At 59.4% G+C, this 107,877-nt stretch carries 119 protein-coding genes, 1 tRNA gene and 2 pseudogenes (2 of these 122 only partly in view); 50 read left to right on the forward strand and 72 right to left on the reverse strand.

The features are described 5' to 3' along the window. Positions 1-813 carry the 5' portion of a formate-dependent phosphoribosylglycinamide formyltransferase gene (gene purT / locus DXY03_RS06825; protein WP_115009980.1) on the reverse strand. Its footprint begins 366 nt before the window's first position, so only the first 813 of its 1,179 coding nucleotides appear in the window; it begins with the start codon at positions 811-813; its stop codon lies off the left edge, out of view. A gap of 137 nt (positions 814-950) precedes the next feature. Between purT and DXY03_RS06830 the strand changes: the two genes are divergently transcribed. Then, positions 951-1,523: a L,D-transpeptidase gene (locus tag DXY03_RS06830; protein ID WP_244272344.1), complete on the forward strand. Its 573-nt coding sequence runs from the start codon at positions 951-953 to the stop codon at positions 1,521-1,523. 101 nt (positions 1,524-1,624) lie between these two features. Here DXY03_RS06830 and DXY03_RS06835 read toward each other — a convergent pair whose 3' ends face one another. Then, positions 1,625-2,224: an alpha/beta hydrolase gene (locus DXY03_RS06835; RefSeq protein ID WP_115009739.1), complete on the reverse strand. Its 600-nt coding sequence runs from the start codon at positions 2,222-2,224 to the stop codon at positions 1,625-1,627. A 172-nt stretch (positions 2,225-2,396) separates the two neighbouring features. On the opposite strand from DXY03_RS06835, the gene DXY03_RS06840 reads away from it, so the two are divergent. Beyond that, positions 2,397-2,819 carry a M23 family metallopeptidase gene (locus tag DXY03_RS06840; protein WP_115009740.1) on the forward strand — a complete coding sequence of 141 codons (423 nt, stop codon included), beginning with the start codon at positions 2,397-2,399 and terminating at the stop codon, positions 2,817-2,819. A gap of 4 nt (positions 2,820-2,823) precedes the next feature. Here the strand turns inward: DXY03_RS06840 and DXY03_RS12270 are convergent, their stop codons facing one another. From DXY03_RS12270 to DXY03_RS06855, 4 genes are all read right to left on the reverse strand, one after another. Beyond that, positions 2,824-2,991 carry a hypothetical protein gene (locus tag DXY03_RS12270; RefSeq protein ID WP_170952000.1) on the reverse strand — a complete coding sequence of 56 codons (168 nt, stop codon included), beginning with the start codon at positions 2,989-2,991 and terminating at the stop codon, positions 2,824-2,826. After that, entirely contained in the window at positions 2,991-3,239 is a 249-nt protein-coding gene (locus DXY03_RS06845; RefSeq protein ID WP_115009741.1) for a hypothetical protein, read from the reverse strand. The genes DXY03_RS12270 and DXY03_RS06845 overlap by 1 nt, the downstream gene beginning before the upstream one ends. 305 nt (positions 3,240-3,544) lie before the next feature. Next, complete coding sequence (gene mraY / locus DXY03_RS06850; RefSeq protein WP_244272345.1) at positions 3,545-4,579, reverse strand: phospho-N-acetylmuramoyl-pentapeptide-transferase; 1,035 nt, start codon at positions 4,577-4,579, stop codon at positions 3,545-3,547. A gap of 137 nt (positions 4,580-4,716) precedes the next feature. Further along, positions 4,717-4,986 (reverse strand): DUF3134 domain-containing protein, encoded by a 270-nt coding sequence (locus DXY03_RS06855; RefSeq protein ID WP_114988803.1) that lies wholly within the window; start codon positions 4,984-4,986, stop codon positions 4,717-4,719. A gap of 152 nt (positions 4,987-5,138) precedes the next feature. On the opposite strand from DXY03_RS06855, the gene DXY03_RS12275 reads away from it, so the two are divergent. From DXY03_RS12275 to DXY03_RS06865, 3 genes are all read left to right on the forward strand, one after another. Continuing rightward, positions 5,139-5,279, forward strand: coding sequence for a hypothetical protein (locus DXY03_RS12275; protein ID WP_170950503.1), 141 nt, complete (start codon positions 5,139-5,141; stop codon positions 5,277-5,279). Beyond that, positions 5,279-6,490, forward strand: a complete 1,212-nt coding sequence (locus tag DXY03_RS06860) for an argininosuccinate synthase (protein ID WP_114988802.1) — start codon at positions 5,279-5,281, stop codon at positions 6,488-6,490. The genes DXY03_RS12275 and DXY03_RS06860 overlap by 1 nt, the downstream gene beginning before the upstream one ends. Before the next feature lie 108 nt (positions 6,491-6,598). Then, a complete protein-coding gene (locus tag DXY03_RS06865; protein WP_136987658.1) occupies positions 6,599-6,874 on the forward strand; it encodes a hypothetical protein in 276 nt (91 codons plus the stop codon). Here the strand turns inward: DXY03_RS06865 and rpsF are convergent. The 3 genes from rpsF to DXY03_RS06880 form a co-directional block, all read right to left on the reverse strand. Then, complete coding sequence (rpsF, locus tag DXY03_RS06870; protein ID WP_114988800.1) at positions 6,871-7,245, reverse strand: 30S ribosomal protein S6; 375 nt, start codon at positions 7,243-7,245, stop codon at positions 6,871-6,873. The genes DXY03_RS06865 and rpsF overlap by 4 nt on opposite strands. A gap of 80 nt (positions 7,246-7,325) precedes the next feature. After that, positions 7,326-7,838, reverse strand: coding sequence for a Tic20 family protein (locus tag DXY03_RS06875; protein WP_255446152.1), 513 nt, complete (start codon positions 7,836-7,838; stop codon positions 7,326-7,328). Further along, the gene (locus DXY03_RS06880) at positions 7,828-8,697 is read right to left on the reverse strand and encodes a shikimate dehydrogenase (RefSeq protein WP_115009981.1); all 870 of its coding nucleotides are present in this window, start codon (positions 8,695-8,697) and stop codon (positions 7,828-7,830) included. Before DXY03_RS06880 ends, DXY03_RS06875 begins: the two co-directional genes overlap by 11 nt. Positions 8,698-8,813: 116 nt before the next feature. Between DXY03_RS06880 and dnaK the strand changes: the two genes are divergently transcribed. Next, entirely contained in the window at positions 8,814-10,727 is a 1,914-nt protein-coding gene (gene dnaK, locus DXY03_RS06885) for a molecular chaperone DnaK (RefSeq protein WP_115009745.1), read from the forward strand. A 44-nt stretch (positions 10,728-10,771) separates the two neighbouring features. On the opposite strand, the gene DXY03_RS06890 is transcribed toward dnaK, so the two are convergent. Together DXY03_RS06890 and psbQ are read right to left on the reverse strand one after the other, a co-directional pair. Beyond that, positions 10,772-11,839, reverse strand: a complete 1,068-nt coding sequence (locus tag DXY03_RS06890; protein ID WP_115009746.1) for an FAD-binding oxidoreductase — start codon at positions 11,837-11,839, stop codon at positions 10,772-10,774. A 14-nt stretch (positions 11,840-11,853) separates the two neighbouring features. Next, positions 11,854-12,303, reverse strand: coding sequence for a photosystem II protein PsbQ (gene psbQ, locus DXY03_RS06895; protein WP_115009747.1), 450 nt, complete (start codon positions 12,301-12,303; stop codon positions 11,854-11,856). A 74-nt stretch (positions 12,304-12,377) separates the two neighbouring features. On the opposite strand from psbQ, the gene purU reads away from it, so the two are divergent. Both purU and DXY03_RS06905 read left to right on the forward strand, forming a co-directional pair. Further along, positions 12,378-13,232: a formyltetrahydrofolate deformylase gene (purU, locus tag DXY03_RS06900; RefSeq protein WP_115009748.1), complete on the forward strand. Its 855-nt coding sequence runs from the start codon at positions 12,378-12,380 to the stop codon at positions 13,230-13,232. Continuing rightward, on the forward strand, positions 13,229-13,795 hold the full coding sequence (locus DXY03_RS06905) for a hypothetical protein (RefSeq protein WP_115009749.1): 567 nt from the start codon (positions 13,229-13,231) through the stop codon (positions 13,793-13,795). Before purU ends, DXY03_RS06905 begins: the two co-directional genes overlap by 4 nt. On the opposite strand, the gene DXY03_RS06910 is transcribed toward DXY03_RS06905, so the two are convergent. The 3 genes and pseudogenes from DXY03_RS06910 to acnB all read right to left on the reverse strand — a co-directional run bounded on the left by DXY03_RS06910 (position 13,782) and on the right by acnB (position 19,459). Beyond that, positions 13,782-15,356 (reverse strand): radical SAM protein, encoded by a 1,575-nt coding sequence (locus tag DXY03_RS06910; RefSeq protein WP_115009750.1) that lies wholly within the window; start codon positions 15,354-15,356, stop codon positions 13,782-13,784. The two genes, DXY03_RS06905 and DXY03_RS06910, sit on opposite strands and share 14 nt — an antisense overlap. A gap of 65 nt (positions 15,357-15,421) precedes the next feature. Continuing rightward, a pseudogene (locus DXY03_RS06915) lies at positions 15,422-16,858 on the reverse strand (ClC family H(+)/Cl(-) exchange transporter); the annotation flags it as partial. Between the two features lie 18 nt (positions 16,859-16,876). Then, complete coding sequence (gene acnB / locus DXY03_RS06920) at positions 16,877-19,459, reverse strand: bifunctional aconitate hydratase 2/2-methylisocitrate dehydratase (protein WP_115009751.1); 2,583 nt, start codon at positions 19,457-19,459, stop codon at positions 16,877-16,879. A gap of 96 nt (positions 19,460-19,555) precedes the next feature. On the opposite strand from acnB, the gene DXY03_RS06925 reads away from it, so the two are divergent. Next, positions 19,556-20,623 (forward strand): 3-deoxy-7-phosphoheptulonate synthase, encoded by a 1,068-nt coding sequence (locus DXY03_RS06925; RefSeq protein WP_114988790.1) that lies wholly within the window; start codon positions 19,556-19,558, stop codon positions 20,621-20,623. A gap of 16 nt (positions 20,624-20,639) precedes the next feature. On the opposite strand, the gene DXY03_RS06930 is transcribed toward DXY03_RS06925, so the two are convergent. The 4 genes from DXY03_RS06930 to DXY03_RS06945 all read right to left on the reverse strand — a co-directional run bounded on the left by DXY03_RS06930 (position 20,640) and on the right by DXY03_RS06945 (position 25,923). Further along, a complete protein-coding gene (locus DXY03_RS06930) occupies positions 20,640-21,251 on the reverse strand; it encodes a diacylglycerol/polyprenol kinase family protein (protein ID WP_170952001.1) in 612 nt (203 codons plus the stop codon). Positions 21,252-21,295: 44 nt separating this feature from the next. Next, positions 21,296-22,282 (reverse strand): RpoD/SigA family RNA polymerase sigma factor, encoded by a 987-nt coding sequence (locus tag DXY03_RS06935; RefSeq protein ID WP_115009753.1) that lies wholly within the window; start codon positions 22,280-22,282, stop codon positions 21,296-21,298. Between the two features lie 203 nt (positions 22,283-22,485). Then, entirely contained in the window at positions 22,486-24,624 is a 2,139-nt protein-coding gene (gene ppk1 / locus DXY03_RS06940) for a polyphosphate kinase 1 (RefSeq protein ID WP_115009754.1), read from the reverse strand. Between the two features lie 45 nt (positions 24,625-24,669). Then, positions 24,670-25,923, reverse strand: coding sequence for an MFS transporter (locus DXY03_RS06945; protein WP_244272346.1), 1,254 nt, complete (start codon positions 25,921-25,923; stop codon positions 24,670-24,672). Positions 25,924-25,956: 33 nt separating this feature from the next. Between DXY03_RS06945 and DXY03_RS06950 the strand changes: the two genes are divergently transcribed. Then, positions 25,957-26,424, forward strand: a complete 468-nt coding sequence (locus DXY03_RS06950; protein WP_115009756.1) for a GNAT family N-acetyltransferase — start codon at positions 25,957-25,959, stop codon at positions 26,422-26,424. On the opposite strand, the gene DXY03_RS06955 is transcribed toward DXY03_RS06950, so the two are convergent. Together DXY03_RS06955 and DXY03_RS06960 are read right to left on the reverse strand one after the other, a co-directional pair. After that, a complete protein-coding gene (locus DXY03_RS06955) occupies positions 26,385-27,455 on the reverse strand; it encodes an anthranilate phosphoribosyltransferase family protein (protein WP_115009757.1) in 1,071 nt (356 codons plus the stop codon). The two genes, DXY03_RS06950 and DXY03_RS06955, sit on opposite strands and share 40 nt — an antisense overlap. A gap of 72 nt (positions 27,456-27,527) precedes the next feature. Next, positions 27,528-27,698 (reverse strand): cyanate hydratase, encoded by a 171-nt coding sequence (locus tag DXY03_RS06960; protein WP_115009758.1) that lies wholly within the window; start codon positions 27,696-27,698, stop codon positions 27,528-27,530. 195 nt (positions 27,699-27,893) lie between these two features. Between DXY03_RS06960 and cynS the strand changes: the two genes are divergently transcribed. Next, positions 27,894-28,379: a cyanase gene (gene cynS, locus DXY03_RS06965; RefSeq protein ID WP_170952002.1), complete on the forward strand. Its 486-nt coding sequence runs from the start codon at positions 27,894-27,896 to the stop codon at positions 28,377-28,379. Between the two features lie 52 nt (positions 28,380-28,431). Here cynS and DXY03_RS06970 read toward each other — a convergent pair whose 3' ends face one another. From DXY03_RS06970 to DXY03_RS06990, 5 genes are all read right to left on the reverse strand, one after another. Then, positions 28,432-29,154, reverse strand: coding sequence for a HEAT repeat domain-containing protein (locus tag DXY03_RS06970; protein WP_115009982.1), 723 nt, complete (start codon positions 29,152-29,154; stop codon positions 28,432-28,434). A gap of 7 nt (positions 29,155-29,161) precedes the next feature. Continuing rightward, a complete protein-coding gene (locus DXY03_RS06975; protein WP_114988781.1) occupies positions 29,162-30,049 on the reverse strand; it encodes a formate/nitrite transporter family protein in 888 nt (295 codons plus the stop codon). 35 nt (positions 30,050-30,084) lie between these two features. Further along, positions 30,085-30,219: a hypothetical protein gene (locus DXY03_RS06980; protein ID WP_006851080.1), complete on the reverse strand. Its 135-nt coding sequence runs from the start codon at positions 30,217-30,219 to the stop codon at positions 30,085-30,087. Between the two features lie 70 nt (positions 30,220-30,289). Continuing rightward, positions 30,290-31,831, reverse strand: coding sequence for a ferredoxin--nitrite reductase (locus tag DXY03_RS06985; RefSeq protein WP_115009760.1), 1,542 nt, complete (start codon positions 31,829-31,831; stop codon positions 30,290-30,292). Positions 31,832-32,088: 257 nt separating this feature from the next. Continuing rightward, positions 32,089-32,394, reverse strand: coding sequence for a hypothetical protein (locus DXY03_RS06990; protein ID WP_136987659.1), 306 nt, complete (start codon positions 32,392-32,394; stop codon positions 32,089-32,091). A 42-nt stretch (positions 32,395-32,436) separates the two neighbouring features. Between DXY03_RS06990 and DXY03_RS06995 the strand changes: the two genes are divergently transcribed. Together DXY03_RS06995 and cobA are read left to right on the forward strand one after the other, a co-directional pair. Then, positions 32,437-33,084 (forward strand): DNA mismatch repair protein MutS, encoded by a 648-nt coding sequence (locus DXY03_RS06995; RefSeq protein WP_244272347.1) that lies wholly within the window; start codon positions 32,437-32,439, stop codon positions 33,082-33,084. Beyond that, positions 33,081-33,869, forward strand: coding sequence for a uroporphyrinogen-III C-methyltransferase (cobA, locus tag DXY03_RS07000; RefSeq protein ID WP_115009763.1), 789 nt, complete (start codon positions 33,081-33,083; stop codon positions 33,867-33,869). The genes DXY03_RS06995 and cobA overlap by 4 nt, the downstream gene beginning before the upstream one ends. A gap of 20 nt (positions 33,870-33,889) precedes the next feature. Here the strand turns inward: cobA and moaB are convergent, their stop codons facing one another. Further along, positions 33,890-34,387, reverse strand: coding sequence for a molybdenum cofactor biosynthesis protein B (moaB, locus tag DXY03_RS07005; protein WP_115009764.1), 498 nt, complete (start codon positions 34,385-34,387; stop codon positions 33,890-33,892). A gap of 45 nt (positions 34,388-34,432) precedes the next feature. On the opposite strand from moaB, the gene DXY03_RS07010 reads away from it, so the two are divergent. Both DXY03_RS07010 and DXY03_RS07015 read left to right on the forward strand, forming a co-directional pair. Beyond that, the gene (locus tag DXY03_RS07010) at positions 34,433-34,669 is read left to right on the forward strand and encodes a MoaD/ThiS family protein (protein WP_114988775.1); all 237 of its coding nucleotides are present in this window, start codon (positions 34,433-34,435) and stop codon (positions 34,667-34,669) included. A gap of 3 nt (positions 34,670-34,672) precedes the next feature. Then, positions 34,673-35,101, forward strand: a complete 429-nt coding sequence (locus DXY03_RS07015) for a molybdenum cofactor biosynthesis protein MoaE (RefSeq protein ID WP_115009765.1) — start codon at positions 34,673-34,675, stop codon at positions 35,099-35,101. Here the strand turns inward: DXY03_RS07015 and DXY03_RS07020 are convergent. Continuing rightward, positions 35,065-35,928: an NAD-dependent epimerase/dehydratase family protein gene (locus tag DXY03_RS07020; RefSeq protein WP_115009766.1), complete on the reverse strand. Its 864-nt coding sequence runs from the start codon at positions 35,926-35,928 to the stop codon at positions 35,065-35,067. The two genes, DXY03_RS07015 and DXY03_RS07020, sit on opposite strands and share 37 nt — an antisense overlap. Before the next feature lie 59 nt (positions 35,929-35,987). Between DXY03_RS07020 and DXY03_RS07025 the strand changes: the two genes are divergently transcribed. Then, a complete protein-coding gene (locus DXY03_RS07025) occupies positions 35,988-36,797 on the forward strand; it encodes a hypothetical protein (RefSeq protein WP_115009767.1) in 810 nt (269 codons plus the stop codon). Here DXY03_RS07025 and DXY03_RS07030 read toward each other — a convergent pair. Genes DXY03_RS07030 through DXY03_RS07045 form a run of 4 tightly spaced genes read right to left on the reverse strand, consistent with a single transcriptional unit; the run spans position 36,782 to position 39,551 of the window. Beyond that, the gene (locus tag DXY03_RS07030; RefSeq protein ID WP_115009768.1) at positions 36,782-38,032 is read right to left on the reverse strand and encodes a molybdopterin molybdotransferase MoeA; all 1,251 of its coding nucleotides are present in this window, start codon (positions 38,030-38,032) and stop codon (positions 36,782-36,784) included. The genes DXY03_RS07025 and DXY03_RS07030 overlap by 16 nt on opposite strands. Next, complete coding sequence (moaC, locus tag DXY03_RS07035) at positions 38,016-38,492, reverse strand: cyclic pyranopterin monophosphate synthase MoaC (RefSeq protein ID WP_115009769.1); 477 nt, start codon at positions 38,490-38,492, stop codon at positions 38,016-38,018. Before moaC ends, DXY03_RS07030 begins: the two co-directional genes overlap by 17 nt. Next, positions 38,489-39,187, reverse strand: coding sequence for a carbonic anhydrase (locus DXY03_RS07040; RefSeq protein WP_115009770.1), 699 nt, complete (start codon positions 39,185-39,187; stop codon positions 38,489-38,491). The genes moaC and DXY03_RS07040 overlap by 4 nt, the downstream gene beginning before the upstream one ends. A 52-nt stretch (positions 39,188-39,239) precedes the next feature. Then, entirely contained in the window at positions 39,240-39,551 is a 312-nt protein-coding gene (locus tag DXY03_RS07045; protein WP_115009771.1) for a hypothetical protein, read from the reverse strand. Between the two features lie 278 nt (positions 39,552-39,829). Here DXY03_RS07045 and DXY03_RS07050 point away from each other — a divergent pair, with 278 nt between their 5' ends. Further along, the gene (locus tag DXY03_RS07050) at positions 39,830-40,297 is read left to right on the forward strand and encodes a nitrate reductase associated protein (protein WP_115009772.1); all 468 of its coding nucleotides are present in this window, start codon (positions 39,830-39,832) and stop codon (positions 40,295-40,297) included. Here DXY03_RS07050 and DXY03_RS07055 read toward each other — a convergent pair. Continuing rightward, a complete protein-coding gene (locus DXY03_RS07055) occupies positions 40,278-42,509 on the reverse strand; it encodes a nitrate reductase (RefSeq protein ID WP_115009773.1) in 2,232 nt (743 codons plus the stop codon). The genes DXY03_RS07050 and DXY03_RS07055 overlap by 20 nt on opposite strands. Before the next feature lie 82 nt (positions 42,510-42,591). Next, positions 42,592-44,133, reverse strand: a complete 1,542-nt coding sequence (locus DXY03_RS07060) for a NarK family nitrate/nitrite MFS transporter (protein ID WP_115009774.1) — start codon at positions 44,131-44,133, stop codon at positions 42,592-42,594. A gap of 298 nt (positions 44,134-44,431) precedes the next feature. Here DXY03_RS07060 and DXY03_RS07065 point away from each other — a divergent pair, with 298 nt between their 5' ends. From DXY03_RS07065 to DXY03_RS07075, 3 genes are all read left to right on the forward strand, one after another. Beyond that, positions 44,432-44,992, forward strand: coding sequence for a molybdenum cofactor guanylyltransferase (locus tag DXY03_RS07065; RefSeq protein WP_115009775.1), 561 nt, complete (start codon positions 44,432-44,434; stop codon positions 44,990-44,992). Next, the gene (locus tag DXY03_RS07070) at positions 44,989-46,032 is read left to right on the forward strand and encodes a GTP 3',8-cyclase MoaA (RefSeq protein WP_115009776.1); all 1,044 of its coding nucleotides are present in this window, start codon (positions 44,989-44,991) and stop codon (positions 46,030-46,032) included. The genes DXY03_RS07065 and DXY03_RS07070 overlap by 4 nt, the downstream gene beginning before the upstream one ends. A 79-nt stretch (positions 46,033-46,111) precedes the next feature. Then, complete coding sequence (locus DXY03_RS07075) at positions 46,112-46,603, forward strand: hypothetical protein (RefSeq protein ID WP_025362579.1); 492 nt, start codon at positions 46,112-46,114, stop codon at positions 46,601-46,603. Here DXY03_RS07075 and DXY03_RS07080 read toward each other — a convergent pair. From DXY03_RS07080 to DXY03_RS07090, 3 genes are read right to left on the reverse strand one after another with little or no spacing between them, the layout of a single operon-like run. Beyond that, on the reverse strand, positions 46,591-47,490 hold the full coding sequence (locus tag DXY03_RS07080; RefSeq protein WP_115009777.1) for a transglutaminase family protein: 900 nt from the start codon (positions 47,488-47,490) through the stop codon (positions 46,591-46,593). The two genes, DXY03_RS07075 and DXY03_RS07080, sit on opposite strands and share 13 nt — an antisense overlap. Beyond that, positions 47,463-48,458 (reverse strand): alpha-E domain-containing protein, encoded by a 996-nt coding sequence (locus tag DXY03_RS07085; protein WP_115009778.1) that lies wholly within the window; start codon positions 48,456-48,458, stop codon positions 47,463-47,465. Before DXY03_RS07085 ends, DXY03_RS07080 begins: the two co-directional genes overlap by 28 nt. Continuing rightward, positions 48,452-49,927 (reverse strand): circularly permuted type 2 ATP-grasp protein, encoded by a 1,476-nt coding sequence (locus tag DXY03_RS07090; RefSeq protein ID WP_115009779.1) that lies wholly within the window; start codon positions 49,925-49,927, stop codon positions 48,452-48,454. Before DXY03_RS07090 ends, DXY03_RS07085 begins: the two co-directional genes overlap by 7 nt. A 201-nt stretch (positions 49,928-50,128) precedes the next feature. Here DXY03_RS07090 and DXY03_RS12740 point away from each other — a divergent pair, with 201 nt between their 5' ends. The 7 genes from DXY03_RS12740 to DXY03_RS07115 all read left to right on the forward strand — a co-directional run bounded on the left by DXY03_RS12740 (position 50,129) and on the right by DXY03_RS07115 (position 57,186). Further along, positions 50,129-50,254, forward strand: coding sequence for a hypothetical protein (locus DXY03_RS12740; RefSeq protein ID WP_256377240.1), 126 nt, complete (start codon positions 50,129-50,131; stop codon positions 50,252-50,254). Then, on the forward strand, positions 50,244-51,674 hold the full coding sequence (locus tag DXY03_RS07095; RefSeq protein ID WP_115009780.1) for a sodium:solute symporter family protein: 1,431 nt from the start codon (positions 50,244-50,246) through the stop codon (positions 51,672-51,674). Before DXY03_RS12740 ends, DXY03_RS07095 begins: the two co-directional genes overlap by 11 nt. A 17-nt stretch (positions 51,675-51,691) precedes the next feature. Next, complete coding sequence (locus DXY03_RS12745; protein ID WP_255325694.1) at positions 51,692-51,820, forward strand: hypothetical protein; 129 nt, start codon at positions 51,692-51,694, stop codon at positions 51,818-51,820. Between the two features lie 161 nt (positions 51,821-51,981). Then, on the forward strand, positions 51,982-53,097 hold the full coding sequence (locus tag DXY03_RS07100; protein WP_115009781.1) for an aspartate carbamoyltransferase: 1,116 nt from the start codon (positions 51,982-51,984) through the stop codon (positions 53,095-53,097). 9 nt (positions 53,098-53,106) lie between these two features. Beyond that, the gene (asnB, locus tag DXY03_RS07105) at positions 53,107-55,131 is read left to right on the forward strand and encodes an asparagine synthase (glutamine-hydrolyzing) (RefSeq protein ID WP_115009782.1); all 2,025 of its coding nucleotides are present in this window, start codon (positions 53,107-53,109) and stop codon (positions 55,129-55,131) included. A 94-nt stretch (positions 55,132-55,225) separates the two neighbouring features. Further along, positions 55,226-56,515 (forward strand): Zn-dependent hydrolase, encoded by a 1,290-nt coding sequence (locus tag DXY03_RS07110; RefSeq protein WP_115009783.1) that lies wholly within the window; start codon positions 55,226-55,228, stop codon positions 56,513-56,515. Then, complete coding sequence (locus DXY03_RS07115) at positions 56,512-57,186, forward strand: DUF1028 domain-containing protein (RefSeq protein ID WP_115009784.1); 675 nt, start codon at positions 56,512-56,514, stop codon at positions 57,184-57,186. Before DXY03_RS07110 ends, DXY03_RS07115 begins: the two co-directional genes overlap by 4 nt. A gap of 84 nt (positions 57,187-57,270) precedes the next feature. Here the strand turns inward: DXY03_RS07115 and DXY03_RS07120 are convergent, their stop codons facing one another. The 7 genes from DXY03_RS07120 to DXY03_RS07150 form a co-directional block, all read right to left on the reverse strand. Continuing rightward, positions 57,271-57,489: a hypothetical protein gene (locus tag DXY03_RS07120; protein WP_115009785.1), complete on the reverse strand. Its 219-nt coding sequence runs from the start codon at positions 57,487-57,489 to the stop codon at positions 57,271-57,273. 80 nt (positions 57,490-57,569) lie between these two features. Continuing rightward, on the reverse strand, positions 57,570-57,737 hold the full coding sequence (locus DXY03_RS07125; RefSeq protein WP_115009786.1) for a DUF4278 domain-containing protein: 168 nt from the start codon (positions 57,735-57,737) through the stop codon (positions 57,570-57,572). A gap of 191 nt (positions 57,738-57,928) precedes the next feature. Further along, a complete protein-coding gene (locus tag DXY03_RS07130; protein WP_115009787.1) occupies positions 57,929-58,687 on the reverse strand; it encodes a type 1 glutamine amidotransferase in 759 nt (252 codons plus the stop codon). Then, positions 58,684-60,393 carry an urease subunit alpha gene (ureC, locus tag DXY03_RS07135; RefSeq protein WP_115009788.1) on the reverse strand — a complete coding sequence of 570 codons (1,710 nt, stop codon included), beginning with the start codon at positions 60,391-60,393 and terminating at the stop codon, positions 58,684-58,686. Before ureC ends, DXY03_RS07130 begins: the two co-directional genes overlap by 4 nt. 3 nt (positions 60,394-60,396) lie before the next feature. Beyond that, the gene (locus DXY03_RS07140; protein WP_115009789.1) at positions 60,397-60,717 is read right to left on the reverse strand and encodes an urease subunit beta; all 321 of its coding nucleotides are present in this window, start codon (positions 60,715-60,717) and stop codon (positions 60,397-60,399) included. Positions 60,718-60,727: 10 nt separating this feature from the next. After that, positions 60,728-61,030 carry an urease subunit gamma gene (locus DXY03_RS07145; RefSeq protein WP_006851427.1) on the reverse strand — a complete coding sequence of 101 codons (303 nt, stop codon included), beginning with the start codon at positions 61,028-61,030 and terminating at the stop codon, positions 60,728-60,730. Positions 61,031-61,048: 18 nt separating this feature from the next. Beyond that, on the reverse strand, positions 61,049-61,984 hold the full coding sequence (locus DXY03_RS07150; RefSeq protein WP_115009983.1) for an urease accessory protein UreD: 936 nt from the start codon (positions 61,982-61,984) through the stop codon (positions 61,049-61,051). Positions 61,985-62,089: 105 nt separating this feature from the next. Here DXY03_RS07150 and ureE point away from each other — a divergent pair, with 105 nt between their 5' ends. The 8 genes from ureE (at position 62,090) to urtE (ending at position 69,056) form a co-directional block, all read left to right on the forward strand. Continuing rightward, positions 62,090-62,542 (forward strand): urease accessory protein UreE, encoded by a 453-nt coding sequence (gene ureE, locus DXY03_RS07155; protein WP_115009790.1) that lies wholly within the window; start codon positions 62,090-62,092, stop codon positions 62,540-62,542. After that, positions 62,539-63,210 (forward strand): urease accessory protein UreF, encoded by a 672-nt coding sequence (locus DXY03_RS07160; RefSeq protein WP_115009791.1) that lies wholly within the window; start codon positions 62,539-62,541, stop codon positions 63,208-63,210. The genes ureE and DXY03_RS07160 overlap by 4 nt, the downstream gene beginning before the upstream one ends. Further along, positions 63,210-63,815 carry an urease accessory protein UreG gene (gene ureG, locus DXY03_RS07165; protein ID WP_115009792.1) on the forward strand — a complete coding sequence of 202 codons (606 nt, stop codon included), beginning with the start codon at positions 63,210-63,212 and terminating at the stop codon, positions 63,813-63,815. Before DXY03_RS07160 ends, ureG begins: the two co-directional genes overlap by 1 nt. 109 nt (positions 63,816-63,924) lie before the next feature. Then, complete coding sequence (gene urtA, locus DXY03_RS07170; protein WP_115009793.1) at positions 63,925-65,217, forward strand: urea ABC transporter substrate-binding protein; 1,293 nt, start codon at positions 63,925-63,927, stop codon at positions 65,215-65,217. 93 nt (positions 65,218-65,310) lie between these two features. Next, entirely contained in the window at positions 65,311-66,465 is a 1,155-nt protein-coding gene (locus tag DXY03_RS07175; RefSeq protein WP_115009794.1) for a branched-chain amino acid ABC transporter permease, read from the forward strand. Positions 66,466-66,469: 4 nt separating this feature from the next. Continuing rightward, positions 66,470-67,597, forward strand: coding sequence for an urea ABC transporter permease subunit UrtC (gene urtC, locus DXY03_RS07180; protein WP_115009795.1), 1,128 nt, complete (start codon positions 66,470-66,472; stop codon positions 67,595-67,597). Further along, the gene (gene urtD / locus DXY03_RS07185; protein ID WP_115009796.1) at positions 67,594-68,349 is read left to right on the forward strand and encodes an urea ABC transporter ATP-binding protein UrtD; all 756 of its coding nucleotides are present in this window, start codon (positions 67,594-67,596) and stop codon (positions 68,347-68,349) included. The genes urtC and urtD overlap by 4 nt, the downstream gene beginning before the upstream one ends. After that, a complete protein-coding gene (gene urtE, locus DXY03_RS07190; protein ID WP_115009797.1) occupies positions 68,346-69,056 on the forward strand; it encodes an urea ABC transporter ATP-binding subunit UrtE in 711 nt (236 codons plus the stop codon). Before urtD ends, urtE begins: the two co-directional genes overlap by 4 nt. 33 nt (positions 69,057-69,089) lie before the next feature. Here the strand turns inward: urtE and DXY03_RS07195 are convergent, their stop codons facing one another. Next, positions 69,090-69,335, reverse strand: coding sequence for a DUF1830 domain-containing protein (locus DXY03_RS07195; RefSeq protein WP_170950888.1), 246 nt, complete (start codon positions 69,333-69,335; stop codon positions 69,090-69,092). 178 nt (positions 69,336-69,513) lie between these two features. Here DXY03_RS07195 and DXY03_RS07200 point away from each other — a divergent pair, with 178 nt between their 5' ends. Continuing rightward, the gene (locus tag DXY03_RS07200) at positions 69,514-69,792 is read left to right on the forward strand and encodes a hypothetical protein (protein WP_371637702.1); all 279 of its coding nucleotides are present in this window, start codon (positions 69,514-69,516) and stop codon (positions 69,790-69,792) included. 17 nt (positions 69,793-69,809) lie between these two features. On the opposite strand, the gene DXY03_RS07205 is transcribed toward DXY03_RS07200, so the two are convergent. Then, positions 69,810-71,060, reverse strand: a complete 1,251-nt coding sequence (locus tag DXY03_RS07205) for a glycosyl transferase (RefSeq protein ID WP_115009800.1) — start codon at positions 71,058-71,060, stop codon at positions 69,810-69,812. A 69-nt stretch (positions 71,061-71,129) separates the two neighbouring features. Between DXY03_RS07205 and DXY03_RS07210 the strand changes: the two genes are divergently transcribed. Further along, positions 71,130-72,857: an alpha-amylase family glycosyl hydrolase gene (locus DXY03_RS07210; RefSeq protein ID WP_115009801.1), complete on the forward strand. Its 1,728-nt coding sequence runs from the start codon at positions 71,130-71,132 to the stop codon at positions 72,855-72,857. Then, positions 72,854-73,645, forward strand: a complete 792-nt coding sequence (locus tag DXY03_RS07215; RefSeq protein ID WP_115009802.1) for an HAD-IIB family hydrolase — start codon at positions 72,854-72,856, stop codon at positions 73,643-73,645. The genes DXY03_RS07210 and DXY03_RS07215 overlap by 4 nt, the downstream gene beginning before the upstream one ends. Positions 73,646-73,664: 19 nt before the next feature. On the opposite strand, the gene DXY03_RS07220 is transcribed toward DXY03_RS07215, so the two are convergent. The 9 genes from DXY03_RS07220 to gcvT form a co-directional block, all read right to left on the reverse strand. After that, a complete protein-coding gene (locus DXY03_RS07220; RefSeq protein WP_115009803.1) occupies positions 73,665-74,477 on the reverse strand; it encodes an aminotransferase class IV in 813 nt (270 codons plus the stop codon). Then, the gene (locus tag DXY03_RS07225; RefSeq protein ID WP_115009804.1) at positions 74,474-75,772 is read right to left on the reverse strand and encodes an anthranilate synthase component I family protein; all 1,299 of its coding nucleotides are present in this window, start codon (positions 75,770-75,772) and stop codon (positions 74,474-74,476) included. The genes DXY03_RS07220 and DXY03_RS07225 overlap by 4 nt, the downstream gene beginning before the upstream one ends. After that, positions 75,769-76,449, reverse strand: a complete 681-nt coding sequence (gene queC / locus DXY03_RS07230; protein ID WP_115009805.1) for a 7-cyano-7-deazaguanine synthase QueC — start codon at positions 76,447-76,449, stop codon at positions 75,769-75,771. Before queC ends, DXY03_RS07225 begins: the two co-directional genes overlap by 4 nt. Further along, complete coding sequence (locus DXY03_RS07235; protein WP_115009806.1) at positions 76,446-77,300, reverse strand: NAD(P)-dependent oxidoreductase; 855 nt, start codon at positions 77,298-77,300, stop codon at positions 76,446-76,448. Before DXY03_RS07235 ends, queC begins: the two co-directional genes overlap by 4 nt. Positions 77,301-77,368: 68 nt before the next feature. After that, entirely contained in the window at positions 77,369-77,986 is a 618-nt protein-coding gene (locus DXY03_RS07240; RefSeq protein WP_115009807.1) for a 7-carboxy-7-deazaguanine synthase QueE, read from the reverse strand. A gap of 9 nt (positions 77,987-77,995) precedes the next feature. Beyond that, a complete protein-coding gene (locus DXY03_RS07245; RefSeq protein ID WP_115009808.1) occupies positions 77,996-79,645 on the reverse strand; it encodes a CTP synthase in 1,650 nt (549 codons plus the stop codon). A 64-nt stretch (positions 79,646-79,709) separates the two neighbouring features. Beyond that, the gene (locus DXY03_RS07250) at positions 79,710-80,843 is read right to left on the reverse strand and encodes an RpoD/SigA family RNA polymerase sigma factor (protein ID WP_114988733.1); all 1,134 of its coding nucleotides are present in this window, start codon (positions 80,841-80,843) and stop codon (positions 79,710-79,712) included. 102 nt (positions 80,844-80,945) lie between these two features. Continuing rightward, positions 80,946-82,775, reverse strand: coding sequence for an aspartate--tRNA ligase (gene aspS / locus DXY03_RS07255; protein ID WP_115009809.1), 1,830 nt, complete (start codon positions 82,773-82,775; stop codon positions 80,946-80,948). A gap of 49 nt (positions 82,776-82,824) precedes the next feature. After that, a complete protein-coding gene (gcvT, locus tag DXY03_RS07260; protein WP_115009810.1) occupies positions 82,825-83,928 on the reverse strand; it encodes a glycine cleavage system aminomethyltransferase GcvT in 1,104 nt (367 codons plus the stop codon). A 130-nt stretch (positions 83,929-84,058) separates the two neighbouring features. Between gcvT and DXY03_RS07265 the strand changes: the two genes are divergently transcribed. Together DXY03_RS07265 and DXY03_RS07270 are read left to right on the forward strand one after the other, a co-directional pair. Then, positions 84,059-84,271 carry a hypothetical protein gene (locus DXY03_RS07265; protein WP_115009811.1) on the forward strand — a complete coding sequence of 71 codons (213 nt, stop codon included), beginning with the start codon at positions 84,059-84,061 and terminating at the stop codon, positions 84,269-84,271. Between the two features lie 84 nt (positions 84,272-84,355). Continuing rightward, the gene (locus tag DXY03_RS07270; RefSeq protein ID WP_115009812.1) at positions 84,356-84,751 is read left to right on the forward strand and encodes a cyclic nucleotide-binding domain-containing protein; all 396 of its coding nucleotides are present in this window, start codon (positions 84,356-84,358) and stop codon (positions 84,749-84,751) included. Here DXY03_RS07270 and speB read toward each other — a convergent pair. After that, positions 84,745-85,623 (reverse strand): agmatinase, encoded by an 879-nt coding sequence (speB, locus tag DXY03_RS07275; protein ID WP_115009813.1) that lies wholly within the window; start codon positions 85,621-85,623, stop codon positions 84,745-84,747. The genes DXY03_RS07270 and speB overlap by 7 nt on opposite strands. Beyond that, entirely contained in the window at positions 85,620-86,462 is an 843-nt protein-coding gene (speE, locus tag DXY03_RS07280; protein ID WP_115009814.1) for a polyamine aminopropyltransferase, read from the reverse strand. Before speE ends, speB begins: the two co-directional genes overlap by 4 nt. A gap of 269 nt (positions 86,463-86,731) precedes the next feature. Here speE and arfB point away from each other — a divergent pair, with 269 nt between their 5' ends. Beyond that, positions 86,732-87,163, forward strand: coding sequence for an alternative ribosome rescue aminoacyl-tRNA hydrolase ArfB (gene arfB / locus DXY03_RS07285; RefSeq protein WP_115009815.1), 432 nt, complete (start codon positions 86,732-86,734; stop codon positions 87,161-87,163). Here arfB and mazG read toward each other — a convergent pair. Next, a complete protein-coding gene (gene mazG / locus DXY03_RS07290) occupies positions 87,160-87,993 on the reverse strand; it encodes a nucleoside triphosphate pyrophosphohydrolase (RefSeq protein ID WP_115009816.1) in 834 nt (277 codons plus the stop codon). The genes arfB and mazG overlap by 4 nt on opposite strands. A 33-nt stretch (positions 87,994-88,026) precedes the next feature. Then, positions 88,027-88,509: a metal-binding protein gene (locus DXY03_RS07295; RefSeq protein WP_115009984.1), complete on the reverse strand. Its 483-nt coding sequence runs from the start codon at positions 88,507-88,509 to the stop codon at positions 88,027-88,029. A gap of 58 nt (positions 88,510-88,567) precedes the next feature. Here DXY03_RS07295 and DXY03_RS07300 point away from each other — a divergent pair. The 3 genes from DXY03_RS07300 (at position 88,568) to DXY03_RS11865 (ending at position 89,863) form a co-directional block, all read left to right on the forward strand. Further along, positions 88,568-88,639: transfer RNA gene (locus DXY03_RS07300), tRNA-Val, on the forward strand. 161 nt (positions 88,640-88,800) lie between these two features. Next, positions 88,801-89,166: a hypothetical protein gene (locus DXY03_RS07305; protein ID WP_115009817.1), complete on the forward strand. Its 366-nt coding sequence runs from the start codon at positions 88,801-88,803 to the stop codon at positions 89,164-89,166. Positions 89,167-89,641: 475 nt separating this feature from the next. After that, positions 89,642-89,863 carry a hypothetical protein gene (locus tag DXY03_RS11865; protein WP_136987660.1) on the forward strand — a complete coding sequence of 74 codons (222 nt, stop codon included), beginning with the start codon at positions 89,642-89,644 and terminating at the stop codon, positions 89,861-89,863. An 852-nt stretch (positions 89,864-90,715) separates the two neighbouring features. Here the strand turns inward: DXY03_RS11865 and DXY03_RS07310 are convergent. Beyond that, positions 90,716-90,964, reverse strand: a complete 249-nt coding sequence (locus tag DXY03_RS07310) for a DUF3104 domain-containing protein (RefSeq protein ID WP_115009818.1) — start codon at positions 90,962-90,964, stop codon at positions 90,716-90,718. 1,354 nt (positions 90,965-92,318) lie between these two features. Further along, positions 92,319-92,477 carry a hypothetical protein gene (locus tag DXY03_RS12280; RefSeq protein ID WP_170952003.1) on the reverse strand — a complete coding sequence of 53 codons (159 nt, stop codon included), beginning with the start codon at positions 92,475-92,477 and terminating at the stop codon, positions 92,319-92,321. A 554-nt stretch (positions 92,478-93,031) separates the two neighbouring features. Between DXY03_RS12280 and fldA the strand changes: the two genes are divergently transcribed. After that, positions 93,032-93,547, forward strand: a complete 516-nt coding sequence (gene fldA / locus DXY03_RS07315; protein ID WP_115009819.1) for a flavodoxin FldA — start codon at positions 93,032-93,034, stop codon at positions 93,545-93,547. Positions 93,548-93,581: 34 nt separating this feature from the next. Here the strand turns inward: fldA and DXY03_RS11870 are convergent, their stop codons facing one another. The 5 genes from DXY03_RS11870 to DXY03_RS11880 all read right to left on the reverse strand — a co-directional run bounded on the left by DXY03_RS11870 (position 93,582) and on the right by DXY03_RS11880 (position 99,222). Next, the gene (locus tag DXY03_RS11870; protein ID WP_136987661.1) at positions 93,582-93,779 is read right to left on the reverse strand and encodes a hypothetical protein; all 198 of its coding nucleotides are present in this window, start codon (positions 93,777-93,779) and stop codon (positions 93,582-93,584) included. 767 nt (positions 93,780-94,546) lie between these two features. Beyond that, positions 94,547-95,584 carry a chlorophyll a/b binding light-harvesting protein gene (locus DXY03_RS07320; RefSeq protein ID WP_115009820.1) on the reverse strand — a complete coding sequence of 346 codons (1,038 nt, stop codon included), beginning with the start codon at positions 95,582-95,584 and terminating at the stop codon, positions 94,547-94,549. A gap of 522 nt (positions 95,585-96,106) precedes the next feature. Further along, the gene (locus DXY03_RS07325) at positions 96,107-96,814 is read right to left on the reverse strand and encodes a histidine phosphatase family protein (protein WP_115009821.1); all 708 of its coding nucleotides are present in this window, start codon (positions 96,812-96,814) and stop codon (positions 96,107-96,109) included. A gap of 236 nt (positions 96,815-97,050) precedes the next feature. Then, positions 97,051-97,395, reverse strand: coding sequence for a hypothetical protein (locus DXY03_RS11875; RefSeq protein WP_136987662.1), 345 nt, complete (start codon positions 97,393-97,395; stop codon positions 97,051-97,053). A 1,467-nt stretch (positions 97,396-98,862) separates the two neighbouring features. Then, positions 98,863-99,222 (reverse strand): hypothetical protein, encoded by a 360-nt coding sequence (locus tag DXY03_RS11880; RefSeq protein WP_170952004.1) that lies wholly within the window; start codon positions 99,220-99,222, stop codon positions 98,863-98,865. 366 nt (positions 99,223-99,588) lie between these two features. On the opposite strand from DXY03_RS11880, the gene DXY03_RS07340 reads away from it, so the two are divergent. The 5 genes and pseudogenes from DXY03_RS07340 (at position 99,589) to DXY03_RS07360 (ending at position 102,985) form a co-directional block, all read left to right on the forward strand. Further along, positions 99,589-100,173, forward strand: a complete 585-nt coding sequence (locus DXY03_RS07340) for a phycobilisome rod-core linker polypeptide (protein ID WP_244272349.1) — start codon at positions 99,589-99,591, stop codon at positions 100,171-100,173. Between the two features lie 25 nt (positions 100,174-100,198). Beyond that, a complete protein-coding gene (locus tag DXY03_RS07345; RefSeq protein WP_115009825.1) occupies positions 100,199-100,525 on the forward strand; it encodes a ferredoxin in 327 nt (108 codons plus the stop codon). Between the two features lie 152 nt (positions 100,526-100,677). Then, a pseudogene (locus DXY03_RS07350) lies at positions 100,678-100,800 on the forward strand (metallothionein); the annotation flags it as partial. Positions 100,801-102,489: 1,689 nt separating this feature from the next. Beyond that, positions 102,490-102,705 carry a hypothetical protein gene (locus DXY03_RS07355; protein ID WP_136987665.1) on the forward strand — a complete coding sequence of 72 codons (216 nt, stop codon included), beginning with the start codon at positions 102,490-102,492 and terminating at the stop codon, positions 102,703-102,705. Between the two features lie 10 nt (positions 102,706-102,715). Then, positions 102,716-102,985, forward strand: a complete 270-nt coding sequence (locus DXY03_RS07360; protein ID WP_115009827.1) for a hypothetical protein — start codon at positions 102,716-102,718, stop codon at positions 102,983-102,985. A gap of 702 nt (positions 102,986-103,687) precedes the next feature. Here DXY03_RS07360 and DXY03_RS07365 read toward each other — a convergent pair. The 7 genes from DXY03_RS07365 to DXY03_RS12750 form a co-directional block, all read right to left on the reverse strand. After that, positions 103,688-103,912: a photosystem I reaction center subunit IV gene (locus tag DXY03_RS07365; RefSeq protein ID WP_115009828.1), complete on the reverse strand. Its 225-nt coding sequence runs from the start codon at positions 103,910-103,912 to the stop codon at positions 103,688-103,690. 281 nt (positions 103,913-104,193) lie between these two features. Beyond that, positions 104,194-104,430, reverse strand: a complete 237-nt coding sequence (locus DXY03_RS12285; RefSeq protein WP_170952005.1) for a hypothetical protein — start codon at positions 104,428-104,430, stop codon at positions 104,194-104,196. 675 nt (positions 104,431-105,105) lie between these two features. After that, entirely contained in the window at positions 105,106-105,240 is a 135-nt protein-coding gene (locus DXY03_RS07370; protein ID WP_114987765.1) for a high light inducible protein, read from the reverse strand. A 300-nt stretch (positions 105,241-105,540) separates the two neighbouring features. Beyond that, positions 105,541-105,831 (reverse strand): hypothetical protein, encoded by a 291-nt coding sequence (locus tag DXY03_RS07375; RefSeq protein WP_136987666.1) that lies wholly within the window; start codon positions 105,829-105,831, stop codon positions 105,541-105,543. A gap of 15 nt (positions 105,832-105,846) precedes the next feature. Further along, complete coding sequence (locus tag DXY03_RS07380) at positions 105,847-106,104, reverse strand: hypothetical protein (RefSeq protein WP_115009830.1); 258 nt, start codon at positions 106,102-106,104, stop codon at positions 105,847-105,849. A 90-nt stretch (positions 106,105-106,194) separates the two neighbouring features. Beyond that, positions 106,195-107,493 carry a site-specific integrase gene (locus tag DXY03_RS07385; RefSeq protein WP_115009831.1) on the reverse strand — a complete coding sequence of 433 codons (1,299 nt, stop codon included), beginning with the start codon at positions 107,491-107,493 and terminating at the stop codon, positions 106,195-106,197. Positions 107,494-107,788: 295 nt separating this feature from the next. Beyond that, positions 107,789-107,877: the 3' portion of a hypothetical protein gene (locus DXY03_RS12750; protein WP_256377242.1), read on the reverse strand. Its footprint extends 46 nt past the window's final position; the window shows 89 of its 135 coding nt (coding positions 47-135); its start codon lies off the right edge, out of view; the stop codon is at positions 107,789-107,791.

The raw sequence follows: 107,877 nt of genomic DNA on the forward strand, positions 1-107,877 counted from the left end.
AAAAATCACCTCATCGCCACAGAGGAAAAATTCCACACCGAAGAGGCCAGCACCGCCCAGGTTGTCGGTGACGGTCTTGGCCATGGCCTGGGCCTGATGCAGTTGCTGGACGGTCAGTTGCGCCGGCTGCCAGCTGCACTGATAGTCCCCTCCTTCCTGTTCGTGGCCAATTGGTGCACAGAACAGGGTTTCGCCATTGCGCTGACGGATGGTGAGCAAGGTGATCTCCAGATCAAAATGGAGAAATTCCTCCACGATCACCTGGGTTGAGGTGCCCCGTGCGCCGGCCATGGCGGCCTCCCAGGCCTTGGGCAGATCGTCCGCACAGTCCACCACGCTCTGGCCTTTGCCGGAGGAACTCATCACCGGTTTCACCACGACGGGCCAGCCCAGCGGTTCCGCCACCGCTTTGAGTTCCTCAGCACTGGAGGCATAGGCGAAGCGGGCGGTGCGGAGACCGAGTTCGCCGGCCGCCAGGTCGCGGATGCGGTCTCGGTTCATCGTGACGGCCGTCGCGCGGGCCGTGGGAATCACGGTGATTCCCTCTTGTTCAAGTTCCGCCAGGGCATGCACGGCGAGTGCTTCGATCTCCGGGATCACCACGTCGGGTTGGTGGCGCCTGACCACCTCCAGCAAGGCATCGGCATCGGTCATCGGCAGCACTTCGGCCACGTCAGCCACCTGCATGGCCGGGGCAGCGGCATAGCGATCGCAGGCGATCACCCGACAGCCAAGCCGTTGGGCAGCAATGGCCACCTCTTTGCCCAGCTCCCCGCTGCCCAGCAGCATCACGGTGCGTGGAAACGACGGCATGGTGATCCTTGAATGGCCTGCCTGCATCATCAATCAACGCAAGTCCTGAGACTTTCCGCACCCTGGGGTGCAGCGCCCGATCTCCCGCTAGGTCAAGGATGCCTTCTTGATTGAGTCCAGTGCTTCGGGCGACGTTGTTGGCGGTTCTTGCTGGAGCCTGTCTCCAGCTTGAGCCTGTTCAGGCCAGGCCTGCGGATCCGATTCCACCGGTTGCCCCCTGGCTTAGTGATGCGGAGGCACTGGCCTTGCTGCCCGCTGCTGTTCGTTCCCGTGCCAAGAAGCAGCTGGTGCTGCATCGTTCCAGCCGTCAACTGATCCTTCTGGAGCAGGGGCAGCTTCGTTTGCGTGTGCCTGCTGCTGTCGGCACCCAAGGCTGGGAAACGCCTCTCGGCGAGCATCGGGTGCTGTTCAAAGCGGTGGATCCCGTTTGGCGGCATCCCGGCACCGGTGCTCTTGTACCCCCCGGAGGCCGCAACCCCCTGGGATCACGTTGGATTGCCTTCTATCAGGACTGCTCCAATCCCGGTGGTTGGGATGGCGAAAAGGTGGTGCAGGTCCGCGGCTGCTCCCACGTCGGCCTGCACGGCACGCCCCACCGTTGGACTGTCGGACGAGCCGTTTCGCATGGTTGCGTTCGCTTGTATGACGAACACATCCGCAGGGTGTTTGACCTTGTGGATGTGGGGACTCCGGTGGTGGTCCTGCCCTGATGGTTGTGTCGTGACAGACCGAGGCACAAAAAAGGAGGCATGAAAAAAGCCCTGGGTGGACCCAGGGCTTGGTGGACGTGTTTTGTCGTTCTGCCGTTAGATCACCAGAGTCCCTGAACGGGAGCAGCGGGAGCCGGCTCGGGTGCCTTGGCGGTGTAGGCCTGGATGCAGGCCGGTGTGTTCATGTACCAGCTGAGCAGCGAGGTGTCCTTGTGGAAATCACCTTGTGCTTCGGCATTGCAGACCTTCATGGCACCTTGCAGGCGCTGGTCGGTCGGCAGCTTGGCCATCATTCCGTAGCTGGAAAGCTTGCCATCTTCAGCATCAAGAATGATGGCGCTGCGAACGGCCTGGAGGTCGTTCTGCTGGCTGTAGTACGGGTGATAGTTGCCGTTGATGCTTTCCTTGAGGAAGGCCTCACCTTCAGTGGAATAGAGGAAGCGAGTGACGTCAGCAACGTCGACGTCGTACTGCTTCTCAAGACCCACCTCGAGTTCTTCGCGGGTCCAACCGGAGAGATCGCTCAGATCCTCAGGCACGGGGTTGGAGACGGCCTTTTTGCCACCGAGGGGCAACAGCACGTTGGAGCGAACGAAACCGTTGGTGACGGTGCGGGCGGTTTGTTTGGGGGCGGCGAAGCTGGGGAGGCCAGCGGCGGCGACCATCAGGCCGGCACCGGTGAACAGAAGTGCTCTGCGCATGAGCTGCAGTTGATTTGCCTTCGAACCGTCGCCAGGCCATCGCGGCAGTGGCCCAGAACCACAGGGTTTTTTTTCCTTTTAAGAGAGCGTTAACGAAAAACGGTAATGCTGTCTTTCCTATAGCGGAAGGGACCGTGTCTTAAGGTTCTCTTCCGATTCTCGTTTTGATTGCTTGCTGGGTCTGTTTGCCGCGTTGCTTGTGCCGATGTCGGGTGTGGTGACCCAAGGTGTCGAACAGGACCATCCAGCCTTGGACATTTCCTGTCGTGTGGGTCGCCCTGTGCGTGCCGCCCATGACGGGGTTGGTCGGAGTCGCTGGACAGCCACCCACGGATGGACGTTTCATCTGGCTGGGGCAGGCGTCAAGACGCGTTACAGCCATCTCAACACTGGTGCTCCAGCAGGCTCCTATGACCGCGGCCAGATCATTGGTCTTTGCGGCAACACGGGTCGGTGGTCGACCGGTCCTCATCTCCACTTCGAAGCAGAACCCCTCCATCTCCTGGACGTGCTTGAGAGCCCCAGTGCAGAGCAGCTGAAATCGATGGAGCAAGCGCCTCAATGGCGTCAGCGCTCGGTGGAAGCGAGCCGCTGAGGGCTCAATTCGAATCGGTGCTGTTCTGACGGCGCACTTCGCCGATCAGCCACACGCCCATGAATCCAAGCGACGACACACCGAAATAGATCAGCACCCACCGCAGAACCCGATCAGGATCGGCAGCGGCGCTGGCGAGCAGCTCAGCGGTTTTGGCAAGCAGGTTGTCCATCAGTTCTGAAGATCGGGGATCAGCGTGAGTTGGCGAACCGGTGATTCTTCGCTGACGAAACCCCAGGCTTCAAACACGGTGGGATCGGGATGCGTGATGCGCTGCTCCGTTCCCTGGCGTTCCAGTTGGAACCCCTCGCTTGACATGCGCCGCATCAAACTCGCCGACTCCTCAAAGCGGGCAGCCATCGCCTCGAGGCTTGAGCAGTCAGCGGTGAGACCGGATTCACGCCAGGTGAAGTAGGTCATCCTGCCTTGCAGCCTCAAAACATGACTTTAAGGGATGTGAGCGGTGCAAAGCGTTCGTTCTGGATATCAAAAATCCTGTGAGTACCGACTGTGCCGTTCAGGCCTCACTTCATTCAGGGAACTGTGTTGTGGTCACTCCAAATTCTTAAAAACGTCGGTCTTTTTTTGCATCGGTGTCAACTTTTCTCAGACGTATTGATTTTGTGCGGGGGAAACCAAGTTCAACTTCATTGACGATCTGAATCACTGCATCCTTCAGCCCACTTCAAAGTCATAGTCCTCAGGATTGGATCAAAGATCAGCGCTCAGGGACGCAGCACCAGTCCCAGAAGTACAAGCCCTGCTGTGGCGAGCCAGAACGCAGGCACCACGCTTCGTTCATTGGTGCCGCCCAGCTCAAAGTGGTGATGCAGCGGCGCCATGCGGAACACGCGTCGCCCCTGACCATCAGGTCCTTTCGTGGCCTTGAACACCCAAACCTGGATGATCACGGAGAGGGATTCCGCGACGAAGACGCCTCCCATCACCAGCAGGGGCCAGAGGCTGTTGGACAACAGAGCCACACCGCTGAGGGCGGCTCCCATCGCCAGGGACCCTGTGTCGCCCATGAAGGCCCGAGCTGGGTTTCGGTTGTGCACCAGAAACCCAAGCCATGCCCCGGCCATGGTCATGCAGAAGCCAGCCAAGGCGGGATCTCCGTTGTCTCCCCGGAGCATCAGTTGAAGTGCCAGACCGGTAAACACCAGTGCTCCGCAGCCGCTGGCCAAGCCATCCAGGCCATCGGTGAGGTTGGTGGCGTTGCTCTCCGCCAGAATGACAAACAGCCCCAGCGGCCAGATCAGAAGACCTAGGGGCAGTTCAAGGCCAAATGGCAGGGCAATGCTGCTGCTGATCCAGCCCTGCCAGGCAGCGATGGCCAGAAAGGCTGCGGCTGCCATGGCTTGCAGCAGCAATTTTCCTCGCGCCGTCAGGCCAGCATTGGTGTGTTTGGTGAGGCTGCTCCAGTCATCGATGCCGCCGATCAGCATGAACGCCAGGGTCAGGGCTGCCAGGCTGAGCAGTTGTTGTGACGCCACGGCGTCCCTTGTGATCAGGCTCCCGAGAATGACCCCGACGGGAACGACCAGAAGGCCCCCCATCGTTGGCGTTCCCGCCTTGCTCTGATGGGCTTTGGGGCCTTCCTCACGGATGAACTGTCCCATCTTCAAGCGCCGCAGAAGGGGAATGCCCAAGGCTGCAGTCGCTGTTGCGCAGACCGCTGAAATCAAGAGCGGCAGGCTCAGTTGCGCATTGGTGATCCACTTGTCGGCTGCAAAGCTGGTCATCAAGACCACCAGCATCAGCAAGCTGGCACTCAATGAGCCGATCTCCCACCAAGGACGGCGGTTCGAATCCGTGGATTGCAAAGCTGCACTGGACTGATCGCTGGGACCCTAGGTGAGTCGCTCAGTGGCGACCAGTCAGTGCTTGGGGAACGTCAGTCCTCCCATTGCTCCTCGTTTTGCTCGTCGTCCTTGTTGTAATCCTCTTTCTCACCCATGAGCGCGGAGAGTTCCTCCTCTTCGACGGTGCTCACTTCAGGTGAACCGGATTCTTCGTCGGCAACGAGACGGCCGCTGGTTTCCAGCCAGGACAGGAGGTCAGGCTCCTCACGCAGGGGCAGCACGGGCGCAGGGTCGCGGCGCCCGTAGCGGGTGAGGGACGGGTTGACGCTGTCCAGGGCGTTTGAATCAACCAGAGCGCTCATGCAGGGAGGGACGCGGGCCAATCAACCAAGATAGACCATGTGCTGTTTTTGATCTCCCACTGAACAAATCTGCGCTGCTCGTTCTTCTGTGGGGTCTGGCCCTGATCATCAGCTTTGGTCTGCATTGGTGGGGTTTGCAGCGGCCTGAACCGTTGCAGACCTCCTGGACCCTGGCGCTGCTGCTGGTCTTTGTTCCGGCTGCAGCATTGGCTGCATGGTTGCTTGCGGCTTCTCCACAGGTGGCGACCGGCGAGACGAGAGAATCAGACGATTGTGATCAGGAGACCCATTGATGGGCCGCGCCAAGAAGGTGGTACTCGCCTATTCCGGGGGAGTGGATACCAGTGTCTGCATCCCATACCTCAAGCAGGAATGGGGTGTTGAGGATGTGATCACCTTTGCCGCTGATCTCGGCCAGGGCGATGAGCTGGAGCCGATTCGTCAGAAAGCGCTGGATGCGGGTGCCAGTCAGTCGCTGGTGGGAGATCTGATTGAGCCCTTCATCAAGGATTTCGCTTTTCCGGCGATTCGTGCCAACGCCCTCTACGAAGGCCGTTACCCCCTCTCCACGGCCCTGGCGAGGCCTCTGATCGCGAAGCGCCTGGTGGAGGTGGCCCGGGAAGTGGGTGCCGATGCTGTCGCCCATGGATGCACAGGCAAGGGCAATGATCAGGTGCGTTTCGATGTGGCCATCGCTGCGTTGGCACCAGACCTCAAGGTGCTCACCCCAGCCCGTGAGTGGGGCATGAGCCGTGAGGAGACCATCGCCTACGGCGAACGCTTTGGTCTGCCCGCACCGGTGAGCAAGAAGTCGCCTTACTCGATCGATCTCAATCTGCTGGGTCGCAGCATTGAAGCCGGACCCCTTGAAGACCCGATGGTGGCTCCGCCGGAGGAGGTGTTTGCGATGACGCGATCGGTGGAGGCGGCTCCGGATGCCTCTGAAGAGATCGAGATTGCCTTTGAAGCAGGCAATCCTGTGGCGATCAACGGTCAGCAGCTGGACCCGGTGGCCTTGATCCGTGAAGCCAACCGCCTGGCGGGCACCCATGGCATCGGCCGTCTCGACATGATCGAGAACCGTGTGGTGGGGATCAAATCCCGGGAGATCTACGAAACGCCTGGCCTTTTGCTGTTGATCCAGGCTCACCAGGAACTGGAAAGCCTGACCCTGGCCGCCGATGTGCTGCGCAGCAAGCGGCAATTGGAAATGCAGTGGGCCGATCTCGTCTACCAGGGCCTTTGGTTTGGCCCTCTCAAGGATGCTCTGGACGGCTTCATGGACCGCACCCAGACCACCGTCAATGGTGTCGTTCGTCTCCGGCTGCACAAAGGAACGGCCACGGTCACCGGCCGCGGTTCAGCCGACAGCAGCCTGTACGTCCCCGAAATGGCGTCCTACGGCAGTGAGGATCAGTTCGATCACCGCGCTGCAGAGGGCTTTATCTACGTCTGGGGTCTGCCGACCCGACTCTGGTCAGCATCCCAGCGCCGTTCAAGCTGAGCGCTGCCGCTTCTGCAGGAAGTTGAGAAGCCTCAGGCCCGGAAAACGCACAACGTTGTCCGGTTCTGAGCTTCCAGGCAGGGCTGGCTGAGGCCGTTCGATCTGGTCTTGATCAACCTGTTCAGCCAGCAGTTGATAACGCTCCATCAACGGCTCAAGCCGCTGTTGGAAACGTCCTTCAAAGACGTCCGGCAGTTCGGCCAGAAGCTCGTTTTAGACCTCGATCTCGCCCTCGAGCTCGGAAATTCTCTGTTTCAGCAACCGAATCACTTCAGCGTCGCCATGACGCTCGTTCCAAACAGGTTCGGTTGGTTGAGGGTGGTCGTGTTTCGAATCCATGGGCGGACGGTATCGCCCACCCACGAATCCAACAATGCTGATTAGTCAGCTGATGCAGCGGCTTCGGCCTGTTGCTGTTGAGCAGCTTCGCTGCCCGGCATCACCCGAGGTGCGGGAAGGGGACCTTCCTGCTTCACGGTCAGATAGCGGATCACATCCTCACTGAGGCGCATTGCCTTCTCGAGAACAGCAACGTGCTGGCCATCGCCGTTGTGGCTCAGTTGCACGTAAATGCCTTCCTTGTGCTTCGCAATCGGATAGGCCAGACGGCGCTTGCCACGCATCTGGTTGTCCAGCACGTCGGCACCAGCTTCCACGAGCATGTCGCGGTACTTGGTGAGATGGCTTTCAACTTCCTCCTCCGGAATGTCCGGACGAAGGATGTACATGGTTTCGTAATACGGATCGTGCGTCATGGGCAGCACCGAAGGGGCATCAGGCTCACCGAAGTGAGCGACGGATCCAACACCATATCCCCTGGCGTGCCCCTGAAGCTTCAGTAGAGCTGCATGCGTACGGCCTGGCTGATGCCGGGCAGATCCGGTTCGCGACCGCGCCAGCACTCCACCAGGGCGAACAGAAGGATCGCCAGCACCGCCACCACAACCGTGCTGGACAGGGTGCTCAGCAGCAGGCTGCCTCCGGCAATCGGTTGGAGAAGGATCCCAAACGCGAAGCTCAGCACAACGATCACGATGTCGGTGAGCAGGGCCTGCAGAGTGTTGAAGCGCAGGAAGTAGGGAACGGCCGGATTCCGCACCACCGCAAGAAACAGCACGAAGAACAGCAGCAGGCCACCGAAGGGAACCCCACGATCCAATTGGATTAGCGGCACTGCAGGAACGATCAGCAGCCTCAGCAATGGGATCTGGTTGAACACACCGTCAGCCCCGAGGCCAAAGGGAATGGCGTCACTCCAAGGGAGCAGGTACACCAGCGGTGCAAGAAGCCGCTGCCAGAGGGGAATCTGCACGGTGGAGCTAGGGATTGTTGGGACCTTAGGTCGCAAGAGCAGTGGCGGCGGCGCTGCGCATCGCCGCGACAGGAACGTCGTCGCGTCCACTCCAGAGCCGCAGCGAGGCAGCGCCCTGCTGCACCAGCATCTCGAGACCATCGATGCAGCGGTGACCCCGTTGTTGCCCAGCGGCGAGCCAGCTGGTGGGCCTTGGTGTGTAGATCAGGTCGTACAGCACCGCTTCTCCGTTCAGGTTTGTCCAGAGCTCGGCCCCCAGTGGCATCGCCTCGGGGTCACCGTGCTGGGCCATGCCCACCGGGGTGGTGTTCACCACGAGAGCCGCTTGAGCCACGTTCTCGTTGAGCTGAACAGCGGTGTCTAGACAGGCCGTCAGGGGGGCGTGGCTCTGCTGCAGATCAGTGATGAAGGCTTGCAGTGCCTCGCTGCGTCGTCCCACAACGGTGATGCTGCTGAGGTTCAGGGTCTGCAGACCGGCGACCACGGCTCGAGCTGATCCGCCGCAGCCGATCACCACGGCATGGCGTCCGGCCCAGGCGTCGTTGGCACCGAGGGGTTCCAGAAAGCCTTCCACATCGGTGTTGGTGCCGAACCAGCCACCACCCGCTCCCGGAATCAGGGTGTTGACGGCACCGAGCCGTTTCGCCAGTGGGCTCAGCTCCTCGCAGAGCTCGGCGATGGCTTGTTTGTGGGGGATGGTGACGTTGAGGCCCTGGCAGTCAACGGCCCTGAGACCCTTCAGCACTTCATCAAGGTTTTCGCTTGTGCAGGGCAGGGCCAGGTAGCGCCAGTTGAGCCCCATGCTTTCGAGGGCGGCGTTCTGCATCACCGGCGAAAGCGAGTGGCGCACTGGATTGCCAAGCAGGCCCACAAGGCTGGTGTCGCCGTTGATCATTGCCAGGGCCGGATCGCTCCACCAGCCTGCCTGTTCGGGAACCACACCTCGCCTGTCACCGGGTCTGCTGTGGAAGATGAGCCCATTCAAATCACCATTTCTGGAGGTGGGCACCGATGGGCAAGGTTGTCGGCATTGACCTTGGCACCACGAACAGCTGTGTTTCCGTGATGGAGGGCGGCAAGCCCACCGTGATCGCGAACGCCGAGGGCTTCCGCACCACGCCCTCCGTGGTTGCTTACACCAAGAACCAGGATCAGCTGGTGGGTCAGATCGCCAAACGTCAGGCGGTGATGAACCCGGATAACACCTTCTATTCCGTCAAGCGTTTCATCGGCCGTCGGGTTGATGAGGTGAACGAGGAATCGAAAGAGGTGAGTTACGGCGTCGAAAAGGCCGGCTCCAACGTGAAGGTGAAGTGCCCGGTTCTCGACAAGCAATTTGCGCCTGAAGAGGTGTCCGCCCAGGTGCTGCGCAAGCTGGCCGAGGACGCCGGTAAGTACCTCGGTGAAACCGTCAGCCAAGCGGTGATTACCGTTCCCGCCTACTTCAACGACTCCCAGCGCCAGGCCACCAAGGACGCCGGCAAGATCGCTGGCCTTGAAGTGCTGCGCATCATCAACGAGCCCACCGCTGCGGCTCTGGCCTACGGCCTCGACAAGAAGAGCAACGAGCGCATCCTGGTCTTCGACCTGGGTGGCGGTACCTTCGACGTGTCCGTTCTGGAAGTTGGCGACGGCGTGTTTGAGGTGTTGTCCACCGCTGGTGACACGCACCTCGGTGGTGACGACTTCGACAAGGTGATCGTTGATCACCTGGCCGAGACCTTCAAATCCAACGAAGGCATCGATCTGCGTCAGGACAAGCAGGCCCTGCAGCGCCTCACCGAAGCCGCTGAAAAAGCCAAGGTGGAGCTGTCCAACGCCACCCAGAGCGAGATCAACCTGCCGTTCATCACGGCCACGCCTGAGGGTCCCAAGCACCTGGATCTCACCCTCACCCGCGCCAAGTTCGAGGAACTGGCCTCCAAGCTGATCGACCGTTGCGCCATGCCTGTGGAGCAGGCGCTCAAGGACGCCAAGCTCTCCTCCGGCGAGCTGGACGAAATCGTGATGGTGGGTGGTTCCACCCGCATTCCGGCCGTGCTCGAACTGGTGAAGCGCATCACCGGCAAAGACCCCAACCAGACGGTGAACCCCGATGAGGTGGTGGCTGTTGGTGCTGCCATTCAAGGCGGTGTGCTGGCCGGGGAGGTGAAGGACATCCTTCTGCTCGACGTCACGCCCCTCTCCCTGGGTGTGGAGACTCTCGGCGGTGTGATGACCAAGATGATCACCCGCAACACCACGGTTCCCACCAAGAAGACCGAGACCTACTCCACGGCTGTGGATGGTCAGACCAACGTGGAAATTCACGTGCTTCAGGGTGAGCGCGAGATGGCATCCGACAACAAGTCGCTTGGAACCTTCCGTCTCGATGGCATCCCCCCGGCTCCCCGGGGCGTGCCTCAGATCGAAGTGACCTTCGACATCGACGCCAACGGCATCCTCAGCGTCACCGCCAAGGACAAGGGCAGCGGCAAGGAGCAGTCCATCTCGATCACCGGTGCGTCGACCCTCTCGGATTCCGAGGTCGACAAGATGGTCAAGGACGCCGAGGCCAACGCCAGCGCTGACAAGGAGAAGCGCGAAAAGATCGACCTCAAGAACCAGGCCGAAACCCTCGTCTACCAGGCTGAAAAGCAGATGGGCGAACTGGGCGACAAGGTTGACGCCGACGCCAAGGCGAAGCTGGAGGAGAAGCGCCTCAAGCTCAAGGAAGCCACCGAGAAGGACGACTACGACGCGATGAAGACCCTGCTTGAGGAACTGCAGCAGGAGCTCTACACCGTGGGCGCTTCCGTTTATCAGCAGGAAGGGGCTGCAGCTGGTGCTGGTGCGCCTGGTGCTGACGCCGGTGCCGGAGCTAACTCCGGTGGTGGCGATGCCAGTGACGACGTCATCGACGCGGAGTTCACCGAGACCAAGTGATCGGTTGATTTACCAACTCACTAGGGCCCCGCGGGGCCCTTTTTTTATGCCTGCTCAAGTGATCTCTGCTCGAGTTCAGCGGCGACCCACTCGGCGGTGCCGGGCGTGAGCAGAACGCCGTTGCGATAGTGCCCACTCGCGAGGATCAACCCGGGTTCCAGCTCCTCCAGCAGAGGGGCCGGGCGATCCACGGGCCGGGCTCGCAGGCCACTCCAATGGCCAACCACCTTGGCTGAGCGCAGCCACTCCGGTGCTCGCTCATTCAGGTTGCGCATCAGCGTCAGAGGATCCTCGGAAGCGCGATCGCCCGGTTCCACGGTGGCCCCGAGTAGCAATCGTCCGGGTGCGGTTGGAATCAGATTGAAGCCCTGATCCACCAGCACCGAGGGCCAGTTGCTCCACGATGTCGGACCCGTTGTCAGTTCCAGTGACAGGGCCTGGCCCAACACCGGTGTCATCGGTCGGGCCTGACCCAGCGGTTCCAGCAATACGTCCGATCTCAGGGCTGTGCAGAGCACCACAAGGTTGTGAACGGTGCTGTCTCCATCGGCGCGATGCACACGCCAGTGGTTGTCGTTGCGCTCCAGATGGACCACCGCCGTGGCATTCAGCTCCACGCTTTGCTTTGCCAGCGCCTGTCGCAGGGCCCGTTGCAGCAGCAGGGGATCCACACGACCGTCGTGGCGCGAGTGCAGGCCACCGTGCCTGGCCGCCGGCCAGACCGCTGCCAGGTCGGCGTTGGTGACCATCTCCAGGCCCAGGTCAACGCGCTGGGCGGCCAGGGCTTCCATCCGCTTAGCCGCTTGTTCGTCCTCGGCGATTTGCAGCAGGCCCGAATGGAGTTTGAGGTCAGGCTGGTGAGCCTGCAGCGTTTCGATCCATTGCGGCCAGAGCTCCATGCTCCGGCGGCGCAGCCTCCAGCCCCGCCCGCTGCTGCGGCGAAACACGTGGCCCATCAGCACCCCGAGGGATGCTGATGTTCCACTCAAATCGTTTGCTGATCCCTCGCGATCAACGGACTGGTTCAGGCGAGGGTCGTAAACAGAAACATCGTGCCCTTGCTGGGCCAGATGCCAAGCGGTGCCGAGGCCGATGGCCCCGGCACCAATCACTCCAATGGAGCGGCTCAGTTGAAGGCCTCAGCGGGGATCAGATCGCTGTAGGCATCAAATCCGGCAGCCACGGCGCTGTAGGACTTCTGCAGACGGCTGAAGTCCTGCAGGCGTGCTGCTTCATCCAGATCAGCCAGAGCTTCTTTCAGGGAGCGGGCCACCTTGGTGGCTTCCTTGCGATCGCTCTTGTCGAGGCGCTGATTGATGTAAAGCATTTCCCGGCTCACTTCTTGCATGGGGCCATGCAGAAGGTTGCGGGTGAACACCCAATCCTTTTCACTCACCAGCCGTGCCAGATCAGGCAGACGGGACTTTGCGTCTTCAAAGGCTGCGGCCTGGCGGCGGATCACGCCCAGGTCGTCAGGACTGATGCCGGCAGCATTGGCAGCAGCCGGGGCCATCAGACCCAGGCTCAAAGCGACGCAGAGGCAGAACGCGGCAAGGCGGCTCAGAGCCTTCAGCATGGTGATCGGAAATTTCCCTGCGACTTTAACCAGCCCCTCCTGCGCGGGAGAATTTTGTTTTTCAAAGCGTTGTTGTGAGTGACGCCACGGTCATCCTTCAGATGATCTGCCCCGATCGGCCGGGTCTGGTCAGTGAATTGGCGGGTTGGGTGGCGGCCAACGGCGGCAGCATTCGCCATGCCGATCACCACACGGATGCGGGAGCTGGGGTGTTTCTCAGCCGGATTGAGTGGCAGCTCCAGGGATTCGGCATTCCCCGCGATGTGCTTCCTGAAGCGGCTCAGGCTCTGGGACAGCGGCTTGGTGGCGAAGCGCAGCTCCACTTTTCAGACGAGTATCCCCGTGTGGCGATTTTTGCCAGCAAGCAGAGCCACTGCCTGCAGGACTTGCTCTGGCGGGTTCAAAGCGGGGAGCTGCCGATGCAGGTTCCCCTGGTCATCGCCAACCATCCGGATCTGGAACCCCTGTGTGCATCCTTTGAGATTCCGTTTGTTTGTGTTCCCGTCGGTCGGGACACCAAAGCGGAAGCGGAGCAGCGGATCCTGGAGCTGCTTGAAAAGAACAAGGTTGAACTTGCGGTGCTGGCCAAATACATGCAGGTGCTGAGCAGTGATTTCCTTGAGCGTTTCCCCCAGGTAATCAACATCCACCATTCGTTTCTGCCAGCGTTCAAGGGTGCTCAGCCGTACCACCGGGCCTGGGACCGTGGGGTCAAGCTCATCGGCGCTACAGCCCACTACGTCACCGAAGATCTGGATGACGGCCCGATTATTGAGCAAACCACCGTTTCCGTCAGCCATCGGGACGAAGTGGAGGATCTGATCCGCAAGGGCCGTGACACGGAACGCCTTGCCTTGGCGCGGGCCCTTCGCTTGCATCTGCGCCGTCAGGTGATGGTCTATCGCGGGCGTACGGCTGTTTTTGCATGACGGCACGTCTGTACGCATGGCTGAGAGGCGACTGTCCGGTCGCCGCATCTCCCTGGGGTTGGTGTTTGTTTCAGCTAGGACTGCTGTTGCTTCCCTCGTCAGTGTTGCTGGCAAGCCTGCTGTTTGTGCCGGCCTTGGCCCTGGGCAGCCTCCGTCGTGAATGCGCCTACTGGCATGACCGCTGGAACTGGCCGCTTCTGTTGGCTGGCGGGCTCATTTTGCTCGGCTATTTCAGCACCTTGCGTGCTGACCTGGCTTGGGCAGGTCTGGCCAATTGGCTGCCTTTTTTCTGGGGGTTCTGGGGATTCCAGCCCTATGTGGCGGCGGCGCTTGTGCTGGTGGGTCTGGTGCTGGCGTTGTTGATCGTGTCCTGGTGCGGCCGCCGCATGAGTTTGTTTGATCGTGCCTGGTGGGCTGCGGTGCTGGTGCTGGTGCTGGTGGTGCTTCATGGCACCGACATGCCGTTCTTTGACAGCCGCCTAAACATTGCCGGTTGGATTCTGTTGGCCGGACTGAGTAGTCGGATTCGGCAGACCGAGATGGCAGCGGTTATCCCAGGCTGAGGGCCTGTTGGCGGTGCTCTTGCAGCTTCTCCTGACTCAAGGGGCCATCGAGATGGCACCAGGGCAACACCGCGTCAGAGGCCCATTCATCGTGCACCACGCTCGCCCAACTGGGAGGCAGCGGTAAGACAACGCCTGCGCTGCGAGCTTCAGGAAGTTCACCGGCCAGGGCCGCTCGGTAGGCCTTTTTCCAACCCCCCAGGCTTTCCTGGGAGCCGCGCACCGCAGCGATCACGGGGGCCAGGCGCCGGTCGCTTCGAGACAGCAGGGCCTGAATCACGCTCCAGCCATAGCTTTCCGGGCGCAGATCAATGCCTTTGGGTTTGAGACGTTTCGCTAGCAGCTTCAGGCGTTTTTCCGCTTCGGGGCGTACCCCTTGCCATTGGAACGGGGTGTGCGCCTTCGGCACAAAGGTGCTCACCCCCAAGGTGAAGCGCAGCCCAGGGGTGCCTTTCTTAAGGCTCAGCAGCAGCGCTGCGGTGCTTTCCACATCGTCGTTGTCTTCACAGGGAAGTCCCACCATTCCGTAGAGCTTCAAGGCCTTGAGGCCACCTTGCTTGGCATGGCGGGCGGCGGCTTCGATTTCTTCGCCGCTGAGCTTTTTGTTCACTACGCGGCGCATGCGCTCGCTGCCGCTTTCGATCGCGATGGTGAGGGATTTGCTGCCTCGTCCTGCCAACACAGCCGCCAGCTTCGGAGTGACCGTTGCGGCCCGCACGGAACTAACGCTGACGCGTAGGTCATCGAAACGATCTTGGGCTAGCCAATGGAGTAGATCGCCGAACTGGGGATGCTGGGTTACGGACGCTCCCAGCAGCCCGAGGCGTTTGGTGGCTTGAAGGCCTTTTTCCACGGCCGGGATCAGCCCGTCATCCAACGACGGTGTTCGGAACGGCAGGGTCAGATAGCTGGCCAGGCAAAAGCGGCATAGTTCCGGGCAGCTGCGCACCACTTCCACCATGTGGATGTCGGGCCACGCCGCTTCCGGCGTGATCACTGTCGAGTGACTGAGGCTGTTGCCGCGCCATGTCTGTTTGGCCACCCGTTCTGGAAGAGTTGCATCCACCGGCGCCACCCCCAAAAGGGTGCCGTCCGCTGCATAGCGGGGTGCATGGAGCTCAGGCACGTAGATCCCCGGCACCCGGGCCAGATGCTGCAGTTGTTCGGCTCGGGGTTGGCCCTTCACGCTCTGAAGGGCATCGATAAAGGCGGGCAGCAGATCCTCGCCATCGCCCAGCAGCACGACATCAAAAAATGGTGCAAGGGGCTCGGGATTGGCGGTCAGTACAGGTCCGCCACCAAACACGATTGGATGCTCGTCGGTGCGCGCGTGGCTCCAGATCGGGATGCGCTGCTGTTCCAGCAGATCGAGCAGGACTGGTCCGTCGAGTTCCCAGCTGAGAGAAAGCCCAAATAGGTCGCAGTGCCTGTGGGGTGGATCTCCTTGATCAGTGAAGAGCCGGCGCACGTCGACGTCGGACCGCATCGCCAGGGTGGACCAGACGATCTGATAACCGAGGCTGGTGATGCCCACGGTGTAGGTGCTGGGAAAGGCCAGCACCGTGCGCAGGGCTCCGGGTTCCGGTGTGGCCGGATCGAACAGCAGCGTTTCCTGGTTCGGCTGGGGCCTCCTGTTGGGCCTGATGGTGGGGTTGGCGGCGTGAACGGACGTCTGTAGCGGTTGAGCTTCATGGCCATCTGATCTTCAGCGTCGAGTTCCATGCCCATCTGACGCTCATAGATCGAGTGGGGGTGGAACAGTCGGGCGATCACAAAGCTGGTGAGACAGGCCACCAGGATCGGTTTGAGGATCAGCAGATCCTTGGTGAGGGCAAAGGCCAGGAACATCGCCGAGATCGGCGTGCGGGAACAGCCTGCAACGAAGGCGCCCATTCCCGCGAACACATAGGTGGTGGGCACATGGCCGGTTAGGGCCTCAACGCCGGAACCACCGGCCAGGCCAATGGCTCCTCCCAGCGTCAGCATCGGCATGAAAAGTCCCCCTGGCGCTCCTGAGCCCGCCGCCAGTCCGGTGCTGAAGAAGAGCACCACAAAGCTGGCGAGGGCCAGGCTGATGTCGGCCTTGCCGGCTCCAATCAGGTGCTTCAGTTCGTTGGGGTTATGGAAGGCATCCGGCAGGGCTGCATAGACGCAGCCCAGCACGAGCCCGCTCACCGTCATGCGCAGGATCAGTCGGTCCCCGAACCAACGGTTGCCTTGCCGCTGCATGGTGAGCACGTAGCGGGTGTAAAGCTCCGCCAGCACACCGATCACCACACCGAGAGCCACCAGATACAGCAGATCCACCGGCAGGAAGCGCACCAGGGGGGTGTACTCCCGTTCCAGTTGAAACCCGATGGTGCTGTTGAGCCCGCCGCCCCCGGGGTTGAGGCCGAGAAAGCCCAGCACATCCGCCAGGGTGTCGGCCGAGAAGGTGGTGATGATCACCAGCAGCAGCACCACGGGCCTGGCGGAGTGGAGCAGTTCCTCGATCGCGTAGATGAATCCACCAATGGGAGCACTGAACACGGCGGCAATACCGGCACCACCACCGGCGGCCACAATCACCCGGCGAAAGGCCACCGGTGCTCGCAGCCAGCGGGACATCTGCCAGGCCACGGAGCCGCCCATCTGAACGGCGGGGCCTTCCGGGCCCAGGGGGAAACCCGAGCCGATGGCAATGATGCCGGCCACCAGTTTCACCAGGCCCACCCGAAGCCCCATCGGAACCGACCGGTGGCGCAGGAAGCCCATGATGTGGGTGATCCCGGCTCCGCCAGCGGCTGGTGACAGGTTGGTGATCAACCAGGCCGAGACCATGCCGCCGATGGCGCCGAGGGCGGGGAGCACCACCCAGGCTGGAAATTCATCGAGCAGGTCGAGCCGCCAATCCCGCAGCAGGTTGATGCCGCTGGTGAACAGCAGGCCGGTGATGGCAGCCCCGAGGCCCGTGAACGCCAGAGCCAAAACCACCACCAGCCAGCGGCGTTCCAACAACCTCCTGATGCTCCGGCTGGAGCCCAGGAGGTGGCGTCGCTGCTTGGGTTCGCTCAGGGAGGGCACAGATGAGGTGATCCGGAATCAGGCCTGAGCCAGAACGGTTGCTTCGTCGTCAGCGCTGACGACGCGCCCCTGGTCTTCAAAGCCGCTGATCTGATCGAAGTTCAGGTAGCGGTAGAGCTCGTCGGAGAGGGGATCGATCTTCTCGGCCGCAATGCTGCGGTATTCCTCCGGGGTGGGAATGCGTCCCAGCTGGGCGCAGACGGCGGCCAGTTCGGCGCTGCCCAGGTACACCTGAGCACCTTTGCCCAGGCGGTTGTTGAAGTTGCGGGTGCTGGTGGAGAACACGGTGGTGTTGTCCTCCACGCGGGCTTGGTTGCCCATGCAGAGGGAGCAACCCGGCATCTCCATGCGGGACCCGGCGGCCTCGAACGTGGCGTAGTAGCCCTCCTCTTTGAGGGTCTCTTCGTCCATCCGCGTTGGCGGACAGACCCACAGGCGGGCCGTGTTCTGGCCGGCGCCTTCCAGCACCTTGGCCGCGGCGCGGTAGTGGCCGATGTTGGTCATGCAGGAGCCGATGAACACCTCCTGCACAGGGTCACCAGCCACCTCGCTGAGCAGCTTCACGTTGTCGGGATCGTTGGGGCAGGCCACCACCGGTTCGGTGAGCTCGTCGAGGTTGATCTCCAGCACTTCCGCGTACTCCGCGTCTGCGTCAGCACTCATCAGCTGGGGATTCGCCAGCCAGGCCTCCATCTCCTTGATCCGTCGGGCCAGGGTGCGGGCGTCGCTGTAGCCGCGGGCAATCATGTTCTTCAGCAGCGTCACGTTGCTGCGCAGGTATTCGCTCACCGTGTCTTCGGAGAGCTTGATCGTGCAGCCGGCGCAGGAGCGTTCGGCGCTGGCATCGGTGAGTTCGAAGGCCTGTTCCAGCTTCAGGTCGGGCAGACCTTCGATCTCCATGATCCGGCCGTTGAACAGGTTCTTCTTGTTGGCCTTTTCAACGGTGAGCAGTCCCCGCTGAATGGCCACCCAGGGGATGGCGTTCACCACGTCCCGGAGCGTGACGCCCGGTTGCAGGGACCCGCTGAAGCGCACCAGCACCGATTCAGGCATGTCCAGTGGCATGGCGCCGATGGCGGCTGCAAAGGCCACCACCCCAGAGCCGCCTGGGAAGGAAATGCCGAGGGGGAAGCGGGTGTGGCTGTCGCCGCCAGTGCCGACGGTGTCGGGCAGAAGCATCCGGTTCAGCCAGCTGTGGATGATGCCGTCACCGGGCCGAAGGGCCACGCCACCGCGCTGGGCGAAGAAGTCGGGTAGTTCGTTCTGGGTCTGCAGATCCACCGGCTTCGGATAAGCGGCGGTGTGGCAGAAGCTCTGCATCACCAGGTCGGAGGAGAAGCCCAGGCAGGCCAGTTCCTTCATTTCGTCCCGCGTCATCGGGCCGGTGGTGTCCTGGGAGCCGACGGTGGTCATCAGCGGTTCGCAGCTGGTGCCGGGTCGGACGCCTGCAAGACCGCAGGCCTTGCCCACCATCTTCTGCGCCAAGGTGAAGCCCTTGCCGGTGTCTGCCGGGGCTGAGGGGCGGATGAACAGATCCGAAGGGGTGAGGCCAAGCTTTGCGCGCACCTTGTCGGTGAGGGCGCGACCGATCATCAGGGGGATGCGACCGCCGGCCCGCACCTCGTCGCTGATCGTGGTGGGCTTCAGCTCGAACCGACTCACTACCTTGCCGTCCCGTTCGATCGTGCCGGCGTGGGGGCGAATGGTGATCACATCACCAGTGTTCAGGTCGGTGACATCGCATTCGATCGGCAGGGCACCGGAGTCTTCAGCGGTGTTGAAAAAGATAGGGGCGATCTTGCCGCCAAGGATCACGCCGCCTGCCCGTTTGTTGGGCACATGGGGAATGTCATTGCCGGTGTGCCAGAGCACCGAATTGATGGCGCTCTTCCGGGAGCTGCCGGTTCCCACCACATCACCGACGTAGGCCACGGGATGGCCTTTCTCTTTCAGGCTCGCGATGGTCTTCAGGCCCTCCGGATCGCGGGTCTCGAGCATCGCCAGGGCATGGACGGGGATGTCCGGCCGGGTGGTGGCGTGGGTGGCCGGCGACAGATCATCCGTGTTGGTTTCGCCTTCAACCTTGAAGACCGTCACGGTGATGCTCTCGGCCAGTTCGGGCTTGGCGGTGAACCACTCGGCTGCGGCCCAGCTGTCCACAACTTGCTTGGCGAAGCGGTTGTCCGCCGCCAGATCCATCACTTCGTTGAAGGCGTCGTAGACGAGCAGCGTTCGGCTGAGTCCCTCAGCAGCACAGCCAGCCAGTGCAGCGTCGGAGTGCTTCAGCAGCTCGATCAGGGCGGCGACGTTGTATCCCCCCACCATCGTTCCCAGCAGCCGGGTGGCCTCCAGTGGTGACACCAGGGGGCTTTTGGCGTCTCCCTGAGCCACGGCACTGAGCCAGGTGGCCTTCACGTAAGCAGCTTCATCCACACCCGGTGGGATCCGCTCGCTGAGCAGGTGCAGCAGGAACTCCTCCTCGCCGGCGGGAGGGTTCTGCAGCAATTCGGTCAGTCCCTGGGTTTGCTCCGCGTTGAGCGGAAGAGCGGGAACGCCCTGGGCTTCCCGGGCGGCGGCCAGCTCGCGGTAAGCGCTCAGCATGGAGATCTCTGTTCAGGGATGACCACCATTCTTCCGGACCGTGTCTGTTGCCAGTGAGCGGGGTGCGTAGCCTTGGTCGGAGTCTCGCGTCCAGTCATGGCCACCACCTCCGATTTGCATGTGGTGGAGACACGTCCCTTGGTGGCCCCTGCTGTGTTGCATCAGGAGCTGCCCATGGACGCGGCGGCGCTCGAGACCGTGGCGTCAGCCCGCCGGCGTATTCAAGAGATCCTCAGTGGCCGTGATCAGCGTCTGCTGGTGGTGGTGGGCCCCTGCTCTGTTCATGACGTCAAGGCTGCCCGGGAGTATGCCCAGCGCTTGGCTCCGATCCGCGAGCGCCTGAAGGATCAGCTCGAGGTGGTGATGCGGGTGTATTTCGAGAAGCCTCGCACCACGGTTGGTTGGAAGGGACTGATCAATGACCCCCATCTCGACGACTCCTACGACATCAACACCGGCCTGCGCCGGGCCCGGGGACTGCTGTTGGATCTCGCCCGGGAGGGGATGCCTGCTGCAACGGAACTGCTCGATCCGGTGGTCCCGCAGTACATCGCTGATTTGATCAGCTGGACCGCGATCGGTGCCAGGACGACGGAAAGTCAGACCCACCGCGAAATGGCCTCAGGGTTGTCGATGCCGATCGGCTACAAGAACAGCACCAACGGCAGCGCCACCATCGCGATCAATGCCATGCAGGCGGCGGCCAAGCCGCATCACTTCCTCGGCATCAATCGCGATGGTCATGCCTCGATCGTCAGCACCACGGGCAATCCCTACGGCCACCTCGTGCTGCGCGGCGGCAGCCAGGGCAGCAATTACCACTTGGAAGCTGTGCAGGAGTCCGCAGCCGAGCTGAGCAAAGCCGGTCTGCAGGATCGTCTGATGGTGGATTGCAGCCATGCCAACAGCAACAAAGACTTCCGCCGACAGGCGGAGGTGCTGGCCAGCGTTGCCGAGCAGTTGCGGGGGGGCTCCAATCACGTGATGGGCGTGATGATCGAGAGCCATCTGGTGGAAGGCAATCAGAAGCTCAACGCAGACCTGACGCAGTTGACCTATGGCCAGAGCGTCACGGATGCCTGCATCAGCCTCGAGACCACCGAAACCCTGTTGGAGGATCTGGCCGCGGCCGTGGCCAGTCGCAAACAGACGGTTACCGCCTGAGCATCAACGTCTTGGTTCAAACCACCAGTTGACTCCAAAGCACCCCCACGCTGAGGGGAACGCTGAGGTTGTCGAGACCGCTCCAGCTGAGCTGCTCCAAACCGGTTGCCATGGCCACCATGCCAAGGGCTGCTGGCAGGGACAGGTCCACCCCCGACCATCGCGCCAGGCCGATCAGCACCAGGCCTGAGACAACGGCCATGGTCATCGTGCCGACGCTTGATTTGGTCTGACCAAACAGAACCCACTTCGGGGACGCGACGTTGCGGCCGATCAACCCTGCAAGCCCATCCCCCAGGGCCATTACCAGAACCCCGGCGGACACCGCATCGGCTCGGGTTGGCCAGAACAGCAGAAGCAGCGTTGTGATTGCGATGCCGTAGGCGATGGTGCCGTAGCTGTTGCGATCAACATCCTCAACGGCGGGGATGAAGCGCCATTGGTGGTTGATCGTCGTCAAAACGGTGATCACCGCCGCAACAGGCAGGGCAACAACGAAGGGAATTTCAAAGAACCAGGCCAAAGGAACCACGGCTCCGGTTCCGATGTGCACAATTTTTCGGCTCAGTTCTCGTTGATTCGGCCGAAGCCGACGGCACAACACCGCGCCCGCTATCACCATCGCCATCCAGGTCAGGATGGCGATGGGTCCGGTGATGGAAAGCAAGTGGCTTAGGCGGCTTGTTGGTGGTTGGTCATAGCGCGCAGCTTGAGAATCGCTTTGGCCTCCAGCTGTCGGACGCGCTCACGCGACACATTGATCTGACGACCGATTTCGGCAAGGGTCAGAGGCTCTTCACCACCAAGACCGAACCGCAACTTCAGAATCTTCTGCTCGCGCTCGTTCAACTGCGAGAGCCAGCCCCCCAGATGTTCTTTCTGGATGCTGCGATCCATCCCCTCCATCGGTTCTTCACCGTTGGGATCCGGGATCAGTTCACCCAGGGTGCTGCGATCTTCCTCGCCACGAGCATGGGCATCCAGGGATGCACAGGGTGCGCTCTGGGAGATCAGATCCTCCAGTTCCCGGGGCTCGATGCCCATGGCACTCGCCAACTCCAGCCGATTCGGTTGACGACCGAAGCGGTGGGACAGCTCCCGGGAGATGCGACGCATCTTGGAGAGCTTTTCGCTGATGTGGATCGGCAGGCGAATGGTGCGGGCACTGTTGTCGATGGCCCGCGTCATGCCTTGGCGAATCCACCAGTAGGCATAGGTGGAAAATTTGTAGCCCATGGCGGGGTCGAACTTGTCGACCGCTCGCTCCAGGCCGATGGCACCTTCCTGAACCAGATCGAGCAGCTCCAGGCCCTGGTTCTGGTATTTCTTCGCCACGCTCACCACGAGGCGGAGGTTGGCGGCCATCATCCTGTCGCGGGCCCGTTTACCCATGCGGATCTTGTGGCGATGCCGGGAGGTCAGCTCCTCTTCCGGTAGCTCCTGAAGTTGCTTCATCGCTTGCACATGGTGTGCAAGTTCGATCTCTTCAGCTGCCGTCAGCAAGGGGATGCGTCCAATGCTGCTCAGATAAAAACCGATGGAGTCGGTGGCAAGCCGCCCTCCTTGTCGAGTTGATGGTCGACGTCCGGTGGACGGCAACGCAGGTTCCTTCCGGGACGACTGTTTTGTCGTGCCGGAAGATTCCAGAGGGATCCCCATCACCCTGGTCTCCTGAATGAATTTGGGCTGAACTTAGCACCAAGCAACAGTGCTGACTGTTTCGAATCGAAAGAATTTCAGGAGCTGAATCTTTGGGCTTTCAAAACAACTGATTCGGCCGTGATCGTGGTGGCTTCAACTTTGTTTTTGAAGGAATGTTGTATCGAATGTCACAGACGCAATCCCTTTGAAAACCAAAAGAATCACAAGGATTGGATGCCGTTGCTCCATTCCTTGATCAATTGAATCTGGGAATTGCGTTCCGAGGTGTCGTTTTCGGGTTTGCGCTGCACAAATGTGCCGTCGCTCTGCATTTCCCAGGCGGCCTGGTTGTCATTCAAGTACAGCTGCAGCAGGCGTTCCAGTTTCTGGCGATGCTCGGGGTCTTCGATCGGTGTGACTGCTTCAATACGCCGGTCGAGGTTGCGGCTCATCCAGTCGGCACTGCCGATGTACACCTCCGGTGAGCCGCCGTTGGCGAAGGAAAAAATTCTCGAGTGTTCCAGGAATGGGCCGATGATGCTGATCACCCGAATGTTGTCACTCAGTCCTTCACATCCGGGATAGAGGCTGCACATGCCGCGAATGATCAATTCGATCGTCACTCCGGCTTGGGAAGCTTCATAAAGAAGCGCAATGATCGTTGGGTCCACCAGGGAATTCATCTTGGCTCGGATCACGGCCTCTCGGCCCTGCTGAGCATGTTCAATTTCGCGGCGAATTAACAGCTCCATGCCTTTCCGCAGGGTGACGGGGGCCACGAGCAGGCGACGAAAACTTTGCTGCTTGGAAAAACCGGTGAGGTAATTGAACAGTTCCACCAGGTCTTGACCCAGTTCCTGGTTGGCGGTGAGCAGGCCTAGGTCGGTGTAGAGCTTGGAGGTTTTGGAGTTGTAGTTGCCCGTGCCGATGTGCACATAGCTCTGCAGCTTCTCTTTCTCCTTGCGCACCACCAGAACAATCTTGGTGTGGGTTTTCAGCCCCAGCACCCCGTAGACCACATGCACTCCGGATTGCTCCAGGTGCCGGGCCCATTGGATGTTGTTGTCTTCGTCAAATCGTGCTTTCAATTCCACCAGTGCCATCACCTGCTTGCCGTTTTCGGCGGCACGGATCAGTGCAGCGATGATCGGCGAGTCTTTGGAGGTGCGGTAGAGCGTCATCTTGATGCCCATCACCTGGGGATCGTCCGCTGCCTGGTTGATGAACTCTTCGACGGTTGTCGAGAAGAGGTCATAGGGATGGTGCAGAAGGATGTCCTGACGGCGAATCACCGAGAAGATCGATCTGAACTCATCTGGCTTGATTGCTCCCTCGTCCAGCAGGTGTTGCTGACTGCGGGCTAGAGCCGTCGGTGTCTGGCCTCCGTGGCTTTGGCTCTTGAGTTTCGGCAGCGGTAGGGCGGTGAGGCTGAGCAGGTCGTCCAGGCCCAGGGGACCATCAATCACATAGAGGTCTTCCTCTTCAACGCTGAGTCCTGTCATCAGCATCTCCACCACGTCCTGAGGCATTTCGTTGGGCACCTCAAGGCGCACCACCTCACCGCCCATGCGTCGCTTTCGCAGTCCTTGTTCCAGGGCCAGCATCAGGTCATCGGCTTCCAGATCCCTCAGTTCCAGATCCGCATCCCGCGTCACGCGGAAGAAGTAGTGCCCCTCGATCGTCATGCCAGGGAACAGTTCCTTCAGGTTGAAGGCGATCACCTGCTCGAGGGCGATGGCGGTGTGAACGGGTTTGTGCTCCTGGCCGCTCAGGTGCGAGGGGATGGCGATGAAGCGAGGCAGATTTTTCTGGGGAACTTTGACCCGGGCAAATTGCCGTTGTCCTGTTTCCGGATCAACAACCACGGCCGCAACGTTGAGGCTCAGGTTGCTGACGAAGGGGAACGGATGGGCGGGGTCCACAGCCAGAGGTGTGAGCACCGGAAACACCGAGGTCTGGAAGGTGTCGTCAACCCATTGGCGTTGGTCGTTGTTCAGCTGTCTGTAATCGAGCAGTTCAACCCTGTGTTCCAGCAGCTTCGGCCTCAGGTGCTGGCGGTAATGCACCTGTTGCTCTCGCAGCAGGGGAATCAGCCGTTCCCGGATCGCCAGCAGCTGCTCCAACGGCGATTTGCCATCCTCACTTGGCTTGCTGACGCCCGCCTCCACCTGAGACTTCAGTGACGCCACGCGAACCATGAAGAATTCGTCGAGGTTGTTGCTGAAGATGGCGCTGAACTTGGCTTGATCGAGCAGAGGTGTGCGCGGATCCAGGGCCTGGGCCAGCACCCTTTCGTTGAAGGCGATCCAGCTCAGCTCCCGGTTGATGTAGTTCTCCGGGGCTAAGGCTGCTGCGCACATGGGCTGAACGGCTCGGCGCTGGTGTCGTTAGCCGAAACGTAGCAATCAGGACTGGCTTGGTTGTGTGTCGGAGATGTCCGGCAGAGGGCTGCCTGCCACCAGGCCGATCACGATCACCAGCACGGTTGCCGCAGCTGCAAACGGGCTCACTGGACCCAGCAGGTCGTAGCTGAATCCCGCTAGTGGAGGGCCGAGGAAACTGCCCAAACTCTGCAGGGCCTGCAGGCTGCCGAGGGCGCTGCCTTGCCCTTCGCGACCCAGGCGCCGTGACACCAGGCTGCGCAGGCTTGGTGTGACCAATCCGGTGCCCAGGGCCAGGATGCCGACGGCAGTGAAGATGGCGCCGGCCCGATCGGATGCACCGACGCTGGGGATTAGCAGGCACCCAATGATCACCAGGCCGAGGCCCAGCAAGGTCAGACGCCATTCACCGAACCGTTTCACCAGCGGCCCGATCAGCCCTCCTTGCACCACGGTGGCGACCACCCCCACCACGAGGAAGGCGGTGGTGGCGAGCTCAGGGCCCCAGCCGAAGCGCTGCTTGAAATAGAGCACCAGGATGGCGGTGAAGCCGTTGAAGGCCAGGAAGAAGAGGAAAAAAGCTCCGCACAGTCGCCCCACGCTGGGGTTCATCAGCACCTGGCTCAGCCGTGCAAACGGATTGAGGTCGCGTTTTCTGGGCAGGTTTTTGCGGGATTCCTGGGGGTGGGTTTCCGGCAGCAGATTGAGCACCACCAAGAGGTTGAGTGCAGCGAAGCCTGTGGCCACCCAAACGGGAAGGGACACGGCCACTCGGGCCAGTTGTCCGCCAACGAAGGGGCCAAGGATGAACCCCAAACCAAAGGCCACGCCGATCAAGCCGAAGGCACGGGCTCGCTTGTCGGGAGGCGTGATGTCGGCGAGCACGGCGCTGGCTGTTGCTGCCGTACCGCCACTGATGCCGTCAATGATCCGTGCTGCGAACAACAGCAGCAGGGGCAGCAGGCTTTGGCTGGGCCATGGCAGTGAAACCGTCACGGCAAACAGGCCGAGCCCCACCACGGATCCTGCGACGCAGATGCTGATCACGGGGCGGCGGCCGTAGCGATCACTGAGCGCTCCGATCAAGGGAGTGACCAGGAACTGCGCCAGGGCATAGCTTCCCGCCAACAGTCCCAGGGTTCGTCCGTCTGGGGCGAACTGGGCCAAGAGAAAGGGCAACAGCGGAAAAACAATGCTTTCGCTGAGCCGGTCGTTGAGCAGCGTGAGAAACGCGCTGAGCAGTGTGGGAATCCGAGGACGCTGCAAGCTTGCTGCCACGCAGGAGAGACTCACATTCCCACAGGCGGCTCCATGGCTTTGCGTCCGATCGCTCCGGAAGATCACCCGCTGTTGCGGGAGATCTATGCCGATGCGATCGAATCTCAGGCTCCCCTCCTTTATTCAGAGGAACAAGTCAGGGCCTGGGCGGCCTTGGCTTGGTTGCCCGGCGTGCTCGATGCGAGTTTTCGGGAGGGCTCGGGATGGCTCACCACGGATGGTTCGGCCTTTGCGATCCGCCATCCGGAAGATCGTCTTTCGTTGCTTTACTGCCGCGGTTGTGCCTCGAGGCGGGGGCATGGAAGTGCCCTCCTGAACCGGATTGAGGCGGATGCGCTGGCGTCCGGCGTTCAACAATTACGAACGGAGGCCAGCCAGTTCAGCCGACCGTTGCTGGAGCGATGGGGCTGGTGTGTGGAAGCGCCGGAGACGATCCTGATTGGAGGCGTTCCGTTCGAGCGCTATCGGATGGTCAAGCTGCTTCGCCAAGCGCAGAGTTGATCAAGCTGGGCTTGGGCCTGGCCCGTTTCCAGAATGGACGCTGCCCGTTGAATGCCCTGTTCCAAGGAATCACTGCAGCCGGCGAACCACAGATAGGCGCCGGCGTTCCAGCGCAGGGCGTCGCAGAGAGGACCTTTGTTCTGAAGGGCGTTTCGTGCCTGCTCAGCCCAGGTGGTGTCGTCAGCCCATTCCACGTCGGCGTCGTGACAGCCATGGTCACGGGGGTGCAGGATCAATCGCTCCGCTTTGCCATTCCGCACCCGGGCCGTGATGCAGGCTCGGCCGATGGGCAGGTCGGTGCCTCCTTCCAACCCCTTCACGGTGAGTACATCGGTTTCGCCGGCTTGCTTGAGGGCTTCCCAGGCGCGGGCTTCTGTTGGTGGGTGGACAAAGCCACTCACAAGGAGGTGGTCGCCTTGGTGGGGTGTCCAGAGCAGTTCCAGGCTGGCAACCGGGGGACGCTTGCCCAGTTCTTCGCGGTAGCCGATCAGGGTTTCCGCGATGGGGAAATGATCCGGCTGGTGAATCAGGGCGAAGCCGTTCTGCTGGAACCCGTCTGCAACGGCGCTGATCGGTAGACCTGTGAGGTCCAGATCGAGAAGGCGGAACAGATCAACAGCGGTGACGCCGTATTTGATCGGCATCCGCTCACCGCCCTGCAGAACCACCGGCTGACCACAGGCCAGCAGCACCAGCGTGGTGAGCGGGTAAATCGGCGCTGTGCGCGTGCGCCCGTCGTAGGGCATGCCGAAACACAACGGTGCTCGACTGCCAGCCGTGGAGTGCAACACCGGGCCATGGGCTCGGTAGGTGTCGAGCATCCCCGTGAGTTCCTGGGGTTCGGGCCGTCGGATGCGATGGGCAATCAGGAAAGCGCCGATCTGTGCGGGCGTCGCTTCGCCCTGCAGCATCAGCTCCATGGCATCAGCCGCTTCCTCGCGACTCATGCCTTTGCTGGTGTGTTCACCACTTCCCACCTTGCGCAGGTGCTGCTTGAAGCGGTCGCGGCCGGAGAGAACTGCGCTCGTCAAAGGTCCGGCCTCTAGCTGTGATCAGTCTTCAGGAGTGACTGACCCGGCAGGGGTAGCAATTGCTACGAAAGCTCAGGACCTGCTTAGACGGGATAGCCCCTCGAAACTGCCATGGCGTGGGTGCTGCGGGTGGTGGCGTCCTTCGGCGTAATAGAGCCGCTCCAGCATCAGTTGGGGAGCAGTGGTTGGCGGAAGGAATTGCGCCTGCAGCAGGGTTGCCATCGATTGGAAGAATTGGCTCATTGCAAATTTCTTCTGTAAAACAAATTTCCCCGATCAAGAGACTGTCGGCTGTGCTTGTTGCTTCAAAACAGGCTGTTGTTTTGTAGTTGATGCTTCATTGTTCAGTCAGCGTTTGCGCAACAGTTTCGGGGCTGCTGAGACGTTCCAGCTTGGAACGCTGTTTTTGAGGCGGCTATAACAATTTTTCGTTCAATCATGACTGTTTCAGCTGTTCCCTCGACCCCGTCGTTGGCAGCTCCTTCCCAGGAGACTGTCACCGCCACCTTGATGGCTGCCAAGAAGGCCAAGGGCATGAGCTTTGCTGATCTGGAAGCAGCCCTGGGCCTCGATGAGGTCTGGATTGCATCCCTGTTCTATGGACAAGCAACAGCTTCAGAAGAAGAGGCTGAAAAGCTGGCTGAGCTGCTCTCCCTTGACCCAGCCATCACTGCCGCTTTGCAGGAGTTCCCCACCAAGGGAAGCCTCGATCCGGTGATCCCCACTGATCCCTTGATCTATCGCTTCTACGAGATCATGCAGGTCTATGGCATGCCCCTGAAGGATGTGATCCAGGAGCATTTTGGTGACGGCATCATGAGCGCGATCGACTTCACGCTTGATGTCGACAAAGTGGAGGATCCCAAAGGTGATCGTGTCAAAATCACCATGTGCGGCAAGTTCCTGCCTTACAAAAAGTGGTGAACATTCAAGTGTCTTGATTGAAGACATCAAGCCCCGCAAGTGCGGGGTTTTTTTATTGGCGGAATTGTTGGCTCAGTTGGGTGCTGGCCATTTTCCGCCGAACGTCGTCATTCAGCTCCTGGCTTAACTCCAGCAGGCAGCGCTGACTGGAAGGTGTGGCGATGCAACCGAGCGCGCGGAAGGCGGCCTCGGCAACTGGCAGGGAACCGCTGCGACACAGCTCTGCCAGCTTTTCGCTGATCAACACGCCATCGCGGCGTTGCAGAACCCGAATGGCGGCCACAACGACTGGATCGCGAAAATCATTCAAAACCTCTTGGCAGAACTGCAGCAGTTCACCGTCGTCGAGGCAATGGGATCGGAAGCTGAGCAGTTGAAGACCGGCAAGTCGGTGCAGTTGGCCCGTGTGATGCAGGCAATTCACCACCACTGATTCGGGAACTTCGGCACCCCAGCAGGCGAGAGCCTGAACCACCATCAGGTTGGCGTCCTCATCGTCTGAGGTTTGCTCGAGTTGAGCCAACAACCAATCGCGGGCTTCGCTCTGGTGGCAGAGTCCTGCCGCCATCACCAAATCGGGCAAAACCCCGTGGCTGGCGAGGAGGTCTTGGATCACGGGCCAGCCGTGCTCGGCCTGCATCCCCAGTTTTTCGCAGAGGGCTCGCCGCAGATCAACAGAAAGGCTGGGGGAGTAGACCTCCCCCAGCCAAGCGGGCTCCAAAGGAGCGCGTCGAGATCGGGCGAGCCGTTCCCAGAGAACGGCTTCGTCGTTCATGGATGGATCAGCGGGCACCCAGTTCAGCAGCGAGCTCACGCTCCAGCTTTTCATCGTGCTCGGTGGGCAGCACGTTCTCCATCGGCGTGCGATGGGTGCTGTAGAAGAGCATGCCGATGAACACCATGCCGCCCACGATGTTGCCGAGGGTGACAGGCAGCCAGTTCCAGAAGATCACCTTGGTGAAGGGGACGCCGGAACCGAGGATCGGGCCAGCGGTGTGGAGGAACTGGTTCACCACGATGTGCTCCATGCCCATCGATTGGAAGGCGGTGATCGGAAGCCAGCAGGCCAGGATTTTGCCGGGAACGCTCTTGCTCACCAGAGCCATGGTCACGCCCAGGCAAACCAACCAGTTGGCCACCAGTCCGCGCAGGAAGGCGAGGAAGAAGCCCATGCTTCCCAGGGCCTCGTACTTCTTCTCAACGTTGATTTGATTGAGGGCCATGATCTTCTGGGCCACGGCATCCCAGATCGGCGGGCCGACGTTGTCAGCAGCGCCATCCATGGTGCCGCTGGTGAGGCTGATGGCCATGATCACGGCCACAACGGCGGTGCCGATCCAGTTGCCGATCCACACCCAGACCCAGTTGCGGAAGGTGGCACCCCAGCTGCTCTTGCCAGCCCAGGTGGCCATCGGCAGCAGGGCGAAGTTGCCGGTCACCAGCTCCATGCCGAACAGCACGATGCTGGCGAAGCCGAAGGGGAACAGCAGCGAGCCTACGAAGGGGGCTTTGACGGTGATGCCCACGGTGAGGGCCAGGATCACCGCCAGGCCAAGGATGGCTCCGGAGTAAAAGCCACGGATCAGCAGGTTCTTCACGCTGACCGTTGATTTTTTGCCGCCGGCGGCAATCATGCCGTCGACAAGCTCATTGGGTAGGACGTAGTCCATCAGATGAGATTGAGAGTTGGACGAAAGTTTTGATGTCAGCCGCTGATGCGGTTCATCAGTCGGGAGAACAGATCAGGGCTGCCGCCCTGACGGTTGATGGCGGCTCCGTCGCGACCACTGGCGCTGAGCCAGTTGACGAAACGAGAGAACACGTCGTTGCGGTTGGCCATGACGGTGAGGGGGAGTGGTCGATGCGGGGAGCCGTGACTTCAAAAGGAAGCGTCACGGCTACAGCAGCGATCAGGCCTTCGGGGTGGCCCCGAACTTCTCGATCAACACCTCTTTGAGAGCGGTCTTGATCTCATCGGCCGGGATCGCCTTGCGGTGGATTTCGCCGACCGTGGGATTGGCACCCTGGGAACCACCGATGGTCATCGTGTAGCCCTCTCCCATCACGCCTTCACTGTTTTTGGCTTTGGTGCCGGTGAGGCCGATGGCACCCATGTAGGCCTGGCCGCAGGTGTTGGGGCAGCCGGTCCAGTGGATCTTCAGCTCTTCAGGAAGATTGAGCTCTTGGTCGAGTTCCTTGGCTGCTTCTAGGGCTTGGTCTTTGGTGTTGGTGAGGGCGAAACCGCAGTAGGTGTTGCCGGTGCAGGACACCGTTCCTGCAGAGATATGACCGGGCTCCAGCGGGAAGCGTTGCACCAGGGCGTCTGCCTTAAGGGCCTCGAGCTTGTCGTTGGGAAGGCCAACGAGGATGACGTTCTGATCTTCGGTGAGACGTACCTCACCACTGCCGTAGTTGAGGCTTGCGGTTGCCAGATCCTGCAGATCCTGGGCGGTCAGGCGACCCACTGGAACGTGCAGTCCGGCATAGGAAAGCCCTTCCTGTTTCTGAGGATGGAAGCCGTAGTGGGAGCGGGGCGTGGTGTTGAAAACAGAGCCCGGGTCTGGGGTCAACGGACCGAAGAGTTCTTCCACCTGGCTGCGGAACACGTCGTGGCCCACTTGATCCAGGTAGAGCCGGAAGCGGCCTTTGGGGCGCTTGTCGCGCTCACCGTTGTCACGCCAGAGCCGGATCACGGCATCGGTCATCTTGCAGATTTCCTCCGGCTTCACCCAGGCGTTCAGGGGAACGGCATAGGCGTTCATCTGCGATGACAGAACACCGCCGATCCAGACGCCAAATCCCATCACCCCATCCCGTTCCACGGGGTGGAAAACGATGTCGTTGTGGAGCAGGAAATTGTCCTTTGCACCGGCAACGGCGGTGTTCCACTTGCGGGGAAGGTTGGAATACTCCGGGTTGCCCTGACAGTTGTTGGTGAGGAAGTTCTGCAGCTCAGTTGTGTATGGCCGCGTGTCGACGATCTCGTTGGGATCAATACCGGCGATGGGGTTGCCGGTGACGTTGCGGGGGTTGTCAAAGCCGGATTGGATCGTGCTGAGGCCGGCTTCCTTCAGCCGCTTGAGGATTTCCGGCAGGTCGCCCAGCAGCACACCGCGCAATTGCAGGTTCTGACGGGTGGTGATATCGCAGCTGCCGTTTTCGCCGTAGCGCTCGACAATGGAGCCAATCACCCGCAGTTGATCGGCTGTCAGCACACCATTGGGCACCCGCAAGCGCAGCATGAATTTGCCTGGTGTTTTCGGACGCCAAAACATGCCGTACCACTTCAAACGCAACTGGAGGTCGGTTTCATCCACTTGCTCCCAGCCGAGCTCGGCGAATTTTTCAATTTCGCTGCCGACCAACAGGCCATCTTTGGCCGCCTTGTTCTGCTCGATCTTGTTGAGCTTCTTGCCATCCAGGTAAGCCCTGGAGGGAGAGCTAATGGTCATAAGTCGAATAACGATTGGGCGGATTGATTGCTCAAAGACGAGGCGCGAATCAATCGAGATGGCCCGAAGACCGGCAACGCTTCAAAACGAAGGGGAGCGTTGGGTTGACTGAATAAACACTGCGACGGCGACCCTGGTCCGTAACAAAGAGAACACTTTTGGTGTTGATCAATCCCAGGGCTTTGTTCTACCTGATTTGTAATGCCGGCTACATCTGGTGGTTCCCGTGAGGCCGTAAAAGGCAGCCTGCTTTGGCTTCAGTATTGGCGTCCAATTTCGCCAACCATGCGCACCGCTCCGGCCCGCAGCATCTGCCAAACCCGCTTCATCGCAGCGAAGTCTTGGTCGAGTTCGGAGGGTCCGGTGGGGCGGTCGAAGCTTCGGTCGTACCGGTCATGCCGGTCGTAACGAGCCTCCCTGGCGTCGTACCCCCGGCTGTAAGTGTCTTCTCGGATGTCGTACCGGTCGTCTCGGAAGTCGTACCGCTCAATCCGTCCGTCCAACGGCTCCCGGTAGGAGCGGCTGTCCAATGGGGCACGATCAAAACGACGGCGGGGCGCCATGACTCATCCAACGTTCACAACAACCCGATGACATCAGCCGGCATGGTCATCAATCCGTGGCCATTGCTACGGAATGACGCTTCCGATGGGGGGCGGCAAGGGTTGCATCTGGTGGTGCATGGCCGCAGTGGCGGTGTTGTTCCTGAGTGTTTGGCCTCTCTGCCGGACCTTCTGGCTCAGCGGCGCTCAGCGCCCGTGCAGTTGGAGGTGCTGACGGCTGAACAACCCGTATCGGCGCTTCCCCAATCCTCTTGGATCGTTCCGTTGCTGCTGCTGCCTGGGGCGCACGCCCGCACGGATGTGCCGGCGATTCGCAACAGACTTCGTGGTGCCGGAGCCAGTGTGCGTCTGCTGCCCTTTCTGGGCTCTTGGACCACGTGGTGGAACGCTGTGCTCTCAGCACTTCCGTCGTCTGAGCGCGCTGATGCCGTGCTGGTGCACCACCCCTTGCGCCCGGGGGTGGCGGATCGCTTCCTCGCGATGCTGGCGTCTCGCCTTGCTTTGCCGTTGGTTCCCTTTGATGCCTGGCCCGAGTTTCAGCAGCGCCACCCCAGGGCTCGGCCACTTCCACTAACCCTTGCGCCCAACCGCATGACGGATGCGTTGAGCGAAGCTGGTGGATTGCCTCCGCTTTTGGAGCATCCCCCCACCCGTCAGGCCCTGATCGATCTGCTTGTTTCTCTGCCGTGACCACCGCTGAACAAACCGGAACCGTTTATCTGGTGGGAGCCGGTCCCGGCGATCCCGAGTTGCTCACGCTGAAGGCGCATCGGCTGTTGAGCCAGTGCGATGCCCTGGTGTACGACTCGCTGGTGCCCGAGGAAGTGCTGGATCTTGTGCCGGCAACATGCGAACGCCGTTTTGTCGGCAAGCGTCGCGGACATCACTCGGTGCCCCAACCCAGCACCAATGCAGTGCTGGTTGAAATGGCCCAGAAGCACAGCACCGTGGTGCGCTTGAAGGGGGGTGATCCCTTCCTGTTTGGCCGTGGAGGGGAAGAAGCCGCTTACCTGGCGGAGCGAAACATTCCTGTTCAGGTGGTGCCTGGTGTCACCGCTGGCATTGCTGCCCCTGCCTACGCCGGAATTCCCGTCACCCACCGGCGGGCGGGGTCATCGGTGACCTTCGTCACCGGTCATGAGGAAATCGACAAGCGCCGTCCTTCCGTGGATTGGCGTGCCCTGGCTGCGGCTAGTGACGGATTGGTGATCTACATGGGGCTGCATAACCTGCCCCGGATCGCAGAGGAGCTGATGGCGGGCGGTTTGGTTGCGACAACCCCCGTGGCGGTGATCCAGCAGGGCACGGTGGCGGGGCAACGCTGCCTCAAAGCCACCTTGGTTGACGTTGCCGATCAATGCCGAGCCGAAGCCTTCAAGTCACCCTCGATCGTTGTGGTGGGTGAGGTGATTGATCAGCAAGTTGAGGCCTGCAGGCCCACACCGGCAGCGGTCACGATGCCGATTCCGTTCTGAATTGCTCCGCTCGTTCCGCTCTATTCCTTCAAGCGAGCCCGGAGCTGGGCCAGGTTGCACGGTCGGGTGTCGGCATCGAGTTGAGCCCGGATGAGCCGGTTCCAAGCGGTGGTCACCGCATCCAGAGATCCCGGCAGCACAAACACGAATGTGCCGTTGGCCACGCCGGCAAGGCAGCGGCTTTGCAGGGTGCTGGTGCCGATGCTCTCGAAGGAGAGCACACGGAACAGTTCACCGAATCCTTCGATGGTTTTGTCCAGCAGCGGTGCCACCGCTTCGGGGGTGCCATCGCGGCCGGTGAGCCCGGTTCCGCCGCTGGTGATCACCACATCAACCGCAGGATCGGCGATCCAGCGGCTCAGTTCACGGCGGATTTGATAGCGATCATCCGGGCAGAGTTGTCGCTCCTGAAGGCGATGCCCCGCGTCTTCAAGGCTGCGCTGCAGTTGATCTCCGCTGCTGTCGTCCGCCAGGGTGCGTGTGTCGGAGATGGTGAGCAGGGCGATGGAGAGGCCCATGGCACAGCGGCGGAGCCCTTGGACGCTAGAACCACTCCAGCTGCCATGGACGTGGTGCTGAAGGTGCTGCTGTTCGCTTCCCTGCGAGAACGCGCCGGTTGGGCCGATCGTTCCCTTCCCTTCACACCAGGCGTCTCGACGGCTCGTGAGGTCTGGAATCAGTTGGATCTTGGTCCGCTGGAGGGCATCAGCATTGCGGTGAACCAGGAGTTGGTCGGTGCCGATCAGCCGTTGCAGGCCGGTGATGAGCTGGCCTTTCTTCCACCGTTCACGGGGGGGTGAAGCGTGACCGATTGCCGTGTGGAGGTGTGCCCGGATCCCTTTGATCCTTGGCAGCAACTGGCGCTTTGGAGCGGGGATGCCGCGGCCGCGGCGATCTTCATTGGTCGGGTGCGTCCCTCCACGATGGATGGCCGGCCTCTGGAGGCACTTGAGCTGGAGCACTTCCCCGGCCTTTGCGAACGTCAGATCACGGCCATGGCGCAGCGCCTGCAGCAGGAGCACCGGACGGGACCGATTTTGGTGCTACATCGGGTGGGCAAGCTCGCCCCCGGTGAGCCGATCGTGCTGGTGGCGGTGCAGGCCGATCGTCGTGGGGCGGCGCAGCGCTGCTCCGCCGCCTTGTTGGAGCAACTCAAGCACCAGGCCCCGTTCTGGAAGCGGGAGTGGTGCGCTGGTCAGGGCACCTGGTTGGAGGCCAACACGCCACTCTGATCAAGGCGTGGGTGCTGCAGCTGGTAGCCCAGCTGTTTGAGCCGGTTGTTGCGGATCCGTCGGCCCCCTGAGCCCGGTTCGTCCTGCCCAAGCCAGCGCACGGGCGCCAGGCCCTGGCGCTGCAGGCTGCGCCCCACCAGGTCCCGCAGCCGAATCGGCTCGTCGTTGACCACATTCACCAGGCCGGCCCATTCAGCATCGAGAGCTGCTTCCAGGGCACCGGCAGCATCCGCCACATGCAGCCAGTTGCTGTAGGTAGAGCCCCTGCCAGGGCGTTCCAGTCCGGCGAGCCCGCGCAGGCGTCGGTCGAGATCGCGGCCAGGGCCATAGAGCGCCCCGAGGCGCAGGATGCACACCCGCCGGCCGCTGATGCCGCTGAGCAGTCGTTCGCTTTCCAGCAGAACATCGCCATGGCCGCGGCCTGGCGCGGGAGGCGTTTGCTCATCCACCCAGTCCCCCGCGGCATCGCCGTACACCGAGCAACTGCCCGTGTAGACGATCTGCCCCAGTTTCGGCAGTTGTGGCAACAGCGACGTCAGGCAATGGAAGCTGTCGACGAAGGTGCGGCGGTAGCCGTTGGCATCCACCTGGCGATCTCCCTTAGGCCCGAGGCAGAACACGGCGCTGCTGCTCTGCCGCAGGGCGTTCCGCAATTGCACGGGGTCTGTGGCGTCGCACAGCTCCACCCGATCGGCCAGGGGGCTGAGTTGCTCCAGCCGTTCGCTGCTGGTGGTGGTCAGCGTCAGCTTCAGCTGGGGGCGTCTTGGTTGCAGCCGCTCCGCCAAAGCGAGTCCCACGTAGCCGCAGCCAACGATCGTCAGGTCCATGGCCGGGATGGCTGTTGGCGCGACCCTAAGGAGATCGACCGTTCCATGCCGTCACGGACATGACTGATCAATGGACCCTCAACCGCCGAAATTTCGCGGGCCATTGGCAGGGCTGTGGTTCTTGGTTTGAGCGGGACGGCAGCGGTCGGCTGGATCTGCAGCATCCGACGCGTCGGATCGACCCCACCACCTACGCGATTTCCTTTTCCGATGACGACCACGGGGTGTGGGATGGATCGGGTCTGGCCTTTGCCCCCGGGGGTAAGGCCACCTATCCCATCAGCCGGGCCACCTACAACGCCGGCGGAGGCTGCTGGCAGTTCCCCGGGGCGGGCGGTCAGTCCAGCCGGGGGTTGGATGCCGAGCGTCCCCGCTTCGGCCATGAGATCAACCTGTTCTGCGGTCGTTCCCGCTCGATGCTGGTGCTGCTCTGGGAACCGCTTGACGGCGGCTGGCGTTTGCAGCGTGTTGGGGCGGTGGGTTTCCGTTGCTTGAACGGCACCGATCCCGAACCCGACCGTCCCGCATGCGGGACACCCGAGGCCCTGCTGGCGCCGGTGCAGGGATGGAGTGGCGAGCGGCAGATGCTCAAGCCGCAGGGGGGGGTGAACGGCCAGGCGGAGGGCGCCGCTTCGCTGGTGTTCGATCCAAGCCAGCTGTTACACAACGACTGCTCAGCGGTGATGCCTGACGGCTTGGTGTTCTCGGTGCCCAGTGAGCTCCCCAGTGCGCCCTTCAGCCTCGAGATCGGTGGCCGTCTCGGCGCTGACCTGTTTCAGCAGATCAGCATCCATTTCGATTCATCGGGCCAGCTCATGGCCTGGGAGCGCCGCTGGTTTCAGCCTGATCCGGCTCAGAAAATCCGCTGACGAATCAGCTGGGCCCAGAGACGGGTGCCGCTTCCGAGCGGGCCGGCTTCCGCTGGCAGTTCCAGCAGCAGATCGGCCTGTTGCAAGGAACCGATCCTGGACGAGGCCTGCGAGCCATCCACCCGTGCCAGCAGCGTTCCTGCGGCGTTGGTGTGGAGGCGGGCCCGAGCCAGTTCCGGCCGTCCCGGTCGGCGGGACAACGGGTCGGCGAGTTCCACCATCACCCGGGGGAAAAGCTCCGGTTCCTTCTGGCCCTCCAGAACCTGCACGGCGGGCCAGAGCAGTTGCAGGGCGGTGACCGCCGCCGCCACGGGATTGCCCGGCAGTCCGAAAAACGGCACGTCCTCACCGATGCTGCCGAAGGCGAAGGGGCGCCCCGGGCGTAGGAACAATTTCCAGAAGTCCACGGCACCCAGCTCCGCCACCAGCGGTCGGATCCAGTCGGTGTCGCCAGCGGAGACGCCGCCGGTGCTCACCACCACGTCGCAGTCATGGGCCAGATCCAGCAGGGCCTGGCGCAGGGCGTCGGGTTGATCGGCCACCACCCGTCGCTGGGTCACCGATTGCCCCAGGGCCTGGAGCATTGTCTCCAGAAGCGTGCCGTTGCTCTCCCAGATGGCACCGGGCTGCCGTGCTGTTCCGGGTGGCACCAGCTCGTCCCCGCTGATCAGCAGCCCGATGCGGGGTTGCTGCGCAACGGTTAGTTGGGCGATGCCGCAGCCGGCGAGGCGTGCGAGATCGGCGGCACCAAGGCGCTCTCCAGCGGCCAGCAGCAGGTCTCCCGGTCGGCATTCCTCATCCTCGGGGCGAATCCAGGGACGATCCGACGCCTCTTTCACCAGCTTGAGGCTGGTGCCGTCCACGCTGATCAGCTCCTGGGGCAGCACCCAGCCGGCACCGTCCGGCAGTGGAGCGCCGGTGAGGATGCGGATCGCATCGCTGCTGGCCAAGGTTCCGTTGAAGGGCTGGCCGGCGGCGGAGCGTCCCTTCAGCTGCCAGGTGTCCCCAGGGTTGGGCTGGTGGCTCTGCCCCAGGGCGTAGCCGTCCATGATCGAGGCCCGAAACCCCGGAACGGCAGTGCTGGCCAGCACATCCGCAGCGCTCACCCGGCCGAGGGCCTGCTGCAGCGGGACTGTGTTGCTGGCTGTGATCGGCCGAAGCGCCGCCAGTACCCGTCGACGTGCCTCTTCGAGGGGTAGCCCTTCGCGTCCGTAGGGCTCAGCGTTTCCAGACACCGTTCCGCCCTCCTTCCTTGAATTCCAGCTGAATCGCCTCGATCGTCATGGCTGGATCAACCGCCTTGAGCATGTCGTAAAGGGTCAGCAGCCCCACGGACACAGCCGTCATCGCTTCCATTTCCACCCCGGTCTGGCCTGTGGTGCGGCAACGGCAGTGGAGCACCAGGCCAGGCAGGGAGGCGTCGGCGTCGATCGACACATCCATGCCACTGAGTGGCAGCGGATGGCACAGGGGAATCAGCTCCCAGGTGCGTTTGGCGGCTTGGATTGCTGCCACCCGGGCGACCGCCAGAAGATCTCCTTTCGGTGTCTCGCCCCGCTGGATCAGGCCGAGGGTTGAGGCGTCCATGCGAATGGCGCCACGGGCATGGGCTTCTCGGTGGGTGGCCGGCCGGTCCCCCACGTCCACCATGTGAACCTCGCCTCGCTGGTTCAGATGACTCAGATCTTGCGTCATTCGATCAAGCTGACAACACCGCTGCTGAGTTGGAAACAACCCACCACCAGTTTCAGCGCACCGCTGGCTTTGGCCTCAGCCAGAACGGCGCTGCGTTGAATCAACGTGGAGGCGCTGGCGAGGGCGTTGCGCTTCACGGCGTCCTCGAGATCGCTGCTGCCGTTGATGTTCTCCCGGATGGGTTGGATCAGTCGGTCCAGGGAGGGGGTCAGCGGGTTGGTGTCCATCGCCGCCGTCACGGCTCCGCAGCCACTGTGTCCCATCACCATTAACAGCGGCGTCTTGAGAACGCTGACGCTGTATTCAACCGAGGCAATGGCTTCGGTGAATGCGGTGTTGCCGGCGTTGCGGATCACGAACAGCTCGCCAGGCGTGGTGTCGAACACCCAGCTCGGCGACACCCGTGAATCAGAGCAGGTGAGCACGGTGGCCCAGGGATGTTGGCTGGTGGCCAACGCCCTGGGGGAGTTGAAGCAGCGCGGGTTAGCGCCCGCCGTTCCGGGTGTCGTTCCGTCGTCTTGTTTGCCCTGGCGCCAGGCCTCTGCAAATCGGCGGTTCCCCTCCATCAGGGCCTCGAGTGGATCATTCGGGCTGCAGAAACCCTCCTCTGCTGCCTCAACGGGGCGCGCTTGGATCAGGGCGGCCAAGGCCAGACCGCCCGTTTGCTGGAGGAAGTGACGGCGCTGAATCCCCATTCCGGCACCTTATGCGGGCCGGCTGGCGGGCTGTGCCACGTGGGCAGTGCGATCAGCGCTCGCCGAAGGCAGACCAGAGGGTGGCTTCGGAGCCCACAACAGGCTCAACGGCGGGCTGGATGGCAGCAGTGGGTTGGGCTGTTGCGCCTGTGGTGGCACTGGCGATGTCGCGCTCGGCCAAGGGAGCCCAGAGAGCGGCAGGCCCGGCGATCACCGGCTCCACGCCAGCGGCACCGGCCTGAACGGAAGCCGACTGGCTGCGCACCAGTTGCACGGCGAGGGAACCAACGATGAAGGCACCCAGGAAACCGGCGGCCAGGGTGATGGGGCTGCGGCCGGAAGCGGACGAGATGCTGCTGGTCACGGCAGAAACTCTTTGAACAGAGCTTCAGTATGGAAAAAATTGGTGTGAACGACTACTGAACGGGCTGAATTGTGTAGCGTAATTAACAGTTTCTATGGGATCAAAGCCCTGCATGGGCTGCTGTTGGAGTGCATCAGCCGTGACCCATCCATGGGACATCCCCAGCAGCATTCCGAGGGAGAGGGCGAAGCGCACAGACCAACATTTGTATCGGGTTAAACATCTCTGTTTCCGTGGGCTTCCGTTGTCATCATTGACACCGATCAAGGCTTTGGTTGATGTCCAGCCGTCGTAATTCCGCCAGCCATTGCTTTGCCTTTGAACAGGACTTCATCGGCAACTGGCGCTGCATCCCTCTGTGTGTGCGACGCAAATTGGATCTGTGTGGGGTGAAGTTGAAGCTCAACCACTGGCTTGAGCTTTCTCAGGAGCAACGTCAAGCCCTGGTGGATTGGCCGGATGGGGCCGATGCTCTTGAGCAGCTTCGCCAACACCTGCGCGATTGCACGCGTTCCATGGCCGATGGCATGGCCAAGGATCTGCCACCGGTGAGTGGTGCCCCCTGGCAACAGCAGGCGGAGCTGCCCGCTGTGGTGCAGGAGGCGGCCACAGTGCGGGGTGTGGCGCTGACCCTGGAGCAGTGGACCCAGCTCAGTGAGCTGGATCGCTTTGCCTTGTGCAAGTTGGTTCGGCCTGGGCACGACCACCACAACCTTGAGGCAGCCTTCAGCGAAGTGCTGGTGTGAGCAGCCGGCGCAGGGCCTCCAATCGTCCTTTCTGCTGTTCAACGGGCTTCACCACCGAGACGGCGGGAGCCACGATCACCGCGCAGGCCTTGAGTTCAGGCTGCTTCGACACAGGGCAGGCCTCGTCGTGCATGAGGGTGTTGGCTTCGCAGGCCTTCTCCTGGGTGAATCCCCAGTGCATCGGCAGGAAGACCGACCCACGCCGGATGCGATCGGTAACTTTCACCGTGGCGGTGAGGTGGCCGCGGCGTGAGCTGATCGCCGCCAGTTCACCGTTGCGCAGTTTCAACTCCTGCGCGTCACCGGGGTGAATCTCCAGCAGCGGCTCGGGATGCTGTTTCATCAGCCGTTCTACCTTGCCGGTGCGGGTCATTGTGTGCCACTGGCCCAGGTAGCGGCCCACCGTCAGCACCAGCGGATAGGTGTCGCAGGGGGGTTCTGCCAGTCCTAGCGGTTGATCGGTGCTGAAGCGGGCGCGTTTGTTGGGGGTGGCGAATTGATGGTCTGCGTAGAGGCGTTTGGCCTCTGTGGTGGGGGTGCTGCCGCTGGGATAGGGCCATTGCTGCGGTCCTTCGCCTTCCAGTAGTTCATGGCTGAGGCCGCTCACATCGCAAAGCCTGCCGTGGGTGAGAGCCGTGAATTCGGCATACACCTCAGCTGCTGATTCGAAGTTGAACTGTTCGCTGTAGCCCAGTCGCCGGCCCACCTCGGCAAACACCTCCCAGTCGGGACGGCTCTCGCCGAAACGACGCCGGTAGGCCGGGCAGTAGGTGACCCGCCGTTCGGAATTGGTCATGGCGCCGGCCTTCTCGCTCCACTGGGCTGCGGGCAATAGCAGATGGGCGTAGTGGGACGTTTCCGAGTCGGCGTAGGCCTCGCTCACCACCACCAGCGGGCACTTCTGCATGGCTGACTTCACCCGGTCGAGATCTGGGAGGCTCACCAGGGGGTTGGTGGCGGCCACCCACCACAGATCCAGCGCCTCCTGTTCCATGGCTTCGATCTGCTGCCAGGCCGCCAATCCGGGCTTGGCGTTGATTCGTCCTGCCGGCAGCTGCCAGGCCTGCTCCACTTCGGCGCGGTGTTCGGCGTTGGCCACAAGGCGGTAGCCCGGCAGCAGGTGGGCCAGGCCTCCGGCTTCGCGTCCGCCCATGGCGTTGGGTTGGCCGGTGAGGGAAAACGGGCCCGCTCCTTGCTTGCCGATCTGGCCGGTGAGCAGATGCAGATTGATCAACCCCTGCACCACGGCCGTTCCTTCACGGCGTTGGTTCACCCCCATCGACCAGAGGCTGAGCACCTTCTCGCGCCGGTGGAACAGAGCCGCCACCTCCCGCAGGCGTTTCTCGGGGATGTTGCAGAACAGGGCCACCCGTCTTGGGGTCCAGCGGGCGGCGACGTCAAAAAAGGCGTCGTAATTCTCGGTGTGGTCGTCGATGAAGGCCGGATCCTGGCCGTTTTCGCGCAGCACCAGGTGGGCAATGCCGTGCAGCAGGGCCAGGTCGCTGCCCGGTGCAATCGGCAAGTGGATATCGGCGGCTTTGGCGGTGTCGGTGCGGCGTGGATCCACCACCACGATCTTGACGCTGCCGGGGTTTTTGCGTTTTCGCTTCAGCAGCCGCTGGAACAGCACCGGGTGGCATTCGGCCGTGTTGGTGCCGATTAGAAACGCCACTGTGCAGTGGTCGAGGTCCTCATAGCTGCAGGGGGGACCATCGGAGCCCAGGCTGCGGGTGTAGCCCGCCACCGCTGAGCTCATGCACAGCCGTGAATTGGCGTCGAAATTGTTGGTGCCCAGGGCGCCTTTGAGCAGCTTCTGGGCGAGGTAGTAATCCTCGGTGTGGAATTGACCGGAGCCGTACATGGCGATGCCATCGGCGTTGCCGCGCTGGGCCACGCTCGCGTGGATTTGGCCGGTGATTTTGTTGAGAGCGTCGTCCCAGCTGATCGGCGCGAAGTCGTCCTCAAGGGTCTGGCGGAACAGGGGTTGGCGCAGGCGGCCTGGGGCCAGGGTTTCGCCGACGGTGGCGCCCTTGATGCAGACCTGGCCAAGGCTTGAGGGGTGTTCGCGGTCGCCGCGGGCGGTCCACATCGGGTTGCCCTCGGCATCCCGTTTCACGGCCTCACCCTTCACGGCAGGAGGCAAAAGCTCCAGGCCACAACCCACGCCGCAGTAGGGGCACTGGCTGCGCACGCTGCGGGGTGAGTTGGTCATGCATGAACCAAAAAAAGAACAAAACCCGGAGCCGAAGCTCCGGGTCGTTGTGCAGCGACAGGATGCTGCGGAGGGAGATGGATCAGGCGGTTTCGCCTTCGTGCAGGTCTGCGAAGGACCCCTTGGGCTCCTTCAGGAAGAAGAAGCAGAAGAAGGCCACGATCAGACCGGCCACACCCAGGATCTGGAAGAAGGCGCTGTTGGAAGCCGCGATCACCTCGGGGGTGGGTTCGCCGCCGCCGCCCATCCACATCGGCAGGAGGCTGAAGATGGTCAGGTAGGTCACAGCACCAACGTTGCCGTAGGCACCCACCAGGCCGGCCACCTGGCCGGTGACGCGACGCTTGACCAGGGGCACCAGCGCGAAGGTGGCGCCTTCACCGGACTGCACGAAGAACGAAGCGAGCATGGTGATCACCACGGCAACGGCAATGCCGGTGGTGCCGGTGAAGGTGCCGGGCTTGATCATGCTCATCACCAGGTAGCCCACGCCGAGACCGGCAGTGAGGAAGCCCATGGTGTTCTTGCGGCTGCCGACGCGGTCGGAGATGAGACCGCCAGCAGGGCGGGCGACCAGGTTCACGAAAGCGAAGCAGGACGCCAGGATTCCGGCGGTGGCCTTCGGCAGATCGAAGGTGGTTTCAAAGAAGGTGGGCAGCATCGAAACCACGGCCAGTTCAGAGCCGAAGTTCACGATGTAGGTGAGCTCGAGGATCGCCACCTGGCGGAACTCGTAGCGATCTTCCTTGGGATAAACCTTGTTGCCGAGGATCAGGTCGCGGTTGGTGCGAATGATTCCCCAGGTCTGGAAGGCAAACCAGACGGCAACGGCACCGAGGGCCAGGGGGTAGGTGCTTGCGGTGAGGAAGCCCACCTTGGAAAGGCGCCAGCAGAGCACGCAGAGGATGGCTGCGAAAGGCACGTTCATGCCCAGCAGACCCCAGAAGTCGCGCATGGAGGTGACTTCCAGGCCGGCGGATTTCGCCGGGCGCTGATACGTCTTGCCGGGGGGAGTGTCGGTGACGTTGAAGAAGTAGAAGAGGCCGTAAACGGCGGAGACAATGCCGGTCAGGGCGATAGCACCGCGCCAGTTCAGAACAGCGCCGGTGGGCAGTTCGAAGCCGCCGGAGAAGGAGAGGAAGCCAGCGAGGGCCACCATGGTGAGGGCGGAGAAGGCGGAGCCGAAGTTGCCCCAGCCGCCGTAGATGCCTTCAGCCAGGCCGATTTCCTTGGGCGGGAACCACTCGGCCACCATGCGGATGCCGATCACGAAGCCGGCGCCAACGATGGAGAGCAGCAGACGGGCCACCACCAGCTGGTTGAAGTCCTGAGCGGATGCAAACAGCAGGCAGGGAATCGCCGAGAACACCAGGATCGAGGAGTAGGTGATCCGGGGTCCGAATTTGTCCAGGAGCATGCCGATCAGCACGCGCGCCGGAATGGTGAGGGCCACGTTGCAGATGGCCACGGTGCGGATCTGACCAACGGTCAGTCCCAGGTCCGCTTTCACGGTGGTGGCCAGAGGGGCCAGGTTGAACCAGACCACGAAGGTCAGGAAGAAGGCGATCCAGGTCAGGTGAAGGGTTCGGTACCTGCCCTGGAACGACCAGAGGTCGCCAAGCATTGAGGAGAAGAAATGGAACCTCGGGCTTCAAAAGGAAGGGTGCCCGGGGATGGCAAAACGGTCGAAAAGAGAATCCGTTTGACCCGCGCAGTTAATCAATTCGTCGGGCCCGTGTTTGGTCAGATTGGTTACCGATTTCTGCTTTTCTGTACCGAAGCAAACATCAACGGGGCTGATTGATCGGATTAGACGTTCTTGTACAGCAATGATTTGGTAGCGGTTGCAACTTTTGTGGGTTGTTGGACTCCGCTGGTGCAGATTGTTTGTTGGCGATGTGAACTAAGGCTTGCGAGTTTGTGTGCTCAGTGGCGGAAGCAGCCGTCGCATGGGGCGTGACAAGGCCCTCCTGCCGCATCCCTCCGGTGGTGTCTGGCTCAAGGCCCTGGTCGACCAGCTGTTGCCCCTCGGTTATCCGGTGCAGGTGTTGAGTCGTCATGCCGCCCACGCAGAGCTGCTGGCCCACCGGCCGGGATGTTCCGTGCTGCTGGAGCCCCCTCCCTGGAATGGTCCTCTGCAGGCGCTGGCCAGGCTGTTGCCGTCTCGGCCTGGGGACGCTTTGTTGGTGCTGCCGGTGGACATGCCCCGTTTGCGCACCGCCGTTGTCCGGCAGCTGATCGCAGCCTGGAATCGTGCCCCCGATCAAGCAGCAGTGGCCCATGACGGGCAACGGCTTCAGCCGTTGCTGGCGGTGATCCCCTCCGGTTCTCCCTTCCGCTCCTGCCTTGATCAGCAACTGCAACGCGGAGAGTTGCGCTGGATGGATTGGTTGGCTTGCGTTCCCCATCAGGCGGTGCGCTTGCCTAAAGAGGCGTTGGTGAATGCCAATTGCCCTGCAGATCTGGCAGCGTTGGAGGGATGAGCACGTCGTTGCCGCTCGCAGACCGCCTCAACCGGCCCATCGGGGTGTTGCGGTTGTCGCTCACGGCCCGTTGCAATCTCGCCTGTCCGTACTGCTGTCCGGATCTGGAGGAGCCCCCTGGCCTGCTCACGCTGGAGCAGCAGATGCGCGTGATTCGTGTGGCCGCGCGCCTGGGGGCACAGACGCTGCGGCTCACCGGTGGAGAGCCGTTGTTGAGCCGGCGCTTGTTGCCGTTGTTGGAGGCGGTGGCCCAGGCCCGGCGGGATCGTTCGGATCCGATCGCTGGTTTGCAGGCCGTGGCGCTCACCAGCAACGGGGTGCTGTTGTCGGAACCGATGGCGCGGGCGTTGCGTGCCGCAGGGCTGGATCGCATCACGATCAGCCTGGATGCGGCAGAAGGGGAGGCAGCGGCGCGCATGGCTGGTCTCCAGGGTGGTGCCGTGGCTGGAGACCGCCTCGTGCGCCAGGTGCAGGACGGCATCGCGGCGGCCTGCGCCGCTGGCTTTGATCCCTCATGCCGCGAGCTCAAGCTCAATGCCGTGATCCAACGGGGGATCAATGACGATCAGCTGTTGCCCTTGGCCGGTTTGGCCCGGCAGCAGGGGATGGAGCTGCGTTTGATCGAATACATGGATGTGGGCAACCGCAACCAGTGGACGCTGGATCAGGTGTTGCCGGCGGCGCAGATGGTGGAGCACATTCATGCCCGTTGGCCCCTGGAGCCTTTGGGTCGCCCGCGGGGTGGGACGGCCCGGCGTTGGCGTTATGGCGATGGCACCGGTTCCATCGGTGTGATCGCCTCCATCAGTGAGCCGTTCTGTGGGGATTGCAACCGCTTGCGTGTCACCGCCGATGGGCAGGCGTTCACCTGCTTGTTTTCTGCTGAAGGCACCGATCTCAAGCCCGCTCTCGCCTCGGAGCGTCAGCTTGAGAAGGCCATGCGCCAGCTCTGGCAGCGGCGTCAAGACCGCTACAGCGAGGAGCGTGATCCAGCTGCCGTTGCGTCAACCCATGCGGAAATGGCGTATCTGGGGGGCTGAACCGTCGTGATCGTCACCGTTTTTGCGTGATGCCCTCGGTACAACGGGGCAGCTGAAGGATCCCGCAGGATCCATCGACATGTTTGAACTGCTGGCCTACGAGCGCTTCCGCGACACTCCGTCGGTTCGTTTTTTCGACGTCACCGTGGACACCTCGAACGCGCGCGACCTGGTGATTCACAGCGGCCCCGCCGTGTCGCCCCCCAACGATCCGGAGAGTGGAGCCTGGCAGTTCTATCTGCATCCTCATCAGGAAGACAATCTGCTTGCGGCCAGTGGCGGCAGAACCTTCTTCCTGGTGAATCTGGCCTGGGAACAGCCGTTCCACATTGTTCGGCTCGAGAGCGGTGGTGACATCCTTCGCATCCCTCCTGGCACCTTCCACCGTTCGATCTCCGATCCCGATGGTTCCGTCGTTCTGAACCAGGCGGTTCGTGAGGAGGGTGCTTCTCTGGTGCGTGAATTCCGCGTCTACAACAGCGCCGAGATCCCGGCCTTGATGGCAGCCACCCACAGCTCGGCGCCGAAGCCCCAGTTGCACGGGGTGGAACCGTTGCTTCAGGCGGCTTGAAACAGGTTGCGTGAGGAGGTTTCCGTTGTGGAGGCTTCTTCGGTGATCTGAATTTGCCAGGTCAATTCACTGTTTGTTCCTGGGGGGCCGCTGAAGCTGCCGCTCACGGCTGCGGTGAGTTCCGGCTTGGAGGAGGTGGCCAGCACCACATAGCGCTCGTTCACTTCCATCCCCGCACTGGGGTCAAAGCCCCGCCAGCCCGCTCCCGGCAGGTAGACCTCCGCCCAGGCATGCAGGTCGTACTCCTTCGGAGCAGGCTGCTGCAGTTGATAGCCACTCACGAAGCGGGCGGGGAGACCCACCACGCGGCAGCAGGCCACCATCAGCATGGCCAGATCACGGCAGGAGCCGATCCGCTCCCGCAGGGTTCGACCCGCCGGCCAGGCGGGGCCCACATGGCGTTGGGTGTATTTCACCCGCTCCTGAATCAGCTCAATCAGTTGCTTCAGAAAAGCCAGGGTCTGCTGGTTGCTGCCCATCAGGGCTTCCTGGGTGAGGTCGATGGCCGCGGGTTCGTGCTGGCCGTTGGGCAACCAGCCCTCCAGGGCCCCCTGAAGGTCGCTGTTGAGATGGCCGCGTGGGTAGGGCAGGGGTGGTTCCAGACCGTTGAAGCAGCTTTCCAGCGGGGGTGCTGGCCGGGTCTCCACCAGGCTGCGGGCTTCAAAGACCAGTTCATCGGTGCTGCCGAGAAAACGGAGCCGTTGGATTTCATCGCCGCTGGCGGCCACCAGTTCCCGACGTTGCTCCGGTTCCGGCAGCACGCTCAGCTGATGCTCCAACAGGGTCTGAAACCCCTGCCCCCGAGGCCTCAGACACAGGCGATGTTCCCCCAGGACAACAGGGGCGTCATACCGATACGTCAGGCGGTGAACGATAAAAGCACGCATGCGGGATCGGTGGGGGTGGAACGGAGGTCGGCGCTGGTGAAGTAGCGGGTCTGGATCAGGTTGTGGAGTTGGTTGAGGTCCTGCTGAAGCTGGTCAATGGCTTCATGCAGACCGGCTTCGATCAGGTTGTCGATCCGCACATAGCTCCAGCGGGCGAGGAGTTGTCCGCGCAAACAGTCGAGGTCATCCGGTGTGTCTTGGTTTGGCTGCTGCTGGATCTGTTGCAAGGTGTCGCTGATGCCCTGCAGGCAGTAACGCACCGAGCGAGGAAAGATGGGGTCCAGCAGCAAAAAGCGGGCCACGGAGGCAGGGCTGATCGCGTGCTGCATGCTCTGTCGGTACATCTGATAAGCCCCCGCTGTGCGCAGCAGGGTGATCCATTGCAGTTCATCCAGCACGCCGCCCACCTCCTCAGGAGAGGGCAGCAGCAGGAAATATTTGACGTCGAGGATGCGGGAGGTTTTGTCGGCCCGTTCGATCAGACGTCCCAGCTGACTGAACAGCCAACTCAGATCACGGCTCAGGGTGGTGTCGGTGATCCCGTACACGAGCTGGCAGCCGCGGCGGATGATCCGCAGTTGCTCCTGCACCGGTTCCCGCCAGATGTCTTCGTCGTCCTGCAGGCTCCAGTGCAGATCATTGATCTGCTCCCACATCTCCGTGGTGATCACATCCCTGATCTGCCGTGCGTTTTCCCGGGCCATCGCAATGCAACTCACGATGCTGTTGGGATTGCTGCGGTCCAGCAGCAGGAAGCGCACCACCTGTTTGGGCGTGGCACCGGGGTAGGCCGTATCGAAGCGGTGGCGATCTCCCGTCACCTCCACCAGCGGCAGCCACGGTTCGGCGCTGCCCGGAGGACAGTCCAATGCCATCGCTTCACTCACTTCCAGAAAGCGCGAGATGTTTTCGGCCCGTTCCAGATAGCGGTTGATCCAGTAGAGCGAATCGGCAACGCGACTCAGCACGGCATTGCCTCCTGGGCTTGCGGTGCCGCCATCCGTTGGTCGTCGACGATCCAGGTGTCCTTGCAGCCGCCGCCCTGGGACGAATTCACCACCAGCGAGCCCCGCTTGAGGGCCACGCGGGTCAGTCCGCCTGGACTCACCCAGCTGCTTGTGCCGCGCAGCACGTAGGGGCGCAGATCCACGTGGCAGGGGTAAAGCTCACCGTCACTGAGGGATGGCACGGTGGAGAGTTGCAGCGTGGGCTGCGCGATGAAGTTGCGGGGATTCGCACGGATCTTCGTGTCGAAGTCCGCCAGCTCCGTTCGGCTGGCCTGGGGGCCGATCAGCATTCCGTAGCCTCCGGCTTCCGCCACTGATTTCACCACCAGTTGCTCGAGGTTTTCGAGCACATAGCGCTGATCGTCTGGCCGGGCACAGAGGTAGGTGGGAACGTTCTCGATGATCGGCTCCTCATCGAGGTAGTAGCGGATCATCGCCGGCACGTGGGCGTAGATCAGCTTGTCGTCGGCGATGCCGGTGCCAGGGGCGTTGGCGATGGCGACCCGTCCTTGCCGCAGCACGTCGATCAGGCCCGGCACCCCCAGCATCGAGTCCTTGCGGAACACGGTGGGATCAAGAAAATCATCGTCGATGCGGCGGTAGATCACATCCACGGGTTCCAGGCCATTGGTGCTGCGCATCCACACCCGGCCGCCTTCGCACACCAGATCGCGCCCCTCCACCAGGTGAATGCCCATTTCTTGAGCCAGGTAGCTGTGTTCGAAATAGGCGCTGTTGAACACCCCGGGCGTCAGGATCGCCACGCGGGGGGTGTCACTCCAGGGCGCCAGGTCTTGAAGGGTGCGCAGCAGATGGGAGGGATAGTCGTCGATCGGTTGAACGGCACGGCCTTCGAACAGGCCAGAGAACAACCGTTTCATCACCCGACGGTTCTCGAGGAAGTAGGCCACCCCTGAAGGACAGCGCAGGTTGTCCTCCAGCACCCGCCATGTGCCCTTGCCGTCGCGGATCAGGTCGAGCCCGGAGATGTGGCACCAGCGGTTGAGGGGCAGGCTGATGCCATGCATCTGAGGTCGCCAACCGGAGGAACTTTCAACGTCTTCCCGTGGGATCACACCGTCGTTGAGGATCTGCTGGGGGCCATAGATGTCAGCGAGGAAGCAGTCGATGGCTTCCAGGCGTTGCAGCAGTCCCTTCTCCAGGGTGATCCAGTCGCTGCGGCCGATCAGCCGAGGCAAGGGATCGAAGGGGAGAATTCGTTCGCTGCCTTTGAGCCCGGAATCGTTGAGGCGGAAGGTGGCGCCGAGGCGACGGAGCAGCTGGCTGGCTGAGGCATGGCTGCGGTTGAGCTCGGGCAATCCCATCTGCCCCAGTGATGCGAGTAGTGGGGCCAGATCTGCGCGTGGTGTGGCCGTTTCACCGCAGAAATATTCGTCGAAGCCGACTGTCGGTTTGTAGTCGGTGAACATCCTGATCGCACAATCGAGGTTTATCCAATGCGTCGCCCCACTCCACTTCGGGTGGTGGTTGCTACACATTCCGCAATTTCAGGTAAGAAGACGCTGATCGCCTGTTGTTTGGGTATCCGTAGGCACCTGAATCGAGGGCACAGGGCCAGGGCAGGGTGCCTCCTTTGCTTATCTGTTTCTGGAGTTCAAACGCTCTTCGCCTTGGATGAATTGCTCTGGGCGCGACTGATCTTTGCCCTTGGTGCCGTTGTGACTGCGGCGACGGTGGTGATGATTCTGCGCGGACACATGTATTGGAACCGCATGGGGTCGATGGATGTCCGCTGACTCGGTTCCCTTCCTTCAGCCCGGGATCGCCTGGGCGTTGGTGGTGCTGTTCTCTGTTCTCTGGGTGGCGCTGGGGATTGCCTGGGGCCGGCGTGGTCAAGGCAATGCCGACGACTACATGCTGGCGGGGCGCAACATCGGGCTGGCCTTGAGCACGGCCACGTTGATGGCCTCCTGGGTCACCGGCAACACCACCCTGCTCGCTCCTGAATTCGGCTACAAAACTGGCCTCTGGGGCATGTTCAGCTATGCGCTGGCCGGGCTTGGCCTGATTCTGTTCGCCCCCCTGGCCTCCCGGATCAAGCAGTTGATGCCCAACGGTCGCACCAGTGGCGACTTCATCCGATTGCGCTACGGACGCCTGGCCTGGTGGGTGTTCATGTTGATCACCGCGATCTACACCCTGGGCTTTCTGATGACCCAGGCGATGGGTGCTGGCCTGCTGCTGCAGGCCCTTTCAGGCTTTGATTACCACGTTGGAATGGTGGTGGTGATTGGTGTTGCCACCGTCTACACCCTCTTCGGTGGAATGCGGGCCGTGATCGGCACCGATTTCATTCAGTCGCTGTTGATCATGGTGCTGCTGGCGGTGGTGGCGGTGCTTGCCTTCCGTCAATTCCCGATGCCCGAGGTGCATGCCTCATTGCTGGCCCGGCATCCCGATCGGCTTGATCTGCTGCTGCCGGCGGGCTTGTTGATCGCCTGGAATTCCGCCCTCTTTTCGATGGGCGAGGTGTTTCACAACAACATCTGGTGGTCTCGTGTGTTCGCTAGTCGGCGCTCGGTGGTGATGACCTCTTTTGTTTTGGGGGGCATCGCCTGGATGAGCGTGCCGATGGTGACGGGCTCCATCGGACTGGTGGCCCTGGCCCGTGAGTTGCCTCTCGAGCAGGTGAACATGGTGTTCCCTGTGATGGCAGCCGATCTGCTTGGGGCGGGCGGCGCAGCTCTGGTGTTTGTGGTGGTGTTTGCCTCACTCACCTCCACCCTCGATTCCCTGTTGGCATCCACCGCCGATCTGTTGGCGGAGGATGTGTACTTCCGCCTGTTGCGGCCTCAGGCCAGCGACCTGCAGCTCAAGCAGGCGGCGCGGCTGATGGTGGTGGGACTGGCCGTCGTCACCCTGGCGCTGTCCTGGCCACGGCTGGATTCGCTTGCGTCGGTGCTGTTCTTCACCGGTGCCCTGGTGGCCTCCACGGTCTGGCCTGTGGCCTGCGGTTTGTACTGGCGTACAGCCAACCGCACGGCTGCCATTGCGGCCATGCTTGCCGGCAGCGTTGTGGGCCTGCTCGCCTATGGGCTGATCGCGCCTTACTGCGCTGCTGTGTTTTCGGCGGCCGTGTCGGCGATTGTGATGCTGATGGGCAGTCAGTTCTGGCCGGAACGCTTCGACTTCACCTTGTTGCAGGAGGAGGGATGATCCAAATGCTTCCTTTGATGGCTGGCCTTGTTGGTCTCTCTGGCTTTCAGTTTTTGCTGGTGGCCAGTCAGTTCGCCCTGGTGCTGTCGGTGCTCGTGCTGCTGCTGATCTGGTGGGTGGAGTGGCGGAACGGTCGTGTGTGGTGAGGTCTGCGCGGATGGGTAACGCAATGAACGTTTTTTCCGGATCTTTGCTTAAGAAGCTGCTTCTTCGTGGACGCAGCAGTGTGGTTGTTGTTACCGGTGAAAGATGTAGTTCCTGGCTCTAGCACTCGGTTTGGCAAACAGAGTGTTGATCCGATCCCGCTATGGCACAGGCCAAAACAGCAGTTGTGGACGCGTCTTCGGTTCAGATTCGGTTTGAGCCGATGGGGCCCGATGTCTACGGGCAGAACCAACCCCAGGAGCTGCTGGCTGCCATTGCTGAAGATGTTGAACCTTTGAAGGATTTGGTGGATCAGCACGTGGTGTCGATCCAACCGTTTCGCCCCGAGGTTTTGTTGCAGGTGTTTCGCCTGGCGGCGAAGTTTGAGAGCAATCCAGATCGCTATTGCCGTCACAACACGCCACTCACCGGCAAGATTCTGATCAACGCGTTTTACGAACCAAGCACGCGCACGCGGCTGTCCTTTGACAGTGCCTGGCACCGACTCGGTGGTACCTCCATCAACATCACCGATAGGGCCACCACAGGGATCGCCAAGGGCGAATCTCTTGAAGATGTCGCCCATATGTTCAACAACTACGGCGATTGTGTGGTGCTTCGGGATAGCGATCCCGGTGCCGTCTACGCGATGACGTCAACCCTGCGGATTCCGATCATCAACGCTGGAAATGGGATCGATGAGCATCCCACCCAGGCGATGGCCGATCTGTACACGATCTTCAAGTGGCGCCCCAAGCTTGCTGAAGCTGAAGTGGCACCCTCTGATCGGATTCGCATTGGGATCGTCGGAATCCCTTCGCGGATGCGAACGGTTCGCTCCCTGTTGAGGATCCTGGCCAAATTCCCGCAGACCGTGGACGAGGTGGTGGTGATTCACGCCCCCGGGTTGGAGCCGGATCAGCCGCTGTTCGACCCAGGACAGTTGGAGGAGCTTGAAGCTTGTGGGATGAAGGTGCGCTCCAGCACCGATCTTCAGGCTGAAGTGCCCGACTTGGATGTCGTTTACATCAATGCCATTGCCTGGGTCGGCGACTCCTATGAAGTGCACGGCGGAGGATTCCGCCTCACCCGCGACATGCCGTTCAAACCGGAAGCGATCGTGCTCCATCCCTTGGCGCGGGGAGCGGAACTCAGCACCTGCCTGGATGACACGCCCCATAACTGGTATTTCAGCCAGGCCAGGGGAGCCGTGTTCCTGCGCATGGCCCTGCTCACCTGCATGGTGGATCGGGCCGAACGCGTGATGGATGTGATCTGAGGCGGGCTGATGTGTGGAATCGGAGGGGTTTTCAATGCCGACCGTCAACAGACGGTGGATCGCCAGCTGCTGGTCAACATGGCGGCGATTCAGGCCCATCGCGGGCCTGATGGTTTCGGCGTTGAGGTGCTCGATCAAGCCGGTGTCGGCTTCTGCCATGCCCGCCTTTCGATCATTGACCTGAATGAGTCACGGGCCCGGCAGCCCTTCCTCACCGATGACGGTGAGGTGCTGATGGCTCATAACGGTGAGTTCTACGACTTCCAGCGAATCAGGGCTGACCTCACCGCCCAGGGGGTGCGCTTCAGCAGCAAGAGCGATTCCGAGATCCTGCTGCGGCTGTATCAACGCCAGGGCTTAGAGGCGACCCTGCCTCTATTGCGCGGTGAGTTCGCCTTCGCCTTGTTTGATCGGTCCGAAGACTGCCTTTACCTGGTGCGGGATCGCTTCGGCATCAAACCGCAGTACTGGGCGATGACGCCGGAGGGTCTGGTGTTCGGTTCCGAGTTGAAGGTGCTGTTCGCCCATCCGGCGGTGGAGCGACGCTTCACCTCGGAGGGTCTGTTCCACCAATTGATGCAGACCATGGTTCCCGGCACCACGGCCTTTGCTGGGGTGCATCAGGTGAAGCCCGGCCATGTGCTGAAGGTGCAACGGGTGAACGGGCGGCTGCAGGTGTCGGAGTCGACCTACTGGGATGTCGACTTCCCGCGAAAGGACGAGCGGGACCTCAAGCGAACCGAAGCCGATCACGTCGTTGCCGTTCGTGCGGCGTTGCTGGAGGCTGTTGAGCTGCGCATGGTGGCCGATGTGCCCGTGGGTTGTTATCTCTCCGGCGGTATCGACAGCTGCTCGATCCTCGGCTTGGCCTCAGCCGTGAGCCAGGCACCGGTGAAGGCGTTCACGATCGGCTTTGACGACGCCCGTTACGACGAGTCGCCGATTGCTCGTGAGATGGCCGAGGCCACCGGCGCTGAGCAGGATCTGATGCGGCTCTCGGGCCAGGAGCTCTATGGCCACATGGAGCGCACCATCTGGCATGCGGAGCGAACGATTTACAACACCCTGGCGGTGGCGAAGTTCTTGATGAGCCGCCACGTCAACGACGTGGATTACAAGGTTGTGATGACTGGCGAAGGCTCCGATGAGCTGTTCGGTGGTTACCCCGCCTTTCGCCGCGACATGTTCCTCCATGGTCTGGATGACTTGCCGCAGGAGGAGCGCGCCAGCTGGGAAAGCCTGCTCCAGCAGTCCAATGCTCTGGTGAAGGGCGCGATGCTGGCTGAAAACCAGGTGGATGACCCCGATCTTGATGCGGTGGTCGGCTTCACCCCCAGTTGCCTGCAGCCGTGGCTGGCCTGCGCGCCCTTGGTGCCTGGGCTTCTGGCGGAGTCCCATGCCGCAGCCCTGAAGGATTACTCCCCGGGCAAGGCGATTGCCGCGCAACTGGATGCGGATCAACTGGACGGGCGCCATGCCCTGGACAAGGCCCAGTACGTCTGGATCAAGACCATGCTGGAGGGCCAGATCCTCACCTGGGGTGGCGATCGGGTCGACATGGCCAATTCCATGGAGGCACGACCCGCCTTCTTGGATCACCATCTGGCTGCGGTGGCGGTGCAGGTGCCGCCCGAATTGCGGATCAAGGGGAAAACCGAGAAATACGTGCTGAGGGAAGCCATGGCAGGCCTGTTGCCGGAGGTGCTGTACCGGCGTGAAAAGTTTGCTTTCATGGCCCCGCCAGCCCACACGGAGCCTGAGAAGTGGGAGCAGATGAAGCAGCTCGCCGACGACTACCTCAGTGATGAGGCGATCGATGCCGCTGGTTTGTTGAGCAAAGCCGGTGTTCGCGCCTTGTTTGCCCGTCACGAGGACCCGGCCACCACCGACGCGGAGCGTGTGCAGATGGATGCGGTGATCAATCACCTGCTGGGTGTGCAGATGCTGCACCGCATGTTTGTGGCGGAAGACGTGCCAGCCCTGGCCCGCCGGGAGGCGGACCGTCTGGGCTGGCGGGTGCTCATGCCCGTTTGAATTCTTTGGTCAGGATTAAATCGTTGCGCTAGCTACAGGCTGATCAGCCAGTTCGGGAGAAGGTGTTTGTTCATTTGAACTGAAGGTCACTGCATTGCCAGCGCTCATCTCGGCTTCACCGACCACCCCTGCAACCGGGATTGAGCGAAGCAAAGTTGTCACACGTCCGAACCGTGACCGGCTGATCGGAACGATTGAGCAGCTGGCCAACATTGGCGCTAAGCCGGACGGAAGCGTGTGTCGACGCGGGTTCTCGCCGGAGGATGTGCAAGGCCGTGAGTTGCTGGCCCACTGGATGAAGCAGCTCGGCATGCAGGTGCGTGTTGATGCCGCTGGCAACTTGATCGGACGTCTGGAAGGCCTCGATCCCCACCGCCCTGCCCTGGTGACCGGGTCGCACCTCGACACGGTTCCCACCGGTGGACGTTTTGACGGGGCCCTGGGGGTGTTGGCCGGTCTGGAAGCCTGCCGCGCTCTTCAAGACCAGGGCCTGCGCCTGCGGCACGGCATCGAGTTGATCGCCTTTGCCGACGAGGAGTCGACCATGGTGGGCTGCAAGGGCTTGGCGGGCACGGCCTCCGATGACCCTGAGAGTTTTGCCACCAGCAATGGTCAGCCGATTCAGGACAACCTGGCGCGCATCGGCGGCCATTGGCCTTCCCTGGCCTCGGCTCGCCGCTCCGATGAGGCCTATGCCGCTTTCCTGGAGTTGCACGTTGAGCAGGGTGGCGTTCTTGAGCAACGCGGCGATGCCATCGGTGTTGTGGAGGGCGTTGTTGGTCAGCGTCGCTTCAGCATCAATGTGAGGGGCCAGGCCAATCACGCCGGCACCACACCGATGGGGTTGCGACAGGACGCCCTCGTGACGGCCTCGCGTCTTGTTCTTGCCGTCGACTCCATGGCCTCCCGTCATCCCGGAGATCCGGTGGCGACGGTGGGTCGACTGGAGGTTTGGCCCAATGCCGCCAACGTTGTTCCTGGCGCCGTTGCCCTGACGGTTGACCTCAGGGATGTGGATCCGACCGTGCTCGATCAGTTGGTGGAGGAGTTGATGCAGCAGGTGGAGCGCATCGGTGCTGAAACGGGCTGCCCGATTGCGGTGGACCCTCAGTTCAGCGTTGATCCCACCCCCGCTGATGCTGTGGTGATGGCCACGATCGCTGAGGCCGCGGCCGATCTCGGCTTGTCCCACAGCCATCTCCCCAGCCGTGCCAGCCACGATGCGCAGGAGGTTGGCCGTCGTTGGCCGATGGGCATGATTTTTGTGCCCAGCCGGGGCGGCCTGAGTCATTCCGCTGCAGAGTTCACCAGTGACGAGCAGTGCTGGGCGGGCACCGCGGTGCTGCTGGAAACGTTGCTGCGGCTCGACCGTCAGCTGCCGTGACCTTTTCGATCCTGGCCCGGGACCCCAGCAACGGTCGCTTTGGTGTGGCCGTTGCCACCTGTCATCTGGCCGTTGGATCCACCGTGCCTCACATCCGCGCCGGGGTTGGTGCCGTCGCCACCCAGGCCCACACCAATCCGTATCTGGGGATTTGTGGCCTTGAGCGCCTGGAGCAGAGTTCGGATGCCGAGAGTGTTCTCACCAGCCTTCTTGCGGATGATCAGCACCGCGACCGGCGTCAGTTTCACCTGATCGATCTGGACGGTCGTACGGCCTGTTGGACGGGGCAGGATTGCGGCCCTTGGGCAGGGCATCGCCATCAGCGTGATCTGTCTGTTGCCGGCAATTGCTTGGTGGATGAGGGCGTGCTGGCAGCCATGGAGCAGGCCTTTCTCACCAGCGACCCCAGCTTGAAACTCGGCCGCCGCCTGATGATGGCTCTGCTGGCCGGGGAAGCGGCCGGTGGTGACCATCGTTCTCCCTTCTGCACGTCAGCGGCGGTGCAGGTGAGCGGAGAAGCGGCTTTCCCGCTGTTGGATCTGCGCGTTGATTTCCACGAGCGCGCCGTGGAGCAATTGATGGAGGTGTATGAGCGCAGTCAGGCCCTCTGGGCCCAGGAGTGGAGGGATGAACTGTCTGAGTTGCCGATGCTCAACCGCTTGGTGGCTTGAACTTACTGCGTCGTTGACGCCATTAAAAAAGCCCTGCAACACAGCCGTGTGCGGGGCTTTTTCAGGAATTCAATTCAGGCTTGTTCAGCTAGGGACGGATGCTTCCCACTCCACGTTCAGGCCGGCCTGACGTGCGTCGGTGATCAGGTCATCGATGCAATCCATGCCAAAGGCGGCTTGTCCAGACAGCAGGGCATCCCATTCCTGAGACGGAAAGTGGGTCTGCAGCCAGAACACGCCATGCACGCTGGAGGGACTCACTTGCACGAGGCCTTGGTCGAGGCGAGAGGTGATGAGATCCAACGTCTTAGCTGAAGCTGGATCTATTACGCCTCAATCCTCGGAACTGGAATGTTCGAGTTGCTACGGATTAAGAAGTTGGCCTAGCGCGTGTAGCGCACGCCCCGGTAAATCAGCTGCACCGGAGTGCGGTGGTTGTTGATCTGGCGGGCTTGGTACACGTTGCGGCGGTACACGAGCTGCACCCCGGGCTTGCCCTGAGTGGCGTTGTTTTGCTGGTACTGATGCCCGCGATAGAGAAGGGTGGTCATTGGATGGTCCTCGAAGCAAGCTCAGGTCCCCGTTCCATGGCCTGAGGCGAACTGCGCTTCGCGCGATGCGAAGTGAACGATCGGTAGCTGTTGCTACAGAAATATTGAAGCTCTTGCAAATGCCGAAGTGATGTTCAGGTTGATACCTCTTCAGAAAAGTTTTTGGTTTTATTTATTTTTGTGCGTAGGAATTAGTGGGTCTGGCTGATCTCAATCAGTTGATTGAGCACAGCATTGAAGAAGTTTCGGCCTTGTTCCTGGAGCGTGGTGCCCAGCCTGCGCCAGTCCTGGGTCAGGCGATCGGGCCCTTCAGCTCCAAGGGCGTTCACCACGTAGTCGTGGTCGTTGGCGATCCAGCGTTCCAGCGCATCGCCGTCGATCTCGAGGTGGCATTGCAGGCCAATGGCGTGGGCTCCGATCCGAAACACCTGTTCGGCGCAGTGCAGTGAAGAACCCAGCAGGGTTGCATCAGCCGGGAGGTGGATGCGATCACCATGCCAATGCAGCACCAGAGTGCTGCGTGGTTGCCCTTTGAGCAGGGCCTCATCACTGGGATCCGCGACCCAGTGGATCGCGCCGAGCCCCAGTTCCTTCAGTTGCTGCGGTGGTGCTCCTACCTGCAGCGGTTGAACGCTGCCCCCTGCAGCCACAGCCAAGAGCTGCGCCCCGAGGCAGATGCCCAGCACCGGTCGGCGTTGCTGGTGCCAGGCCCTCAACCAGTCCAGTTCCTCCCTCAACCAGTCCATGCCTGGTTGGTCGTGATCGTTCACGCTCATTGGGCCACCGAGCACAAGGGCGATGCTGTTGGCACACGCCCTGGGGTCCGGCAGTGGGTCGCCCCGGTCGGGCCTCAGGATCTCGAGTGTCAGGCCCCGCTGCCGCGCCAGCTCTTCCACCAGTGCGGCGTCTTCGTGGTCCACGTGTTGGACCACCAGCAGCGTGGGGCTCAAAGCAGCAGGTAGCGCTGGGCGAGGGGCAGCACCTCGGCCGGCTCACAGGTGAGCAGCTCACCGTCGGCGAATACCTCATAGGTCTGTGGGTCCACGCTCACCTTGGGCAGCGCTGAATTCAGCTTGAGGGCGCTCTTGCCCACGCTGCGGGTGTCCTTCACCGCCATGCAGGTGCGCTCCAGCCCCAGCTGGCGTTGGATGTCGGCATCCATCGCCGCTTCGCTCACGAAGGTGAGACAACTGGGCGCGAGAGCTTTGCCGAAGGCGCCGAACATCGGCCGGCCGTGCACCGGGCCTGGGGTGGGAATCGAGGCGTTGGCATCGCCCATCTGGGCCCAGACGATCGAACCCCCCTTCACCACCAGTTCCGGGCGAATGCCGAAGAAGCCAGGCTTCCAAAGCACCAGATCGGCGAGCTTGCCGGTTTCGATCGACCCCACCTCGGTGCTGATGCCGTGAGCCAACGCCGGGTTGATCGTCACCTTGGCGATGTAACGCTTGAGGCGGTGGTTGTCGTTGCGAGCGGAATCTTCCGGCAGGGCACCGCGCTGCACCTTCATCTTGTGGGCGGTTTGGAAGGTGCGGGTGATCACCTCGCCCACGCGGCCCATGGCCTGCGAGTCGCTGGCGATGATTGAGAAGGCGCCGAGGTCGTGAAGGATGTCTTCGGCGGCGATCGTTTCGCGCCGGATCCTCGATTCGGCGAAGGCCACATCCTCGGGGATCTTCGGATCGAGGTGGTGGCACACCATCAGCATGTCGAGGTGCTCCTCGAGCGTGTTGCGGGTGTAGGGCCGGGTGGGGTTGGTGCTGCTGGGCAGCACGTTGGCCTCGCCGCAGATCTTGATGATGTCCGGGGCATGGCCGCCGCCGGCGCCTTCGGTGTGGAAGGTGTGGATGGTGCGTCCCTTGATGGCGGCGATCGTGTCTTCCACGAAGCCGGCTTCGTTCAAGGTGTCGGTGTGGATGCACACCTGCACATCCATCCGATCGGCCACCGACAGGCAGGCATCGATGGTGGCGGGCGTGGTGCCCCAGTCTTCGTGCAGCTTCAGGCCGCAGGCACCGGCGCGCACCTGTTCTTCCAGCGCTTCCGGGGTGCTGGCGTTGCCTTTGCCGAAGAAGCCCAGGTTCACCGGCAAACCTTCGGCGGCTTGGAGCATCCGTCCGATGTGGAAGGCGCCGGGGGTGCAGGTGGTGGCATTGGTGCCTGTTGCCGGTCCGGTGCCGCCGCCCATCAGGGTGGTAACGCCGCTGGCCAGGGCCGTTTCGATCTGCTGGGGGCAGATGAAGTGGATGTGGGTGTCGATGCCACCGGCCGTGAGGATGTGGCCCTCCCCAGCGATGGCTTCGGTGCCTGGGCCCACCACGATCGTCACCCCTTCCTGGGTGTCGGGGTTGCCGGCTTTGCCGATGCCAACGATGCGGCCGTCCTTGAGGCCGACATCGGCTTTGACGATGCCCCACCAGTCGAGGATCAGGGCATTGGTGATCACCGTGTCGACGGCGCCCTCGGCTCGAGGGGTCTGGGATTGGCCCATGCCGTCGCGGATCACCTTGCCGCCGCCGAACTTCACCTCATCGCCGTAGACGGTGTAATCCTTTTCGACTTCCAGAATCAGATCGGTGTCGGCCAGGCGAACCCTGTCGCCGGTGGTGGGTCCGTAGGTCTCGGCGTAGGCCTGGCGGGAGATGCGGTAGGGCATGGGTCAGGCGTCGAGGGGTCCGTTGATCTGGCCGTTGAAGCCGATGACGCGTCGCGCACCGGCGAAGGGAATCAGGTTCACGTCGCGGCTGTCGCCGGGTTCGAAGCGGATGGCGGTGCCGGCGGGGATGTCGAGCCGTTGACCGCGGGCTGCGGCCCGGTCGAACTGCAGGGCGGCATTGGCTTCGGCGAAATGGAAATGGGAGCCCACCTGCACCGGCCGGTCGCCGCTGTTGGAGACGCTCAGTGTGGTGACGGGTCGGCCTGCATTCAGCTCCAGTTCACCCGGTTCGGGGAGCAGTTCGCCTGGGATGAGAGGTGCCATGGGTTCTGCCTCAGCGAATCGGGTCGTGCAGGGTGACGAGCTTGGTGCCATCGGGAAAGACGGCCTCGATCTGCACCTCATGGACTAGCTCGGGCACGCCTTCCATCACCTGGTCCTGACGCAGCCAGGTGGTGCCTTCCTGCATCAGCTCCGCCACGCTCTTGCCGTCACGGGCACCTTCCAGCACCAGAAAACTGAGCCAGGCCACCGCTTCGGGGTGGTTGAGCTTCAGGCCACGGTTCAAGCGCCGCTCAGCAAGCAGTGCCGCGGTCACGATCAGGAGCTTGTCCTTTTCCTGGGGACTGAGATGCATGGCGAAGCTCGGTCTTCTTCAGTGTGTCTCCGCTGCAGCCTCGAAAGCGTTCACAGTGGACGTTTGTCGGCGCAGAGGCTGTTCCTGCAGGGGCCATACCCTGGGGATGCGAGGCCGTGTCAGCCCCCGGATCGTTCGCGTTCGCTCCCAGATCCGGCTGAACCAGAAGCGGGCATCACGGCTCGACTCGCCGGAATAGCGGGCGATCAGGCCCTGATTCAGGGCGCCGCAGCGCATTGTGCCCGTCAGGCCTTCGCTGTCGGCCCGCGCTCCCTCTAGCAGTGATGTTGTTGTTTCGGCACCCATGGCCATCGGTGCGGCCCAAACCAGTGTTCCGAATACCGGCGCGCCTCCCAACCCATGCGGGCTGTCCAGGCTGGCGCCGCCGAGCTCCACTCGATCCGCCAGCTCCCAGGTTGAGCTGTTGCCTGCGAGGCGCTGAATGGTGAGGCTCGAGCGCCACCGTCCCTGCTGCAGGGTTTCGCCGGCGGCGGTTCGGCCTAAGCGCACGATCTCTGCACTGAGAAAGGAGGCGTCCTCGGGCAGGGTCACCGTCAGCTGCTGCTCGAACAGGGCATCGGCGTACAGCACCAGTTCCTGCGGCAGCCATTCGAAGTCACTGCCGCTGGCCAGTGAGCAGCGCACCTGTTGATGGGCAAAGCAGCCCTCGGGTTGCAGGCGGCTGCGGCCGATCGACCCGTAAACCTTCTGCGCCGCCACGCTGGTGATCAGGCCGCGGCTGTTGGCCTCAAGCTTGAAGTCCAGGCTGAGTTGATCGCCTCCCACCAGGCCTCCGGCGGTGTGCAGCACCGGCAGCTCGCAGCGTCCGTCTTCACCGCGTTCACTGCGGAGCAGTTTGAACGGAGCCGTGCAGCCCCCCTGGTGTTTGGTGCTGCCGTTGGTGGCATGAAACTGCAGGTCGCAGCGGCCGTGCCAGGGGTCGAGACGTTGCATGGCCTCACGCTCCGCCGCCACCGGCTTCAACTCTGTAGCAATGCACACCAAAGCGCTGCTGATTGATCGGCACGCTTTTGTTGTGGAACTGGAGAGGAGCTGCTGGTGACGGATGCGGTGGTCGTGTTGGAGCAGCGCCTTCAGAACAGCAGTGCCACGGCCACTCTTCAGTTGCCGTTAACGGCCGAAGAGCGCACGGTGCTGCGGGGCCGTCGCACCACCTCCTGCGGTCGTCCGGTGCTTCTGCAGTTGCCCCGTGAGGGTTCTCTCCAGCCCGGTGACTTGTTGGGGGATCAGTCCGGTTCGACCGTTGTGGAGGTGACGGCAGCGCCGGAGGCGTTGCTGCGGGTGCAGGGATCGCATCCCCTGGAGCTGTTGCAGGCGGCTTATCACCTGGGCAATCGCCATGTCGCCCTGGAGCTGCATGAGCAGGAGCTGTTGCTGCCGGAGGATTCCGTTCTCGCCACGATGCTGGAAGGCCGTGGATTGACGGTCAGCCGCTGTCTGCAGCCGTTTGCCCCCGAAGGCGGTGCCTATGGAGGCCATCAGCACGGATGACGTCCCTTGCGTTGCTGCAACTGGTCAGCCCTGCCCTGCCCGTGGGTGCCTTCAGCTATTCAGAGGGGCTGGAGGTGTTGATTCAGGCGGGCTCCATCGCCGATGAGCAGGCCATCCAGGTTTGGTTGGAGGCTGAACTTCAACGGGGCGCGGTGCGGCTGGAAGCCGCGGCATTAAGGCCTCTGGCGGAGGCTTTGGTGGGGTGGTCCACCCAGGCCGATGCGGCGGCCAAGGGGCGCCTGATCGATCTTGATGGTTGGCTGTTGGCCACCCGCGAGGCCGCGGAGTTGCGAGCGCAGCAGCGTCAGATGGGGATGTCGCTGCTGCAGTTGATGTCGGATATGGGGCACGACCTGCCTGAACCTGTGGCCCTGAGCTGGCCAGCGGCCTGGGCCTGGGCTGCTGTGCGCTTGTCGGTTTCAGGGGGAGACATGGTGGAGGGGTACCTCTACGGCTGGGTTGCCAATCAGCTCAGTGCCTCGGTGCGGCTGCTGCCGTTGGGTCCCTCCCGAGCGCAGGTGCTGCAACAGCGGCTGCTGCCGCTGATTGCCTCCCAAGCGCAGCAGCTCCAGGCGGCCGATCCCCAGCAGCTCTGGAGCAGCGGTGTGGGTGCGGGCATGGCGCAGCTTGCCCATGCTGAGCTGTATTCACGCCTGTTTCGAAGCTGATGAGCAGCAAACTGCGCCTGGGGGTGGCGGGCCCTGTGGGATCCGGCAAGACCGCACTGGTGGAGGCCCTCTGTCGCCGCTTGCGCGATGAGCTCCAGCTCGCGGTGGTCACCAACGACATCTACACCCAGGAGGATGCCCAGTTCCTCACCCGTGCGGGTGCCCTGGATCCAGAGCGGATCCGTGGCGTGGAGACCGGTGGTTGCCCTCACACAGCGATCCGTGAAGACTGCTCGATCAACCGAGCTGCCGTGGCGGAGCTGGAGACGCAGTTTCCGAATCTCGATCTTGTTCTGGTTGAGAGCGGCGGCGACAACCTGGCGGCGAGCTTCAGTCCGGAACTGGTGGATCTCTGCATCTACGTGATTGATGTGGCGGCAGGCGACAAGATCCCCCGTAAAGGAGGGCCTGGCATCACCCGCTCTGACCTACTGGTGATCAACAAGATTGATCTGGCTCCCCAGGTTGGTGCCGATCTTTCAGTGATGGAACAGGACACCCGGCGGATGCGGGGAGACCGGCCTTGGTGTTTCACCAATCTCCACAGCGGCGAAGGCCTGGAGCAGGTGGTGGGGTTCCTGTTGCAACAGCTACCGAATCGTTGATCCGCTGCTGCTGGGCTCGCTATTTAGTTCTTCTTGATACCAAAGCCAGGACGCGCTGATCCGTACCTTCCATCAGCTGCCGTCAGGCACATTCCTGTTTTGGAACACCATGAGCTCTTCTCTCTCTAAGCGTCTGTTCGCCGGCATGGCCGCGGCATCGCTGGGCCTTGCCGTGACCGCATGCGGTGGCGGTGACAAGGCTGCCAACGTTGACTACGACGACAGCGTCACCGTCGGCATCCTGCACTCGCTGACCGGCACCATGGCCATCTCCGAGTCCACCCTAGTGGACACCGAGAAAATGGCGATCGATGAGATCAACGCCGCTGGTGGCGTTGAAGTTGATGGCAAGAAGTACAAGATCGAGTACATCGTCGAGGACGGTGCCTCCGATTGGCCCACCTTCGCTGAGAAGTCCAAGAAGCTGATCGACCAGGACCAGGTGCCCGTGGTCTTCGGTGGCTGGACCTCCGCCAGCCGCAAGGCGATGCTGCCTGTGTACGAGTCGAAGAACGCTTTCCTCTACTACCCGATTCAGTACGAGGGTCAGGAGTGTTCCAACAACATCTTCTACACCGGTGCCACTCCGAACCAGCAGTCGGAGCCTGCCACCAAGTTCATGTATGAGAAGTCGCCTGCCGCTGGCAAGCCCTTCTTCCTCGTGGGTTCGGACTACGTCTTCCCCCGCACCTCCAACACCATCACCAAGGAACAGCTCAAGTCCCTGGGTGGAGAAGTGGTCGGTGAGGACTACCTGCCCCTGGGCAACACCGAGGTTGCTCCGATCATCGCCAAGATCAAGAAGGCCCTGCCTGACGGTGGTGTGATCATCAACACCCTGAATGGTGACCAGAACGTCGCCTTCTTCAAGCAGATTCAGGACGCCGGCATCACCCCCGATAACGGCTACTACGTGATGAGCTACTCCATCGCGGAAGAGGAGATCAGCACCATCGGTTCTGAGTTCCTTGAGGGCCACTACGGCGCTTGGAACTACATGATGTCGATCGACACCCCGGCATCCAAGAAGTTCGCTGCTGACTTCAAGGCCAAGTACGGCGCCGACCGCCAGGTCGCTGACCCTCAGGAGTCGGCCTACAACATGGTCTACCTCTGGAAGAAGGCTGTCGAGAAAGCCAACAGCTTCGACGACGACAAGGTGCGTGAGGCCCTGGTCGGCATCGAGTTTGACGCTCCTCAGGGACCTGTGAAGGTGATGCCCAATCACCATCTTTCCCAGACCGTGCGCATCGGCCAGATCACTGCTGACGGCCAGTTCGAGATCCTCGAATCCACCGATGGCCCCGTGGCTCCTCAGGCCTGGAACCAGTTCGAGCCCAGCTCCAAGGGCTTCGCTTGCGACTGGACCGACGCCGCCAAGGGTGAGAAGTACAAGCTCTGATCTTCTGACCACAGCCTGATTGCTCTTCAGGGAGGAGCCCGGTGACGGGCTCCTCCTTTCGTCGTTTCATTGAACGCTTCGTTTCACACGTCCGTGCAACTGCTTCTCGAAAGCCTGTTCAACGGTGTTGCCATCGGCTCGGTGCTGCTGATGGCCGCCCTCGGACTGGCCATTGTCTTCGGCCTCATGGGCGTGATCAACCTCGCCCATGGTGAGCTGATCATGCTTGGGGCCTACACCACCTACGTGGTGCAGCTGATCTTCAAGCTGCCTGCGCTGCAGCCGGTTTACAACGCCTACGTGCTGGTGGCGCTTCCCCTGGCTTTCATCGTCAGCGGTGTGGTCGGCATCCTGCTGGAACGTACCGTGATTCGCCGGCTCTACGGCAACCCGCTGGAGACCCTGCTCGCGACCTGGGGCGTCAGCTTGATTCTTCAGCAGTTCGTGCGGAGTGTTGCCCTGGCCCACGCCGCCGGCCTGATCCTTGCGCTGGTGCTGGGCTTTGGCCTGCCGCTGCTGCTTCCCTCCTCTCTCCTCTCTGGACCTCGAGCTCGTTTGGTGCGTGCGGGGAGTTGGGCTGTTTCAGCTCTGGGCGGTGTGCTGCTGGCCGGTGGCCTGGCCTCACAAATCAGCCGCATCGCCAGGGCCACCTCCCGCAATGTGGATGTGACGGCACCCAAATGGATGCGCGGCGGGATCGAATTCATGGAAATCACCTTTCCCGTGCCGCGCCTGGTGATCATCGTGATCACCATCGTTGCGGTGGTTGGGGTGACGTGGTTCCTCAACAAAAGCGTGTGGGGAATGCGTATTCGTGCTGTGACTCAGAACCGTTCGATGAGTGATTGCCTTGGCATCCCCACCGACACCGTTGATGTGCTCACCTTTGGCATCGGCTCCGGTTTGGCCGGTGTGGCGGGGGTTGCTGTTTCCCTGCTGGGTTCGGTGGGCCCCAACGTGGGCGGCTCCTACATCGTGGGCTGCTTCATGGTGGTGGTGCTCGGTGGCGTCGGAAACCTCTTGGGCACCGTGCTCGCGTCCTTTGCCATTGGCCTGCTCACCGACTTGATCGGTGCTGGACGTCTGCTGACGATCTGGCCTGACATGCCAGCTCCCCTGGCCGGCGCGGTGAATTTCTTCGCCACCACGAGCATGGCCCAGGTGATGGTGTTCGCTCTGATCGTGGTGTTCCTTCAATTCCGTCCCGCGGGTCTGTTCCCGCAAAAAGGACGCATGGTGGAGGCCTGATCTGATGTTCCAAGCCTTTCAACAACGCCGTTGGCCTTTGATCATCCTTTGGGTGGTGATCGTTGCGGCCATCGTTGCCGCGCCCGCTGTTTTGCCGGTGTTTCGGCTGAATCTGTTGGGTCGCTTCCTTTCATTGGCGATCGTTGCCCTGGGTATCGATTTGATCTGGGGCTTCACCGGGTTGCTCAGCCTTGGCCAGGGCATCTTTTTTGCCCTCGGCGGTTACGCCATGGCGATGTACCTGCAGCTCAACAGCTCGGGTGATCTGCCCAATGGCATTCCCGAGTTCTTCAGCCTGTATGGCGTGGATCGGTTGCCTGCCTTCTGGGAGCCGTTCCATTCCCCGCTGTTCACCTTGGTGGCGATCTGGCTGGTTCCAGCCGTGCTGGCTGCCGTGCTCGGCAACCTGGTGTTCCGTAACCGGATCAAGGGGGTCTATTTCTCGATCCTCACCCAGGCGGCCCTGCTTGTTTTCTTCAATTTCTTTAACGGCCAGCAGAAGCTGATCAACGGCACCAACGGTCTTAAAACCGATGTGACCGAGCTGTTCGGCCAGATGGTGGGTTCCCCGGAGATGCAGCGGGGATTCTTCTGGTTGACCTCTGTGGTGGTGATCCTGGCCTGGCTGTTTCTGCGCTGGGTGGTGCGGGGCCGGTTTGGAGACGTGTTGATCGCTATTCGCGATGACGAACCCCGGCTGCGCTTTGCCGGTTACAACCCAACCCTGTTCAAGACGATCGTCTTCGCCATCGCTGGTGGTTTGGCAGGCATCGGTGGTGCGCTTTACACCGTTCAGTCGGGCATCGTTTCGCCGCAGTACATGACCGTTCCCTTCTCGATTGAGATGGTGATCTGGGTTGCTGTGGGCGGTCGAGGCACGCTCGTGGGAGCGATCCTTGGCGCTGTGGCTATCAACTACGCCAAGAGTTTGGTGAGCGAAGCTCTCCCCCAAAGTTGGCTGTTCATCCAAGGGGGCCTGTTCATCCTCGTGGTGACGGCCTTGCCGGAGGGCGTCATTGGCTGGTTCCGAGGCGATGGCCCTCGCAACTGGCTCAACCGATTCGGCATTGCCCGTCGGAGTGAGACCTATCCACGTCTCGATCTTGAAGGTCAGGAAGAGGTTCAGTCATGAGCACGGCTTTATTGGAGTTGCGCCAAATCACCGTCAGTTTTGATGGCTTTTTGGCGCTGCGCGATCTCAACCTCAGCCTTCAGCCTGGGGAGCTGCGCGCCGTGATCGGCCCGAATGGAGCCGGCAAGACCACGTTCCTGGATGTGATCACCGGCAAGACCGCTCCCACGGAAGGGGATGTGGTCTTCAAAGGACGCTCCTTAGTGGGAACGCGCGAGCACCGCATCGCGCGCTTTGGCATCGGCCGCAAGTTTCAGAGCCCTCGTGTTTTCGAGAAGCTCAGCGTTCAGGAGAACTTGGCTTTAGCGGTCAGCCAGCCGAAGCAGCCTTGGTCATTGCTGGTGGGGGGCCTGAATGGGGAGCAGCGCGATCGTGTTCATCACTTGATGAGCATCGTCAATCTGCAGAACCGTGCCGATTGGGCAGCTGGGTCGTTGTCCCACGGCCAGAAGCAGTGGCTTGAGATCGCCATGCTTGTGGGTCAGGATCCCGACCTGTTGCTGGTGGACGAGCCGGTGGCTGGGCTCACGGATGAGGAGACCGATCTGACGGCGGATCTGCTCAAGTCGTTGGCCGGGGATCACACCGTGCTGGTGATTGAGCACGACATGGAATTCATTCGACGGCTTGAAAGTCCGGTGACGGTGCTGCACCAGGGCCATGTCCTCTGTGAGGGCACGATGAATCAGGTGCAGGCCGATCCCCGGGTGATTGAGGTTTATCTCGGCACCACTGAGGAGGAGAACCAATGACGAATCTGCTGGAGATCCAAGGCCTCAACACCTTTTACGGCGAAAGTCACATTCTTCGGGATGTTGATCTCAGCGTGAAATCGGGGGAGATGGTTTGTCTGATCGGCCGCAATGGTGTGGGTAAAACCACCCTGTTGAAATCGCTGATCGGTCTGTTGCGCCCCCGCTCCGGAACCATGGCGTTCGACGGTGCTCAATTGGATCGTCAGGCACCGCATCAGCGGGCTCGGGCCGGGATTGGTTATGTGCCGCAAGGTCGCGAGATCATCCCCCAGCTCACGGTGGAAGAAAACTTGCTTTTGGGGATGGAGGCGTTGCCGGGTGGATTGGCCCGGCATCGCCACATTGATCCATTTGTGTATGAGCTGTTTCCGATCCTTCAGGAGTTTCTACCGCGTAAGGGCGGTGATTTGAGTGGGGGTCAGCAACAACAATTGGCTATCGCCCGTGCGTTGCTTGGCAAGCCAAAGTTGCTGCTGTTGGATGAGCCCACGGAGGGCATTCAGCCCAACATTGTTCAAGACATTGAAGCTGCTGTTCGGCGGATCATTGCCGACACCGGGATCGGGGTGTTGCTGGTGGAGCAACATCTCCACTTCGTTCGCCAGGCTGATCGCTATTACGCGATGCAGCGGGGCGGCATTGTTGCCAGTGGCTCAACCAGTGAACTCAGCCAGACGGTTGTTGATCAGTTCCTGAGCGTGTAGAGCTTCGCTCGTGATGGCTTCTTCTGGGTCAGGTCAGCTGGCCCAGATTGATTCTGTTGCAGGCTCTTCATTCATGGCGTAATCGCTCACGTCGGCACGCACGTGCAGCATCTGCCCTGTCATCGACATTTTCCAGATTTCCAGGCGCGCATCCTCGGGGGCTTCGAACCAAAAGACCTCTGTGGGCATCACCACCTTCTCTCGGTAGAAGTGGTCAGCACCAATGCATTTCACGATCACCATTCGGCTGGTGTCGTTTTGATAAACACATTCAATCATCTTGAGCACCTAGAATGATGCCAATCTCGTGGTCTTAAGACAAGAGGAGTGTTTGATTGGTCACCGAATCAGCACCCCTTTAGATTTGATACAGATGAGTTGATACAGAGTTGGTCGATTGTGTATCGACCGTCACGATTTTGCTCTGGGCTTTGAGAAGTAAGCGCCCACTAGCCTTTTGAAGATTGCACAGAGTGGCTCTTTCGTTTCAGCTGAAACAATTCTTTTTCGCCGCTTTTTGCATGATTGCTTTGTCGATCATGGGAATTGCAGAATGGATAAAGCGATCGGTTTGAGTGTTTCTCAGCAATTCGATGTTGAGCGGATGAATCGCGCGATCGAATCAACAATCGATCCAAAGCAGTTGCAGGTGTTGGCCAAGCAATTGCTTCAGGCGTGGCATTCCCAGCGCGCTGCAACAGTTTGGATCACGCGAGAGCGGGAGCAGCTGGGCTGAGGCTCAATGCGTTGGCTTCAAGCAGCGAGCTCAGAGGTGATGCGTTGCGGGTTGTGATTCGGTCGTTTCAGGGATGTGCGATCTGCTTGTCCTGCTGCGGCCAGATCAGCTTGAAGGGCTGAATTGCAACTGCGCAGTCGCGACCAGCTGGGCAGCTGATGGGCAATCGGCGCCTGCATCAGTTTGGCCAGGCCGGGTCGCAGCAGGCCCGCGAAGTTTTGAACCGCCAGTTCTTCGCCATGGCGGTCGTAAGGCAACCGATTGATGGCTGAATCAAGGCCGAACTGCCTTACGCGATCCTCACCAACCCGTCGGTACAGCACTTCAAGGGTCGGCAGTTGATCCATCGACATCACGCAACCTTCGTGTTCCATCAGGCCGCGCAACACCGTGCCGAAAATTTCGCCCGCCATGCGCTGCAGGCCTTCGCTGTGTTGTTGGCCCAGCTCCTTGTGTTTGTGGTCGAACAACCCCAGATCCACTTGAGCGATTCGGCTGGAGGCCACATGGCGATACACCTCAGACAGCAGGCCCACCTCCAGCCCCCAGTCCGATGGGATGCGCAGATTCATCGCCAAATCGGTGGTGAATGCGAATTCACCAGCCAGGGGATAGCGGAAGGATTGCAGGTACGACAGGTAGGGCAGAGGTCCGAAAATCTGCTCCAGGCTGGCCAGCAGTGGGCCAACAAACAGACGGGTGGCTCGGCCCTGAAGCGCTTGGGTTTCGAGGGAAAGGCGGCTGTAGAACGCCTTCACGTAGGCAATGCCGTGGGACCGATCCAGCAGGGGGCGGAGCATGCGCTCTGGATAAGCCGATCCAAAGGTTCTGATGTCGGCATCGAACAGCCCAACCACCTCAGCGTTCTGGCACGCCACCCCTAATCCCTGCCATACGGCCCAGCCCTTGCCCGGTGGTCCGGTCACGTCGAGCCCCAGTTCACCGACGGATTCGAGCAACTCCCGCACGGCGGGGCCGTTGGTCCAGTGCACCCGCACGGGGAAGGGCATCCCTTCAAAAAATTTTTCCGCCGCTTTGACGTCTTCGGCGCTCGTGGCCGCCAATGCCACCACCAGTTCGTTGAGTCCCTTCAGGCCCGAAAGTGTGTCTCGAATCAGGCCGAGGGCCGGGCGGCTGAATTCTTCCATCAGGCAGGGGATCAGCAGGGTTGTGGGTCGCTGACTCAGCTCCTGGTTGAAGGCAACAGCATCGAGATTGCCCAAGCTGTAGTCATGGACGGTGCTGATCAGGCCCTGCTGAAAATCCATGTGGTGTTCGATGCAACAACAGAGGTCAGAGTCCTGCCCCATACCTGAAAGGTCTGGAGGAGGAAGGTGATGCAGCCCCCGCGCGACGAGACGCTGCGGACCCTGCTTGGCGATCTGTACCCCAACGATTCTTCCGGGGATGGCAAGGAGTTGTCGTCGCAATTGCTGCAGATCTTGAGCCAATCGTCAGGAGATGGCGATATGGCAGAACACATCGATCGCTGGGACGGTGGCGATGTGGTCTTGATCACCTACGCGGACACCATTGGTGAGCAGGGTTTTCCTGGGCTTCAGGCCTTGAAGACGTTTGTGGATCGCCATCTGCAGCCCTTCGCAGCGGTGATTCATGTGCTGCCGTTTCTGCAATCCACCAGTGATGGCGGTTTTGCCGTGGCCAGCCACACGACGCTTGAGCAGCGTTTCGGTGATTGGCGTGATCTCGCCGCCCTGGCCCAGGGCCGACGGCTGATGGCGGATCTCGTTCTCAATCACGTGTCGGCCTCTCACCCTTGGGTGCAGCAGTTCATGCGCGATGAGCAGCCCGGCCGCTCCTGCGTGCTCGAGGCAGCCCCGGATCCCTGCTGGGCGGATGTGGTTCGTCCGCGCAGTTCCAATCTGTTCACGCAATTGAGGGGCCCCGTTGGTGCGCGTCAGGTCTGGACCACCTTTGGCCCCGATCAGGTGGATCTCAACTGGCGCAGTGCGGAGGTGCTACTTGGCTTTGCCCGGCTGATGCAACGCATGGCCCGGCATGGGGTGCGGTGGATCCGTCTGGATGCCGTGGGTTTTGTCTGGAAGGAACCCCATACCTCATGCATCCATCTGCCGCAGGCCCATCAACTGGTGCGGGTGCTGCGTCTGCTGCTCGATCAGGTGGGACCCGATGGCGTTGTGGTCACCGAGACCAACGTTCCGGAGCAGGAAAATCTCTCGTATCTGAGAAGCGGTGATGAAGCGCATCTCGCTTACAACTTTCCCCTGCCGCCCTTGCTGCTGGAGGCCAGCGTCAGTGGTCGGGCCGATCTGCTTAATGCCTGGCTGAGTCGTTGGCCCGCCTTGCCGCCGCAGACAGGCCTGCTCAATTTCACCGCCTGTCATGACGGCATCGGTTTACGGCCGTTGGAGGGCCTGATGCCCCAGAAGCGCTTGCTGCAGCTGTTGATCGGCTGTGAGCAACGGGGTGGACTGGTCAGCCACAGGATGCTGAGTTCCGGCGACGAAGTTCCCTACGAAATCAACATCAGCTGGTGGAGTGCCATGGCGGATGGCGGGATTGATCCCACCTATCTCCAACGGGAGCGCTTCCTGCTTACCCAACTGTTGATCCTGGCCTTGCCAGGAGTCCCCGCTTTCTATCTGCCGGCGTTGTTGGCGGCTCCCAATGATCTGACCCGCTTTCGTCGCACGGGCCATCGCCGGGATCTGAATCGGCCCCAGTTCACGGCCCAGGCCCTGGAGCGCCGCCTGGCGGATCCCGATTCAGATGTCTCTGCGCTGTTGCCGGCGCTGCGGCGGGCTCTGGCCGAACGGGCTGTTCATCCGGCCTTGCACCCGGATGCCCCGATGACGGTGCTGAGCGAGGGCCGGAGTGATTGCGTCATCCTGCGGCGCTCCCGTGGGGGGGAAACGCTGGTGGCTGTTCACAACATCACGGCAGCGCGTCTCAGCTTTCGCCTCAGTGGCCTAGGTGGTGATCTGAACCAGCCCTGGGCCGATTGCCTGAGCGGTCATGTGTTCGAACCACATCAGTCGCATTCGCTAGAGCCTTATGCGGTGCGTTGGTTGGTTCAGCCATGACCGCGAGTGTCGAGCCGGCGTGGTGGGTGGTGACTGATCTCGATGGCACCTTGCTGGATCACAGCTACGACTGGTCGCCGGCTAAGGATCTGATCCGTCAGCTGCAACAGCACCGGATTCCGGTGATTCCCTGCACCAGCAAAACGGCCGAGGAAGTGCGCGGCTTTCGTGCCGAGGCGGGGCTGCATGACCCCTACATCGTTGAAAACGGTGGCGCCGTGCATGGGGAAACTCCGGAAGGGGAGCTCTGGGAGCTGCCGTTGGGTCCGGATTGGACGGCGCTGAAACCTCAGTTGCAGCGTCTTCAGGCCGAGTTGGGTGAGCCCCTGCGTCCGTTGGATGAACTCAGTGAGGCGGAAGGGCAGCGGTTGTTGGGGCTTGGCGGTGAAGCCTTGCGCCAGGCGCAGCGGCGCTGCTGCAGCGTGCCTTTTGTGCCGCCCTCGGCGGAGGGGCGTCGCCGGCTTGAGGTTCTGGTTCAGCGGATGGGCCTGACGGTGGTGCAGGGCAACCGCATGGGTCACCTGCTGGGCCCAGACATCAGTAAAGGCAAGGCTTTGGCCACCCTCAAGCTACATCTGGGTGCTGAGCAGGTGCAGGTCTTGGCCTTGGGGGATTCCCCCAACGATCTGCCGTTGCTCGAGGTGGCTGACATCGCTGTCGTTGTGCCCGGGCCCGATGGCCCCCATCCCGCGTTGCGTTCCGGGATCGAGGCTGGGCGTTTCCAGCTGGCGGCAGCCCCCCATGCCAACGGTTGGGATGAGGCTGTGCGCCGGATTCTTCGGATCTAGGCCATCGCTGGCCCCTGACTCAATCCAGCAAGGATTGCCAGAGCTCCACTGCAGCAGTGGTTGCCGCCATGGGCTGACCGTTGTGGGATGCGATCGGTCGACAGCTGAGGCTGTTGATCAGAACGGCCTGATCGTCGGCATCGAAGGTGGCCGCCAGCTCGGTCTCCACCGCGATGCCCTGGGCCAGTGCACGGCCCCGCATCACCCCTGGGAGGCAGCCGCTGCTGAGCGGCGGTGTCAGCCACTGTCCGCGACGCAGCACCAGCAGATTGGCCGCCGTTCCGCAGCACAGGACTCCAGCCGTGTTCAAGATCAGAGCGTCGTCGGCCCCTTGCTCCTGGGCTTCCCTGCGGGCCTGGATCGATTGCCCGTAGGCAAAGGTCTTGCAAAGGCTCAGGCGGCTGGAGGCGTTGCGGCGCTCATGGCGACTGGTGATGGTGGTGACGGCTGAAAATGTTGGTGTGCAGGCCTGGAGCGTGAGCCAAAAGCGGTGGTGACCTGGGGCCGGCAGTCCGATTCCGCGCTGAGGTGAGCTGCCCCGGCTCCAGTTGAGGCGCAGGGCTCCATCGGCTTCGCTCAGTTGGCTGCGTTGAATCGCATCTTCAAGCAGAGGCTCCAGCGCGTTTCGCTGCGGTGGCGGGTCCATGCCCAGTAGAGCAGCACTGTCGCTCCATCGCTGCAGATGCTCCTGCAGGAGTTGCGGTGCACCGTTGCGGATCAGCACGGTTTCAAAGAGGCCATCGGCCAGGAGCAGGGCGCGGTCGTTGAGGGGAAGCTGCAGGCTTGCTGCTGTTCCCCACTGACCCTCGATCCAGGCGATAGCGGTGCTCATGCCAGCGCCTCCAGCAAGGGCTGCAGTTTCCACATCAACTCCTCTGCTTCGCCAAGGGGATCCGAGTCGGCGACGATTCCGCAGCCGGCATGGGCTCGCAGGGTGTCGCCTTGGCGCAGTAAGGATCGAATCAAGATGTTGCTGTCGAAGCTGCCGTCCCAGTCGACCCGCAGCAGTGATCCGCAGTAAGGCCCTCGGCTGGTGGGCTCAAGCTCATGCAGACGTTGGCAGGCCCGCAGTTTCGGCGCCCCGCTTATCGACCCCCCAGGCCAACTGGCTTCCAGGAGATCGACCCAGCTCAATCCGGCCTGAAGTTGTCCCTCCACGACTGAGGTGAGGTGATGCACGGAGGCATAACTTTCGAGCCCCACCAGTTGGGGAACCTGAATCGAACCGGGCTGGCAGGCACGACCGAGGTCGTTACGCAGCAGGTCGACGATCATCACGTTCTCGGCCCGGTCCTTGTCGCTGCACACGAGTTCCGCGGCGAGATTTGCATCCTGTTCGGGGTCGCCATGGCGCGGCCTGGTGCCTTTGATCGGCCGGGTTTGTACGGCTCCATCAGCACTCACCTGCAGAAAACGCTCCGGGGACGATGACAGCAACGCCTCGTTCTGGTCGCTGATGATCAGCCCTGCAAAGGGGGCAGGACAGGCCTGCCTCAGGGTGAGAAACAGCTCGAGGGCACTGCCTCCCTGGGGCCAAGCTGTGCTGCAACAGGCCGTGAGATTGGCTTGGAAGAGATCACCTGCAGCGATCAGATCACGGATGCGCTGCACTCCTGCGGCGTACTGCTTGGGTGTGGTGTGGTGACTCCAGGCCGTCAGGGGGATGGATTGGGGCTCGTCTTTGGGCTGCTCAGGGCTGGAGGTCAGCTGTTGGGTGAGGCGTTCCAAAGCAGCCGTGCTGCTGGCTTCGATCCACAGCCTGCGCTTTTGGAGATCAAAGCGAAGCACCGGATCGTGGCGGGCGATCCAAAGCGTGGCCATGCCATCGCTGGCCCAGGGGTTTCCCGGTTCCACCCAGGCGGCGGCTTCATAGCTCAGCCAGCCGCACCAATGCCCTGGGGCAAGCCCCCGCAGTGCCTCGAAGGGATTGCCGGCTCCTGACTCTCCAGGGAGGCCACGGCAGCAGATGATCTCCTGGGGTGCCACCGCAAGGGTGGCCCATCGGCCCAGGTTGCTGCCGTCGCCATCCAGCCAGACCAGGCCTTCTTCGCCGTAGGCATGGGCCAGTTGGTGCGCGAGCGCTTTGGGCTCCTGCCAGGGCAGTTCAAGCCGTTGGGGGCGGATCATGCCGCTGTTGAACTGCAGAGGTCAGGCCGGCCTGCCTCGCGGAGTGCTGCATCACGAATGCGGCAGCTGTCGCAGACGCCGCAGGGGTGCGTGCCGCCGCTGTAGCAACTCCAGGTTGTTTCGATCGGAACACTCAGGCGAAGGGCTTCCTCAACGATGCGTACCTTGCTCCACTGCACAAGCGGTGCCCAGAGTTGGGCGCCATGGCCCTCCCGACCGGCTTTGCTGGCCAGGTCGGCCAGGGTCTGAAAAGCGTTGAGGTAGTCGGGCCGGCAGTCGGGATACCCCGAGTAATCGACAGCATTCACCCCCAGCACCAACCTTTCGGCTCCGCGAGCCTCCGCCAGGCTGAGGCCCACGGAGATGAACACGGTGTTGCGCCCGGGCACATAGGTGGGTGGGATGCGGCCTTCCTCCACGCCCTCGGTGGGGATCGAAATGCTGGCGTCGGTGAGGGCTGAGCCCCCCCAGCTGGCCAGATTCACGCTGATGCAGTGATGCTCTGCCAAGCCAAGCTGTTCAGCAACTGCAGCGGCGGCGTCCAATTCGCGGCGATGGCGCTGGCCGTAGTCAAAGGACAGGCCGATGACGCGGTCGCCTTGCTCAAGGGCGAGGGCCGCAGCGGTGGCGGAATCCAAACCTCCCGACAGAAGCGCGATGGCAGTGCGTTGACTCATCTCAGAACCGTGAGTTCGTGCAGGGCGCAGTAGTCCTGCTCATCCAGCTCGGTGCCCTTGGCTTGTTCAAGCAGGGACAGCAATCCGCTCAACCCCTGATCCTGGAGCCCAGCCGTTGTCGCCTCCTCCAGGAACAGGCGTAGGTCTTTGCGCAGTAGGGCGGTGCTGAAGTTGGGATCGGCGTAGCTGTGATCCAGCATCCGTTGCAGCTTCTTGTCGAAGGTGGGGGTGTAGAGCGCTGACGGCCGCAGGATGGCCATGAACGTTTCCACAGGAACGCCGGCCCGCTGAATCAGTTGCAGGGAGAGGGAGAAGCTGTGGGTGAGGCTGGCGATCAACTGATTGAGGGCCAGCTTGGTGGCAGCGCCGCTGCCAACGGGGCCCACGAGCTGGGGCTCTTGGCAGAGATGAGAAAGGAGTGCCCGGTGTTCTTCGAAGACATGCTCTTCGCCGCCGGCCATCACCAGTAGGGATCCGTTCAGCGCTTGTGGTTTGCTGCCGAGCACCGGGGCTTCCAGATACTGCCCTCCCTGGTTCGCAACCTGTGTGGCGAGCTTGCGGCTTTCCTCAACTCCCATGGTCCCCATCGGGATCACCGTTGAGCTCTGCAGATCCCCAATCGTGCCGATCACGGATGCCGTTGCTGCCCCGTCACGCAAGACGGTGATCAAGATGCTGTTGTTTTTCGCGGCTTGCCCCAGATCGTCGATCGCTGTTGCACCCTTCTCCACGAGGGAGACGATGCGGGAGGGGTCGCGATTCCAGACGTGGACGTTGAGACCCTGCTCAAGCAATCGCGTTGCGATCGCCGTTCCGAGGAGGCCTGTGCCCAGAACGGCCACTGAGGTCATGGGCTCAGGTGATCAAATTCTGTTCAACCTCAACGTAGTGGAGCAGACCCTGCCCTCAACGGCCTCCTTCAGCGGATTCCAAGCCATTTGTGGCTTTGCAGGCTGAGGCGCCATTGGGCGTGTTGACGCACATGCTCCACAGCCAGGGCTTCTCCGATGCTGCTCTCCCAGCCCGGCTGCAGCAGCCGCTCTGTGTCGTCCTCGCACTTGGATGCCATGGCTGCAGCGAAGCTGATGTCTTCCGGGCCATGCACCACAACTTTCAGCTCATGGCAGGCCTGCAAAAGCTCTTGCCGTGGGGGGCGGTGGCGTTTTGGCGAGAGGGTGATCCAATCGAAGCGTCCGCTGAGTGGATCCACCCCGCTGGTTTCCAGATGCAGGGGGAGACCGCATCGCGCATCGAGGCTCTGGGTGAGGGGCTGTAGATCGTGATGCAACGGTTCTCCACCGGTGATCACAACGAAGCTGGCCCCGGCTTCAGCAGCCATCTGGGCGGCATCAGCCAAGGCATCGACGGGCTGCTCAGGGTGCCCTTGGGCCGGCCATGAGTGCTTGGTGTCGCACCAGGGACAGCCCACGGTGCAGCCCGCGAGCCGAATGAAAAATGCACTGCGTCCGGCATGGTGGCCCTCTCCCTGCAGGGAATGGAATGTTTCCACCACCGGGAGACGCTGGGAGTCAGCCATCGACGCGGTTCATGGGATCGCAATGTCCCCCTGTTGACGCAGGGCCTGAGCCGGTGAATCCGGAAGGCGTTGTTGGGCCGCTTCGATCAATCCCCGGAACAACGGATGGGGTTGTCCAGGCCGGGAGAGGAATTCGGGGTGGTACTGGCAGGCGGTGAAGAACGGATGCCCTTTCAGTTCGATCAACTCCACCAGGCGTCCATCCGGGGACGTGCCGCTCACCACATATCCGGATTCCAGGAAAAGATTGCGATAGGAGTTGTTGAATTCGTAGCGGTGGCGGTGGCGTTCATAGACCACCTCGTCTCCGTAGAGCCTCTGGGCGAGGGTTCCCGGCGCAATCCTGCAGGGGTAGACCCCAAGGCGCATCGTGCCGCCCAGGTCGACCACGTCCTGCTGTTCCGGCAGCAGGTGAATCACGGGATGGGGCGTGTTTTCGTTTAATTCAGCACTGGTGGCCTCGGTGAGGCCGGCTTGGTTGCGAGCCCACTCGATCACTGCGGTTTGCATCCCAAGACAGAGCCCAAGGAATGGCACCCGTTGTTCCCGGGCCCAGCGAATCGCTGCAATCTTTCCATCGACTCCACGGTTGCCGAAGCCACCAGGCACGACGACGGCGTCCATTCCGCGCAGGAGTGCATCGGTGCCGTCCGCTTCTATCTGTTCGGCGCAGACCCAGTGCAGGTCGAGGGAGGCATCCTGGGCAATGCAGGCATGCTGCAGCGCTTCGACGACGGAGAGATAGGCGTCGTTCAGCTGCACGTACTTGCCCACCAGGGCAACCTTCACCGATGGGCCGGGATTGCGCAGCTTGTTGACCAGTTGTTCCCATGCCGCCATGTCGCTGTCATGGTCCGTGAGGTTCAGCACGTCCAGCACTTCACGGCACAGACCCTCCTGCTCAAGGATCAGCGGCACGGCATAGATGCTGTCGGCATCCAGGGAGGGAATTACGGCGCGGGTGGGCACCCCGCAGAAGCCGCCGATTTTCCGCTTGAGATCGTCGCTGATGTCGCGATCACTGCGGCAGACGAGCACATCCGGCTGGATGCCGATCGAACGCAGTTCCTTGACCGAGTGTTGTGTGGGCTTGGTTTTGAGTTCGCCGGAGGTGCCGATGAAGGGCAGCAGGGTGACGTGGATGTAGGCCAGGTCGTTGCGACCCACGTCCTCCCGAAACTCACGGATGGCTTCGAGGAAGGGCAGTGATTCGATATCACCCACGGTGCCGCCGATTTCCGTGATCACTACATCGGCATTGCTGTTGGAGGCAACCCGGTGGATGCGCTCGCGGATCTCGCCGGTGATGTGGGGAATCACCTGAACGGTGCCGCCGTTGTAGTCGCCGCGGCGCTCCTTGTTGATCACCGATTGGTAGATCGAGCCGGTGGTCACGCTGTTCAGGCGTGACATCGCCGTGTCGGTGAAGCGCTCGTAATGGCCCAGGTCGAGATCGGTTTCGGCGCCGTCTTCGGTGACGAAGACCTCACCATGCTGGAACGGGCTCATCGTCCCGGGATCCACATTCAGGTAGGGATCCAGCTTGAGAATCGAAACGTTGTAGCCCCGCGACTTCAGCAACCGGCCGAGGCTCGCCGCCACGATTCCCTTGCCAATGCTGGACACCACACCACCGGTGATGAAGACGAATTTGGCCATGACCTGCCGGGCGACTCTTCAAATTAGCTGGCGTCGGTCATGGGCTCCAGGGGGAACCGGTGTTTTAGGAATCCAGGCCCTGGATGTAGTCCCGGACTTTGCTGCGTCGTTGGGGTTGCCGCAGTTTGAGCAGGGCGCGGGTTTCGATCTGACGAACGCGCTCCCTTGAGAGTTTCAGCTCTTCCCCGATCTGGGCCAGGGTCTGGGGCGTGTCGTCCTCCAAGCCGAAGCGCCGGCGCAGGACAGCGGCCTCCCGACTGGTGAGTTCATCCAGGAGATCCTCCAGATCGTTGTGGAGTTCGTCGTGGGTGAGGGTCTGCTCCGGGGTGGCATGGCCGTCCTCGATCAGATCTCCGAGCTGGGTGTCCTGTTCGCGGCCGACACGGGTGTCCAGAGACACTGAGCGGGGCACCCGGGCCAGGGTCTGGCGCACGGTGTCTTCACTGATGCCCAATTCGCGCGCCAGATCCGCGATCGAGGCAATGCGTCCTTCGTTGCTTGCAATCTCCTGCTGGACCCGTTTGATCCGGTTCAGTTTTTCGGTGACGTGAACGGGCAAACGGATCGTCCGGCTCTGGGTGGCGATGGCCCGGGTGATGCCCTGGCGGATCCACCAGTAGGCGTAGGTGCTGAACCGGAAACCGCGGGTGGGATCGAACTTTTCCACGGCCCGCTCCAGCCCGAGCGTTCCCTCCTGGACCAGGTCCAGGATTTCCATGCCCCGCTGCTGGTACTTCTTGGCCACCGCCACCACCAGGCGCAGGTTGGCCTGAATCATGTGGTCTTTGGCTCGCCGCCCGTTGCGGAGGGCCAGCTTCAGATCCTTAGCCTCCAGCTGGGCCTGCTCAGCCCAGGCCTGATAGCCCAGGTCAATCCGCTGCTGCAACTCGGGCAAGGGCAGTCCTGCCGCTCGGGCCCATTCCTGCTTGGTTGGCCAGTGGCTGTGCTGGTTGGCTTCCCGGCGTTGCAGTTCTTCGAGACGGTGCAGTTCACCGATGGCGGCATCGCTCTCAGCCAGCTCCCGTTGCTGGAGCAGCAGTGCTTCGCGGCGCTGCACCAGGCGGGCCAGGGTGACCTCCTCCTCATTGGTGAGCAGGTCGACCCGGCCGATGTCCTGGAGATAAAGCCGCAGCAGATCCGTTGTGCCGCTGCTGCGGCGCTCACGGGTCCCCCCGGTCCGTCGGGGCTTGCTGGGCAAAAGCTGGCCTTGTGAAGTCCAACTTCAGGGTTCCTCGCCGTTGGCCGCGGTGCGACAAATGCGCTGATTCCCTTCGGGATCTGCTCAGCCCAGTGGCTGCGGTCAGTCTTCTTCGTCAGGTTCAACCCAGGTGCTGGTCACGTGCAGTTCCTCCAGCTGTTTATCGGCCACGCCTCCTGGGGCACTGGTCATCAGGCAGCGGGCCTGCTGGGTCTTGGGGAAGGCAATGGTGTCGCGGATCGACTCCTCGCCGGCCAGCAGCATCACCATCCGGTCCACACCGAAGGCCAGGCCGCCGTGGGGCGGTGCGCCCATATCGAGAGCGTCCATCAGGAAGCCGAACTGCTCCTGGGCCTCCTCGAGAGGCAATCCAACCGTCTGCAACACCTGGCGCTGCAGGGCGGAGTCATGGATGCGCAGGGAGCCGCCGCCGAGCTCAAGGCCATTGAGCACAAGGTCGTAAGCCTGGGCCCTGGCTCCGGGCAGGGTTTCGGCCCACTTCGATGCATCGCTGCCGAGATCCTCCGCATTGGGCGCGCAGAAGGGGTGGTGCAGGGCCTCGTAACGGTTCTCGTCGCTGTTGAACTCGAACATCGGGAAGTCCACCACCCAGAGGAAGTTCCACTGGTCGTTGTCCCGGTCGGCCTTCACCATGCCCAGCTCCTTGGCCAGGTACTGGCGCACCCTGTCGAGGGCCTTGTTCACCGTGGCGGTGTCGCCGGCACCGAACAGCAGCAGGGTGCCGGGTTCCGCGCCGGTGCGGCTGAGCAGCTCCTGCTTCTGCTCATCGCTGAGGTTGTCCTTGATGGCGCCGATCGTGTCGATCTCACCGCCGTCGCGCACCCGGATGAAGGCCAGGCCACCGGCACCAGCTTTCTGTGCTTCGCTGAACACATCACCACCCGGCTTGATCCGGACGTTGCTCACCGCATCGTTGCCGCCGGGCACCGCGATGCACTTCACAGCGCCGCCGGACTTCACGGCGCCACTGAACACCTTGAAGCCCATGTCCTTCACGATGTCGCTCACTTTGGTGAGCTCCATGCCGTAGCGGGTGTCGGGTCGGTCGGTGCCATAGCGCTCCATGGCGTCATGCCAGGTCATGCGTGGGAAGGGCCGCGGCAGTTCGATGCCCTTCACGGCCTTCCAGATGGCGCAGATCAGTGATTCGTTCAGCTCCAGGATCTGCTCCTGATCCATGAAGCTCATCTCGATGTCCAGCTGGGTGAATTCCGGCTGGCGATCGGCCCGCAGGTCTTCGTCGCGGAAACAGCGGGCCACCTGGTAGTACCGCTCGATGCCGCCCACCATCAGCAGCTGCTTGAACAACTGGGGGGACTGGGGCAGGGCGAACCATTCGCCGCCGCAGACCCGGCTGGGCAGCACGTAATCGCGGGCGCCTTCCGGCGTGGAGCGGGTCAGCACCGGGGTCTCCACCTCGATGAAGCCTGCGTCCTCCAGGAAGCGACGGGCGGCCTGGATGGTCTGGGCCCGCAGCCGCAGGTTGTCGTTCATGCGCTTGCGGCGCAGATCCAGATAGCGGTGGCGCAGCCGCAGTTCTTCGCGGGTGTTCTCCTCGTCGTGCACCGACACGGGGAAGGGCAGGTTGCCTTTCACGCTGTTCAGCACGGTGATGCCGCTGGCGAGCACTTCCACGGCTCCCGTCGCCAGCTTGTCGTTCAGGGAGTCGCCGGGTCGGGCCCGGACTTTCCCTTCAACCTGCAGCACGGTTTCGCTGCGCAGATGCTCGGCGACGGCGAAGGCGTCGGCGCCCAGATCGGGGTCCACCGTGATCTGCACCGTGCCGCTGCGGTCCCGCAGGTCGATGAAAATCACCCCGCCGTGATCACGGCGTCGATCCACCCAGCCGCACAGTTGCACCTGCTGATCAATGTTCTGTTCGCGCAGGTCGCCGCAACCGTTGCTGCGCATGGGATGTCTCAACTGGAGAAGTGCGAGTTTCCCACAGCAGCGGTGAGTTTCAGGCGCGTTTGTAGAAGGGCTTGCGAACGACCGTTGCCGGCTGGGCCTTGCCGCGGATCTCAACGCTCAGTTCGGTGCCGAGCTTGGCGAGGGACGGCGGCACGTAGGCCAGGGCGATCGCTTCTTCCAAGGTGGGTGACCAGGTGCCGCTGGTGACGATGCCCACCGTTTCTCCGTTGTGCATCACGGGGTAGTCGTGGCGGGCGATGGCACGACTCTGCAGCTTGAGCCCCACCAGGCGTTTGGCCGGGCCGGATTCCGCCGCCTGCTCCAGCGCCTGTCGGCCCACAAAATCCACGGGAATTTCCAGGTGCACGAGCCAACCCAACCCGGCCTCGAAGGGATTGGTTTTGTCGTTCATGTCCTGGCCGTAAAGGTGCATGGCGGCCTCCAGCCGCAAGGTGTCCCGTGCCCCCAGGCCGCAGGGAGTGACACCGCGATCGAGCAAAAGCTGCCAGAGCTTCTGTCCGTCGTCGGCGTTGAGCAGCAGCTCGGCACCGTCTTCGCCGGTGTAGCCCGTGCGAGCACTGAACACCGGTTGGCTCAGGCCCTCGAGTTTGAGCATCCGGTGGCCGAAGCGGGGCAAGCCGCTGAGGTCTTCGCCGCTCAGCTCCTGCAGCAAACCCATGGCCTCAGGACCCTGCAGAGCGAGCAGGACTCCGTCTTTTTTGATGTCGGTCACCGTCAGGCCAGCGGGCTCCATCTGTTCACGGATCCAGGCGGTGTCGCTGTCGGCGCAGGCGGCATTGATCACCAGCACCAGCGCACCCCGTTCGGCATCAATGGCACCGCAGTCGTAAACGATGAGGTCGTCGCGAATGCCGCCGCGCTCGTTCAGCAGAACCGAGTAGCAGGCTTCGCCGGGACCGATGCGGTGCAGGTCGCTGGGGATCAGCCGTTGCAGCGCATCCTTGGGATTGGCACCTTCGAGGCGCAGCACTCCCATGTGGGATATATCAAACATGCCGACCCGTTCGCGAACGGCCTTGTGCTCCTGGATCAGGCCGCTGAACTGAACCGGCATCTCCCAGCCTGCAAACGGCACCATGCGGCCTCCGGCGCTGCGGCAGGACTCGAACAGGGGAGTGCGCTGCAGGGACATGGGGGCGGCCGATGAGAAGCGCATTCTTATGGAGGGCTTCACGATCCGGAAGGGAACCCGGAAATTTGCCCCTGTCCATGGTCCGTTTCGCAGACCGTCACTAGCTTGAGCGCGTTTCCGGAGCGCTTGTTTGGCCGCCAGCTCCTGCTGTCGCAGTTGTCAGTACTGCACCCTGCCGGCAGGTGCGAAGGGGTGGTGCCGTCTGCGCCGGTTGGAGGTGCATGCCGAGATTGCAGATCTGATGGTCTGTCACCACTGGACCCCCCGTTCCCCCAAGCTTCCGGCTCTGCAGAGCAGCGGTGTTGGAGAGCGTCAGCTGGAGCTGGATCGCAGCTTGACGTGAGCCTTGATCCATCCACGTCTCCGCCATTGCTGATGGCCTCCACCGGATTAGCACGGGATACTGCAGCCAATCCCGGTTGTTGCCTTGTCTGCCTCAGCTCCGCTGACTCCTCTGGGACTGATCCAGGAACAGCCTGAGGTGGATCGCCTGACCCTTCCCACCGGCGCAACTGTTTTCAGTGCCGGTGAGCCTGTGCAGTTCATCCATGTGATTGAACGGGGATGGATGGAACTGAGCAGTGGTCCGTTGAACCGCATTCGCTTTGGTTCCGGTGAATTGTTTTTCTATGAGGATCTGGTGGATGGCGCCGAGTGTCACAGCCGTGATGCCACAGCGGTGACGCCTGTTTCGTTGTTCCGCCTGAGCCGCTCCAATTTTCTGGCGCTCATCCATCGGCACCCAACGCTGGTGCTGCAATTGCTCAGCAAGCAGCACAGCCGTTTGCGGCAGCAGCGGGCTGATGCCCGTCACTTCTATTGATCGCCACCCAGGAGCAGCAGCAGGCTGCGGGTCACCTTGGCGGCCAGCACGGAGCTGATGCCGCTGGTGTCGAGTTGTGGTGCCAGTTCCACCACATCGGCTGCGACCAGCTGATGCTCCCGCAGAACCTCCACCAGGTTGGCGAAATCAGACCACTGGTAACCACCGGGTTCCGGTGTGCCGGTTCCCGGCAGAACGGCGGGATCAAACCAGTCCAGGTCGACGGTGAGATAAATGGGTTTTCTCTTCAAGGGAGCGAGCACCTGTTCAAGGGCATCGATGCTGGGCATGAGCCGACCGCTCTCGTGCAGTTCGTTGAATTCCTCCCGTGTTCCACTGCGGATCGCGAGTTGAAACAGCGTCTGACTGGGAAGGATGTCCAAGCAGCGGCGCATGGCGCAGGCATGGCTGTGACGGGCCCCCAGCCAGCTGTCCCTGAGATCGGCATGGGCATCCAGCTGCAGGAGCACCAGATCGGGGTGGCGTTGCGCCACGGCAGCCACGGCGCCGGAGCTGATCGAATGCTCCCCGCCCAGCATCAGGGGCTTGAGGCCCAGGGCGAGCACGGCTTCGGTGGCCTGCTTCACCTTGCTCAGAACGGGCTCAGGGTTGCCAAAGGGAATCTCAACGGCACCGAGATCGGCAAAGTCGAGATCCTCCAGATCCAGGTTGAGTTGCGGGCAATAGGTTTCCAGGCCAGTGCTCACCTCTCGTATGGCGGCGGGCCCGAAGCGAGTGCCTGGGCGAAAGGACGTGGTGCCGTCGTACGGGACCCCGAAGAGGCCAACGCGGCAGCCGGCAGGGTCGCGCCGGGAGCCCATAAAAATGGTTCCGTCGCTGTCAAACAGCTCACTGAACTGGGGTGCAGTCATGACTGCAGCTCCCGTTCGACGAAGGCGGGGATGGCGTCCATGGCACCTCGCTGCCAGCGCGGTGACCAGATTTTGCAGCCTGCGGCAACGGTTTTGATGCGCTCGGGATCGGGACTGCGGTAGCGGGGTGTTTCCATCGCGGCGAAGGTCCAGCTCCACCAGCCGCTTGGGTACATCGGCACCCAGCCATAGAGCGGGTCGGCGTGGTCAAACACCTCGCGCAACAGCCGAACCATGGCGATGTGGACATCCCGGAAGGCTTCAGGAGATTCACTTTGTGTGCCAAACACGCCCCCCGGCTTGAGCAGCCGTCGGCAGTTTTCAAAGAAAGCTCGGTTGAACAGTCCTTCTGCGGGTCCGGCGGGGTCAGAGCCATCTACCAAGACAACGTCGTAGCTCTGAGCCTCAGCCTCGGCGGCCCAGGCGATGCCATCCCCCACCGTGAGCTGGAATCGCGGATCGCTCCAGGCGGATCCGCCAATGTCGGGAAGGTGTTCCCGGCTGAGTTCCACCACACGCCCGTCAATCTCCACCATGTCCAGCCGCTGGACGCCTGGGTGGCGCAGGCATTCCCGAGCGGTGCCGCCGTCCCCGCCTCCGATCACCAGAATTCGCTCGTTCGAGCGGGCGCTGCACAGAGCTGGGTGCACCAAGGCCTCGTGGTAGTGGCGTTCCTGCTGCTCCGCCGTCATCCAACAGCCATCCAGGAGCAGCCCCCGCCCGTAGCGTTCACTGCGAATCACGCTGATCCGCTGGAACGGACTGGTCTCCTCGACCAGCACCTCTCCCTTCAATCCATAGCGGACGCCGCGGTGTTCTTCGTCAATCCAGCTGCTCATGGGGCGCGGTGGGCATCTCTCCAGCTAAGGACCCGGTGGGGCTGTTCCCAAACACCAGATGTGGTGCTCTTGGGATTGACGAACGCAAGATGTGGAGGTCGAATGTGCTTGGTTGGGGAGCTGCTGTGGAAGAGGGCAGCTCTAAAGCCTTTTTCGTCAGATCAAGGCTTTTGTTTTATCGGTAGGGGTCAGGGTTGGTGCAGGTGCTCCCTCTTCGAAGCATCAACCTGGTGGGAGCATCCTGTTGTTCTTGAGCCAGGAGATGGCTGGTGCAAGATCTGGTGGTGAACGAGCGGTTGACCATTCCGTCCAGGGAGCTGCGCTGGCGGTTCAGCCGCTCATCCGGCCCCGGCGGGCAGGGGGTCAACACCACCGATTCCCGTGTGGAATTGCTTCTGGATCTAGCGAACTGTTCTTGTCTGGGTCCATTTCGCCGGGCCCGATTGCTGGAGCACTTCCAGACCCGTTTGGTGGAGGGCTGCCTACGGGTTGTGGTCGCAGAAGAACGCTCCCAATGGCAGAACCGACAGAAGGCTCTGCATCGCATGGGGGAGCTGCTGCGGGAGGGCTTGCAGCCAGCACCGCGTGCCCGAAAGGCCACCCGGCCGGGTCGTGGTGCTGTGAAGCGGCGCTTGGACACGAAGAAAAAGCGTGGTGACCTCAAGCGTCAACGGCGCAGTCGTCCCTCCCTGGACGACTAATCGGATCCAGAGGTGGGCGAGTGTTCTGCTCGGATCGCCGCTTTGGCCTGTTTCCAGAGGGCTTCCAATTCGTTGATGCTGCGGCCCTGCAGATCCCCTTCCAGGGCAGCTTCAACGCGGGAGAAGCGGTCGAGGAAGCGTTGATTCGTGCCGGCGAGACCCTCCTCGGGTTCGATGCTGCACCAACGGGCCACATTCACCAGGGTGAACAGCAGATCGCCCAGTTCCTCCTGGGCATGACTTTTGTCGCCGTTGGCCACCGCCTCCTTGAGTTCGTCCAGCTCCTCATGGACCTTCTCCCAGACGCCGGCCATGTCATCCCACTCGAAGCCGGCTTTGGCCGCTTTCTTGGAAATGGTCATGGCCCCAGCCAGGGCCGGCAGGCCCCGCACCTTGGCTCTGAGCCGGTCGCTGAGGGGGCTGGAGGAGCCCGCCAGGGACTCGGCCTGCTCCTGGAGCTTGATGGCCTCCCAACTGCGTCGCACCTCGTCACTGGTGCTGGCGACGGCATCGCCGAACACATGGGGGTGACGGCGGATCAGTTTGTCGCTGATGCCATCGGCAATCGCATCCAGATCAAAGCGCTGCTGCTCCCGAGCGATCTGGGCATGCAGCACCACCTGCAGCAGCAGATCCCCAAGCTCCTCCTTCATATGGGCATCGCTGCCCTGGCGGATCGCATCGGCCACTTCGTGGGCCTCTTCCAGCACGTAGGGCACCAGCGAGGCATGGGTCTGCTCCAGATCCCAGGGACAGCCCGTTGCTGGATCCCTGAGTTGGGCCACAACATCGATCAGTCGCTGGATGGCGTCAGAAGGAGCGTTGGCCATGCCGGGGCAACAACTGGGGCAACGCCCACCTTCTCATCGCTGTCGTTTCTTCGACCATTCATGGGGCCAGGGGTCGCCATCGAGGATCAGGTGGATCCAGGCACTGCCCTCCAAGCCCACAAGCAGGGCGATGAACTCCCGTGGGTGCTGACGCATCAGTTGCTGGAGCGTTGTCAGCAGCACCGCTGGTGAGAGTGCTGGAACCGCCATGGTCACGATCAGGCACCAGGTGAGCAGCACCGCCAGGCGCGCGGTTGTTCCCAGCAGCGGACCATGGGACCAGAGCGAGCGATGGGGAACCAGCAGGCGGTAGGGCCACCAGAGAAAGCCGAGGGCTCCCCACCGCCGCAGCGCATTGGAGCGGGTGTCCAGGTCAGGGGACAGCCACAAGCCACCGGCCCAACAGCTTGCTGATGCGATCAGTGCTGCCTTGATGCCCAGCACCAAGCCCACAGCGATCCCGAGCGGGAGGCTCAGAACCCAGATGCTCTGGTCGTGGCGGTGACCCGTTGCCAAGCCTTCGGAGCTGCTGTGCGTCCCCAAGCTGACGCGTTAGGGCAGAATCTGCCCGGTGGGGCGATTAGCTCAGCGGTAGAGCACCTCCCTTACAAGGAGATTGTCACTGGTTCGATCCCAGTATCGCCCATTCCTCCAAAGCAACCACCAGCATTGGCTTTCTGCTCTGAGCAGGGAGGCCACTTTTCTTGATTTTCATCTAGGTGTGCTCTAAAACGTGCTCCAAATAGTCCTATCGTTGAGTCGGCCCAAAAGTTCGCTTTACCAGCGGCTTTCACGAGTTGATCGGTTATGCCGCGAGCTACCGCAACAGAGACACTGGAGAGAGTCGAACACCTCCAGGGAATGATCCTGGAGGGGCAGCCCAATACCGCTTGTCTCAGTTTTGCGAGACAAGCGTGGGGGGTCTCCAGAGCGCAGGGCTACAGGCTTCTGAAGAAAGCATGGACGCAGATCAAGGACGACATCGATGAGAGCGGAATCGACCGGCAGGAGCTGCTGTCATGGTCAATCCAAACGCTGATGGCCGCGGCTGGGCAGGCGATGCAGCAGAAGAACCCTGGCGCCGTGGTGAGTGCCATCCGCCAGCTTGATCACATGACCGGCACCGGATACAACTCCCAACGCGGTTACGGCATCAACAGGCGCAAATGCTGAACAAGCTCCTCATTTGATCGATGACTCAGCACGCAAAAGCCCCGACTTAGTCGGGGCTTTCACTGACCTTGGACGGGTAATTCCTTATAGATCCAATCAAGACAAGTATGTGTAAATCGATTCAAAAGATACTTTTCGAAGTAGCCAAGGGGCCATCTCCTCTTTCGCTAGCCCAGCGAAAGAGGAGAGTGCATTGGCCCGTCGATCCCGTCCAAGGACGACTTAGGAATCTTGACCGAAGGTATTCATGTTGGGTGTGATAAATATTTTCAATTGATGTGGCATGCAGCACAAATTATTCTCGCTTATGAAGTCTTAGGGTCGACTAAGCCGAAGATTCAGAGAAATTTCTTGATGCAGTGCGCTTTCTTGCTTATGCCCATATTTTACTCCAGTTAACCAATTGCCTCACATTCTTTGGTTAATTTTGGATTAACTCGATTTCATCAATATTTAGATTACTTTTAGTGCTTTGTTGAAGGTGGTTGAGCCTAATTGGGATTATTTCGTCCATGCACCCTTAGAAGAAGGTGTAGTGCGCTTTGAAACCAAAACCGAGCGTGCACTTTATGCAAAGGTTGTTGCCTCTGAAGCGAACTGGATGGAATCTCAAAGTTGTGAGCGTCTCATCGTCTATTTGAGAGCAAGGCAGGATTTGGAGTCTTTTCGAGAAGGATTTAAAGCCAAGGAAAGTTAGTTCTATAAGTCTAGATATTGCCAAATATATACTTTCTCGCTTGCAAAGCTACTAATGCGCATACCTCGTCTTTTGTTTTTGGTGATTTTCAGGAAGTTTGTTGATGCCCAATGAAGTACGTGATTGGCTTTTCGCATATGATTAAGATGCACTTGTCTATTGGCAGACAGCGTGCAATATCTTTTGGTTCAAGGCAGGGTAGAGTTCGACATAGTGATCTTTATTTTAGAAATTAATATGTAGCAAATTTCTCTTGCTATGCATCAAGACTACACCGCTATTGCCCTTCTCCTCTTTACTGCGTTGCCGCTCTTGTGCGTTGCCGCAGCGGCGTTCTTCTATGTTAAGAATAATGAGCGGAAAACACCGCTTAAGAGGGAAGATTTTTATCGATAAATCTATGACATAAGGGTTTTGGGTTAGTGGTGATTGATCCTTTGAGTAGACTACGTCGACTGAGTTTCTAAATACTGTCTAGAGATAGTTGTTAGAAGACAATAGAGAATAACTAATTATTATCACTACGATTTCATGCCGCTTTGGGTGTCTGCGCTGCTCGGAGTTGTGAAATCTGGCTATGGAATGATTCTTAGGTCTTAGGCCTTGAGGTGCTGCCCGCCTCCAGTTATATAACGCTGAACTGACTTCTCCCGGTCAGAAGAGAAGCCAGCTTTCTTGTCAGCGCCCAATGACCACGGCTTGTCATTGGATGGAGGTCTTGGGGACTCCAAAGACATAATCACTTTTTCGTTGAGTGGTCTCTCTTCAGATGAGGCAATGTCGGAGTCCAAATGATTCGCGTCAACGTTCCGAGGTGTAGGAGTTTGCTCATACGCTGTGTATGCCGACACTTCAGACCCTTGGAACTATGTGAGTCACGAGGTCAGCATTGACCCAGTTTGTGACGTGATTATCCACATATATCACCTGGAAAAACTTTGGAACCTTCGGGTTTTTGGCGCTGCCAATAACGTTAATGACGTCAGCTACGCGCCAGGTCTTGTCAGTGTTCTTGATGATCACCGCCATTCCCGCTTTGACGTGGAGAAAGACCGGATCTGGTTTGGGCGTTGATGCGCCACTTGCATGATCAATTGACATACACCTTTTCAAGTAGGTCTCTACTGCTTTTGGCAGTTAGACGAGTTGCAGCTTCCTATGAAATAACGCTGATCTGACTCCCCGCATCGTCAGAGAGGGAGTCAGTGGTGTTATCAGCGCCCAATGGTCATGCAGGGGCCATTGGATGGAGGTGGGCCTCCAAAGTCACAGTCGCACCGTCTATGGCTATTGCTTGTTCTTAAGAGGAGATGGCAGTGATCAAATGAGCCGCGTCAACGTCCATAGCTGTTCACCTAAATACTGGACCAGCCGCGTTCTCAGGTTGAGCTGGAGGTGCTGGAGCTTTAATCCTGTTGTCTATCCGCAATGGTGAGAACAGCAGAAGGTTTCCGCCAACGAGCCCTGCCGTGACGACTATCGCGGTGACTACTTCCAGCAACTCAGTCGTTTTTCCTGAGGTCAAGTCACCCTTCAGTTAACGCTGAACTGACTCCCCGTCCGCCAAGAAAGGAAGTCAGCTTTTCTGGACAGCGCCCAATGGTCCCTACAAAAACCATGGGATGGAGGTCTTGGGGACTCCGAAGACATAATCATCCCTTCGGGTGCACACCTCGATACAGATGAGGCGATGGGAGTTGTCAAATGAGTCGCCGAAATGTCAAAACGCTGAACTGACTCCCCGCTCGCCAGAGAGGGAGCCAGGTCGCTCCAGCGCCCAATGGCTAAGTGCAAACCATTGGATGGAAGTGCCCAGCAACGGAACTTCCAAAGACACGATCAGTTCTGCCCTGGGCCGCGCTCTTTCAGATGAGGCGATGGCAGCGATCAAATGAGACGGATTCCTAGATCACCGTGGATTGAGCTGCAGCAGATGCTCGACACAACTTGATTGAGGTTTAGGAGACGTTGCTCACTACCAGTCAGTTAACGCTGATCTGACTCCCCCCCTGAGGAAAAGGAGGAGAGTCAGTGGTGTTATCAGCGCCCAATGGTCATCACTCCATTGGATGGAGGCTGTGCTGCGCTCCAGTCAAACTATCGCTTCGGCAGGCAACGTGTGCCGTTCCAATGGGCCGAAAGCGTATTCCAAATGATTCGCTGAAATGTATCGACGACTGAAAACGCTGAACTGACTCCCCTAGTTGAGGAGAGGAGTCAGGCCGTCACTTGCTATGTCAACGCCGGACTGGATAAGCGTAGACACACACAGCGTCCAATGGAAATTGCCCCTCCATTGGATGGAAGATCCATGCGACTGAACTTCCGTAGACACCATCGCTCTTGCTGGGGGCTAAGTGCAGTTCAGATGAGGCACTGGCAGTAACTAAATGAGGCACACCAATGTTGTGGCAAGCGAAGACTCTGAACCGACTCCTCCCCTGAAACACAGGAGTCAGTACTTCTTGTCAGTGCCCAAAGCTTGCATCAACCCGTTGTGGCAAGCCATCCCAACATTCGCGTAGATGCCATCAAAGGGGCAATGCGCCTTAATGCCGATGACTTTGTGCCATGAGGGCACAAAAATATGGTCATCGAGATCGGAGGCGTTCATGAGAGACGACGGTCCAACCGAGCAGATCCAAGAAGTCAACTGACTTTCTGGCCCCTGCTCCAACAGTCTCATGAATGACCTGGGTTGGTCGTTTGGTTAGGTACACATCAGATACGTCACGCCATTCGACGCTCCGCTTGCACCGCCTGAGGTGCCCTAGGAGAAAACGACCCATCCTTTAGAGCAAATGGCCCCAGGGGCCCTACAGCCAGAAGCTTCGACCCTTTTTCGTTTCAGTAGTGATGGGTTGAACCATGCACAAGCGAGCGAGCTAGGCCGTCTCTTCCATCTGGGAGGGGCGGCCTCCTCTTTGCAAAGCAAAATCGTTCACTATTTTTGCAGTGAATAACTTGACTACAATCTATTTTGTCAAGTCGATTGAAAACCTGGGTCCTAACGATTAGGTTTCTGGTAATTTTTCCTAATTATTGGTGGAGACTGTGTGCTTTAGAAGCATAAATAATCTGCATAGGTGCTTTGGGTAACTTGGATATGTCAAATAAGAGCTATGGTCTTAAAGCTGATATTTACTATTAAGTACTTCTCTAAGTTTTATGCGCTTTACCATTGTTTATGCGTCCGCAACTGGTCATACAGAAGACATCGCGGAAAGGCTGAAAGTGCTATTGCCTGGATCGGAATTAAAAGATCTTGATAGAATAGATTTTACAAAAGAGCTGGAAGAGTCTGAGGCACTCATTTGTTGTACCCCAACGTGGAATACTGGTTCTGAAACCAAGAGATCAGGTACAACATGGGACGAGCATATTGATAATATTCCTCATTTATTCCTAAAAGGCAAGCCTATTGCGATTGTAGGTCTAGGCGATTCTGCGGCCTTCAGCAAGTATTTTTGTGATGCAATGGAAGAGCTTTATAGATCTTTCGAATCTGCAGGAGGTCGGATGATCGGCCATGTATCAGTGGAGCAGTATATCTTTGATGATTCCAAAAGCGTTGTTGACGGCATGTTTTGCGGCCTTCCTTTGGATGAAGACAATGAATCCGAAAAGACCGACGAGCGACTTCAGTCTTGGGTCAAGTTAATTATGCAAGAGGCAACTACATAAAAGTCCTCGTGTGCAATGTATGCCATCACGAAGCCTAATCTGCTTTTTCGATTTCCTCTTTCGAAGTTGAACTATTAACATGCTTTATTTTAAATTTTTTCTCTAAAAAATTAATAGGTAAGCCGCCAAAAATAGCAACAAGGGCTGGAGTTAATGCCATGCTGACCACTATTAGGCCAATTGGTTGTTTACTTGATTCGCGAATGGCTATAACAAGAACTCCGCCGCACACAAGTGTGTAGACAGAGAGGCTAAATATAATCTTCAATGAGCGCTTCATAGTCTCCTGGGTTTTGTAGGCAAAATACTCTTGGAAAACGAAGGATGACTAGGTGTCTTTAAGCTCTTTGCCTCAGTGGTCAAATAACGCTGATCTGACTCCCCGCATCGTCAGAGAGGGAGTCAGTGGTGTTATCAGCGCCCAATGGTTAAAACGAAAAAACCATTGGATGGAAGACTCATCCGACTAAAGCTTCCGAAGACAGCATCGCCCCTGACGTGGGCTGTGCTTTTTCAGATGAGGTGATGGCAGTGACCAAATGAGTCGCTGAAATGTTGTGGTAATTGAAAACGCTGAACTGACCCCCACCGAGGAAGTTAGGAGCCAGCTTCTGGTCAGCGCCCAATGGTCATTGGAGAAACCATTGGATGGAGGTCTTTTGGGTCTCCGAAGATAGAATCACACCTGTCACCGATTGCCCTCTTTCAGATGCGGCGATAGCGGCGACTAAATGACTCACTGAAAGGTTTCGGCAACTGAACACGCTGAACTGACTTCTCTGGTTGAGAAGAGGAATCAGAATCTGAATCAGTGCTCAGTGCTCAGTGCTCAATGGTCAATGGTCAATGGTCAATATCCCATTGAATGGAGTGGTGCTGCTGCCCCTTACAGTTTTTTTCTGTATAGGCTTCTCTGGAGGCCATTTTCCTGAACGGCCGAACAAAGAATAAACCCCCCATCCCAATGAGATGAGGGGCACTTCAAACATGGTGGATCAATTAGGCACTTACTTTTGTAGTTCCCATGTTGTCAAGCGCCTCAGAAACTCGCTTGAAGTTAAAGCCCATGCCTCGCAAGGCATGCCAAAAATGTCCTTGCAGGAAGAAGAACGCCAGGTAAAAGTGCGTATTGGCCAGCCAAGCCCGGGCTGAGTGGGCACCACCCTCAAGAGTAGTTGCGTCGCTGAAGTAGGGTGAGAAAGCGAAACTCAATTTCAATGGGTCGCCGTAGAGCTCAACGGGATAAATAGTCGTGTTTTGAGCACACCAAATACTGGTCACAAAACCCATCAGAGCTACACCTGCAAGCGAGTAGGACAAGATTGACTCGCCGTTGTAGATCAAGACCTTCTTGAATGGTCCGAAAGGGCTGGAGATGATATGCCAAACACCACCAATTGTGAGAATGAAGGCCAAAACGGCATGGCCACCCATCACGTCTTCAAGACTACTGATGGAGAGAAAATTAGCTTGATAACCCCATACCATGCCGAGGTCAATGTTTGGTTCAACCCGTCGAACAGCTCCGATTGCGGTGTCGTAAATACCATGCCGTTTTGCCCATTCAACGAAGGCGATGACTCCTAGCCCGAGGAATATCAGATGATGACCCAGGATGAAAGTGAGCTGTTTGCCATCACTCCATTCAAAATGAAACTTTTGGGCGCGTCCCTCAGCTTCTGATAGATCTTTGGGTGCTCGAAGCGTATGCCAGATTCCAGCTGCTCCAAGTACAGCTGATGAAACCAGATGGAACGCTGCGATCGCGATGAGGGGTTGCTGGTCAATGATTTCAGCACCTTCTCCTACGCCGAAGCCAAGGCCGGCGAGATGTGGAATTAAAATCAGCCCTTGTTCCCCCATTGGCAGTGTTCCGTCATAACGGGCCAACTCAAACAAGGTGAATGCACCTGCCCAAAACATGATTAAACCTGCATGGGCAGCGTGGGCTGCAATGAAAGAACCGCTGCGCTTCGCGACTCCTGCATTTCCAGCCCACCAGTCATAACTGACTGACGAACTTCCGTAAGACTGCATTTCAAGAAAGATGCGGCATAAGAAACATAATGATTGCCGCCTTAAGTATTGATCTGCTTTTACATACCTTTGCAGCTGCAAGTCATATTTAACTGGTCAAAGAGTCATTTGGTTAACGTATTTAGCCTGAATCTTTTGAGTTTTTGTTTTGAATCATTTGATCCGACGCTTTGAATGCTTTGAGCTGTAAAATGATATTATTTGTACTGGTAAAAAATGTATCTGGTGCAACAGGTTAATTGCATTGTCCTATCAAAAATTACCTTCAAATCACCCCCGTATGTTTTGCGAGCTTTTGCATCCATTTTTCATGCGCATAAGGATTATTTTCTGAATTTCTATAGGAAAAAATCTATTGTACAAAATTGCTGGTGAGAGATAGTTGCTCTGATCTTTGTTGAAGCTTGTCCAAGATCGATACGGTATTTATCCCGCTCAGCAATGCCTAGAATATTGGCAACGTATTAAGAAAGTGATTAATCTTAAACTTCTTTTGCGTCAAATTATCAACAGACAGAGCGTCTATTCTGTTTTAAGTTTTGCCCACTCAGAAGGCAACACACTGGCGATTATCTTAAAGCTTGTTCCCTCATCGGGTTGGAGGATATATGCGACTCCTTGCGGTTCTGGATAAATTCCTGTTGCGGCTTCAAAAGGATCATCATGTCCGATAATGACTGTGTTGGTCCCTGGCAGAGGTGGGCGTGTTAATAAAGGCATGACATTTTTTTTCATCAGTTCAATATGATCTTCGGTATAATCTTCATAAGGCAAAAAGTTCAATCGGGAATCTTTTTTGCTCCATCTGCCGAATGCAAGGTTTGCTGTCTTCCATGATCGGCAATACTCACTAACAATAATGTTACCAACTGGAATTTCTTTGGAGGCAAATGCAATGCCGATTCCGTGAGATTCTTTGATCCCCTGATTGCTCAGCTTTCTCTGAGAACTGCAATCATCAAGGCTCATTAGAGGATCAGCTTGGTCTGCATAATCTCTTTTGGTCGTTGCATGACGTATATAAATGACATAGCCTCCATCCTTAAGGGAATCAAGCAGAGTTGATTTCTCAATACTCAGTTCTGAAGTCAGACCAACGACTGGTTTTGTATTTTTTTGCGCTGGTGAGGATACAACCTGACTTCGATTTGAGGAGTCACCTAATTTTTCATTTGTCCCGCATGAACTCATAAGTAATGCAGTAATCAATGGAATAAGAATCTTTGACATGAGATTGGTGGTTAAAGTGATTGTTTTGGCTTTAGCGACTGTTGGATTTTCGTTGCTTTTTTATAGGTGTTGAGTGCATTGCTTTGGCTGGTACTTGTTGTTATGAGTTTGGTGGCGCCCGCTTTTTTCAATAAATCCTTTGAAGCGAGATAGTCGCATGCTGCTTGTTAGCGGAATAGCCGAGATACCAGCTATAGAAGTTTCGAATCTTGATAATGACATAAGGAATAAATTAGTCAGAAATGATTGTTTAATTTCTCGTCATTTTGCTCTATTGATCTTAAAATACGTTGCCGCTCTTCAACACATTGGACAGTTGTCCTATGGGCTTCTGCAATTGCATCAACTAGACCAATCGGCCATTCAGTTCCGCAGCGCATTTGCGCTTCTAATACTGATGCGTCTAGTTTTGACAGACGGGTTGTTTTACGAGACATCAGTGATGGTGTGATTTTGAAGGTATCAACGCCAGTCATTGACGAGTAACGAAAAGACTCATCAATGATCCTGGTTTGGTTAAAACGTCTTTCTTGCTCTTTAACCTGGAGGGAAGAAGAGCCATTGGTGTTTTCAATGCCCAATGTTTCTCACAACATTAGATTGAGGTTTCGTGGCTCTGCAACAAGCATGGCTTGTGGACGGATGCTGTTACGTCGTGATGAGGCAATGCCACTAGCCAAATGATCGTTGCCCATGTTTCGATGCGGTGTGGTCAATAATCAGACAACGCTGAACTGGCTTCCCACCGAAGAAGAGAAGCCAGTTACTCTCCAGCGCCCCAATGACTGTGGATAGGCCATTGGATGGAAAGCCCTAACGGCAGAACTTCCACAAACATCATCACCTCTGCCGCGGGTTGAGTACTAATCCGATGATGTAGAGGCAGCGATCAAATGAGTCTTATCAATTTCCCCAAAGATGCCTATTACTGCGTGCCTTTGTTTTGGCTCTGAGGAGTAGTCCCGTAGATGATGTGACATAACACCAGTACTAGGCCAACGATTGGCAGCACTAAAGGAACCATATATAAGGATCTGGCTTGGACTTCATGATGAATACTGCATGAGCGGACCGCACAGGTAAATTTCACTTTTTAATGTTCAGGTGCCAGCAACGCTTAACTGACTCCCCCCGTTCAGAAGAGGAGTCAGTCCCTGAACAGCGCCCAATGGTCATCACTCCATTGGATGGAAGTGCTGTAATAGAACTTCCATAAGAATTGTCACTCTAGTCACGAGCTAAGTGCAGTACAGATGAGGTAATAGCTGCACCCAAATGTACGCCAGATATGTTGCGGATTGTCCGGCGCTAATGCCCTAGACAAAGTAAGGAATCATTATTCCCTTTGACTTGTAGTCATTGTGCTTTAGAGCTATCACTATACCTAGATCTTAAGATAAGGCCTAGTTGTGATTAAATCAGGCCTAGTATTGAGAAAAGGCCTCTGCTCAGAACTATTAACAATGCAATTGATGTGCAAGTAATCAGGTTTAGCGATACCAGCTGAAAAATGATTGGACTTTGTATTTGTTCATGAGGTCCCTCGTGTTTTTGTTTTCCATGAGGCGTGTCCCAATAGGCAAAGACCAGTCCTTTCTTGACCTCAAGCGTGTTGCGTGTGTTGAGTGCGCCGTAGCCAAACTCACTAATTATTTCTGTCTGTTGTCGGATTTTTTTGCTCTCATTAACAAAGATCGATTGAATCCAATCACTGTGTGTTTTGATCCCAGCGGCAATCCAGAAGATCGCGGTAACTCCAACAAGAACATTGAGAATTTCCACTAGTTTAAAACCATATCTTCGTTGGTTTCGGTTTTGTTATGAAATAATTTGATAGCAATCCATGTTTGCGATGCTGCTTTTGCTGGGTGAATATCGATCACATTCGGTCGTTAAAGCTTCGCTTAAATGCTTATCTTTTTGCATGCTGATCGTATATTTTTATGCTTTTGCTGGTAGCCTGAATTTCTGCTCTTATTATGCAGAGAAGACTTGTCTTGACAGACATATCATCTACATGTTTTCCTGTTCGGTTTTGTTGAGCTCCCCTACTTTTCTGGCTTAGTTGTTTGATTTGGTGGCATCGCTTTTGACTTGTCTTCAGGCTGCTTTTTGCTAGATATTGAAGTTTTCTCCTTGGCTGGCTTTGGCTGTTCTCCCGCAGAAGCTTTTTCTTTGTTAGTGCTTGTCGTATTACTGTTTTTCTCTATCTTCTGGCTTTTTGCTTCAGGGTCTTTCTTGTCAGGTACGGGTGTTTCTTTGGTGACCGTTGTCTTTTTTTTGGGTTTAAGTTTGCTTGTATCTAAGGAGCCTTCGCCTAAAGACTTATATCCTAGAAAGATCAGACCACCCACAACTGGGATTGAAGTAAGTCCACCTATCGCAATTTCGAATTCGCTCAACGCCATGGTTCTTTTTCGTGATGATCAACCCCATCATTGAGGAGCGTTGCCACATCGAACTTTTAAAAATTACCTAACGTAGTATCAAATGGTTTTTATAATATGTCTTTTGTGATCGCTGTATGTCTCGATTATCTTCGTTAGAGGTATTCATTGTTTTTGCCAGTAACTTTTTGATGTCTTTAATAATGCAATATTACCTCAGATTAATTGGCCTCCCTTTTTGCCAGGGCTCGCTTGCCATTCAAGCCATCAAGTCAGAACTCGCGAGTTGACTCAATATCAGCTTCGCTTCAGCCCTGTTTAGATCTAGCGCCTGATTTGTCGTCAGAAATAATTGAAAGGTGTTATCGGCAGATATATTTTCATGCAATGAGTTGTGATCGTGACCGTTTTTTAGAATCACAGCTCAGGTCAGGTTCCATCACCGTAAGAGATTTTATAAGAGGACTACTACTCTCCGATCGTTTTTATAGGGGCTATGTCGAATGCAATGGGAACGATCGAGTAGTTGAGCAGGTCATAGGCCGTGTCCTTGGTCGCCCTGTTTATGGACAAGATGAAGTTAAATCTTGGTCCATTGTTATTGCCGAACAGGGATTTGCAGCTTTTGTTGATGACATCCTGGAATCTCCTGAGTATTTTGAGAGATTTGGAATTGATGGAATCCCTGATCAGGTAAATCGTATTTTGCCAGGACGCTCTCAAGGAGAGATGCCTATCTATCAGCGACTTCCTCGCTATGGAGAGAGTTGGCGTGATCGACTGATTCGTGATGGATTAATGATCTCTGTAGATGCCTTCAATAAAATCAGTCGGCCAATGACTGTGTCCCGTCTGATCTATGAAAAGCCTGAGGGTCGTCTTTTTAAACTCTGGTGTGTTTTCTTGTTTGTTTTAGGCGTCGGAAGTGTTTCTTTGGTTCTTTTAGTCTTCCGCCAGATGTTTACGATTTGAGTGTGATATTGATTTAAATAGAATTATGTACATTTCGGAAAAATCAGTTGAAGCAGCTTTCTCGGCTAAATCAGTTAATTCTAATGGTCTACGCACTGGGCTAGAGCCATCTTTGGGAGGAGCATTGCGTGAAAAAGCAGTTTGGGTTGATGAGTCTGATTGCATTGGTTGTCGTTACTGTGCACATGTGGCGTCTAATACTTTTGTTATGGTCCCAGAAACAGGTCGCTGCCGTGCTGTGCGACAAGATGGCGATTCAATAGATCGAATCCAGGAGGCGATTGATACTTGTCCTGTTGATTGTATTCATTGGCTAGACTTTGAGTGCCGTGATGACGGCGTAGAGATTTGAGCTATGTGAATACTTTAATTCTTCCTTGATTGAAGATACAGGTTGCTATAAATATGTTTGAGGGATGCGTCCATTGATCTTTTGATCTATAAAGGTTGGTATACTTTGTCAACGCCATGCAAACTACAAACCACCCATGAGCATGTGAACCCTGTGGCTGCATAGTTGATCCAGAAGCAGCCATCGAGAAAGAAGGCAAGGTTTACTGCTCTCAGCGATGTGCTGATGGTCAGGCCGGTGATGACCATTGTTGCTCTAGTTGTAATTGCTGCTAATTATTCGCAGCAGTCACACCCCTGCAAATAATCTACTTTGCATATGTTTAAGGGTACCACCGATACACAGCTAACTACATTTGAATCCTTAAGTACTCTTACTTGAATCCCGCCGTTCGATTCCTCTACTAATTCCAGAGCTAGGCCAACTAGCTCTTCATTATCTGCATTCTTGTAATTCAATATCACAAGACGTTGAAGTGTCTTTGAATTCAACACCTATAAAAACTCCTGGGAAGTTGATTAACGCTGAACTGACTCCCCCGTCGATGCTCATTGGCGGAGAAGTCAGCGGAACTCAGCGCCCAATGGCTGTAGTTAAACCATTGGCTGGAGGTTGTGGACGCTCCAACCTCATCTTTGCTCTGCCTATGGATTAAGTGCTGACAATATGAAGCGTTTGCAGCGACTTAATGAGTCTCATGAATGTAGTGCCCTCGTTGCTTGCAACTGTTAATACAACGCTGATCTGACTCCTCCCCTTCATAAGAGGAGCCAGGCCGTTGCTTGCTGTGTCGGCGAGGGATGGTAACGCTGACACTCAGCGCCCAATGGTTATTGGAGAAACCATTGGATGGAAGGCCCATGCGACTGAAACTTCCGAACAAAGTATGGAATGTAAGTCGGATGTTCGTGCTTTAGATGTTGCTAAGAGTAGTTTCAAATGAGCAGCGGCATTGTTGTGATGTCTTTTAAGGACTATCGGAATGCTGAGCAACTGATTTCGACTCGCCTTGTGGCTCTTCTGGTTCACTTGATCGCTACTCTGCAGTGGGAAGTAGAGCTAATCTCTTAGGCCAAGCACTTGAACATTATTGAGTATTTACGCTTAGTGACGGATTTGCATTAATTGAGAATGTTTATCACTATCAATAAGAGCCCTTTTGGGGCATGATTACTAGGTCGTCCTTGGACGGGATCGACGGGCCAATGCATTCTCCTCTTTCGTTGAATCAGCGAAAGAGGAGATGGCCCCTTTGATCTATTGACATGTAACTTCTGTCCAAAATTCCGCATCAACGCCTCGCTGCGTTCTATAAATAATGAACCGTCCAAGGTCAGTGAGAACCCCGGCATAGCCGGGGTTTTTGCTTCTTGGGAGACCAGCATGATGACGATACAGGTGCCGACTAAAAACAACGCTCCTATGCAGTGAAGACATTCACCTACGGATTAGGAGCCTGAGTATCTGTTGTCTATACCGTCTCTCTACGTCTTGCTTGTCGTACGCCTCAGTGCCTGGGTGCTGGGGGCTGCCCTCTATTTGAGCACTGGATTGGCAGGATGATGAGTCCGTTGAGCAATGGCGGCTCTATCATTGGGTTTCTTTTGTGCTATAAGCGGCCGTTGCTCGGAAAATGGTGCCAACTCATTCGGCAAAAAATTCGCCGGTGTCTTCAAAGCTGGTTGGTACGCCGATCATCTGAATAAGGTCGAGCAAAGGTCAAATAGATCACTAGGCGACGTGATGAGAGATATGGGTAGGTAGAAGCGTTGCCCCTAGAACCTGTTGTGCCATACCAGCCTGAATTTGGAGATCAAGAAGTGGATCGTCCGACCTCTCAAGGCTCTCTTTTTCGCAGACAAGAAGGCATTCTTCTGGCTCAAGGCCAAGCTTGGCTGGACTGAATACCAGATGGCTGCTTTGGTCTGGGTGAAGGGCCTCGTCATCGGCCTGTTGTTGGGTTGGTGGCTTCTTTGAACTTCACCGCTCTGCTCATCGTCTTGGCTTTGGGACTTGATCCAACGGGCATTACGGCTCAGCTGAATGATGGCGGCATCTATGACAACTACTCAGACTTCGAAGCCTGCAACGACTTTCTGGCTGGTGATCAGAACATCGAGGATGAACGCTGGGACATTGACTTCGGTAAATGCCTGGACCGTTGGCCTGAGCTCGGCTAGGTGATAAGAGATGGCATGGAGTGACCAGATCCGTGCGGTCTTTGTTGACCCACAAGTGATTGGCATGGATGCCCTCTACCAAGCCATCGGCTGGTTCCTCAAAGATGGGGCTGACTTCGACCGTGCTTATCAACTGGTGATCGAGGCCAGGGGTGTAGAGGCAGCGACGTGGATCACCTTCTGCGTTAATTGCGCTACGAGGTTTGATGACACACCTGAGGAATCGGAGTTCCTGTTCGTGCTGGAGCAGATGACTCGTGAGCACATGGGCATGGATTGAGACAAGCGAAGCCACCACCGCAGCCCTGCGTGGATGACCTCGCGTGCTCCCCGCCTTCATGTTCAAGGAGCACCCTTGTCTTAGCTCTGGTGATCCACGGCCTGAGCATCTATTGCTACTGAGGCCAGGTGATCGGATACGTCCAGGTGTTCCCATTTAAAAAAGTTCGGGAAGAAGCAGAGAAGAAAGTGCACGTGGCAGAAAGGCTAAAAATCCCCCGCCTCTTGGAGCTTTCATTGAAATTACCTTCCGATAGCTATTGCTGATTGCAGCTATGAGGTTGCACCAGAGAATTAGTTCAGTATTGGGTGGTGTATCAACTGTTCCGTTTTAGGGACTACATTTCCCTAATGAGTGTTTTTACTTATCAAAAGTGCTCGTGATACATATTTCACAGATCTTTGTCAGTAAATTCACCATCTTCTTTGGGTAGCGTCGCCATAATTTAACGAAATACAAATTGTGATGGAAATCGAATTGCAGGCAATTCTTGAAAAATGCACCAAAGAGGAGCGTGAGGTTATCGAGAGGTGGTTCAATAATTTTCAGGCTATCGAGCTTTCCAAGTTCAACGGCATTTCTATTGCCAGAGGCGCTTCGAACGCCTGCCAATTAAATTAGAGGTTTTCCTAGGGAGCCTTCCTCCCTCTAATTTTGACAAGAATGGAAAAATGTTGCAATATTTCTGTGATTATTTCCTCTTTATTCGGTGATCAAATCTAATTCACTTGCATGAAAATTATTGGTATTGTTTCCGCCATCCGTTCCTTGCAGCCCATAGTAATTGCCTTTCTCGAACCTGACGGTAATTGGATACCTTGATTTCGTGGGCTCTTTCTCTCGAGAAGCTACAATTCCTATTTCATTATACCAATAAGATTCCTTTCGCTTTACACGAACCTTTGAACCCTTTTGGATTTCAGTCATGATTGATCAACAAAAAATAAGACACTTGAAATGCGTGATTTGGTCTAGCATGTAATTTTGCTAGACCAGAAATTTCCAGATTCTTCTGTGAACTGCATAGCGGGTCCACAATAATAATGACAGTGCAAGGGAACCAAAAAAGGTCAGCTCCATTCCCCAGATGACGGTATTTTCGACACCTAGGAAATCTATGGTGTGAAAGAAACTGCCTGCCATGAAGAATAAAAATCCATAGAAGCGAAAGTGTCGAGGTAGCTCAAATGAGGCTTGCTTTGAACTATTCACTTTACGTTAAGACCTCTGTTTAAAAGCACCAGCCAAACGCCAGCAATAGTAAGCATTGCTGGCAGGCCTGCGATGAAAATACTGGGATCTGATTGCCTAGTGTTGATGATCCAATACACGCCCCAGCCCCATGTGAGAAGAAAAATCAGATTGAGACGAAGCTTTGAAGAAAGCTGAGTGATCAACGCTCCCCCAATGCGACGATTGAAAGATGGTGTTTCAGTGTTAGACATGGTTTCGAGCTTCTTGCTTATCCTGATACTTGGCTAGTCCACTGTCGTATCAATTGCTCTATGCGTATCGATCTACATGGCTAAAAAGAGAGTTCAATTGATCAATAACTCTTGTCCTATTTGTTCAAGCCAAATCAGCGACGTCGCCTTCGTCTCCATCAGGGTCCCTTCGCCAATCACAGCGAGTACCAGAAGCAGTATCCACTTCATTGAAAAACCTCAAAAAAAGACCCCCTCTCAGGGGGGGGGATTTCCGTGTCCTCATGGTGAGAACGACATGCGCTTGTACATCAATGGTTCAATGAGCCCATGCCTCCCTTAGTGGAAGACCGCGAAGAAGGGGAAAGCTGTGACCAAAACAGTGATTGCGATGAAAGACCAAATAAGCATCAATCCAATGCTGTGTTGAGTGGTCTCATGAAGTGTGGGAGCGCGTGTTGCCATGGCCCTCAATGGTTGCTCTCCAACCCCTAGCGCTGTCATTGGAGTGATGGCATCCAGAGAACAACCTATGGTTGGAACCGGATCATTGCCCAATAGCCATGGTTGTCCAGAGGGAGCCAAGTGCTGTGTTCCCACCCACGCAAATCGCTGCCACAAGCATTCCGAAGTAAAAGAGCTTGAAGTACCCAAGACGCGTTTCGGGTACCCAAACATCAATTTCCTCTTTGGGCATCACCCCATCCCGATCTGAGAAAGGATCCCTTGACCGGTGAGTAGCTCAGTGCCAAGACCAATGATGAAACCCATCATTGCCAGGCGGCCATTCCAGGTTTCAGCGAAAGAAGAGAAGCCGAACTTGCTGTCCATAGCGTCGTTTAAAAAACGTAATAATGCTAGAGGCGCTCTTTTGTTTCTGTTGTGCCAAATGAATCAACCAGCTCCACAAGCTTTATCTCTCAGCCTTATGCGGTTTTGACAGCTCTTGGGAGCCTCCCGAGCGAATACGAAGTCAGGTCAGTTCACAGCCTGCGCCAGCCACTGTCTTGGGGGTTTGGAGTACAGGTTGGAGCATGTGCCTGATCAGCTGCTCCGCGAAATTCTTTGGCGATCTGACTTTGTGGGGGTGAAACCATCTCCTGGAATGGGAGGAACTCGCCTAAAGTAGGGTCATTGCACGGATCTCGACCGGCGCTGCAGATTGTGGCGTCGGTCAATTTTTTGCTCCGACGCTTTGAGTTCGAGGAGCAGTTCCCGGCCCTTGGCGGCCACCAATCCACGGTGGGCCAAGGCTTCGATCACCAGCTCAACGTTCCAGAGGTAACTGGAGTTGGCGGAGGGACCGTGGCGATAGTGCTCGCCGAGATTTAGGCATCCGCCGCGGAAATCCATGTTCCGCTTGAGGGTTCTGTCGCTGCATCCAGCAGCCTCCGCCGTTGGGCGGGTCTTGAGCCAAGGCATGGGGCAGACGCACCGTTATGTGCGCGGGGTGCCATCCCAGTTCTCGTGGTGCAGAAGTTCGCGCTGGAGTGCTGCATAGAAGTTCCGCAGCTTGTACCGTCGCTTCTGATCGGGGTTGCCCTGCTCGAGGGTGCCGATGCGGAAGTCGTGGTCGTCCATACGGACGCGCTTCTTGGTGAAGTTGCGGACTTGCCGCTCGGCGTACTGACGATCGACTCCCTTAGGAGTCAGCAGCTCGACGCGAGTGGGGATGGGCCGATCAGGACCTTGCATCCAACTTGGATGACGTGTTCGGTTCGATCCCTCGGCGCAGACGCGATGCTGCGTTCCCGACTTCACACGAAGACGTTGGCACACGTCCCGTCAGAGCGCAACAGACTCGACCGCTTGATTGAACCTTTCGGTTGCTTGTTCTAGTTCCTGATCGTTTACCCAGGCCGAGTAATACTTCAGATGCACGCGAGTCGTGTGTCCCATTAACTTCGCTGCTTGAGAGTAATGTAGCGGTCTATCGGAGTATTTATGGGCTCGCCATGCCCAACCGTGACGCAGCGCATTTACCTTCAGCCCTGGGACCTTTTTAGTCAGAATCTTCCAGTATCTATAGCGCCTCACTTTCTGAGCAAAGGCTGCTCCAACAGCCTTAAATCCATTCACATCTTCAACCTGATCGATCTGAGTTAGGACGGCCTCGGGCAGTTTGTAGAGGCCGTGGCCGTTGTTCCAGAGCGTTGCCATCTTCTTCCCTAAACCAGCTCTGCCTTTGAGTTCTAAGGGCTTGACTAGCCTCTCGCCCTTCTGATCGCTTGTCTCAATCTCTTTGAGTCCGCGCTTAACTTGTCCGCCTATATAAAGGTTTCCGTTGTCATCAAACCTCATTACGGCAAGTTCACTTTCACGCAAGCCATAAAATCCAACCAAGCCAACAGCAAGCCACAGCTCATGTTGACTGTCGGCCTCGAGATTATCTAACAAAGCCTCGAAATCTTCTGGCAGCAGCGGGATGGTTTCCTTGGAGTTCTCAGTTGTAGTAACTGGCGCCCCGACGAGGGCCTTCCTTTTCTTTGTCGAGAGCGGCCTCCATCTTTCGGGAGCACCCATCTCCTCGACGCCGTAATCCAGGATGCGGGCCACGTCTTGCAAGTTTCTGCGCCGCCCGTCCCCGCCCGGGGGCATCTTCAGCTGGCCAGCTCTTTTGTGATCGTTAGGGTAAACCTCGTTGAAAAATAGTTTCGCGAAAGCCCGCATCAGGGACGGGCCGTCCGTTGGAGCTGGCTTGCTCTTGATGGTGAGCTTGAACCGCCGCACGCGGATCTTGAGGTCGGCGAGGGTCCCGCCCCGTCGTCCCTCCATGCTTTCGAGGAAGGCATCGGCTGCAGCCGACCAGTCGAACTTTCTGAGCGCCGGAGCCTTGCCGCTTTCCTTGCCCAGGGCCTTGAGGCGCTTCTGGTTGGCCTCCTGGATGCTCTCGCCCGCCTCGACAAAGGATCTGATCTCCTGAACCGCGTTGAGGATCTCGGTGGCTTTGTCGGGCTGCCAGGGAATCTCCGTGAGGACAGAGGGCTTGCTGCCGTCCTTCAGCTTCATCGTGAGCTGGGTCCGCCCCTTGAGCTGCCTGACCGTCCAGTTCCTGCCATGCGTGGCCTTATTGGTCGCCCGCATTGCTGCTTCCCAGGGTGCTGAGCTGCGGCTCATTTCGGTGGCGTGCTCCAAATCCGTGGGTGTGCTCCAAAGAGTGCTCCAACTGGTCGTGACACGCAACGACAGGGCTGAGCACGCTTGTGGCTCAATCCTTGTAATACCGCTTCAGATCAGGCTTCTGACCAGTGATTTCGATCTCTGATCGTTTTGGCCATACCGTGTGATGTTCTCCTTTGCAAGGAGATTGTCACTAGTTCGATCCCAGTATCGCCCATCTCAAAACGCAGTGCTGCACTGGGTTTCGTTGGTTTTTGCTTCAGTTCGCCAACGCTCGCTCTCCAGGGCCATCGCCTGTTGGCTGGGCGCTGAATTCACCGCGCAGGACGCCTTCTGCCCTTCGCATCA

This window comes from Synechococcus sp. N5, from assembly GCF_900473925.1.
Taxonomy (GTDB): domain Bacteria; phylum Cyanobacteriota; class Cyanobacteriia; order PCC-6307; family Cyanobiaceae; genus Parasynechococcus.

Excerpts from the sequence above, each read along its gene's own strand:
- urtA (WP_115009793.1), top strand. The coding sequence starts at position 63,925 with ATGAGCTCTTCTCTCTCTAAGCGTCTGTTCGCCGGCATGGCCGCGGCA.
- DXY03_RS06935 (WP_115009753.1), bottom strand. The coding sequence starts at position 22,282 with ATGGGGATCCCTCTGGAATCTTCCGGCACGACAAAACAGTCGTCCCGG.
- DXY03_RS07070 (WP_115009776.1), top strand. The coding sequence starts at position 44,989 with ATGAGCACGTCGTTGCCGCTCGCAGACCGCCTCAACCGGCCCATCGGG.
- moaB (WP_115009764.1), bottom strand. The coding sequence starts at position 34,387 with ATGGGCCTCTCCATCGCCCTGCTCACCATCTCCGACACACGCACCCTG.
- DXY03_RS07025 (WP_115009767.1), top strand. The coding sequence starts at position 35,988 with ATGACTGATCAATGGACCCTCAACCGCCGAAATTTCGCGGGCCATTGG.
- DXY03_RS06835 (WP_115009739.1), bottom strand. The coding sequence starts at position 2,224 with ATGCGCAGAGCACTTCTGTTCACCGGTGCCGGCCTGATGGTCGCCGCC.
- DXY03_RS07040 (WP_115009770.1), bottom strand. The coding sequence starts at position 39,187 with ATGGGGATTCAGCGCCGTCACTTCCTCCAGCAAACGGGCGGTCTGGCC.
- DXY03_RS06990 (WP_136987659.1), bottom strand. The coding sequence starts at position 32,394 with ATGGCGCCCCGCCGTCGTTTTGATCGTGCCCCATTGGACAGCCGCTCC.
- DXY03_RS07325 (WP_115009821.1), bottom strand. The coding sequence starts at position 96,814 with ATGTCAAAGATTCTTATTCCATTGATTACTGCATTACTTATGAGTTCA.
- DXY03_RS07345 (WP_115009825.1), top strand. The coding sequence starts at position 100,199 with ATGTACATTTCGGAAAAATCAGTTGAAGCAGCTTTCTCGGCTAAATCA.
- DXY03_RS06930 (WP_170952001.1), bottom strand. The coding sequence starts at position 21,251 with ATGGCGATGGTGATAGCGGGCGCGGTGTTGTGCCGTCGGCTTCGGCCG.
- DXY03_RS07245 (WP_115009808.1), bottom strand. The coding sequence starts at position 79,645 with ATGGCCAAATTCGTCTTCATCACCGGTGGTGTGGTGTCCAGCATTGGC.
- DXY03_RS07095 (WP_115009780.1), top strand. The coding sequence starts at position 50,244 with ATGTCCGCTGACTCGGTTCCCTTCCTTCAGCCCGGGATCGCCTGGGCG.
- DXY03_RS07340 (WP_244272349.1), top strand. The coding sequence starts at position 99,589 with ATGAGTTGTGATCGTGACCGTTTTTTAGAATCACAGCTCAGGTCAGGT.
- mraY (WP_244272345.1), bottom strand. The coding sequence starts at position 4,579 with ATGCTGGTGGTCTTGATGACCAGCTTTGCAGCCGACAAGTGGATCACC.
- DXY03_RS07375 (WP_136987666.1), bottom strand. The coding sequence starts at position 105,831 with ATGCCTTGGCTCAAGACCCGCCCAACGGCGGAGGCTGCTGGATGCAGC.
- rpsF (WP_114988800.1), bottom strand. The coding sequence starts at position 7,245 with ATGACGCACGATCCGTATTACGAAACCATGTACATCCTTCGTCCGGAC.
- cynS (WP_170952002.1), top strand. The coding sequence starts at position 27,894 with ATGACTGTTTCAGCTGTTCCCTCGACCCCGTCGTTGGCAGCTCCTTCC.
- DXY03_RS06970 (WP_115009982.1), bottom strand. The coding sequence starts at position 29,154 with ATGAACGACGAAGCCGTTCTCTGGGAACGGCTCGCCCGATCTCGACGC.
- DXY03_RS07205 (WP_115009800.1), bottom strand. The coding sequence starts at position 71,060 with ATGGATTTTCAGCAGGGCCTGATCAGCACCGTCCATGACTACAGCTTG.
- DXY03_RS06980 (WP_006851080.1), bottom strand. The coding sequence starts at position 30,219 with ATGGCCAACCGCAACGACGTGTTCTCTCGTTTCGTCAACTGGCTCAGC.
- urtE (WP_115009797.1), top strand. The coding sequence starts at position 68,346 with ATGACGAATCTGCTGGAGATCCAAGGCCTCAACACCTTTTACGGCGAA.
- DXY03_RS06860 (WP_114988802.1), top strand. The coding sequence starts at position 5,279 with ATGGGCCGCGCCAAGAAGGTGGTACTCGCCTATTCCGGGGGAGTGGAT.
- DXY03_RS06880 (WP_115009981.1), bottom strand. The coding sequence starts at position 8,697 with ATGATCAACGGCGACACCAGCCTTGTGGGCCTGCTTGGCAATCCAGTG.
- moaC (WP_115009769.1), bottom strand. The coding sequence starts at position 38,492 with ATGACGCAAGATCTGAGTCATCTGAACCAGCGAGGCGAGGTTCACATG.
- DXY03_RS07010 (WP_114988775.1), top strand. The coding sequence starts at position 34,433 with ATGGACGTGGTGCTGAAGGTGCTGCTGTTCGCTTCCCTGCGAGAACGC.
- DXY03_RS07320 (WP_115009820.1), bottom strand. The coding sequence starts at position 95,584 with ATGCAGTCTTACGGAAGTTCGTCAGTCAGTTATGACTGGTGGGCTGGA.
- DXY03_RS06975 (WP_114988781.1), bottom strand. The coding sequence starts at position 30,049 with ATGGACTACGTCCTACCCAATGAGCTTGTCGACGGCATGATTGCCGCC.
- DXY03_RS07145 (WP_006851427.1), bottom strand. The coding sequence starts at position 61,030 with ATGCATCTCAGTCCCCAGGAAAAGGACAAGCTCCTGATCGTGACCGCG.
- ureG (WP_115009792.1), top strand. The coding sequence starts at position 63,210 with ATGAGCAGCAAACTGCGCCTGGGGGTGGCGGGCCCTGTGGGATCCGGC.
- DXY03_RS07100 (WP_115009781.1), top strand. The coding sequence starts at position 51,982 with ATGGCACAGGCCAAAACAGCAGTTGTGGACGCGTCTTCGGTTCAGATT.
- DXY03_RS07240 (WP_115009807.1), bottom strand. The coding sequence starts at position 77,986 with ATGGCTGACTCCCAGCGTCTCCCGGTGGTGGAAACATTCCATTCCCTG.
- DXY03_RS07380 (WP_115009830.1), bottom strand. The coding sequence starts at position 106,104 with ATGCAAGGTCCTGATCGGCCCATCCCCACTCGCGTCGAGCTGCTGACT.
- dnaK (WP_115009745.1), top strand. The coding sequence starts at position 8,814 with ATGGGCAAGGTTGTCGGCATTGACCTTGGCACCACGAACAGCTGTGTT.
- DXY03_RS12280 (WP_170952003.1), bottom strand. The coding sequence starts at position 92,477 with ATGAACGCCTCCGATCTCGATGACCATATTTTTGTGCCCTCATGGCAC.
- psbQ (WP_115009747.1), bottom strand. The coding sequence starts at position 12,303 with ATGCTGAAGGCTCTGAGCCGCCTTGCCGCGTTCTGCCTCTGCGTCGCT.
- DXY03_RS07235 (WP_115009806.1), bottom strand. The coding sequence starts at position 77,300 with ATGACCTCAGTGGCCGTTCTGGGCACAGGCCTCCTCGGAACGGCGATC.
- DXY03_RS06960 (WP_115009758.1), bottom strand. The coding sequence starts at position 27,698 with ATGAGCCAATTCTTCCAATCGATGGCAACCCTGCTGCAGGCGCAATTC.
- DXY03_RS12285 (WP_170952005.1), bottom strand. The coding sequence starts at position 104,430 with ATGTCTAACACTGAAACACCATCTTTCAATCGTCGCATTGGGGGAGCG.
- DXY03_RS07075 (WP_025362579.1), top strand. The coding sequence starts at position 46,112 with ATGTTTGAACTGCTGGCCTACGAGCGCTTCCGCGACACTCCGTCGGTT.
- DXY03_RS06950 (WP_115009756.1), top strand. The coding sequence starts at position 25,957 with ATGGCTTTGCGTCCGATCGCTCCGGAAGATCACCCGCTGTTGCGGGAG.
- DXY03_RS07385 (WP_115009831.1), bottom strand. The coding sequence starts at position 107,493 with ATGCGGGCGACCAATAAGGCCACGCATGGCAGGAACTGGACGGTCAGG.
- DXY03_RS06985 (WP_115009760.1), bottom strand. The coding sequence starts at position 31,831 with ATGACCATTAGCTCTCCCTCCAGGGCTTACCTGGATGGCAAGAAGCTC.
- DXY03_RS07370 (WP_114987765.1), bottom strand. The coding sequence starts at position 105,240 with ATGGACAGCAAGTTCGGCTTCTCTTCTTTCGCTGAAACCTGGAATGGC.
- DXY03_RS07020 (WP_115009766.1), bottom strand. The coding sequence starts at position 35,928 with ATGGACCTGACGATCGTTGGCTGCGGCTACGTGGGACTCGCTTTGGCG.
- DXY03_RS06855 (WP_114988803.1), bottom strand. The coding sequence starts at position 4,986 with ATGAGCGCTCTGGTTGATTCAAACGCCCTGGACAGCGTCAACCCGTCC.
- fldA (WP_115009819.1), top strand. The coding sequence starts at position 93,032 with ATGCGCTTTACCATTGTTTATGCGTCCGCAACTGGTCATACAGAAGAC.
- DXY03_RS07150 (WP_115009983.1), bottom strand. The coding sequence starts at position 61,984 with ATGCAACGTCTCGACCCCTGGCACGGCCGCTGCGACCTGCAGTTTCAT.
- speE (WP_115009814.1), bottom strand. The coding sequence starts at position 86,462 with ATGAGCAGCTGGATTGACGAAGAACACCGCGGCGTCCGCTATGGATTG.
- DXY03_RS07050 (WP_115009772.1), top strand. The coding sequence starts at position 39,830 with ATGTCCAGCCGTCGTAATTCCGCCAGCCATTGCTTTGCCTTTGAACAG.
- DXY03_RS07125 (WP_115009786.1), bottom strand. The coding sequence starts at position 57,737 with ATGACCACCCTTCTCTATCGCGGGCATCAGTACCAGCAAAACAACGCC.
- gcvT (WP_115009810.1), bottom strand. The coding sequence starts at position 83,928 with ATGTCCCTGCAGCGCACTCCCCTGTTCGAGTCCTGCCGCAGCGCCGGA.
- urtD (WP_115009796.1), top strand. The coding sequence starts at position 67,594 with ATGAGCACGGCTTTATTGGAGTTGCGCCAAATCACCGTCAGTTTTGAT.
- asnB (WP_115009782.1), top strand. The coding sequence starts at position 53,107 with ATGTGTGGAATCGGAGGGGTTTTCAATGCCGACCGTCAACAGACGGTG.
- speB (WP_115009813.1), bottom strand. The coding sequence starts at position 85,623 with ATGACTGCACCCCAGTTCAGTGAGCTGTTTGACAGCGACGGAACCATT.
- queC (WP_115009805.1), bottom strand. The coding sequence starts at position 76,449 with ATGAGTCAACGCACTGCCATCGCGCTTCTGTCGGGAGGTTTGGATTCC.
- DXY03_RS07060 (WP_115009774.1), bottom strand. The coding sequence starts at position 44,133 with ATGCTTGGCGACCTCTGGTCGTTCCAGGGCAGGTACCGAACCCTTCAC.
- DXY03_RS12270 (WP_170952000.1), bottom strand. The coding sequence starts at position 2,991 with ATGGACAACCTGCTTGCCAAAACCGCTGAGCTGCTCGCCAGCGCCGCT.
- DXY03_RS06845 (WP_115009741.1), bottom strand. The coding sequence starts at position 3,239 with ATGACCTACTTCACCTGGCGTGAATCCGGTCTCACCGCTGACTGCTCA.
- DXY03_RS07160 (WP_115009791.1), top strand. The coding sequence starts at position 62,539 with ATGACGTCCCTTGCGTTGCTGCAACTGGTCAGCCCTGCCCTGCCCGTG.
- mazG (WP_115009816.1), bottom strand. The coding sequence starts at position 87,993 with ATGGCCAACGCTCCTTCTGACGCCATCCAGCGACTGATCGATGTTGTG.
- DXY03_RS06995 (WP_244272347.1), top strand. The coding sequence starts at position 32,437 with ATGGTCATCAATCCGTGGCCATTGCTACGGAATGACGCTTCCGATGGG.
- acnB (WP_115009751.1), bottom strand. The coding sequence starts at position 19,459 with ATGCTGAGCGCTTACCGCGAGCTGGCCGCCGCCCGGGAAGCCCAGGGC.
- aspS (WP_115009809.1), bottom strand. The coding sequence starts at position 82,775 with ATGCGCAGCAACGGTTGCGGCGACCTGCGCGAACAGAACATTGATCAG.
- DXY03_RS07215 (WP_115009802.1), top strand. The coding sequence starts at position 72,854 with ATGACCGCGAGTGTCGAGCCGGCGTGGTGGGTGGTGACTGATCTCGAT.
- DXY03_RS07365 (WP_115009828.1), bottom strand. The coding sequence starts at position 103,912 with ATGACTGAAATCCAAAAGGGTTCAAAGGTTCGTGTAAAGCGAAAGGAA.
- DXY03_RS11880 (WP_170952004.1), bottom strand. The coding sequence starts at position 99,222 with ATGGCGTTGAGCGAATTCGAAATTGCGATAGGTGGACTTACTTCAATC.
- DXY03_RS06905 (WP_115009749.1), top strand. The coding sequence starts at position 13,229 with ATGACGGCACGTCTGTACGCATGGCTGAGAGGCGACTGTCCGGTCGCC.
- DXY03_RS06925 (WP_114988790.1), top strand. The coding sequence starts at position 19,556 with ATGGCCACCACCTCCGATTTGCATGTGGTGGAGACACGTCCCTTGGTG.
- DXY03_RS07055 (WP_115009773.1), bottom strand. The coding sequence starts at position 42,509 with ATGACCAACTCACCCCGCAGCGTGCGCAGCCAGTGCCCCTACTGCGGC.
- DXY03_RS07140 (WP_115009789.1), bottom strand. The coding sequence starts at position 60,717 with ATGGCACCTCTCATCCCAGGCGAACTGCTCCCCGAACCGGGTGAACTG.
- ureC (WP_115009788.1), bottom strand. The coding sequence starts at position 60,393 with ATGCCCTACCGCATCTCCCGCCAGGCCTACGCCGAGACCTACGGACCC.
- DXY03_RS07090 (WP_115009779.1), bottom strand. The coding sequence starts at position 49,927 with ATGTTCACCGACTACAAACCGACAGTCGGCTTCGACGAATATTTCTGC.
- DXY03_RS07225 (WP_115009804.1), bottom strand. The coding sequence starts at position 75,772 with ATGATCCGCCCCCAACGGCTTGAACTGCCCTGGCAGGAGCCCAAAGCG.
- DXY03_RS07210 (WP_115009801.1), top strand. The coding sequence starts at position 71,130 with ATGCAGCCCCCGCGCGACGAGACGCTGCGGACCCTGCTTGGCGATCTG.
- DXY03_RS12745 (WP_255325694.1), top strand. The coding sequence starts at position 51,692 with ATGGCTGGCCTTGTTGGTCTCTCTGGCTTTCAGTTTTTGCTGGTGGCC.
- DXY03_RS07220 (WP_115009803.1), bottom strand. The coding sequence starts at position 74,477 with ATGAGCACCGCTATCGCCTGGATCGAGGGTCAGTGGGGAACAGCAGCA.
- DXY03_RS07305 (WP_115009817.1), top strand. The coding sequence starts at position 88,801 with ATGCCGCGAGCTACCGCAACAGAGACACTGGAGAGAGTCGAACACCTC.
- ppk1 (WP_115009754.1), bottom strand. The coding sequence starts at position 24,624 with ATGTGCGCAGCAGCCTTAGCCCCGGAGAACTACATCAACCGGGAGCTG.
- DXY03_RS07310 (WP_115009818.1), bottom strand. The coding sequence starts at position 90,964 with ATGTCAATTGATCATGCAAGTGGCGCATCAACGCCCAAACCAGATCCG.
- DXY03_RS07360 (WP_115009827.1), top strand. The coding sequence starts at position 102,716 with ATGGCATGGAGTGACCAGATCCGTGCGGTCTTTGTTGACCCACAAGTG.
- urtC (WP_115009795.1), top strand. The coding sequence starts at position 66,470 with ATGTTCCAAGCCTTTCAACAACGCCGTTGGCCTTTGATCATCCTTTGG.
- DXY03_RS07195 (WP_170950888.1), bottom strand. The coding sequence starts at position 69,335 with ATGATTGAATGTGTTTATCAAAACGACACCAGCCGAATGGTGATCGTG.
- DXY03_RS07080 (WP_115009777.1), bottom strand. The coding sequence starts at position 47,490 with ATGCGTGCTTTTATCGTTCACCGCCTGACGTATCGGTATGACGCCCCT.